The following is a 112386-nucleotide window of genomic DNA, read 5'->3' as shown; positions in this document are numbered from 1 at the left end:
CAGCGCGACCTTCTTCAGCAGGATGTCCACCGCCGCGAAGCCGACCCATACGCCGAGCAGCCAGCGCCAGCCTGCCGGCGCGGCGTCCACTTCCGGTCCGCGCGGCCGCACGCTGATGGCCAGCATCGCCACCAGGCCCAGGCCCAGCCCTGCCAGCTTCCACGGCGTGGCGGTCTGGCCGAAGAACGCGAATGCCGCCAGCAGCGATAGCAGCAGCGACAACCGCTGCGCCACGTCGCTGCGCACGATGCCGGCCACCGCCACCGCGCGACCGAGCACCAGGAAGATCGCAGGCAGGATCACCGCCAGCGCCAGCAGGGCCGCCCATGGCGCTTGGCTGGAGTGCAGCGAGGCCAGCGGCGGGCGCAGCACCAGGCCGGTCATCGCCGCGGCCACCAGGTAGTTCCAGGTGACCATCTGGCTGACATCCAGTTGCCGCCGCCGTGCCAGTTTCAGCAGCACCGACACCAGAACGCTGCAGATCACCGCGAAGACAAGGAAGTACATGGGGGCCGGGAGCAGGGGACGGGTGGGGGACGCTATCATGTTGCCATGCGCAATCCTCCTTTCCCCCCGCAGTCGGACACCCTCGTGCTTGCCGGACCGGTCGGTCCGCTGGACGTCGCCGTTGATCTGCCCAAGCCGGAGGTGCCGGCCCAGCCGGTGACCGCCATCGTCTGCCACCCGCTGTCCACCGAGGGCGGCACGATGCACAACAAGGTGGTCACCATGGCCGCCAACACGCTGCGCGACCTCGGCGTGACCACCGTGCGCTTCAACTTCCGCAGCGTCGGCGAATCGGCCGGCAGCTTCGACCACGGCAACGGCGAACAGGACGACCTGAAGGCCGTGGTGGCATGGGTGCGCGAACAGCGCCCGGACGACCAGCTGTGGCTGGTGGGCTTCAGTTTCGGTGCTTTCGTTTCCTTGAAGGTCACGGCGGACGTGCAGCCGCAGGCGCTGGTATCGATCGCCCCGCCGGCCGGCCGCTGGGACTTCGGCGGCATCCAGCCGCCGGCACAGTGGCTGGTGATCCAGGGCGAGCAGGACGAGATCGTCGATCCGCAGGCGGTGTACGACTGGCTGGACACCGTGGACGCGCCGCATGAGCTGGTGCGCATGCCCGACACCAGCCATTTCTTCCATCGCAAGTTGATCGACCTGCGCGGAGCGATCACCCACGGGGTGAAGCGCTGGCTGCCGCTGCAAGCGGACCCGGCGGCATGAGCGAGGCGGTGATGACCCCTTCGCGGCGCTATGCCGAGGGCGTGGCGCGCGGCGAATGGCAGGATGACCCGGCCCAGCACGCCGCGCTGGCTGAACTGGACCGCATCCACCTGGCGCTGCTGGAAGACGCCGACGACGGCTGGCTGGACCGGTTGTCGTCGTTCTTCAAGAAGCCCGAAGCGGTCAAGGGCCTGTATTTCTGGGGCGGCGTTGGCCGCGGCAAGACCTTCCTGGTGGACCTGTTCTACGACGGGCTGCCGATCCAGCAGAAGTACCGCACGCACTTCCACCGTTTCATGCGCGGCATCCATGAACGCCTGCGCGAGCACCAGGGGCAGAGCGATCCGCTGGCGAAGATCGCACAGGAGTGGCGCAGCAAGCTGCGCGTGCTGGTGCTGGACGAATTCTTCGTCACCGACATCGGCGATGCGATGCTGCTGGCGCGCCTGCTGGAGCGCCTGTTCGCCGAGGGCGTGACCCTGGTGACGACCTCCAACACGGCGGTGGAAAACCTGTACCTCAACGGCCTGCAGCGCGACAGCTTCCTGCCGGCCATCGACCTGCTGCAGCGTTACTGCGTGGAACTGTATGCCGAAGGCACCGAGGACTACCGCATGCGCGCGCTCACGCGTTCGCCGGTATACCGCGCGCCGCTGGCGGCCGACAGCGATGACTGGCTGGCCAGCCGCTGGGCCGACCTCAGCGGTGGACAGCCGGCGAAGGCCGGCAACATCGAGATCGAAGGCCGCAAGATCCCGGTGCGCGGGCGCGGCAAGAGCATCGCCTGGTTCGATTTCCCGGCGCTGTGCGAAGGCCCGCGCGGGCCCTCGGATTACATCGAGATCGCGCAGGAGTTCAACACCGTGCTGCTGGGCGGCATCCCCGCCTTCGACCGCAACAACGAAGACGCTGCACGACGCTTCGTCAACCTGATCGACGAACTGTACGACCGCCACGTCAACCTGGTCTGCACCGCCAGCACCTCGCCGGTCGAACTGTATTCCGGCAACCGCCTGCAGGGCGCCTTCGAGCGCACCGCCTCGCGCCTGATCGAAATGCAGAGCGCGGAGTACCTGGGTACCGCGCACAAAGCCTGAGCAAAAAGGGGACGGAGGGGATTAAGTCGTTGTTGGCCACGAACGGGTCAACAACGACTTAATCCCCTCCGTCCCCTTTCTTGTAGTCACCCGGCCTCCCCAGCCAGCTTCGTGCACGCTGCGTGAGGGTCACTGTTGCGTTGATCGCGCCCCGCTGTCACGCCAGAATCGTGCCCTGCGGCCTTGACTGCGCACCCGTTTCTGGCGGGTGCCGCCGCGGCCGGGCGGGGTCGAAAGCGCTGATCCTTGCGCTGCAAGGGATTAGGAGAAATCCCTACATTTGGCGTTGACGGACCCCCTTACCCCCACTATCTTGTGGCCGTCGGTGTCTTCGACCACAAGTCGAGGGCACGGACGGGAAGCCTGGACCCCTGCCCGCAGGGACTCCGGCACTGCCCCGCAACGGTACTTTCGGGAGCCTTTCCGTCTTGCCGACAGCCGCATGTGCACATGTGCGGCGCTGGCTGCGTGATCTCTGATCGGATGACAGGTTTTGCAGGGTGCGGTGTGCGGGCTTTCCGTCGCTGTCGCGCTTTGTGCGACACCCTTCTTTCATCCTTGGATTGATCCGCACCGGAACGTGCCTGCCCAGGCGCGCCGTGCATCCCATCTCACGCCCAGAGGACCACCGCCGTGACCACCGAAAACAGCGCCACCATCGACAAGGAAAGCGAGTTCCTGCTTACGTCGCCGCCGACTGCCAACACCATGAGTGTGACCAAGCGCAACGGTACGACCGAGCTGGTGGACCTGAACAAGATCGTCCGCGCGGTGCAGCGTTCCTCCGAAGGCCTGCATTCGGTCGATCCGATGCGCGTGGCCACCCGCACCATCTCCGGCCTGTACAACGGCGCCACCACGCAGGAGCTGGATGAGCTGTCCATCCGCACCTCCGCCCTGCTGATCGGTGAAGAGCCCGAGTACGGCCGCCTGGCCGCGCGCCTGCTGGCCAACTTCATCGCCAAGGAAGTGTCCAACCAGGAGATCCACGCGTTCTCGCAGTCGGTCGGCCGTGGCCACGAAGTGGGCCTGATCAACGACCGCCTGCTGGGCTTCGTGCAGATCAACGCACGCAAGCTCAACGACGCGATCGATCCGACGCTGGACCTGAACTTCGATTACTTCGGCCTGCGTACCCTGTACGACCGCTACCTGCTGCGCCATCCGCACACCCGCAAGGTGATCGAGACCCCGCAGCAGTTCTTCCTGCGCATCGCAAGCGCGCTGAGCGAAGACGTGGCCGAGACCCTGGCGCTGTACAAGCGCATGGGCAACCTGGATTACCTGCCGTCCTCGCCGACGCTGTTCAACTCGGGTACCACCCACGAGCAGCTGTCGTCCTGCTTCCTGCTGGATTCGCCGCAGGATTCGCTGGAATCCATCTACTCCAAGTACGGCGACATCGCCCAGCTGTCCAAGTTCAGCGGCGGTATCGGCGTCAGCTACACCCGCGTGCGTTCGCGTGGCTCGCTGATCAAGTCCACCAACGGCCATTCCAACGGCATCGTGCCGTGGCTGAAGACCATGGATTCCTCGGTGGCCGCGGTGAACCAGGGTGGCAAGCGCAAGGGCGCGGCCTGTGTGTACCTGGAAAGCTGGCACGCCGACATCGAGGACTTCCTCGAGCTGCGTGACAACACCGGTGACGAATCGCGCCGTGCGCACAACCTGAACCTGGCCAACTGGATCCCGGACCTGTTCATGAAGCGCGTCGAGGCCGACCAGGAATGGTCGCTGTTCGATCCGCGTGTGGTCCCCGAGTTCACCGACCTGTTCGGCGACGCCTTCGAAGCGGCGTACCTGCAGGCCGAAGCGCAGGGCAAGGCCAACCGCACCATCTCCGCACGCAAGCTGTACTCGCGGATGATGCGCACCCTGGCCGAGACCGGCAACGGCTGGATGACCTTCAAGGACAAGTGCAACCGCGCCAGCAACCAGACCCTGCGTCCGGGCAACGTGATCCACCTGTCCAACCTGTGCACCGAAATCCTGGAAGTCACCTCGGCCGAAGAGACCGCGGTGTGCAACCTGGGCTCGATCAACCTGGGCAACCATTTCGACGGCCACGGCGAGTTCGATTTCGACAAGCTGGCCGACACCGTGCGCCTGGCGATCCGCCAGCTGGACCGCGTGATCGACCTGAACTTCTACCCGATCGAATCGGCACGCCGCGGCAACCTGCGCTGGCGTCCGGTCGGCCTGGGCTGCATGGGCCTGCAGGACGTGTTCTTCCGCAAGCGCCTGGCCTTCGACAGTGCCGAAGCCCGCGCGCTGTCGAAGAAGATCGCCGAGACCATCTACTTCCACGCGCTGGAAACCTCGGTCGAACTGGCCCAGGAACGTGGCAAGCACCCGTCCTTCGCCGACACCCGTGCGGCCAGCGGCGAGCTGCAGTTCGATGCCTGGAACGTGGTGCCGGAAGACACCGCGCGGTGGGACGCCCTGCGTGAGCGGATCAAGGAACACGGCCTGCGCAACTCGCTGATGATCGCGATCGCCCCGACCGCCACCATCGCCTCCATCGCCGGCTGCTACGAGTGCGTGGAACCGCAGGTGTCCAACCTGTTCAAGCGCGAGACGCTGTCCGGCGACTTCCTGCAGATCAACCGTTACCTGGTGACCGAGCTGAAGAAGCTGGGCCACTGGACGCCGGAAATGCGCGATGCGATCAAGCTGGCCGACGGCTCCATCCAGGGCATTGCCCAGATCCCGGAAACGCTGCGCCACGTATACCGCACCGCGTGGGAACTGCCGATGCGTTCGCTGATCGACATGGCCGCCGACCGCGGTGCCTTCATCGACCAGTCCGCCTCGCTCAACCTGTTCATGGAAAGCCCGAACATCGGCGCGATGTCGTCCATGTACATGTACGCCTGGAAGCAGGGCATCAAGACCACCTATTACCTGCGTTCGCGTCCGGCCACCAAGATCGCCAAGACCACCGTCAGCAGCCACGTGGCCGCCGTCGATCCGGTCGATGCCATCGCCTGCTCGCTGGAAAATCCGGAAAGCTGCGAGGCGTGCCAGTAATCGGCACGCTCCGTCACATCATCGTAGAAGCGGTAGCGCCGAGCCATGCTCGGCGTTGTCGCCGTGAAACAAGGAATCACCATGGCCGATAAACCCAACCAGATGCTGCTCGACCCAGGTTTCGAACTGACCCTGCGTCCGATGCGCTACTCGCAGTTCTACGAGATGTACCGGAACGCGATCAAGAACACCTGGACGGTGGAAGAGATCAACTTCCAGATCGACATCAGCGACCTGCATTCGAAGATGTCGCCGGCCGATCGCCACCTGATCCACCGCCTGGTCGCGTTCTTCGCCACCGGCGATTCGATCGTGTCCAACAACCTGGTGCTGAACCTGTACCAGCACCTCAATGCGCCCGAAGCGCGCATGTACCTGTCGCGCCAGCTGTACGAAGAAGCGCTGCACGTGCAGTTCTACCTGACCCTGCTGGACAACTACCTGCCGGATCCGGACGAGCGCGTCAAAGCCTTCGCCGCGGTGGAGAACATCGATTCGATCAAGAAGAAGGCCGACTTCTGCTTCAAGTGGATCGATTCCATCCAGGACCTGCGCCGGATCGAAACGCGCGACCAGCGCCGCCAGTTCCTGCTCAACCAGATCTGCTTTGCCGCCTGCATCGAAGGCCTGTTCTTCTTCGCTGCGTTCGCCTACGTGTACTACTTCCGTTCGCGTGGCCTGCTCAACGGCCTGGCGTCGGGTACCAACTGGGTGTTCCGCGATGAAAGCGCGCACATGGAGTTCGCCTTCGAGTGCGTGGACGTGATCCGCGAAGAAGAGCCGGACCTGTTCGACGATGCGATGAAGCAGCAGGTGTACGACATGCTGGCCGAAGCGATCGAGTGCGAAGTGCAGTTCGCCGAAGACGTGCTGTCCGGTGGCGTGGCGGGTATTTCCACCCGCGACATGCGCCAGTACCTGCAGCACTGCGCCGACAACCATTTCCACCGCCTGGGCATGGAAAAGAAGTACAACGTGCGCAACCCGCTGTCCTTCATGGAACTGCAGGACGTGCAGGAGCTGACCAACTTCTTCGAACGCCGTTCTTCGGCTTACCAGGTCGGCGTGAAGGGCGAAGTCGCCTTCGACATGAACTTCTGATCGGTAACGCGTAACCGTGGTGGCGCCGAGTCATGCTCGGCGAGCGAAGCGGGGGTAGTGACGGCCGCTGGCCGTCAACCACACCCGTCAACGCGCGACACTGAACTGAAAAAGGGACGGATGCGACATAATCGCTCCGTCCCTTTCTCATGCCGGTACCCCCATGACCGACCAGCCCGACACCGTGCCGCTGAGTGTCCACGGTCAGTCACCTGCCTGACCCCAGACGTCGTGCTAGATTCGCGAAAGTGGGATTGGCGCGAGAGGTCCGTTCATGGAAACATGGGTCGAGAAGTGCATTTCTTCAGCAGCAGATGGATGTCGGGGCCGCCTCTTGGTCGCCGCGTGTCGCTGCCTCACACTGATGATTGTGGCGTTGTTCCTGTCAGCGTGTTCGAGCGGTGCGCCACCCATTCCCTCACATCACTTGAACCAAAGACAGCCCGTCAAATCAGCGAGTGACATTGGTATGGAGCGATTCAAGAACGACATCGAGCGTCTGACTACAGTGCGTTTTAGTGACGTCGATGCGTTGAGCGAACTGCTTCGTACGCGTCTGGGAGAGCCGACTCGACAGGGCCTGAGGAACGAGCGGACCGGCGAGCGCGGAATGTTGGGCGACCTTGAGGTCCGGAACATCACCTTGAGAAGTGATGCCGACAATCCTGCGCTTGCAAGGCTGACCTTTGATGTCGCGCCACCGGGCGTCGCGCTCGAGGAAATCATCTGGGAGGACTCCACCATCGATCCACCTCACCCCGATGCGCCTGGCTCCCGCGCTTACTGGTCCGCGCAGGTGAACGGTGCCAAGGTCGTGCTCGAGCTCGCCCCTGACCAGAAGACGCTGACCCACGTATTGATCAGTCAGCGCTGATCCCCTGTCACGGCGCAGGAGCGACACCATGGAGCGCACTGAAGAATCTGCACTGCCACAGCAGCAGGAGGATGGCCGCCCAGTCGCCTCAAGTCGTCCGGCTTCGCCATTGGCTGACCCCTCGTTGGTACCGTTGCTGGCGAAGTCCCCAACACTTCGAGCGGGTCTGGCGCAGGTCGAACGCGACGATCTGGATGTCGTCTGGGGGCAAGCCGGTAGGGGCACCTATCTTGTTCCCGGTGAGAAGATCGTTATTGACGAAAACGCGATCGGGCAAGGCTCCAGGATCGCACGTTCACTGTCTCACGAAGTTGGGCACCATCTCTTTACCGAACCTTCAGATCTGACGTCCAGGCAATCCTATGTAAACAGCAGGTTGCGAGGCGAAGCAGCTGCGACGCTCAGCAACGTCCAGGTCCAGCGCGAAATTGTCGCGGCTGGGGGACCGGACATTGGCGTGTCAGGTACGGGAAGTCGGCCACAGCAGTATGGAGCCATTGCGGTGGAACTCCAGGCCGGGCGCATCAATCGTAGCCAAGCGCTTGGACAGATTGCCGAGGTGTTCAAGACGGAGGCTCCGTCTGTTGGTCCCCATGCGACATACGAGCTGTACTACGGCGCGTACTACGATCAGCACATAGCACCTTCGCAGCGGCGGCGTAGGCCGGAGCCAGCATCTGACACCGAGCGCACTGCGGTTGCTGAGCGAGCTGGCACTGTCACCGACGACTCGACTTCACTGCCTCGCGTGTCCTGTTCAACAATGGAGCTCGGTGACGCTGACCGTGCTCTTTACACGCAGATAAGGGCTGGCGTGGAGCGCCTGGATGCCGAGCATGGCAAGCGGTGGGACGACTCGAGCCAGCGCATGACCGCGAGCCTGTTGGTGCTGGCGAAGGAGCAGGGACTCTCGCGGGTTGACCATGTTGTCCTCAACAACCCGACAGAAAACCTCGCTCGTGGTGAGAGGGTCTTCATAGTGGAGGGAGCAATTGATGATCCTGCCCATCGCAGAGGACATATGAATACGATGGATGCACTGCGTGCGCCTGAGGCGGAGTCGCTGCATCGTGCTGATACGTTGAGTCAATCGCAGGCAGCGAGCCTTGAACAGCAGACGGCACAGCCCGTTCATACGCAGGACGGCCCGTCGTTCTTGAGATAGGAGCATCGCTGCGGCATCGGAGGCGTCGAAGGCTCGGCGGCCAGTGCAGTGAGGTGCCGAAGTGTAGCGCCGCATGCACGCCACCTGCCTTAGAATCCGCCTCACCCCCCAGCCGACCCGTCCTCATGACCCCCATTCCCGACACCGTGCCGCCCATCGAAGTGCGCATGGCGGAGATCGTCTTCCCCAACCACACCAACCACATGGGCACCCTGTTCGGTGGCCAGGCGCTGGCATGGATGGACAAGGCTGCATTCCTGGCCGCCGCGCGTTACTCGCGCCGCACCGTGGTCACCGCGCGCAGCGACCAGGTCGATTTCAAGCTGCCGATCCGCATCGGCCAGATGGTCGAAACCATCGGCCGTATCGTGGAAGTTGGCCGCAGTTCGATGAAAGTGCAGGTGGAATTGATCGCCGAGGACCTGCACAACGGCGAGCGCAAGCTGTGCACCCGCGGCCACTTCGTGATGATCGCGCTGGATGACGAAGGCCATCCCACTGCGGTCCCGGCATTGCCTGAAGCCGCGCCGGACGCCTGAGCCGGCGCTTGCACGGTGGCCGGGCTGCCCCCATCTGAGCGGGTATGAACCAGCTGCTGACCGATTTCATCACGCGCGCCCGCCGCCTGTTCGTGCTGACCGGCGCCGGTTGCAGCACCGCCTCGGGTATTCCGGATTACCGCGATACCGACGGCCAGTGGAAGCGCACCCCGCCGGTGACCTACCAGGCCTTCATGGCCGAACCGGCGACCCGCCAGCGCTACTGGGCGCGCAGCCTGGTCGGTTGGCCGCGCTTCGGCCACGCCGTGCCCAATGGCACCCACCACGCGCTGGCCGCGCTGGAAGCCAGCGGCAAGCTGGAGGTGCTGCTGACCCAGAACGTGGACGTGCTGCACCAGCGTGCCGGCAGTGCCAACGTGATCGACCTGCACGGCCGGCTGGACCGCGTGCGTTGCATGGGCTGCGAACAGCGCAGCGGCCGCGAGGAGCTGCAGCAGCGCCTCATGGCGGCCAACCCGGGCTGGGACGCGCTGGAAGCGGGCATCGCACCGGATGGCGATGCCGACCTGGAGACCGATTTCTCCCCCTTCAACGTGCCGGGCTGCCTGCATTGCGGTGGCCTGCTGAAACCGGACGTGGTGTTCTTCGGTGAGAACGTACCGCGCGAACGCGTCGCGGCCGTGCATGACCACCTGCAGCGCGCCGATGCGGTGCTGGTGGTGGGCTCATCGCTGATGGTCTATTCCGGCTTCCGCTTCGTGCAGGCCGCAGCCAAGGCCGGGCTGCCGGTGGCCGCACTGAACCGGGGCCGCACCCGTGCCGATGAACTGCTTGCCTTCAAGGACGAGCGCGACTGCGCCGAAGCGCTGGCGCCATGGCTCGGCGCTACCAGCACGACCCTGTGATCCAACACAGCGCTTGATCTCCAACCCCATCGGCGCTGCAATAGTCCCCTGTCTTTTTCCCCTGCGAATCCCCCACGTGAGCCAGCTGCTGTCGCCCGTCACCTTCGGGCCCCTGACCCTGCCCAACCGCATCGTGATCGCGCCGATGTGCCAGTACTCCGCCGAAAACGGCCAGGCCACCGATTGGCACACCATCCACCTGGGCAACCTGTCCCAGTCCGGCGCCGGCCTGCTGATCCTGGAAGCCACCGCCGTCGAGCCGCGCGGCCGCATCAGCCATGCCGACCTGGGGCTGTGGGACGACGCCACCGAAGCCGCGCTGGACAAGGTGCTGCAGACGGTACGCCGCTGGTCGACGATGCCGATCGGCATCCAGCTTGGCCACGCCGGTCGCAAGGCTTCGGTGTCGCGTCCGTGGGAAGGCGGCAAGCAGATTCCCGCCGATGACGACAATGGCTGGACGCCGGTCGCGCCGTCCCCGCGCCCGTTCCACGCCGGCAACCCGGCCCCGCACGAACTGACCGAAGCGGAGATCGCCGGCATCGTTGAAGCGTTTGCCGAAAGCGCAGGCCGCGCCGAGCGCCTGGGCATCCAGTTGATCGAACTGCATGCCGCGCACGGTTACCTGCTGCACCAGTTCCTGTCGCCGCTGAGCAACCAGCGCACCGATGGCTACGGTGGTCCGTTGCCGAACCGCATGCGCCTGCTGATCGAGGTGTACGACGCAGTGCGTGCGGCGGTATCGCCGTCGATCGCCGTGGGCGTGCGCATTTCGGCCAGTGACTGGGTCGCTGGCGGCTGGGACATCACCCAGACCGAGACCGTGGCGATGATCCTGGAGTCGCGCGGCTGCAACTTCCTGCATGTTTCCAGCGGTGGCCTGGACGAACGCCAGAAGATCGAGATCGGCCCGGGCTACCAGGTGCCGTTCGCCGCGGCGATCAAGGCCAAGGGCCGCATGCCGGTGATCGCCGTGGGCCTGATCACCGAGCCCGACCAGGCCGAATCGATCCTGCGCCACAACCATGCCGATGCCATCGCCCTGGCACGCGGCATCCTGTACGACCCGCGCTGGCCGTGGCACGCCGCCGCCGCACTCGGCGACAGCGTGGTGCCGGCCCCGCAGTACCTGCGCTGCGAACCGCGCGAAGCCCGCGGCGTCTTCGAAACGCGCTGACCCGGTAGTGACGGCCGCTGGCCGTCATGCCCTGGCGCTTGGTAGGTGACGACCGTTGGTCGTCACGCCCTGGCCCCCGGTAGTGACGGCCGCTGGCCGTCATGCTCGCGCCCTGGCGCTTGGTAGGTGACGACCGTTGGTCGTCACGCCGTGGCCCCCAGTAGTGACGGCCGCTGGCCGTCATGCCCGCGCCCTGGCGCTTGGTAGGTGACGACCGTTGGTCGTCACGCTTGCGCGGGCACTCCCTCAGCCCGTGGTTATGTCCGGTAGACTCCCCTGCTGCAGGTTCGACCAGAGAGCGCGCAATTGCGCGGCGCCATGTCGACGGTCTTCTCCCATGCGCTTCAAGAACATCAAACTCTCGCGCTGTGTACGCAGCTCCAGCTCAAGCACCGGATGCATGAGCTTACTGACTTCTAGCGCTTCGCCTCCACTCTGCCAGTCGGAGAACATGAAGGCTGTATCCCTGGCCAGCGTAGCGACCTCAATTAGCTGATTCACCTCTGCCGTTTCGATTGATTCAAGCGTCAGAGCTACAGCCGAAGCCGCATCCAACGCTGCAGAGGTGTAGATAGAGCTGAAATCCTCAGTGTCGGGAGCTTGGAGGTCGCACGCGGAGACAAGCCGCTCGAGATCGAGTGGCGATTCCGCTCGCTCCATCCAGGTCCATACACTGTCGAGCGCTTGCCTCAACACATCGACACTGCCAAATCCAGTCTCCTCATTGAAGAGCCGGTAATTCGGAATCATACGTTCACAGCAATAGGCCATGAACCCGATTCGCTTCCAGATAGAGAGGCACTCTGTGGCCAAGAGGAGTGAAGTCTCTTCGAATACTTCCATGTCTGCTCTACTTATCTTTGATCGGTATGTTCATATCTTTCATCGTAGCTTGGCAGCCGGAGCAGGCTGGCGTTACTCCTGTTGGTGCCACGCTCCAGCCGGAAAAACACAGATTTCCTCATGGACGCGATCAGCCCCGGCTGCGCACGATAGTCCCGCTGGTGCCCGTTGGCCCAGCCGGGATAGCAGTCCCGAACATGTCCGGATCCTCTCTGTTCGTGCCCTCGGGCACGGCGGAGAATGCACTGCCTCGCCAGTTCCATGGCGGGCGGTGCGTGGGGATCTTTGATCCGCCGGTCGAAGTGGATCCAGACATGCCGGCACTGCTACCCGCACCGTCCGCCACCTTGCGCTGCCGCGCAGGTGGCCTTCCACGCTGCGAGGTCACCGATGCTCGACAACGCCCAGACCGATCCCACGCCGTCCTCCACCCCGCCCGATGCCGCAGGAAACACGGCGCACAAGACCACATTCGAACTGCTCGAACTCGCTGCACGCTTCCGTCACCCGGCTGCCGTTGCCGCCCTGCTGGAAGCCTGCATCATCGAAAGCAACGGTGACGCGCAGATAATCGCCCGCACGCTGGCGGCCATCGTGCACGCACAAGGCGTGCGTGATTTCTCGCAACGAAGCGGCGTATCGTGTCGCCAGCTGCGACGCGAGCTGACCGGCCGGCGCCCGGCCCAGTTCGCCACCGTGCTGCAGGTGACGCGTACGTTGGGCCTCAGCCTGCACCTGACCGCGACCGGTAGGGACGGCTGATGACCGTCCGCCCGTTGACCGTCACCCCGCCGGCACCTGCCATGCCACCGGCAAGCCCGCCTGCAGGTGCTCGAACAGCACACGGATGCGTGCGGTGAAATCGCGCCGGTCACTCAGGCAGAAGAACATCTCCATCGGCTCCGGCCGCCACGCCGGATCATCGACCAGCACGGCCTGCAGGCGACCGTCGCGCAGATAGGGTTCGGCGACGAACGCGGCCAGCCGGGTGATGCCGCCGCCGGCCGCGGCCAGTTCGGCCAAGGCATCGATGTCGTCGCAGATCATCCCCGGCTGCATGGTCGCCTCGACGCGGCCCTGTTCGCCCACCAGCCCCCACCGCAGCGGACGGCCGTCGGCGGGGAAGCGGAACAGCAGCGCGCGGTGATCGGCGAGCTGCTCCGGTGAGGTCGGGGTGCCGGCCCGTTCCAGATAGGAAGGAGCGGCGCAGAAAACGAACGGGATGCGCGCCAGCGGGCGTGCCACCAGCCCATCCTGCAGCTGTGCACCGATGCGGATGCTCACGTCCACCGACTCTTCGGCGTGGCGCACGGCGCGGTCGGACAGGCGCAGTTCCAGCTGCAGCTGCGGATACCGGCGTTGCAGGGCGGGCAGCATCGGCGCCAGCACGTGGCGCCCGAACGCGCGGCTGCAGCCGATGCGCAGCGGGCCGACCGGTTCGATGTCGCCGCTGCTGATCGCCGCCTGCGCACCGGCCAGGTCCGCTTCGATGTGCTGCACCTTGGCCAGGTACAGCGCGCCCGCTTCGCTGAGTGACAGCGAACGGGTGCTGCGATTGAACAGGCGCACCCCCAGGTGGGCCTCCAGCCGGCTGATGTTCTGGCCGACCGCGGTGGCGCTGATGCCGAGTGCGCGCGCCGCGCCGGCGATGCTGCCGGCTTCGGCAGTGCGGGTGAAGGTGCGGATGAGCTGTAACAGGTTCATGACCGCACAGCCTGCCATGGCCGGGGGCAAAGTTCTGCTTCGGACTGCCCCAAGCACGCAGGGGCTGCAGCGGCGCTGCGCGTCGGGCATGCTGGGAGGCTGTTCCTGCACGGCCCCCTCCATGTCCGATTCCACTGCGTTGCCGGCCCGCCGCGGGCTGAAGTTCGGCCATCGCGCCACGCCCTATGTGTTCGCCTTTTTCATGGCCGGCATCATGGCGATGCTGATGTGCCTGGTGATCACCGCGGCCCATGCCGGGGTGGACGCGGCCTACCTGGGCCGCGTGCTGGAGGCCTATCTGCTGGCGATGCCGGTGGCGTTCTGCTGCGTGCTGGTGGTGCGCCCGCTGGTGCTGCGGCTGGTAGCGCTGACGGTGCATCCGCCGGGTTGAGGGTAGTGACGGCCGCTGGCCGTCATCCCGGATGCATGCAATGACGGCCAGCGGCCGTCACTACCGATCAAGGCAGTTGCATCTGAGAGCATTTATTCCGCAGCGCAGCAGGCTGCCCTAGACTTGGCCGGATGCGACCCGACTCCATCCTCACCCTGTCCTGCCCGGACCGCACCGGTATCGTCTACCGCGTGTCCGGCCTGTTGTACGACCATGGCTGCAACATCCTCGACGCCCAGCAGTTCGGCGACGAGGAGAGCGGGCGCTTCTTCCTGCGCGTGCATTTCGACCGCGATGCCGGGCTGCCGCTGGATACCGTCCAGGCCTCCATGCAGGCGCTGGCAAGCGACTTCGGCATGGACTGGCAACTGCACGACGGCCGCCGCCGCGCGCGCCTGCTGGTGCTGGTGAGCAAGCAGGGTCACTGCCTCAACGACCTGCTGTTCCGCGCCCACAGTGGCCAGTTGAAGGTGGACATCGCCGCGGTGGCTTCCAACCACGCCGACTTCGCGCCGCTGGCGGCATCCTATGGCATTCCCTTCCACCACCTGCCGGTGAGCGCGGACACGCGCGAGGTGCAGGAACGCCAGATCATCGACCTGGTCGAGCGCGAGAAGATCGACCTGGTGGTGCTGGCGCGCTACATGCAGATCCTTTCGCCGACGCTGTGCCGCGCGCTGGCAGGCCGTGCGATCAACATCCACCACAGCTTCCTGCCCAGCTTCAAAGGGGCGCAGCCGTATCACCAGGCGCACGCACGCGGGGTCAAGATCATCGGTGCCACCGCGCACTACGTGACCGAAGACCTGGACGAGGGGCCGATCATCGAACAGGACGTGGCCCGCGTGGACCATGCGATGACCCCGCGCGATCTGGTGCGGCTGGGCAGCGATACCGAATCGCAGGTGCTGGCGCGTGCAGTGCGCCGGCACGTGGAGCACCGCATCCTGCTCAACGGGCACCGCACGGTGGTGTTCCGGTAGCGCCGGCGCGATCAGAGCAGGGCGATGCCGGCCGTTGCCAGGGCCTGCCGCGTGGCGTCGTCGTTGTCGGCGCTGACCGGTCGGGTCAGGTCCCAGTGGAAGCCCACGGCGAAGCCGGCACTGGCTGCATCCTGCGCGGTCCACAGCACGCAGTAGTCGCGCGCCAGCCCGCACACATGCACTTCGCTGATGCCGCGTTCGCGCAGCCAGCCGGCCAGTCCGGTTGCCGGGCGCGAACCTTCCGGGCCGTGGTTTTCGCGGAACGCGCTGTACGAATCCACCAAGGGGCGGGTGCCTTTGCGCAGCACCAGGTCGGCCGCATTCCAGTCCACGCCGGGATGCAGCACGGCCCCGGCCGACCCCTGCACGCAGTGGTCGGGCCACAGGGTCTGCGGATGGCCGTGCAGCTGGATCTGCGCGAACGGCTGCTGGCCGGCGTAGTGGCTGGCGAAGGACGCATGGTTGGCCGGATGCCAGTCCTGGGTGGCGACCACGGTGCGGTACCGGCGCTGGGCCAGCAACGCAGCGATCGGTGCGACCACGGCATCGCCATCGGCGCAGGCTAACGCGCCGCCGGGCATGAAGTCCGGTTGCAGGTCCACCACGATCAGGGCCACGTGGGCGGGCAGGGGCGTCATGGGAAAATCCGTGCAGGGGAGCACGCAGCGTACCGGTGTACAGGGCGCAGCGTCGAGGGCGGCGGCAGCGTGCCGCCGCCCTCGTTCGTGGTCAGGCCACGCTGGCCTCGGCGTGCTCGGCACGCAGTTCGGCTGCGGCCGCCACCAGTGCCTGCAGTGCAGCGCGGGTCTCCGGCCAGCCACGGGTCTTCAGGCCGCAGTCCGGGTTCACCCACAGCTGTTCCGGCTTCAGCACAGCCAGTGCCTTGCGCAGCAGGTCGACCATCTCCGCCTTGTCCGGCACGCGCGGGGAATGGATGTCATACACGCCCGGCCCGATCTCGTTGGGGTAGTTGAAGCGCACGAAGGCGTCCAGCAGCTCCATCCGCGAACGCGAGGTCTCGATCGAAATGACGTCGGCATCCATCGCCGCCACCGAGTGGATGATGTCGTTGAACTCCGAATAACACATGTGGGTGTGGATCTGCGTGGCATCGCGCACCCCGCTGGTGCTGATCCGGAACGATTCCACCGCCCAGTCCAGGTAGCTGCGCCATTGCGCGCGGCGCAGCGGCAGGCCTTCGCGGATCGCCGGTTCGTCGACCTGGATCACGCCGATGCCGGCGGCCTCCAGGTCATTCACCTCATCGCGCAGCGCCAGGGCGATCTGCCGGCAGGTGGCATCGCGTTCCTGGTCGTCGCGCACGAACGACCACTGCAGCACCGTCACCGGGCCGGTCAGCATGCCCTTCATCGGCTTGCGGGTGAGCGACTGTGCGTACTGCGACCAGCGCACCGTCATCGGCCGTGGACGGCTGACATCGCCGAAGATCACCGGTGGCTTCACGCAGCGCGAGCCGTAGCTCTGCACCCAGCCATTGCCGGTGAAGGCGAAGCCTTCCAGCTGCTCGCCGAAGTACTCCACCATGTCGTTGCGCTCGAACTCACCGTGCACCAGCACGTCCAGTCCCAGTTCTTCCTGCACGCGAACGCAGTGCGCGGTCTGCTGCTCCAGGAAAGCCTCGTAATCGCCCAGCGACAGCTTGCCGGACTTGTGCTGGGCGCGTGCCTCGCGCACGTCCAGGGTCTGCGGGAACGAGCCGATGGTGGTGGTGGGCAGCAGCGGCAACTGCAGCGCGGCGTGCTGGGCCAGGCGGCGCTGCGGATAGCTGCCGTGGCGCCGGGCATCGGCGGCGGACAGGCTGGTCAGGCGCGCGGCGACGGCCGGGTCGTGCACGCGCGGCGAGCGGCGGCGGGCCTCCAGCGCCTCGCGGTTGGCGCTCAGCCCGGCGTCCGCCGACGGCTTGCCGTCCAGCGCATCGGCGAGCACGCGCAGTTCTTCCAGCTTCTGCCGCGAAAACGCCAGCCAGCTGCGCAGCTCGTCGTCCAGCTTCCTTTCCAGGGTCAGGTCCACCGGCGTATGCAGCAGCGAACACGACGGTGCCAGCCACAGCAGGTCCGCACCGCGATCGGTCTGCGCATAGCGCGCCAGGATCAAGGCATTGTCCAGTTGGGTGCGCCAGATGTTGCGGCCGTTGACCAACCCGGCCGACAGCACGCGGCCGGCGGGCAGGGCCTGCAGCACCGCATCCAGCTGCTCCGGTGCGCGCACCAGGTCCACGTGCAGGCCGTCCACCGGCAGCGCGGCGGCAAGGCTGAGATTGTCATCCAGCGCGCCGAAGTAGGTGGCCAGCAGCAGCTTCGGTCGTGCCGCCGCATTGCCACCCAGCACCGCGTAGGCGCGTTCGAATGCCGCGCGGGCGCCCACGTCCAGGTCCTGCACCAGCAGCGGTTCGTCCAGCTGCACCCAGTCCGCACCGGCCGCGCGCAGCTGGGCCAGCAGGTCGACGTAGCACGGCAGCAGCGCATCCAACAGGTCCAGCGCGGCCGACCCATCGGTGGTCTTGGACAGCAGCAGGAAGCTGACCGGCCCCAGCAGCACCGGGCGGGTGTGGATGCCCAGCGCCTTGGCTTCGCGGAATTCGGCCAGCGGCTTGTCACCGCGCAGCGCGAACGCCTGTCCGGCCTGCAGTTCCGGCACCAGGTAGTGGTAGTTGGTGTCGAACCACTTGGTCATCTCCAGCGCATGCAGGTCGATGCCATCGCGCTGCAGCCCGCGCGCCATCGCGAAATAGGCGGCGAGCGGCTCGTGTTCGGCCAGAGCCCGGTAGCGGGCGGGAAGCGCATCGAACAGGAAGGCGGTGTCCAGCACCTGGTCGTACAGGCTGAAATCGTTGCTCGGCGGCACGTCCACGCCGGCTTCGATCTGCAGCTTCCAGTGGCGTGCACGCAGCGCGGCGGCGCTGGCCTGCAGGGTGGCGATGTCATCCTCGCCACTCCAGTGGCGTTCAAGGGCCCGCTTCAGTTCGCGCTTGGCGCCGATGCGGGGAAAACCCAGGTTGGTAACGGTGGTCATTGCAGCGTGTCCTCATTGCATGTCGGCATTGAGGAACGAAGGAACTGCAGGGTGCCGCGCGCCGTTGCCGGCCCACGTCCCTCCTGCCAGCGACCTTCGCCCCCGCGGGCGAACCGGATGCCGTGGACAGGCGCACGTGCCGACGCGTCCCGCTGGCGGCGGGACGGCATGGGCCGGGCAACCTCCCCGCGGAGATTCCAGGTCGAATCGAAGGACGTGCAGGTCCTCCGGCCGGGGCCGGTATTCGGGCTGTTGGACACGGACGTTGCCGCCCACCTAGTGTCCGCCGCTTCCCAGGCCGTGGCCCAGTGCTGTTGGCGGAGGTCGTTTCCATTCACCGCTGCGGGGCAGCTCCGGAATACGTGCACGGGGCACGGTCACCGGATTCCCGTTTAAATCCATCCTTTCATTCGCATGAAGAGATGAATACCTTCGGCGAGCACAAGGTAGGCCCAAGTGCGGCATCGGTCAAGGGGCCGGCGCCGCACTGCATCCAATGCGCCGCCTGCTGCGTATCTGTCCATGAGCCCGCTGCGGACCCTGCCATGCGCTACCCATCGTTGCCCTGCCTGCTGTTGCTTGCCGCCGCTGCCGCGCCTGCCGGTGCCGCCGTGCTGCGCGTGGAAGGCGAGGCGCTGGCGCCGAAGGGGGGCCGGGCGCTGTACCGCGAAACCCACTATCTGCAGGACGTGGGGGCGCAGCAGGCGCGGCTGGTGCTGTACCGCTGCAATGATGGACGCGCGTTCGCGCGCAAGTGGATGCCGGCCGCCGCCAATGCGCAGGCACCGGATTTCGAGTTCGTCGATGGCCGTGACGGGCGCCGCGAGGCAGTGCAGTCCCAGGGCCCGCAGCGCCGCGTCAGCATCCGCGCCGCCAGCGGTGCAGCCGACGCAGCCAGGACCCTGGACATGCCCACGGGCGGGGTGATCGACGCCGGATTCGATGCGGCCGTGCGTGCGCACTGGCCTGCGCTGCTGCAGGGCGAAACGGTAGCCTTGCCGTTCCTGCTCACCAGCCGTCAGCGCTGGTTGCCGGTGAAACTGCGCCGGGTCGGTGCGGTGGACTGGCAGGGCCAGCCGGCCGAACAGCTGCAGATGCAGCTGGACGCCTGGTTCGGCTTCGCGGTGCCGGCGGTCACCCTGGTCTACGCGCGTGCCGATCGCCGGCTGCTGCAGTTCGAAGGCACCGGCAACGTGCGCGACGCTGAAGGTGGCTGGCCGCAGGTGCGCATCCGCTTCCCCGGCGTGCCGCAGCCGGTCAGCGAAGGCGAGCTTTCCGCCGCACGCAGCCAACCCCTGGTGGCTTCATGCAGCCGATGATGGACTTGCGGTATGCGCGCCGAGCAACGAGGATGCAGGTCTGCCCCTGTGCCACGCGGAGCCTGCAATGCCCCAGCCGGACGCCCCCGACGGTGCCGACGCGCGCCGACTCGACGCCCTGCTCGAACAGGTGGCGGCGCAGGATCGCGATGCCTTCGAAGCGCTGTACCAGCAGGCCGGCGGACGCCTTTTCGCGATCTGCCTGCGCCTGCTGCGTGACCGCGGTGAAGCCGAGGACGTGCTGCAGGAGGTGTTCGTGACCGTCTGGCACAAAGCCTCGCGCTTCGATCCCGGCAAGGCCTCGGCGATGACCTGGCTGTCCATGCTGGCGCGCAACCGATCAATCGACCGGCTGCGCGCTGCGCCGCCGCGGGCGCTTGACGATGTGTCCATCGCCGAGGAGCTGCCCGACGGCGACCTGCAGCCGGCCCAGCTGGCCGAACGCAACGACGAAGACGCGCGGCTGCAGGACTGCATGCAGGCGCTGGAACCGCGCCGGCGCAGCCTGATCCGCGCCGCCTTCCTTGACGGCGCCAGCCACGATGAACTGGCGCGCCGCCTTGCCACTCCGCTGGGTACGGTGAAAAGCTGGATCCGCCGTGGCCTGACCCAGCTTCGGGTGTGCCTGGAACCATGAACATCCGCGACCTTCACCACGAAGACGGGCAGCCGCCGAGCGCCGACCAGCAGGCCGGTGAGTACGTGCTGGGCGTGCTGGATGCCGACCAGCGCAGGCAGGCCGAGCAGCGCATCAGTTCCGATGCGGGTTTCGCGCGCCTGGTGGACCAATGGGAACGACGGCTGGCGCCGCTGCTGGAAGAAGTGGGCAGCGCCCCGGTGCCGGCCCATGTGTGGCTGCGCGTGCGCCGTGAACTGGGCTGGGCGACCTTCGACGCCGCTCCGAACGCGCGTCCGTGGCAGCGCACCGGCTTCTGGCAGGGCGCCACCGCACTCGCCGCCGCGCTGGCGCTGGTCGCGGTGTTCACCCGCCCGGCACCGGATGCCCCGGGACCCACGCCGGTGGCCGTTACCCCGGCACCGACCCCGGCGGCTGAACCGGAACAGGCCACGCGCCCGGTCACTCCGCTGCTGCATGACGATGGCCGTGCCGGCTGGCTGGCGTCGGTCGATGCCACGCTGGGCAAGGTGCTGATGGTGCCGGTGCCGTCCGCGCCGGATGCGCAGGGTCGCGCGCCGGAGCTGTGGGTGATCCCGGCCGGTGGCGCCCCGGTGTCGCTGGGCCTGGTCTCCAACGACCGCGCCCATACCGTGGACGTGCCCGCGGCGCTGCGTTCGGCGCTGGTCAATGGGTCGGTACTGGCCATCACGCTGGAACCGTCGGCGGGTGCGCCGCACCCGGCGCCGAGTGGCCCGGTGGTTGCCAAGGGAGACATCGCCAACCTGTAGCGGTCCGGAAAATTTATTTTCCGGACGCTGCATCCACAGGCCCGCTGGCATCGTATCTCCTGACAGTAGATCCAGGAGGGATGCACGATGTCGGCCACACCCGCAGTACCGCCGCCCCGCCCGCGGCGCTGGTCCGCCCTGTTGCGCTGGTTCGATACCGCCGCCCGGGAGCCCAGCGCGGCCGACGCCGCCGAAGCCGATGGCAAGCGCATCGACTGGCTGCGTGCGCTGCCGTTCGTGGGCCTGCACCTGGCCTGCGTGGCGGTGATCTGGGTGGGCGTATCGTGGGTGGCGGTGGCCGTGGCCGCGTTGCTGTACGCGGTGCGCATGTTCGCCATCACCGGCTTCTACCACCGCTATTTCTCCCACCGCACCTTCCAGACCTCGCGTCCGGTGCAGTTCCTGTTCGCCGCCATCGGCGCCGCCAGCGTGCAGCGCGGGCCGTTGTGGTGGGCGGCGCACCATCGCAGCCACCATCGCCATGCCGACCAGCCGCTGGACCCGCATTCGCCGCGCGAACACGGATTCTGGTGGAGCCACATGGGCTGGTTCCTGACCCGCGAAGGGTTCCGCACCGACTGGTCGCGCATTCCCGATCTGGCCCGCTTCCCGGAACTGCGCTGGCTGGACCGCTTCGACACGCTGGTGCCGGTCGCGCTGGCCGCGGCACTGTACGGGCTCGGCGCGCTGCTTGAGCAGGTGGCGCCCGCGCTGGGCACCAGCGGCCCGCAGATGCTCGTCTGGGGGTTCTTCATCTCCACCGTGGTGCTGTTCCATGCCACGGTCACCATCAATTCGCTGGCCCACCGCTTCGGCCGCCAGCGCTATGACACCGGCGATGACAGCCGCAACAACCTGTGGCTGGCGCTGCTCACCTTCGGCGAGGGCTGGCACAACAACCACCACTTCTTCCCCGGTACCGCGCGCCAGGGCTTCCGCTGGTGGGAAGTGGACATCACCTGGTACGGCCTGCGGCTGATGCAGTCGCTGCGGCTGGTGCACGGACTCAAGCCGGTGCCGGCCTGGGTGCTGGCCAAGGCAAAGGACTGACATGCGCATCGCCGTCATCGGATCGGGCATTGCCGGACTGGCCAGCGCGTGGTGGCTGGACCAACAGCACGAGGTCACCCTGTTCGAGGCCAACGATTACCTCGGTGGCCACACCCATACCCACGCGCTGCAGGTGGATGGCCGCGCGGTATCGGTGGACACCGGATTCATCGTGTTCAACCCGCAGCACTATCCGCTGCTCAGCGGCCTGTTCGACGAGCTCGATGTCGCCTCGCAGCCGACCACCATGAGCTTCTCCGCGCACAGCGAACGCAGCGGGGTGGAGTACAACGCCACCTCGTTGAATGGCCTGTTCTGCCAGCGCCGCAACCTGCTCTCGCCACGCTTCTGGGGGATGCTGGCCGACCTGCGGCGCTTCTATCGCGAGGCCCCGCTTCTGCTGCAGGGCGACGAGGCCGGGCCGACCCTGGGCCAGTACCTGCACGACCACCATTACGGCGAGGCCTTCGTCGAAGAGCACCTGCTGCCGATGGCATCGGCCCTCTGGTCCTCGCCGGCCACCAGCGTGCGTGACTTCCCGGCGCGCTACCTGGTGCAGTTCATGGCCAACCACCAGATGCTGCAGCTCACCGGCCGTCCGCAATGGCGGGTGGTGCAGGGCGGCTCAGCGCGTTACGTGGACGCGCTGCGCCAGCGCTGGCAGGTGCGCGAGCGGCTGGAGTGCCCGGTGCTGGCAGTGGAACGGCTGGCCGATGGCGTGCTGGTGCACAGCGCGGCCGGCGCGGAGGGCTTCGACCACGTGGTGATGGCCTGCCATAGCGATCAGGCGCTGGCCCTGCTGCAGGATCCGGATGTGGTGGAGCGCAGCGTGCTCGGCGCCATCCGCTACCAGCCCAACGAGGTCGTGCTGCATACCGATGCCGCCCTGCTGCCGCGCAACCGCGCGGCGTGGGCGGCGTGGAACGCGCACGTGCCGCGCGATCCGGCGCAGGCCTGCACGGTGACCTACTGCATGAACCTGCTGCAGGGCCTGGATACGCCCACCCCGCTGCTGGTGACGCTCAACCGCAGCGAGGCGATCGACCCGGCCAAGGTGCTGCGTCGCCTGCGCTACGCACACCCGGTGCACGACCACGCCATGGTCCGTGCGCAGCGGCGCTGGCACGAGGTGCAGGGACGCCGTCATACCTGGTTTGCGGGCGCGTACTGGGGCTGGGGTTTCCACGAAGACGGCATCCGCAGTGCGCGCCGTGTGGTGGATGCACTGCATGCGGTGAGTGCCGAAACGCATTGGCCGCGTCACGAGGAAACCACCGCGTGAGCGCCAGCGCGATCTACCGCGGCGAGGTCGTGCACCGCAGGCACGTGCCGCATGCACACGCCTTCCGTTATCCGATCGCACAGCTGCTGCTGGACCTGGACGAGGTGGACAGCGTGTTCGACCGGCGCTGGCTGTGGTCGGTGGGCCGCCGCAACCTGGCCGAGTTCCGCCGCAGCGACTACCTGGGTGACCCCGACCAGCCGCTGGCCGAAGCGGTGCGCGACCGTGCGCAGGCCGTGCTTGGCCACCGTCCATCGGGCCCGGTGCGCCTGCTCGCGCACCTGCGCCACGCCGGCCATGTGTTCAATCCGGTCAGCTTCTACTACTGCCACGCCGCCGATGACACGCTGGAGTGCATCGTCGCCGAGATCACCAACACACCGTGGAAGGAGCGCCATGCCTACGTGCTGGCGGTCGCCGACGCGGAAGCCCGTGGCCGCGCGCTGCGCTGGCGTTTCGACAAGCAGTTCCATGTTTCGCCCTTCATGCAGATGGACTGCCGTTACGACTGGCGCTTCACCGTGCCCGGCGACGACCTGCGCGTGCACATGCAGGTGTGGCGCGACGGCCAGCGCCAGTTCGATGCGACCCAGTCGATGCAGCGCCGTGCGCTGGACGGCCCCGGACTGGCGATGGTGCTGGCCCGGCATCCGCTGATGACGCTGCAGGTGGTCGGCGCGATCCATTGGCAGGCGCTGCGCCTGTGGCTGAAACGCAATCCGGTCCACGACCATCCTTCGCTTGCTGGAAAAAACCAATGAACGACATGAGCCACAGCATGGCCCTGCCACGGCCTGGGCGCCTGGACGCCTTCCTTCGCCGCCAGCTGCTGGCCAAGCTGGGCGCGCTGCGTGACGGTCGCCTGCGGGTCCGCGATGCGCTGGGTGAAGTGGTGCTCGGCACGCAGGGCAGTGGCCCGCTGGTGACGGTCACCATCGATGACCCGGCGTTCTATCGCGCGGTGGCGACCCAGGGCAGCGTGGGCGCCGGCGAAAGCTACATCCGCGGCCAGTGGCGCTGCGACGACCTGGTGGCGCTGGTGCAGCTGCTGGTGCGCAACCGCGAGCTGCTCGACGGCGTGGAACGCGGCCCGGCGCGCATCGGGGGCTGGGCGCTGAAAGCCTGGGCGCAGCTGCGCCGCAATACCCGCGAAGGCAGCCGCCGCAACATCGCCGCGCACTACGATCTGGGTAATCCGTTCTTCTCGCTGTTCCTGTCCAAGGACCTGATGTATTCCTCGGCGCTGTTCGAGGACGGCGATATGCTGGACGCCGCATCGCAGCGCAAGCTGGCGCGCATCTGCGAACAGCTGCAGCTCACCCCTGGCGACCACGTACTGGAGATCGGTACCGGCTGGGGCGGCTTTGCGATGTACGCAGCGCGCCACATCGGCTGCCGCGTCACCACCACCACGATATCGGTGGAGCAGCACGCGCTGGCCAGCCAGCGCATCGAAGCGGCCGGACTGCACGACCGGGTGACCCTGCTGCTGAAGGACTACCGCGACCTGGATGGCCAGTACGACAAGCTGGTGTCCATCGAGATGATCGAGGCGATCGGCGCGCAGTACCTGCAGACCTATTTCGCCACCCTGACCCGCCTGCTGAAGCCGGAAGGATTGGCCCTGCTGCAGGCGATCACCATCGAAGACGAGCGTTACGAGCAGGCGCGGCGCAGCGTGGATTACATCAAGCGCTTCGTGTTCCCCGGCAGTTTCATTCCCTCACTGAACGCCATGCTGGCGGCCAAGACCCGCAGCAGCGACCTGCAGCTGATCGGCCAGATGGACTTCGGACAGTCCTACGCACTGACCCTGCGCGCCTGGCGCGAGCGCTTCCTCGCCCAGCTGCCGGCGGTGCGCGCGCAGGGCTTCGATGAGGATTTCATCCGCATGTGGGAGTTCTACCTCGCGTACTGCGAAGGCGGCTTCCTGGAGCGCTCGATCGGTGTGTCGCAGCTGTTGCTGGCGCGGCCGGGCTACCGTCCCCCGCCGCTGGCCGGAGCGCACTGAGATGCACTTCTGGGGCAACCTGATCGGCAACCAGCTGGTGTGGTTCTGCGCCGTGGCCGGTGCCGGACGCGGTCTGTACTGGCCGGCGCTGGTGGCTGCGGCTGCCTATGTGCTGAGCCAGCTGCTGCTGTCCCCGCACCCGGCGGTGGACCTGAAGCTGATCGCGCTGGCGATCGGTTGCGGGCTGGTGGTGGACGGCGTGGCCGGTGCTTCCGGGCTGGTGGTGTACGCCGCAGGCAACGCCGAACGCGGGTTGGCGCCGGTCTGGATCCTTGCCTTGTGGGCATCGTTCGCGATGACCCTGACGGTCTCTTTCGCTGCCCTGCAGCGCCGGTGGCTGCTGGCCGTTCTGGTCGGCCTGCTGCTGGCCCCCTTGGCCTATGTCTCGGCCGCGCGGGGATTTTCTTCGCTGACTTTCGCCACGCCGGCCTGGCAGGGCATTGCCGTACTGGGTATTGGCTGGGCGCTCGCGCTGCCGCTGTTGGCCACCTGCGCGCGGCGCTGGCAGCCGGCACGCCGCGGTGACCCCGTGGAAACAGGAGAAACACGATGAAGCTGTTGTGGTGGGTGTGGCTGTATGCCGCCGTGGTGATGAGCTGGGGCTGGTGGTGGCAACGCCGGCACCAGAACATCGGCGTGGTGGACGTGCTGTGGGCCAAGAGCGTGGCCGCCGCCGCGCTGCTGCTGGCGCTGCTGGGGGAGGGCGCGCTGCTGCCGCGGCTGGCGCTGGGCGTGCTGGGCGGGCTGTGGGGAGCCCGCCTGGCACTCCACCTGTGGCGGCGCGTGCGCAGCGAAGAAGAGGACGGTCGCTACCGTTACCTGCGCGATCACTGGCACGGCCACCAAGGCAAGATCTTCGGCTTCTTCCAGGCCCAGGCGCTGCTGGTGGTGCTGTTCGCCCTGCCGTTCATCGCGGTGGCGCAGAACCCGCGCGGGGATGGTATCGGCTGGGTGCTGGCCGCGGTGGCGATGTGGCTGCTGAGCGTGGGCGGGGAGAGCCTGGCCGACCGCCAGCTCGCCCGCTTCCGCGCCGATCCGGCGAACAAGGGCCGCACCTGCCGCGAGGGGCTGTGGCGCTATTCCCGGCATCCCAACTACTTCTTCGAATGGCTGCACTGGTTCACCTATGTGCTGCTGGCCGTGGGTTCCCCGCTGTGGTGGCTGGCCTGCGCCGGCCCGGTGGTGATGTATGTGTTCCTGCGCTGGCTGAGCGGCGTGCCGTTCACCGAGAAACAGGCGCTGCGCAGCCGCGGCGAGGACTACCGCCAGTACCAGCGCAGCACGTCGATGATCTTTCCCTGGTTCCCCAGTGAACCCACCCCTTCCAAGGAGCCGCGCCGATGAGCACCCAGATCCAGTCCCTGCCGCTGCCAGACCCTGCCGCAGGACTGACCGGCCTGGCCGAACGCGGGCTGCTGCCCGATGTGCTGCTGCGCTATGGCATCCGCCGGCAGTGCGCGCAGCGCCTGCGCGAGGAGTTCGAGGGCGGCACCGAGGCCCAGGCACTGCGCTTTTCCGAGCGCATCGCCGAACTGGCGGGCAGTCCGTTGGCCCTGCACGTGGATGCGGCCAACCGCCAGCACTATGAAGTGCCGGCGGCGTTCTTCGAAGCGTGCCTGGGCAAGCGGCTGAAATACAGCAGCTGCTACTACCGCACCGGCACCGAGACCCTGGACCAGGCCGAAGAAGCGATGCTGGAGCTGTACGCCGAGCGCGCCGGCCTGGCCGACGGCCAGGACATCCTGGAACTGGGGTGCGGCTGGGGATCGTTGACCTTGTGGATGGCCGAGCGTTATCCGCAGGCGCGCATCACCGCGGTGTCGAACTCGCACGGGCAACGTGCGCACATCGAGGCGCAATGCCAGGCGCGTGGACTGCGCAACGTGCAGGTGCTGACCCGCGACGTCAACCACCTGGAGCTGCCCGCGCGCTCCTTCGACCGCGCGGTGTCCATCGAGATGTTCGAACACATGCGCAACTACGACCGGCTGCTGGGCCGCATCGCCGGTTGGCTGCGCAGCGATGGGGCGTTGTTCGTGCATATCTTCGTGCATCGCACGGCGATGTATCCCTTTGAAACCGAGGGCGAGGACAACTGGATGGGGCGGCACTTCTTCACCGGTGGCCTGATGCCGGCAGCGGACACGCTGCTGCACTTCCAGCACGACCTGCTGCTGCAGCAGCGCTGGTTGCTGGATGGCACGCACTACCAGCGCACCGCCAACCACTGGCTGCAGAACCAGGACAGCCAGCGCGACGCGCTGATGCCGGTGCTGCGCCAGACCTACGGCGATGCTGCCGCTGCGTTGTGGTTCCAGCGCTGGCGGATGTTCTGGATGGCCTGCGCCGAGCTGTTCGGTTATGAGAAGGGCCAGCAGTGGCTGGTGGCCCACTACCTGTTCCGTCCCCGTTGAAGGAGAACACCATGCGTCTGTCCCGCCTGCTTCCCGTGATCGCGATGGCGTTGTCGGCCAGCGCCTGTTCGTCCAGTCCGGAACGTCCCTTGCCGCGCGCGACCGCGGTGGACGTGCCGCGCTTCATGGGTGACTGGTATGTCATCGCCCAGATTCCCACCTTCATTGAACGCAAGGCGTTTGATTCGGTGGAACGCTATGCACTGCGACCCGACGGGCGCATCCAGACCACCTTCACTTACCGCAAGGGCAGCTTCGATGGGAAGCTGAAGACGATGCATCCGGTGGGTCGGGTGGAGAAGGAAGGCAACGGCGCGGTGTGGGGCATGCAGTTCATCTGGCCGATCCAGGCCGAGTACGTGATTTCCTGGCTGGATGAGGACTACCAGCAGACCATCGTGGCACGCAGCAAGCGCGACTACGTGTGGTACATGGCGCGGACGCCGCAGGTCAGCGAGGCCGATTACCAGCAGGCCATCGAGAAGATCGCCGCGATGGGTTATGACACCAGCAAGATCCGCAAGGTCCCGCAGTCAGAGCGGTAGTGCCGTGACGACCAACGGTCGTCACCCACCGGGGGCAAGGGCAGGGGCATGACGGCCAGCGGCCGTCACTACCGGGGCAGACGTTGCCTTCGAAATGCGTCAGCGATCTCATGCGGTGAGAGGCCTGCTTGCCATAATCAGGGTCGAATCCAGCGGAGGGTCGGCCCGTGGCAGCCAAGTACTGCGATCTGGTCATGAAGGGCGGAATCACCAGCGGCATCGTCTATCCCAACGCGGTGCTGGCGCTGGCCAGGGACTACCGCTTCAAGAGCATCGGCGGTACCTCGGCCGGCGCCATCGCAGCCGCCGTGGCGGCGGCGGCCGCGCTCGGTGATCGCCGTCGCCAGGCAGGCGAGACGGTGGGGCCGCAGGCCGGCTTCGAGGGACTGGCCGGCGTATCGGCCCAGCTGTCCACGCGTGGCTTCATCTACGGCTTGTTCCAGCCCGCTCGCGGCGCGCGCGCGGCCTACCGGCTGCTGGTGGTGCTGGCCAGCCATGCGGGGTGGCCACGCAAACTGCTGTGCCTGTTGGCGGCGGTGTTCACCATCGCGCCGCTGGAAGTGCTGCTGTCGCTGGTCGTGCTGTTGGGCATCGGCTACGGCGCCGGCGGGGTGGCGGGCATGCTGGCGACCCTGTTGCCTTCGCTGCTGTGCGCCTACGGTGCCGGCGTGGCCGGCGCGCTGCTGCGGGTGGCACGGGTGGCGCGTGGCAACCTGCTGGGGCTGTGCAATGGCCGCAGCGATGATCCGCAACGCCCCGCACTGACCGACTGGCTGCACGAGGCCCTGCAGCGGTTGTCGGGCAAGCCGGACGATGCACCGCTGACCTTCGCCGACCTGCACGGCGCCCCGCGCTATGCGGACGAACCGCAGGATGGCCGGGCGATCACCCTGCAGATGATCAGTACCTGCGTGTCGCACAACGAGCCGCGCACCCTGCCGTTTTCCGAAGCACGCTTCTGGTTCCTGCGCGAAGAGTTCGACCGCCTGTTCCCGCGCAGCGTGGTGGACGGGCTGGTGGCCGATGCCGGCGCCCCGGAGCAGGTCGACGGCCGGCTGTACTATCGATTGCCGCCGGAAGGCCAGCTGCCGGTGCTGGTCGCCACGCGGATGAGCCTCAGCTTTCCGCTGTTGATCAGCGCGGTGCCCCTGCATGAGCCGGCGCGCCACCATGCGGTGGTGCAGGGCAACCGTGCCGAACCGGGACGGGGCGGCAGGAACGTGGCCGACAGCATGGAGGGCCTGGCCAGCGGCGGGCAGCAGGGCGCGGCCGCGGCAGGCTCATCGATCGCCGGCTACCGCCGGTGCTGGTTCTCCGACGGCGGCATCAGCAGCAACTTCCCGATCCATCTTTTCGACGCCGCGCTGCCACGTTGGCCGACCTTCGCCATCAACCTGGTGTACCCCGGTGATGCCCGGGAAGTGTCTGATGCGGCCGATGCGCCGCAAGCGCTGGAACGCGCGGTGGTGCTGCCAACCGGCAACCGCGAACGCTGGCAGCGCGGTTACCGCGACATCGCCTCGCCGATGGCTGCCACCGAGCTGACCCGTTTCCTGTTCGCGATCGTCGCCACCATGCAGAACTGGCGCGACCTGCTGCAGGCCCGCGCGCCCGGCTACCGCGACCGCATCGTGCATGTCACCCTGGAAGGCGACGAGGGCGGCATGAACCTGGACATGCCGCAGGAGGTGCTCGGTCGCATCGCGCAGAAGGGCACGCTGGCCGGTGAGCGCTTCTGCCGCTTCTCGTTCGAAAACCACTACTGGATACGCTGGCGCAATGCCGCTTCGGCCTACCAGCGCTACACGCTGGAAGTGTCGCGCACCGATGACGCGGGCCAGCAGGTGGTGGCCTACCGCACCGCCTATGCCAGCGTGGCGGCGGGGCAACCGCCACCGCCGTCGTATCCGCTGGGATCGCAGGAAAAGCGTCGCCAATCCCAGGCGCTGTACGCGCTGATGGTGGAGCAGGGCGCCAGCTGGGACGACTGTGGCCCGGACCTCACCGACGGTGCCCCGCGCCCGCTGCCGCAGATGAAGGTGACCCCGATCTACTAGGTAGCGACGGCCGCTGGCCGTCATTCCCGTTGGACGGCCAACGGCCGTCACTACCGGTCGCGTCATTCCCGCCGGGACGGGGTCAGATTCCAGCCGGACGGCCAGCGGCCGTCCCTAGCGCGCAATGGCCGGGCGCGCTCAGCGCCCCGGCAACTGCACGAACGCGCGCTGCATGCAGTCTTCGCGCGGGCATACACGGCAGCCGGGGCCGATCGACACCGAATTGCCCGGGCTCTGGATATCCAGCCCCCGCGTGTACACCAGCCGCTCGGCGTGCTGCAGGTCGCAGCCCAGCGCCACGGCGAAGGTCTTGCGCGGCTGGCCGTGGCCGACCGGCCCGCTGCTGACCTGCCGTGCCAGCCAGAAATGGCGTCGCCCATCGGGCATGCGCGCGGTCTGGGTGAGGATGCGCCCGGGCTGGTTGAACGCCTCGTACACGATCCACAGCGGACACGAACCGCCGACCTGCGAGAAGTGGAAATCGGTGGCCGAATGCCGCTTGGACACATTGCCGGCGCGGTCCACGCGGATGAAGAAAAACGGCAGGCCCGGTGCACTGCGCCGCGCCAGCGTACTCAAGCGGTGGCAGACCGCTTCGAAGCCCACGCCGAACTGATGGGCCAGCAGTTCGATGTCATAGCCACTGGACTCGGCCGCACGCAGGAACGGGCCGTACGGCATCACCAGCGCGGCGGCGAAGTAGTTGGACAGGCCGATGCGTGCCTGCGCGATACGCTCGTCATCGCGGAAACCGGCCCGTTCGATCACCGCATCCACCTGTTCGGCATGGCCGCGCAACGCCAGTTCGGCCGCCATCTGGAACGCCTGCTGGCCCGGCTCCAGGTAGTCCGGCAGCCACAGCGTGCGTGCGTGGCTGTCCATCACGCGTTTCTCCCGGCCCGCTTGCAGCGGCGCGACTTCGACCATCACCCCGTGGCGGTCGACCAGCAGCTGGCGCAGCCGCGGCGCCATGTGGCCGACGGTCAGGCCCCACTCGGCGAACAGGCGCTCGGCCAACGCATCCAGTTCCGGAATGTGGTTGTGCATGCGGTTGAAAAAATCGCGCACTTGGTCGCCGGCCGGCAGGCTCATCCCGGCGCCGGGCTCACCCAGCTGGAACTCCAGCGCGGCAGCGTGTTCGCGCAGCACCAGATGGCGCCGGTGCAGGTCCAGCAAGGCCTGGCTGACCTGCGGCAGGTTGCCCGCCAGCGCCCGCAGTTCGTTGGCGCTGACATCGGCCAGGCCGAGGTCGCGCAGGGTCTGGCCCAGTGCCTCCTGCAGCGCGGCCGGGCCGCCGGCGTCGAACAGGTCGCCCAGTTCACCCAGCACCGAGCGCAGGCGCTGCTGCACCGCCGGGGTCAACGGCCGCTTGTTGCGCTCGATCTGGTTCAGGTAGCTGGCCGAGACGCCGAGCTGCTGGGCCAGCTGCGCCTGGGTATAGCCGCGCTGCTCGCGCAGCTTGGCCAAGCGAAGGCCGAGCTGGCGTTGGGGTGTCTCGGTATTCACAGGATTAACAAATATCGTCGTTCCGGTTGGCCAGATTAAGCGCAGACAGGCCGGAAATCGAGCGGGCGCCTGTGAATAATGCCAAGCATCCCTGAGACCCACGGTACCGCCATGACTGTTGCAGCGCCCCGTATCCGCCTGTTGATCGATGGCCAGTTCATCGAATCGTCCACCGCCCACTGGCAGGACGTGGTCAACCCGGCCACCCAGGACGTGCTGGCCCAGGTGCCCTTCGCCACCACCAGCGAAGTGGATGACGCGGTAGCCGCGGCCAAGGAAGCCTTCAAGACCTGGCGCAAGACGCCGATCGGCACCCGCGCGCGCATCTTCCTGAAGTACCAGCAGCTGATCCGCGAGAACATGAGCGAGCTGGCGCACACCCTCAGCGCCGAGCAGGGCAAGACCGTGCCGGATGCCGAAGGCGATGTGTTCCGCGGCCTGGAAGTGGTCGAACACGCTGCTGCCATCGGCAACCTGCAGCTGGGCGAGCTGGCCAACAACGTGGCCAATGGCGTGGATACCTACACCCTGATGCAGCCGCTGGGCGTGTGCGCGGGCATCACCCCGTTCAACTTCCCGGCGATGATCCCGCTGTGGATGTTCCCGATGGCCATCGCCACCGGCAACACCTTCGTGCTCAAGCCGTCCGAACAGGACCCGATGGTAACCATGCGGCTGGTCGAACTGGCGCTGGAAGCGGGCATTCCGAAGGGCGTGCTGAACGTCGTGCACGGTGGCGAAGAAGTGGTCAACGCGATCTGCGACCATCCGGACATCAAGGCGGTTTCGTTCGTGGGTTCCACCCGCGTCGGCACCCACGTGTACAACCGCGCCTCGCTGGCCGGCAAGCGCGTGCAGTGCATGATGGGCGCCAAGAACCATGCCGTGGTGCTGCCGGACGCCAACAAGGAACAGACCCTCAACGCGATGGTCGGTGCTGCCTTTGGTGCCGCCGGCCAGCGCTGCATGGCGGCCTCCACCCTGGTGCTGGTCGGCGAAGCACGTTCGTGGGTGCCGGACCTGGTGGCCAAGGCGAAGACGCTGAAGGTCAGCGCCGGCTCGGTTGCCGGTACCGACGTCGGCCCGGTCATTTCCTGCAGCGCCCGCGAGCGCGTGGAAGGGCTGATCGCCTCCGGCCTGGAACAGGGCGCAACGCTGGACCTGGACGGCCGCAATCCGCAGGTGGACGGCTTCGAGAAGGGCAACTTCGTCGGCCCGACGATCTTCTCCGGCGTCACCACCGACATGCGCATCTACCAGGAAGAAATCTTCGGGCCGGTGCTGGTGATCCTGGAAGCGGAAACGCTGGAAGAGGCCATCGCGCTGGTCAACAGCAACCCCAACGGCAACGGCACGGCGGTGTTCACCCAGTCCGGTGCGGCCGCGCGCAAGTTCCAGGAAGACATCGACGTCGGCCAGGTCGGCATCAACGTGCCGATCCCGGTGCCGGTGCCGCTGTTCTCCTTCACCGGTTCGCGGGCGTCCAAGCTGGGTGACCTGGGCCCGTACGGCAAGCAGGTGGTCATGTTCTACACCCAGACCAAGACCATCACCGCGCGCTGGTTCGATGACGAGACGCTCGGCCACGGCGTCAACACCACCATCAGCCTCAAGTAACAACGGAGTTCCAGCCATGAGTAACTCGATGACGACGGAACTCGAAGAAGCGCAGCAGGCCTATCGTGAGGCAGCGCGTGACTTCGCCCAGGCGGAATTGGCGCCACACGCGGCGCGGTGGGATGCGGAGGGCATCTTTCCGCGCGAGGCGATCGCCAAGGCAGGGGAACTCGGGTTCTGTGGCCTGTACATGGATCCCGAGGTCGGTGGCAGCGGCTTGAGCCGACTGGACGCCGCCGTCGTCATCGAGGAACTCGCCAACGTGGATCCGTCCACCGCGGCGTATGTAAGCATCCACAACATGGCCTCGTGGATGGTGTCCACGTGGGGCCAGCAGGCGCTGCGCGCAGCCTGGGGTGCGGACCTGGCGGCCGGCATCAGGCTGGCCTCCTACTGCCTGACCGAACCCGGCGCCGGCTCCGATGCGGCGTCGCTGAAGACCACGGCGGTGCGCGATGGCGATGACTACGTGCTCAACGGTTCCAAGGCCTTCATCTCCGGCGCCGGTGCCACCGAACTGCTGGTGGTGATGGCGCGTACCGGCGGTGCCGGCGCCGGTGGCATCAGCGCGATCGCCGTGCCGGCCGACCTGCCGGGCATCAGCTACGGTCGCAAGGAAGAGAAGATGGGCTGGAACAGCCAGCCGACCCGGGGCATCACCTTCGAGAACGTGCGGGTACCGGTGGGCAACCTGCTGGGCGAAGAGGGCGGCGGCTTCAAGCTGGCCATGAAGGGCCTGGATGGCGGCCGCATCAACATCGCCGCCTGCTCGCTGGGCGCGGCGCAGGGCGCGCTGGATGCTGCACGCCGTTACATGGGCGAACGCCGCCAGTTCGGCAAGGCGCTGGCCGAATTCCAGGCACTGCAGTTCAAGCTGGCCGACATGGCCATCGAACTGGTGGCGGCCCGCCAGATGGTGCATACCGCCGCGCGCAAGCTCGACGCCGGTGCCAGCGATGCCAATGTGTGGTGCGCGATGGCCAAGCGCTTCGCCACCGATGCCGGCTTCACCATCTGCAACGAAGCGCTGCAGATCCACGGCGGCTACGGTTACATCCGCGAGTACCCGATCGAGCGCCTGCTGCGCGACAGCCGCGTGCACCAGATTCTGGAAGGTACCAACGAAATCATGCGGGTGATCGTTGCCCGCCACCTGCTCAACACCGAAGAGGAACTGCGATGAACGATTGGCGCACCCACGATCATGTCGGCCTGAAGGTCGAGGCCGATGGCAACGTCGCGGTCATCACCCTGCACAACCCGCCGGCGCATACCTGGACCGTGCACAGCCTGGCGGCGCTGCGCGACCTGGTCGCCGCGTTGAACGCGGACCGTTCCATCTATGCGCTGGTGATCAGTGGCGATGGCGAGAAGTTCTTCTCCGCCGGCGCCGATCTCAACCAGTTCGCGTCGGGTGACAAGGGTGCTGCGCGTGAAGCCGCGCGTCGTTTCGGCGAAGCCTTCGAGGCGCTGTCCGGCTTCCGTGGCGTGTCCATCGCCGCGATCAACGGCTATGCGATGGGAGGCGGGCTGGAATGCGCGCTGGCATGTGACCTGCGCATCATCGAAGAACATGCCCAGGTGGCGCTGCCGGAGGCCACGGTCGGCCTGCTGCCGTGCGCCGGTGGCACCCAGAACCTGCCGCGCCTGGTCGGCGAGGGCTGGGCCAAGCGGATGATCCTGCTCGGTGAGCGGATCGACGCCGACACCGCCGTGCGCATCGGCCTGGCCGAGCAGAAGGCCGGCAAGGGTGAAGCCAAGGCACTGGCACTGGAATGGGCGAAGAAGGCCGGCAAGCAGAGCCCGACCAGCATCGCCGCCTGCAAGACCCTGGTGCAGTCCACCCGCACCGGCACCCATGCCGCCGCGCTGGTCGCAGAGCGCGAGGCCTTCGTCGACCTGTTCGACAGCGCCGACCAGGTCGAGGGCGTGAGCGCCTTCCTGGAAAAGCGCAGCGCGCAGTGGAAGAACGCATGACCCGGGAAACCGACATCGTGGTCGATGAGGCACCGGTGCTGTTCGAAGAGCGCGTGGCCTCCAATGGCATGCGCATCGGCGTGGCCACGCTCAACGCGCCGCGTACCTTGAACGGCTTTTCGCTGCCGATGGCGCACCTGCTGCTGGAGCGGCTGCAGGCCTGGGCCGACGACGGGCAGATCGCGATGGTGGTGCTGCAGGGCGCCGGAGAAAAGGCCTTCTGCGCCGGCGGCGACCTGCACAGCCTGTACCAGAGCATGCTGGCGTACCGCGCGGCAGGCCATGCGGATGTCCGAGCGAATGCGTATGCCGCAGAGTTCTTCGATGTCGAATACCGCGTGGATTTCCTGATCCACACCTATCCCAAGCCGATCCTGTGCTGGGGCCACGGTATCGTGATGGGCGGTGGCATCGGCCTGATGTCCGGCGCCAGCCATCGCGTGGTCAGCGAACGGTCCAAGCTGGCGTTCCCGGAGATCACCGTCGGCCTGTTCCCGGACGTGGGCGGCAGCTGGCTGCTGCAGCGCGTGCCGGGCAAGGCGGGCCTGTTCCTGGCGCTGACCGGCGCGCTGCTTGGCCCGGGTGATGCGATCCATGCCGACCTGGCCGACCTGCACATCGCCGAAGCACAGCGCGCTGAAGTCTTCGACGCGTTGCTGCAGGCGGATTGGGGCAGCGACCACGAGGCCAACCACGGCCGCCTGGACACCGTCCTGCAGTCCTTCGCCAGCGACGCACCCGCGGGGCCGCTGCAGGCCCATGCGGGATTGCTGGACACGCTGTGCGCCGGCGATGAACTGCCTGCGATCATCGAACGCATCGGTGCCCTGCAGACCGAGGATGCGTGGCTGCAGAACGCGCAGAAGACGCTCGCCGCCGGTGCACCCGGTTCGGCGCGGCTGGCGTTCGAACTGCAGCGCCGCGCCGCCGGCGCGGACCTGGCGACGGTGTACCGGCTGGAGTACGTGACGGCCCTGCACTGCGCCGCGCACGGTGACTTCGCTGAAGGCATCCGCGCGCTGCTGGTCGACAAGGACCGTACCCCGCACTGGAACCCGGCCACGCTGGCTGATGCAAGCGCGGCGTGGGCCGAAGACTTCTTCATTTCCCCGTGGCCGGCCGACCAGCACCCGCTGGCCGACCTTGGCGCCACCGCTGCTGAAAGGACCGTCGCATGAGTCGCATTGCATTCATCGGGCTGGGCAACATGGGCGGTCCGATGGCCGCCAACCTGGCCAAAGCGGGCCACGCCGTGCGCGTGTTCGACCTGGTGCCGGCCGCCGTGCAGGCCGCCGTCGACGCAGGCGCCACCGCGGCCAGCTCCGCGCTGGACACGCTGGCCGATGCCGAAGTGGTGATCTCGATGCTGCCGGCCAGCCGCCACGTCGAAGGCGTGTACCTGGGCGATGACGGGCTGCTGGCCGACATCCCGGGCGGTGCGCTGGTGATCGACTGCAGCACCATCGCCCCGGCCACCGCGCGCAAGGTCGCCGAAGCCGCCGCGGCGCGTGGCCTGCAGATGCTGGACGCCCCGGTTTCCGGCGGTACCGCCGGGGCCACCGCCGGCACGCTGACCTTCATCGTCGGCGGCGAAGAGGACGCGCTGGAACGCGCGCGTCCCTACCTGCAGGCGATGGGCAAGAACATCTTCCACGTGGGCGCCAGCGGCGCCGGCCAGGTCGCCAAGCTGTGCAACAACATGGCGTTGGGCGTGATCATGGCGGTCACCGGTGAATCCATCGCGCTGGGCGTGGCACACGGGCTGGACCCGAAGGTGCTGTCGCAGATGATGGCGGTCAGCACCGGCCGCAGCTGGGCGACCGAAGTATGCAATCCGTGGCCGGGGGTACTGGAAAACGCACCGGCCTCGCGCGGCTACAGCGGCGGCTTCGGCAGCGACCTGATGCTCAAGGACATGGGCCTGGCGGTGGAAGCGGCGATGAGCGTAGGCGCCTCCATCCCGCTGGGTGAGCTGGCGCGCAACCTGTATTCGATGAACCACCAGGCGGGCCGCGGCAAGCTGGATTTCTCCAGCGTGGTGCAGTTGGTGAGCAACGAAAAATAGCCCACGGCCAGCGGATGCTGGCGGGCAGGATGGGGTGGGTGGTGACCTGCGGTTGCTACGCCACCGACAGCGGTGGGATGGGCGGATGCACGGTCACGACCGGCACCCGCCCATTTTTTTACGCCACGATCAGCTTGACGTCGATGTTGCCCTGGGTCGCGTTGGAATAAGGGCAGACGACGTGCGCCTTCTGCACGAGCTCCTCGAGCTGTTCGCGCGGCACGCCCGGGGCGGTGATGGTCAGCTCGGCTTCGATGCCGAAACCGGTCGGGATCTGGCCGATGCCGACCTTGCCGGCCACGGTGGTGTCCGCCGGCAGCGCGACCTTGGCCTGGCCGGCGACGAACTTCAGCGCGCCCAGGAAGCATGCCGAGTAACCGGCAGCGAACAGCTGTTCCGGGTTGGTGCCCGGGCCGCCGGCGCCGCCGAGCTCGCGCGGGGTCGACAGCTGGATGTCCAGCACGTTGTCAGAGGACACAGCGCGGCCTTCGCGGCCGCCGGTTGCGGTGGCCTGGGCGGTGTAGAGAACCTTTTCGATGGACATGGCGGAGTTCCTTGTTGGGGTGGCCGGTCGGCCGGTGAGGTGTACTTTGCGCGCCTTGGCTGGACGTGTGGCAACATGGAGTCCGGAAAACTTGATGGATCGTCCAGCCATGCTTGATCGACTCGAATCCCTGCTCGACCGCTTCCCGGTCAGTGCGCGCCTGCTGCAGGGGGGCCAGGTCGGCGGCCACTGGGTGCCGGCGCAGGCCGCCAGCCAACCGCTGCTGCACCTGCTCAGCCAGGGCGGGGTGGAGCTGGTGGACAGCGATGGCAGCCGCCTGCGCATCGACCAGCCCAGCGTGCTGTTGTACGCCCGGCCGCGCGACCATCATTTCAACATCGATGACGGCTTGCAGGTGCCGCTGGTGACCGCCGGGCTGCGCTTCGAAGCCGGTGAAGGCAGCCCGGTGGCCGATGCGCTGCCGAGCCCGGTCTGCCTGCCGCTGGCCGACCTGCTGGGCAGCAACGCAGTGCTCGGGGTGCTGTTCGAAGAAGCGTTCGCGCAGCGCTGCGGTCGCCAGGCGATGCTGGACCGCCTGTTCGAACTGGTGATCATCCAGGTGCTGCGCACGCTGATGGAAAATGGCCAGATCCAGGTCGGGCTGCTGGCCGGCATGGGCCACCCGCGGCTGCGCCATGCCCTGGTGGCCATGCATGAGCAGCCGGCCGAAGAGTGGTCGCTGCAGGCGCTGGCCGAGCGCGCCGGGATGTCACGCAGCGCCTTCGCCGAAGGCTTCCGCGAGGTCATCGGCAGCACGCCGGGGCAGTACCTGCAGGCCTGGCGGACGCGGTTGGTGCAGCAGGCGCTGCGCCGCGGCCAGCCATTGAAGCGCATCGCCGGCGACGTGGGCTACGGCAGCGAAGCGGCGTTGTCGCGCGCGTTCAAGGCGCAGACCGGGCAGTCCCCACGCGAATGGCGCAGCGCTGCGATGTAACGCCGCGCCGGGCACGGCCCGGCGTCAGCGGGTCACACCGCCCACTCCAGGTCGGTGGTGAACATGATGGTCAGCCAGCGATCCGGCGATTCCTCGCCCAGCAGGTCGCCGATCTCATCGCGCAGCCGGTCCCACTCCGCCAGCGCGCGCGGCGGATCATCGGCACGCACCACGAAGAACAGTTCAATCTGCTCGCCGCGACCGACCTGCGCCACGTAGCTGCGGTAGTCCAGGAAACCGTGGCGGGCCACCACATCACGCGCCACGGTATCCACGTGGCTGCGCAGTTCCTGCGGCGCGACCAGCAGGATGCCGGCGAGTGCCTGGCGCACCGTTCCCAGCGGCGCCACCATCACGAACAGGCAGACCACCGCCAGGATGCCCGGATCGATGTACGGGCCGATCCAGTCCAGTGGCGTGCCACGCACCATTGCCCCGCCGACGAAGGCCAGCAGGTAGCAGGCCGACATGCTGGCGGCGATGATCCAGTTCTTCGCATCCAGGGCGACGAAGTCCGATCCGATGCGCCGGTTGGCGCGCAGCACGAACGCGGCCAGCGTGCCTTCGGCGAGCAGCGAGATCACCCCGAAGGTGATCGCCGGACCCAGCGCGATCAAGCGCCCGCCCGAGGTCAGCGCATCCACGGCATTGACGAAGGCATACAGCGCCGCGCCGATCATCAGCGTCCCGCTGACCCCCAGCACGATCGGCTCCAGGTGCCAGAAGCCCATGGAAAAGCGCTGGTTGAGCCGCGACTGCAGGGTATCGGTATTGGTGGACTGGGCGATCAAGCGCGCCACCAGCAGCGACAGCCAGGTCATGACCACGTCGATCAGGCCGTAGATGCCATCGAAGATGATCAACGAGGAGTTGGCGTACAGCCCGAAGCCCACGGCCATCGCCGCCATCACCAGGGTGCCGGCGATGGACAGGCGCAGCACGCCCTGTTCGGTGCGCGGATCGAAGAAGCGGGGGGCAGCGGAAGCCATGTCGGGATTGTAGCGCCCGGCCCTGGCAGCGCCGAAGGCAGCGGCAGGAGCCGCTGCCCACAGCCGGACGGCCAGCGGCCGTCACTACCTTGCCGCCGTTGGCTGCCGTAGACTTGCGCGCCTACCGCGGCCGCGCATCCGTGGCCCTGCCCGCGGTCACCAGGAACCCCCCATGCAGACCCATTACCCGCTGCGCCAGCAGTGGCTCGGCAACGTCCGTGGCGACGTGTTGTCCGGCATCGTCGTCGCCCTCGCGCTGATCCCCGAAGCGATCGCGTTCTCGCTGATCGCCGGGGTCGACCCCAAGGTCGGCCTGTACGCTTCGTTCTCGATCGCAGTCATCACCGCCATCGCCGGCGGCCGCCCCGGCATGATCTCCGCCGCCACCGGCGCGATGGCCCTGGTGATGGTCGACCTGGTCAAGGACCACGGCCTGCAGTACCTGTTCGCCGCCACCATCCTGACCGGCCTGCTGCAGATCGCCGCCGGCGCGCTGAAGCTCGGTTCACTGATGCGCTTCGTCTCGCGCTCGGTCATCACCGGCTTCGTCAACGCACTGGCCATCCTGATCTTCATGGCGCAACTGCCGGAGCTGGTCGGCCGTGGCCCGATGGTCTACCTGCTGTGCGCCGCCGCGCTGGCGATCATCTACCTGCTGCCGCGCATCACCCGCGCGGTGCCGTCGCCGCTGGTGGCGATCGGCATCCTGACCGCAGTGGTGATCGGCTTCGGCATCGACGTGCGCACCGTGGGCGACATGGGCCAGCTGCCCGACAGCCTGCCTTCGTTCTTCCTGCCCGACGTGCCACTGGACTGGGAAACGCTGCGCATCCTGCTGCCGGTGTCGGCCACGCTGGCGGTGGTGGGGTTGCTGGAATCGATGATGACCCTGCAGATCGTGGAGGACATCACCGATACCCCGAGCGAGCGCAACCGCGAGTGTGCCGGGCAGGGCCTGGCCAATACGGTGACCGGTTTCTTCGGTGGCATGGCCGGTTGCGCGATGATCGGCCAGTCGGTGATCAACGTGACCAGTGGCGGGCGTGGACGCCTGTCCTGCCTGATCGCCGGCACCCTGTTGCTGGTGCTGGTGGTGTACGGCAGCGACCTGGTGCGGCAGATCCCGATGGCCGCGCTGGTGGCGGTGATGATCATGGTCAGCATCGGCACCTTCAGCTGGCGCTCGCTGCGCGACCTGCGCACCCATCCGCGCAGTTCCTCGGCGGTGATGCTGCTGACGGTGGTGGTCACCGTGGCGACCCATGACCTGGCCAAGGGCGTGCTCAGCGGCGTGTTGCTGTCGGCGTTGTTCTTCGCGCGCAAGGTCGGCGGCATGCTCGACGTGCAGCGCGACGAGCCGCAGCCGGGGCTGCAGCGCTATCGCGTCAAAGGCCAGGTGTTCTTTGCTTCGGCCGGGCAGTTCGGCGCGGCATTCGATTACCAGCAGGTGGCACCGCGGGTGGTGATCGACCTGCAGCACGCGCATCTGTGGGACCTGACCGCCGTCGGGGCGCTGGAGCGCGCGGTGGAGAAGCTGCGCGCGCATGGCGCGGCGGTGGAGGTGGCAGGCCTGAACGCCGCCAGCGAAACGCTGATCGAGCGGGTAGGGCGCAACAGCCCCGCAGGCAGCGCGCACTGATCCCTGCCGGTAGTGACGGCCGCTGGCCGTCATGCTGTTGGTGGGTGACAACCGTTGGTCGTCACGCCCGTGCCCACCCGGATCATTCAGCAGACCGGTGTAAACTATTGATCATGCAGGCATTGCCTGCCACCCCGATTCCTCTCCAGCGTCCCATGACCCAGCCTACCGCCACCGCCGCGTCCCGCTACGCCGACTCCCTGCGCCTTTCCGTCGCCCCGATGATGGATTGGACGGACCGCCATTGCCGCGTGTTCCACCGGCTGCTGGCGCCCGGCGCGCGGCTGTACACGGAGATGGTGCACGCCAATGCGGTGATCCACGGCGATCGCCAGCGCCTGCTCGGCTTCGATCCGGGCGAAACGCCGCTGGCCCTGCAGCTGGGCGGCAGCGACCCGGCACTGCTGGCGCAGGCCGCACGCATCGCCCAGGACTGGGGCTATGACGAGGTCAACCTCAACTGCGGCTGTCCCTCCGACCGCGTGCAGGCCGGCCGCTTCGGCGCCTGCCTGATGCGTGAGCCGGCGCTGGTGGCGGACTGCGTGGCCGCGATGGTGGCCGCGGTGGACATCCCGGTGACGGTCAAGTGCCGGCTGGGCGTGGACGATGACAACGAGTACGACGCCTTCGCGGCCTTCGTCGACCAGCAGGTCGCCGCCGGTGCGCCGATGGTGGTGGTGCACGCGCGCAATGCCTGGCTGAAGGGCCTGTCGCCGAAAGAAAACCGCGAAGTGCCGCCGCTGCGCTACGACTGGGCATACCGGCTCAAGCAGGAGCGCCCTGGCCTGCCGGTGGTGCTCAACGGCGGGCTGGCCAGCATCGAAGCGGTGCAGGCCCAGCACGGCAAGGTGGACGGGGTGATGCTGGGTCGTGCGGCCTACCATGACCCCTACCTGCTGCATCAGCTGGAGGCCCTGCAGACCGGCGCCCCGCTGCTGACCCGGCAGGCGCTGCTGCGCGCGCTGCGCCCGTACGTGGAAGCGCGGCTGGCGGAAGGATCGGCGCTCAAGCACATCACCCGGCATATCCTCGGCCTGTTCCACGGGCAACCGGGTGGCCGCGCGTTCCGCCAGATCCTCAGCGAGGGCGCACACCGCCCGGGAGCGGACTGGTCCCTGGTGGAGCAGGCGCTGGCGGCCACCGAACGTGATGGCGGGCGCGAAGCCGCCTGACGCACTGCGCAGCGGGTGCCGCATACGGCCCCGAATGCTGTTAGTATGTTCACTTACCTGAACATAGACATCCAATCTTCAGGAAAGTTCAGACCGGATTCACTGGCAAAAGCCGAAATTTGCAAAAGATTTGTAAAGCCCCGGACCTCGCGTCCGGACGCGGACTTCACAATTTTTGAACGAATTGCCGGCCTCGGCTAGGATCCAATGATGTCCTCCCGTTCTTCCAGCTGCCAGCTTGCCCTCGCCACGGTCGTGGTGCTGGCGGCGTTCGTGCCGCTACATGCCAGCGCGCAGGCGCCGATGCAGGGTCCGATGCAGCAGAACATGGCGCAGCGCCAGCCGATGCGCGAGCGCCCGGACGTGGTGATGCGTGGATCCCAGCGCGGTGATGAGCGCTCCTTGTCCGACGCCGTGCGGCGGGTGCAGCGATCCACCGGTGGACACATCCTGGGTGCCGAGCGGGTGCCGTTCGATGGGCGCGACATCAACCGCGTGAAATACATGGACGAGCGTGGCCGCGTCCGCTACATGGATGATCCCGTGCAGCAGCATTCACAGCCCCGCCCGCCCCGATCGGATATGTCTTCACTACGCGGCGATAACCCCTGAACGGGGATCATTGTCGCATCACACCCGATTTCCACCGGCCCAACCGGCCGACCCCAGCACACTAGGGAGAGTTCATGCGTATCCTTCTGGTCGAAGACGAAGCCCCGCTGCGCGAGACCCTTGCAGCCCGGCTCAAGCGCGAAGGCTTTGCCGTCGATGCGGCGCAGGATGGCGAGGAAGGTCTGTACATGGGCCGCGAAGTGCCGTTCGACGTCGGCATCATCGATCTGGGCCTGCCGAAGATGTCCGGCATGGAGCTGATCAAGGCCCTGCGCGATGAGGGCAAGAAATTCCCGGTCCTGATCCTGACCGCCCGTTCCAGCTGGCAGGACAAGGTCGAAGGCCTCAAGCAGGGCGCCGACGATTACCTGGTCAAGCCGTTCCATGTCGAAGAGCTGCTGGCCCGCGTCAATGCGCTGCTGCGCCGCGCCGCTGGCTGGAGCAAGCCGACCCTGGAATGCGGTCCGGTGGCACTGGACCTGGCGGCACAGACCGTCAGCGTGGCCGGCAGCAACGTCGACCTCACCAGCTACGAGTACAAGGTGCTGGAATACCTGATGATGCACGCCGGTGAACTGGTCTCCAAGGCCGACCTGACCGAGCACATCTACCAGCAGGATTTCGACCGCGACTCGAATGTGCTGGAAGTGTTCATCGGCCGCCTGCGCAAGAAGCTGGATCCGGACGGTGAACTGAAGCCGATCGAGACCGTCCGCGGTCGCGGCTACCGTTTCGCGATCCCGCGCAACGAGGGCTGAGCCTGCTGCAGGCGAGAAGATGATGTCCGGCCGTCTGTGGTTCTTCCGACGCTGGCGGCCGCGCTCCCTGCAGGCGCGCCAGCTGCTGGCTGCGTCCGTGGGCCTGGTGGCGTTCCTTGCGCTGGCCGGCTACGCGCTGGATGCGGCGTTCGCCGATACCGCGCGCGCCAACCTGCGCGAACGCCTGAAGAACTACGCCACCGCCTACGCTGCGGGAAGTGACTTCACCCGCGACCGTTCGCTGTACCTGCGCGAGCAGCCGCCGGATCCCCGCTTCGACGTGCCCGGCAGCGGCCTGTACCTGCAGGTGGTCACCCCGGACGGCAAGGTCAATTCAATGTCCGCCGAAGGGCCGATGCTGCCCAGCCGCGGCGGCGGCCTGCTGGCGCCGCGCCAGGAAGTATTCGAAGGGCCGCTGCCGATCATCCAGATCGACGGCAGCGAGGGCTCGGTGTACCGCTACGGGCTGGGCCTGGTGTGGGATGCCGACGCCGACCCGGCAACCGAATTCCCGTACACCATCTACGTGATGGAAGACTCCGGCGCGCTGGGCGCGCAGCTGCGTGTGTTCCGCGGGCGGGTGTGGTTCTACCTGGGCGGCATCGGCCTGATCCTGCTGTTGCTGCAGACGGTCATCCTGCAGTGGAGCCTGCGCCCGATGCGCCGGGTGATCACCGAGCTGACCCGCGTGCAGCGCGGCGAAAGCGAGCGCATGAGCGAACGCCATCCGCGCGAGCTGGAACCGCTGACCGACAGCATCAATGCCTTCATCGAAAGCGAGCGCGAGAACCTGGAGCGCCAGCGCAACACGTTGGCCGACCTGGCGCACAGCCTGAAGACCCCGATCGCCGTGCTGCGCACGCAGATGGACAGCGGATCCAGCAACGATGCGCTGCGCGAAGAGCTGGACGTGCAGCTGCAGCGCATGAACAACCTGGTCTCCTACCAGCTGGCACGCGCCGCATCGTCCGGGCACAAGCTGTTTTCCGCGCCGCTGCCGATCGAATCCAACGCCGAAGAGATCGTGCGCGGGCTGGAAAAGGTCTACGCCGCCAAGGGCGTGCTGTGCGAGTTCGACATCGATCCGGGGTCGCGCTTCCATGGCGAACCCGGCGACCTGCAGGAACTGCTCGGCAACCTGCTGGAGAACGCCTTCAAGTGGGCCAACCGCCGCGTGCTGCTGACCGCGCAGCCGCAGCCGGCGCCGAACACCCGCCGCCCGGGCCTGCTGCTGGCGGTGGACGACGATGGCCCGGGCATCGCCCCGGAAGATATCGCCAAGGTGCTGCAGCGTGGCGTGCGCGGCGACGAGCGCGTGCAGGGCCACGGCATCGGCCTGTCGATCGTGCAGGACCTGATCAAGGATTACCGCGGTGAACTGCTGGTCGCGCGTTCGTCCGAACTGGGCGGTGCCCGCTTTGAAGTACGGCTGCCGGCCGGTCCGTAACGGTTTCCGGCCCTACCCTGCAGGTAGCTGCCGCGCAGGCGGCTCGCCATAGAAGCGCCGCAGGTGCGCGGCCACCGTCGGCAGCGCCTCGGCCAGTATGTCCGGGGCGGAGAAGTGGTACTCGGTGACCACCGCGAAGAACTCTTCCGGCGCCTCGGCCGCATACGGGTCGATCAGCAGTTCCTCGCCCGCATCCACCTGCACGCAGAACGCATCGTAGGCGCGCTGGAAATCACCGGCCCACTCGCGTTGCCAGGCACGTGGCAGCGGCGGCGTGCCGTCGATCGCGCCATCCAGCGCATCGATCTTGTGCGCCATCTCGTGCACCGCCACGCATTAGCCATCGAACGGCGCCTGCAGGTCGGCCTGGATATCCGCCCACGACAGGATCAACGGACCGCTGTCCCAGCTCTCGCCGATCAGTTCGTCGTCCCACTCGTGCAGCACCCCGGCGGCATCGACATGGCTGCGCTGCACGCGGAACGCGTCCGGGTACAGGATCAGCTGCGACCAGCCGCGCAACCCGGCTTCGCCCACCCCCAGCAGGGGCAGGCAGCACACCGCCGACAGCAGCACGATGTCCTCGTCGCGCAGCACCAGATCGCCGAGCGGGCTGATGGTCTTTTCATGCAGGAAGCGGGTCGCCAGCGTGCGCAGCGCGTCCAGGCGATCGGCGGGCAGGCCCTGCAGCCACGGGATATCGCGGCAGGCCTGCTGCCACAGCGGTTCGGGAATGGGACGGGGGGCTGGCCGCAGCCAGCGCGACAACGCCTGGATCAGCGGAACATACCCGGCAGGAAGCTGTGCCACTTCGGCGCGCGCAGTCGCTGCAGCACGTCATCATCGCCACCGCCGCCGCCACTGCTGGTGGCCTGTGCAGGCACCGGCTTGGGCGTGCTGGGCACCGCGGCGGCGGCGCTGCGCGCGGTCGGCGGGCGTTCGGCATCGGGCGTGGAATAGACACAGTCACCGCGCCCTTCACTGGCCATCACGGTGGACGCGGTGGCAAGCAGCGGGGCCATCAACAGGACCAGGCAATGGGCAGAACAGCGCATCGACGACATCCGTGGTTAAGGGCGGGTGAGTTCCCGATTCTAGCCCGAATCCGGTCGCCTATTGGAAGCCCCTCCCGGCAAGGGCAATTCCTTTGCCGCATACTTTCCCTGTTTATCTGACGGAAGCTGCCGTGGACGACCGCGAACTGCTGGCAAAACTGGCCGCCGGGCCCTTGTCCGGTGATGCCCTGGCACGCGAGCTGGGCCAGACCCGGGCGGCCATCTGGAAGCGCATTCAAGGACTTAGGACAGCCGGCGTAGCGATCGAGGGTCGCGCCGGTGACGGCTACACGCTGTCCCAGCCGGTCGACCTGCTGGACGCTGGCGGCATCCGCGCCGGGCTGCCCGCGGCCGCCGATGCGCTGCTGGACGACCTGCAGGTAACCTGGAGCACGGTGTCCACCAACACCGAATTGTTGCGCTGCAGCGCCCCGCCGCGCGGCAGTCGCGTCCTGCTGGCCGAGCGCCAGACCGGGGGCCGCGGCCGTCGCGGTCGCGACTGGGCCTCGCCGTTGGCCGCACATGTCTACCTTTCGGTGCTGAGGGGCTTCGCCGGTGGGCTGGCCCAGCTGGGCGGGCTGAGCCTGGTGGCCGGCGTGGCGGTGGCCGAAGCCCTGCGCGGGCTCGGCCATGCCCAGGTGCAGCTGAAGTGGCCCAACGACCTGGTGGTGGACGGCCACAAGCTCGGCGGCCTGCTGGTGGAAGGTGGCGGCGAGTTCGCCGGGCCGGCGCGCGCGGTGATCGGCATCGGCCTCAACGTGCACATGCCGCCGGCCTTCGCCGAACGCATCGACCAGCCGTGGACCGACCTGGACCAGCTGGCGGGCGAGCCAGTGCAGCGCAATGCGGTAGCGACCGCGGTGCTGGCCGCGCTGCTGCCGGCGCTGGAGCAGTTCGAAGCCGAGGGCCTGGCCCCGTTCCTGTCGCGCTATGCCGCGCTGGACAGCCTGGCCGGGCGCGAGGTGCGGGTGGAACTGGGAGGCGCCTGGCAGGACGGCCGCGCGCTGGGCCTGGCCGAAGACGGCGCGCTGCGGGTGGAAATCGAAGGCCGCGAGCAGCCTGTGCACGCCGGCGAAGTCAGCGTGAGGGCACGATGAGCGACTGGTTGTTCGACCTGGGGAATTCCCGCTTCAAGTACGCACCGCTGCTGGGCGACCGCGCCGGCGACGTGCAGGCATGGACGCACGGTGCCGAAGACCTGCGCGGGGACGCGCTGCGCACGCTGCCGCAGGGCGGTACCGCCTACGTGGCCAGCGTGGCCGCCGCCGGACTGACGGCCACCATGCTTGAGATCCTGCGCATGCGCTTCCAGCACGTGCACGTGGCCCGCACCGAAGCGGCGTTCGCCGATGTGCGCATCGCCTACGCCACGCCCGCGCGGTTCGGCGTGGATCGTTTCCTGGCGCTGCTGGCGGCGGCGCGCACCCAGCGTCATGTGCTGGTGGCCGGGGTCGGCACCGCGCTGACCATCGACCTGCTGGACGCGCACGGGCAGCACCACGGGGGTCGCATCGCCGCCTCGCCGACCACCATGCGCGAAGCGCTGCATGCACGCGCAGCGCAGTTGCCGGCCAGTGGCGGGCACTACCGCGAGTTCGCCGATGACACCGATGATGCGTTGGCATCCGGCTGCGACGGCGCGGCGATCGCGTTGATCGAACGCAGCCGCGAGCAGGCGCAGCAGCGGCTGCAGGCGCCGGTGGACCTGCTGCTGCACGGCGGCGGCGCACCGGCGCTGCTGCCGCAGCTGCCGGCCGATGCGGGCCACCAGCCGCTGCTGGTGCTGGATGGGCTGGCACGCTGGGCCGTTCACCTGCCGTCGGCGACAGGCTAGGATCGGCAGATGCTGACCCGTGCCCTGATCGTGTTCCTCGTGCTGCTCAACGTGAGCGTCGCCCTGTGGTGGATGCTGCGCGGCGAGCCGGTTGTTCCGGACGTGAAGCCGCCTTCCGGCGTGGCCGAACTGCAGCTGGTGGATGCGGCCGCCGCGGTGACGGCGCCCTCGCCGGCGGCGTCCACTGCGCCGCTGACCGATACCACGCCCACCGCTGCCGAACCTGCCGCGGCGGTGGCCACTTCAGCGCCCGCCGCAGCGCCTGCGGTGGCCGAAGCGCGTCCGGTTCCGGTTGCGGCTGCAGCGGTGGCACCGCCTGCCCCGGCAGCGGAAGCCGCGCCCCCCCCCGCAGCGCCCGAACGGTGTGTGGCGCTGGGTCCGTTCGCCGACCAGGCCGCTGCCCAAGGCGCCCAGGCCAAGGCCGGCGCGGCGCTGACGCAGACACGCCTGCGCGAACAATCGACCCCCGGTGCCACCGCGCGCTACCGGGTGATGATGCCGCCTGCAGAGAACCGCGAAGCGGCCCAGGCCACCGTGCAGCGGATCGTCGCCGCCGGCCTGAGCGACTACTACGTCATTGGCCAGGGGCCTGACGCCAACGCCATCGCGCTGGGCCAGTACCGCAATCGCGAAGGCGCCGAGCGCCGGCTGGCGGCACTGCGCGCGGCCGGATTCCAGGCCCAGCTCAGCGGCGGCGAAGGCGCCTCCACGTGGTGGCTGCAGGGCGCGCTGGCCGACGGCAAGGCCGATCCGGGCCTGCGCCAGCGCAGCGGGGCGGCGCAGCAGCGCTCGCTGGACTGCGCCGGTCTGCGGTAGAATCGCCGTGCTTCGCGGCCTGGCCACGAACGCGTCGTACCCCGTGCCGCTTTAGCTCAGTTGGTAGAGCAACTGTCTTGTAAACAGTAGGTCATCCGTTCGATTCGGATAAGCGGCACCACGCCACCATGCGCCATCCCCACGTGCACGCCCGGAACCTGCAAGCCGCTGGGAAGGACGTGGCGGATCATGCGTTTCCTTCCCACGGAGCCGCGACCATGCCCGGCCTGTCGATGACCACCAACCTGCTGCCACCGGTGGCGCCCGGCGGCGCCGTGCGGATCACCGCGTCCGAATCCGGGCAGGCATCCCCATGTCCCGCAGCAGGTCCTTCGAGCATCGGCAACAGACAGATGCCCGTGTCGGCGCGGACCATCGCCACCCAGACCGAGCCAACCGGTTGCGACAACCAGGCCCGCGCATTGCGTGCCATGCAGGCAGTGCGGACCGCCTACCGGGCAGGCGACAAATCCAGCAACAAGCGGCCCAGCCAGGCCAATGATGTTGATGGTACACGGTACCGCCGTTCCATCCGCGCCGGCTACAAGCTGACGTACCTGCGCAACCTGACGGCGGCCAATTTCGCCCACTTCCGTGTACCGCAGACAAGTCTGCGGATCGCTGCGGCCAACTGCGGTGAACTTGCCGCCGCGGCCGCACGCCAGGTGCAGGCCGAGGGCGGCAAGGCGGAGATATGGGCGTTGCATGACCCGCAGGCCAAACCAGTAAGCAGGCACCCGCACGCCTTCACCGTGGTAGGAACGCCAGCGTCGGCAGAGAGCGTGGATTTCGCCGGCTGGGACGATGTCTGGATCGTTGATCCGTGGGCCAACGTGGTCTGCCCTGCGCCGGCATTTCCTGCGCAGTTGGCGGCAAAGCTGGATAAATGGGCGGGGCAGGGAAAACACCTGCGGGACGATGCAACGGGCCGGTGGGAACCTGCGGACGAACCGGGCTTCCTCGCGCTGGTGCGCGAGGGTCGCAAAGTCAGTTGCGGTGAGGATTTCACCCTGCGGCGCGTGACCTACGACGTGATGCACACCCCGCGCTACCCGGCCAGACTGAAGGCGTGCTGGACCGCGGCGGCCGCTGTGCCTCCTGTGCCGCCGCCCGCAGGCGACGGCGCGCCGTGCTCAGGAATCGGCGTAGCGGTGTGACAGCAGCGAGCGCACCAGGAAGGTCACCTGCGCGGCCGAGCGCGCATCCACGCGCAGTACCGGAATGCGGAAGCCGGCGGCGAACAGCGCATCGCGCACCGTGGGAATCAACAGCTGCGGGTGCTCGTCGGTGCGGGTGATGCCGACCGCCAGGCTGGCATCCGGCGCGATCCGGGAAAACTCCTGCAGCAGTTCCAGCGTGGTGGCTATCGGATCGGGGGATCCGGCGCTGACCAGCACGATCACCCCGAGCGCGCCTTCGCACACCATCGGCCACATGAAATCCAGGTAGCGCTGGCCCGGCACGCCGTACAGGTGCAGCAGTTCGCCGTCATCCAGCTCGATCGAGCTGTAATCCAGCGCCACCGTGGTTTCCACCTTGTCGGCGGTGGCATCCTCGCTCAGCGGCATTTCGGTGCTGATCGGTTCCACATCGGAAATCGCGCGCACGGCCGTGGTCTTGCCCGCGCCCATGCCACCGACGAACACCAGTTTGTTGGCCGGACCGCTCATGCGCGACCCGCCTGCAGGTCCAGCCCGAATCGTCGTGCGACCCAGGTCAGGAACCGTGAGTCGCGAAGGCCCGCGGGGCGCGGTGAGGGAAGCACGGCGTTCTCCTGGTGCTTGGCAAGGCCGCTGCTGGCAGCAGCCGAGAAAAGGAATTGCACGGTATCGTGCGGCAAACCGCTCGCCGCGGCCAGCGCGGTGCTGGTCCACGACGCGGCATGCAGGCGTGCGATGGGCAGCAGCCAGCTGGCGGGCACGTCGCGGTGGTCCAGGTCGGGCCAGTGCAGCAGCTGCATCGAGGTGCCTGCGGCGACTGCCGGCAGCAGTTGCGGACGATGGCGCGCGATGCAGAAATACAGCGCTTCGAACGAATGGCGGCGCGGCAGCAGGTACACGTACTGGTGCTGGAAGGTGTCCGCATCCAGCGGCGTCGATGACCATGCCAGGTCATCCAGCAACGGCACGATTTCCGACAGGGACGCGCCGGTGGGCAGTGCCAGGCTGCGGGTGGCGGTGTCCACCACCACCCGCGTGGCACCGCGCTGCAGCAGGTACAGGCTGGCAGTGGCTGGTGCCTGCATCGCACGCAGCAGCAGCGGCATGCCCGCGGGCGCCGGTTGTTCCGCCGCGTCCGGTGCTTCGCCCACCGCGCCCAGCAGCCCGGCCAGCTCCTGGTTGATGTCACGCACGCTGGCGCCGTGCGGCAGCAGGCCCGGCGCGGCGGTCGCGCCACGCACGATGCGCAGTGTCTTCACGCCCTGGGTGCGTGCCTGCTGCTGCAGGACGGCCATGGCCGAGGGATCGCCGCCGACCACCAGCAGGTCGGCCTGCTCGCCGTTCCACGGCTGCAGGCGGATATCCATGCGTTCGGCCAGCAACAGCGAACAGGCCAGTTTCAGCCGGGTACCGTGCAGCAGGTCCAGCCCGGCATGGGCGACCCGGAAATGTCGTATCGGTGTGTTCATCGGCAGTCAGTGCAGGTCGCCCGCTACGCCCGCGTCAGGCATCGACGACGGGCGTGGGGCGAGCGCGGCTCAGCTGAAGTCCAGCGTCTTTTCGAAGGACTTCAGTTCGTGGCGCGCCATCGCCAGGTTCGAACGGCTGCGGTCCAGCGCCACGTACAGGAACAGCATCGGATTGCTTTCCAGCGGGCGGATCAGGTGGTACTGCGAGCTCAACGTGATCAGGATGTCTTCCAGCGTGTCCGACAGGCCCAGCTGCTGGGCGACGCGACGCTTGGCACGCACCACTTCGGTGTTGCCGGCCGCAGCCAGTTCCAGGTTGATGTCGCCGCCACCGGTCATGGCCAGTGCCATGCCACTGTCGCTGTCGACGAGCGCGGCACCGACGAAGCCGGCGAGCGAATTGAGGGTTTCCAGGTTGAGCTTAGACACAGTCGTCCTTTCTTGGGTCGTGCAGAGGGAAACAGGCCAGCAAGGCCTGCGAGGTAGAAAAACCGGGGTAATACGATCAGGCGGCGCGGCTGCGCAGCGCGGTTTCCAGCTTGGCGGCGCATTCGCGTGCGTGGAACAGCAGCACGGCCAGGTTGACCTCCACCGCCGCGACGGCGGTGAGCGTCATCGGCTTGTCCGCGTTGACCCGGATCAGCACGACGTTGCCCTGGCGGGTGCAGACGGTGGCGTGTTCGGCTTCGCTGAGTGACAACTCGCGCGACACCGTTTCGCCCAGCGTGAGGAAGGAGTTGGCCATCGCGGCCAGCCGACGACCGTCCACGCCCAGCACCGAATCCTCCGCTACCGCGCGGCCATCGGCGGTGGACAGCAGCAGCAGGGTCAGGCCCGGCTCGCGTTCGCGTGCCTGGCGGAAGATGTCTTCGATACGGGATGCATCGTAAAGATGCCGCGCCGGCAGGCTTTCGCCGGTCGCGCTGCGAACGATCTGGTTGATGGCACTGCGCTGCACTGGTTTCCCCCTGGAACCTGGATCGATACGATCCATGGCGATGCTTTTTATCAACCGCGGAGGGTTGAAAGTGTGAACCGTAGCACAGTATATCTGACCGGTTTTGTAATGGATCTTCACCTCCCGCGTGCGCCAACGCTTTGACGCGCCTGCAATTCCTGCGGACCAGAACGGTGGGCGGAATGCGTCGCGCACCGCGCCTGCTGCAGCGCCGCGAGTACAGCGTGGGCGCGCTGGCTAGACTGTTTCTTTTGTCCTGAACGAGGTTTCCATGTCGCATCTTCCCGTCTCGCTGATTGGCGTGCCTACGGATATCGGGGCCGGCGATCGCGGTGCACGCCTGGGGCCGGAAGCCCTGCGCATTGCCGGCCTGGCCGAAGCGCTGAGCGCCCGCGGCGTGGACGTGCGTGACGTCGGCAATCTGGACGGGCCGCGCAATCCCTGGACCGCACCGGTGCACGGCTACCGCCACCTGGACGAAGTGGTGGAGTGGAACCGGGTGCTGATGGAAGCCAGCCTGTCCGAACTGCGCGCCGGACGCATGCCGATCATGCTCGGCGGCGATCATTGCCTGGGTGTCGGGTCGGTGACTGCGGTGGCGCGCTGGTGCCGCGAACAGGGCAAGGACCTGCGCGTGCTGTGGCTGGACGCGCATTCGGATTTCAACACCAGCGAGATCACCCCGTCCGGCAACGTGCACGGGATGCCGGTGGCGTGCCTGTGCGGGCTGGGACCGGATGCGCTGACCCGGCTCGGCGGCGATGCGCCGGCGATCCTGCCCTCCCAGGTGCGCCAGATCGGCATCCGTTCGGTGGACCCGGAAGAGAAGCGGCTGATCAAGACCCATCGGGTGGATGTGTATGACATGCGCTACATCGACGAGGCCGGCATGAAGCGGACGATGGAGGCCGCGCTGGACGGGATCGACGCCAACACCCACCTGCACGTGAGCTTCGACGTCGATTTCCTGGACCCCAGCATCGCCCCGGGCGTGGGCACCACGGTACCGGGCGGGGTGAACTACCGCGAGGCCCAGCTGGTGATGGAGATGATCGCCGACAGCGGGCGCATGGGCTCGCTGGACATCGTCGAGCTCAACCCGCTGCTGGATGACCACAACGCCACCGCGAAGCTGGCGGTGGACCTGGTGGAGAGCCTGTTCGGCAAGTCCACGCTGATGCGCGATTGAGGCCCGGCTGCGGCGTCGGGCAGGCGCCGCATGAACCGATCCGCTGCTCGTTCACACTCGCTCCACGCGACGCGCGCCAGATTGCACTTCACGCGGCACGCCCGGGTCGTTCCGGACGCCGTGACCTGAGAAGGAGAAGTCGATGAAACGCATTCTTTCCGTACTGCTGCTGGCGCTGTGTACTGCTGGTTCGCTGACTGCCTGCAATACCGTTGCCGGTGCCGGTAAGGACATGCAGGGGGCTGGCGAGGCCGTCCACGATACGGCGCAGGACTGCAAAAACGGCAAGTGCTGATCAACGGCTTTTCCGCCGTCTGCACCGCCGCCGCGGTGGTTTCTTAAATCAAACTGGAGAGTCCCTATGAAGCGTGTAATTTCCCTGATGCTGCTGTCGATGTTCTCGGTCGCCATGCTGGCCGGCTGCAATACCGTTGCCGGTGCCGGCAAGGACGTGCAGGGTGCTGGCGAGAAGGTCGAAGACGCCGCCCGCAAGAACTGATCCGCGCAAGCAGCTCAGTAATGAAAAGGCCGGGATTTCCCGGCCTTTTTTTTGTTTTGCGCGCGGCAATGGCATCCGTTCAACGAAGTGAGCACGTGCTTCATCTCTGCTTGACTGCTGCTCAACGTTCGATGGCGCATCCTGCAGGTGCGGTAACACATGACGTACTTCACCCAAGAGGCCAACGCACATGAACAAAGACATCATTTCCGGCAAGTGGACCCAGCTCAAGGGCAAGGCCCAGGTGCAGTGGGGCAAGCTGACCGATGACGACTTCGATGTTGCCGAAGGCAACGCAGAATACTTGGCCGGCCGCGTGCAGGAACGTTACGGCATCGCCCGCGACGAAGCGGACAAGCAGGTCAAGGAATTCGATTCCTCGCTGCGCAAGGACTACCCGGACTTCAAGTAAGTCGGGCGGTTGAAACCGGTAGAAAAACGGGCCTTCGCGGCCCGTTTTTTTGTGCCTGATCCAAACTCAGCGGCGCGGCGGGTCGGGTACGTACTGATCGGGGAACGCCTGAGGCTCGCGTTCGGCCGTAGGCGCGGGGCGATCAAGAACGATCCCGCGCGCGCGGAGGTTGCGTGCGCTGTCATAACGCAGCTGGACGACCTGGACCGGATCGGTCGTGGCGCGTTCGAAGGCGGTGTTGCGAACCGATGAGGCCTCGCGTTCGCCATGTCCGGTGCCCAGCCGTTGCGCCGGCGCCTGCGCCGGTTCGGCCATCACCCGTGACGCACTGCTGGCGGCATCCTGGGTCGCGGCAGGGGCAGGCGCGGCGCGGCGCAGTGGCACGGCCGGCCGATGCTCCCAGCGCACGGCATCGCGTTCGTTGAACACCGCGATGCCGACCACGCCCAGGTTGTCCCCGCGCCCGGTGCGTTCGGCATAGCTGTCGCGCGGGCTGCTGAAGACGAACTGCGCCACTTCATCGTTGGACTTCCGCCAGCCGGTGATGTCGGTGGTCTGCCACGGGTTGAGCACGTAGCCGGTCTGGGCGGGCGTGGCCTGTTCGCCACTGATGGCGTTGATGCCATCCACCGACAGCACCACCAGCACGCGCTGCGGGCTGGCGTTGCGCAGGCGCACGCCGTAGCGGTGCCCGCGTTCGCCCGGGGTCCAGCGTTGGCCGTCATGCGCGTACTGCGGCAGCAGCCCGCCGCTATCGCGGTCCAGCAGGGTCAGGAACACCGGTCCACTCGCGATCCGCGAGGGTTGCGGGGTGATCATCGGCGGTGCCGGCTTGAAGCCGGCCAGCAGGGCAACGCTCAACAGGGGCAGCAACAGGCGCTTCATCCGGGTTCTCCGCGGCGGGGTCGTCAGCGCAAACGCCCGAACGGGGCCGACGGGGTTGCGCCAGCAAGGGTAAACTGGCGCCGTTCACCGAAGGTTTCCCGTCGAGCAGTCATGACCACCCGAGTCCTTACCGGCATCACCCCCTCCGGCACCCCGCACCTGGGCAACTATGTCGGCGCCATCCGCCCCGCCATCGCCGCCAGCCGTGCGCAGGGCATCGAGAGCTTCTTCTTCCTGGCCGACCTGCACAGCCTGATCAAGGCGCAGGAGCCGGCGCGCACCCAGCGTTCCACGCTGGAGATCGCCGCCAGCTGGCTGGCCTGCGGGCTGGATCCGGAACAGGTGTGGTTCTACCGGCAGAGCGACATCCCGGAAACCAACGAGCTGATGTGGTTCCTGACCGTGGTCGCCAGCAAGGGCATCCTCAACCGTGCGCATGCCTACAAGGCGGCCATCGACAAGAACGAGGCCGAGGGGCTGGACCCGGACGCCGGCGTGAGCGCCGGGTTGTTCATGTACCCGGTGCTGATGGCCGCCGACATCCTGATCTTCAAGGCCAACCGCGTGCCGGTGGGCCGTGACCAGATCCAGCACATCGAGATGGCACGCGACTTCGCCCAGCGCTTCAACCACGTCTACGGCAAGGAGTACTTCCCGCTGCCGGAGGTGGTGATCGACGAACAGGTCGCTACGCTGGCGGGCCTGGATGGCCGCAAGATGAGCAAGAGCTACAGCAACACCATTCCGTTGTTCGCCCCGCGCGAAGCGCTGAAGAAGCTGGTGTTCTCCATCCTGACCGACTCGCGTGCGCCGGGTGAGCCGAAGGACACCGAAGGCTCGGCCCTGTTCCAGATGTACCAGGCGTTTGCCACGCCGGAACAGACCGCCGGCTTTGCCAAGGCCTTCGCCGAGGGCATCAGCTGGGGTGATGCCAAGCAGCAGTTGTTCGAGCGCATCGATGCCGAACTGTCGCCGCTGCGCGAGCGTTACGAAGCGTTGATGGCCGAACCGGAGAAGATCGAAGCGCTGCTGCAGCGTCGCGGCCAGCAGCTGCGCGAGCAGTACGCCGTGCCGCTGCTGAAGGAACTGCGCCATGCCGTGGGCCTGCGCGACCTGGCCGACGTGCCCAGGGCGGCCGCCGCCGAGCTGGCCCGCAGCGCGCCGCCGGTGTTCAAGCAGTACCGCGAAAAAGACGGCCGTTTCTACTTCAAGCTGACCGACGGCGAAGGCACGTTGCTGGTGCAGAGCACGGGCTTTGATTCGCCGCGCGACGCCGGCCAGCTGATCGCCGTGCTGAAGCAGGCCGAGCAGGGCGACGCCCTGCAGAGCGAACTGTTCACGCTGGAAGCTGAAGTGGCTGCCGTGCTGGCCGCCCTGGCCACCCTGCGCGACGCCGGGTAAAGCCCGAGCCGGGGTCAGAGTCCGGGGTCAGAGTCCGGGGTCAGAGTACTTTTCGTCTGCGGGAAAGTACTCTGACCCCGGACTCTGACCCCTCTCAACCGAGGATCTGCCGATGGCCTGGTTGTCGCTGCTGCTGTTCCTGCCCTGGTTCGTGCTGCTCGGCGGGCTGTTCTGGTGGTACCCGCGCCAGCCGCGTTGCGCGCGACGGCGTGCCTTCGACACGGCGGCGCTGCTGCTGGCCCTGGTGCTGAGCGTGCTGTCCATGCACTGGGGGTTCCAGCTGGGCAGGGCGCAGTCCGATGCCGGCCCGATCTGGCCGCAGGTGCTGGCCGTGCTGTATGCCTATGGCGCGTTCCTGGCGGTGATGGTCACCGCGCTGCTGCTGCGCCCGCACTGGCTGCTGCGCAGGTCCTGACGCAGGCCTCCGACCAAAGCCGCATCGAACGCACGCGTCCGCGCGCCTACCATGGCCGTCTGTTCCTGATCCTGCCAGGTGCGCGTCGATGACCGCCGATCCCAGCATCCACACCATCGATACCGGATTCCAGCGCGCCGACTTCGACGCAGCCTACCTGGTGGTGGAAAACGGCCGTGCCGCCTTCATCGACTGCGGCACCTCGCTGGCGGTGCCGGCGATGCTGCAGGCCCTGGCCGATGCCGGGCTGCAGCCGCAGGCGGTGGACTGGCTGCTGCTGACCCACGTGCACCTGGACCACGCCGGTGGCGCCGGCACGCTGATGCAGCACCTGCCCAATGCGCGCGCGGTACTGCATCCGCGCGGTGCGCCGCACATGATCGATCCGGCGCGACTGATCGCCGGTGCCACGGCGGTGTATGGCGAGGAGGAAATCGCACGCAGCTACGGCCGCATCGAGCCGATCCCGGCCGAGCGCGTGGTGGTGGCCGAAGAGGGCCAGCGCATCGACCTGGCCGGGCGTGAGTTGGTGCTGATGCATACGCCCGGCCATGCGCAGCACCATTACTGCGTGTGGGACGCGCGCAGCCGCAGCTGGTTCACCGGCGATACCTTCGGCCTGTCCTACCGGGAACTGGACAGCGCGCAGGGCGCCTTCATCATCCCCACGTCCTCGCCGGTGCAGTTCGATCCCGAGCCGTTGAAGGATTCCATCCGCCGGTTGCTGGCTTACCAGCCCGTGGCGATGTACCTGACCCACTACGGTCGCGTGGACGCGGTGGAAGCGCGCGCCGAAGACCTGCTCGAGCAGATCGATGCGATGGTGGCGATCGGGCGCCAGTGCGACGGCCGCCCGGACCGTCATCGCCATCTACGTGCGGCTTTGCGCGCGCTGTACCTGGAGCGCGCGCTGGCCCACGGCTGCGCGCTGGACCAGGACGCGGTCGCCAGCGTGTTGGCGATGGACATCGAGCTCAATGCACAGGGGCTGGCCTGCTGGCTGGACCGCGGACGGCGGTGATCATTCCGCGTCATCGCGCTGTCACGTACACTCGGGACATCCCTGCTTCCTTGTCCCCCGGTGATCCGTGAACCCGATGCGCGTGCTGTTGTTGTCGTCCTGCCTGTTCGTCGGTGGCCTTGCGCATGCGGCCAATGATCTTCCCGGTGGCGGCATCGATCCGCAGGCGCTGTCGCGCCACGTGCGCGTGCTGGCCTCGGATGAGTTCGAAGGCCGTGCGCCGGCCAGCGAAGGCGAAGAACGCACGGTGCAGTACCTGATCGAGCAGTTCCGCAGCTACGGCCTGCAGCCGGGCGGCGTGGACGGCAGCTGGGTGCAGCCGGTGCCGCTGGTGCGCGCACAGCTGGATGGTGCGGCCACGGCAACGCTGACGCTGAAGGGCGGCAAGCGCACCCTCGCCAACGGCGGGGACGTGACCCTGCAGAGCCTGCAGCCGCGCGCACGGGTACAGATCAAGGATGCCCCGCTGGTGTTCATCGGCTACGGCATCGATGCGCCAGAGCGCAACTGGGACGACTACAAGGGCATCGATCTGCGCGGCAAGATCGCCGTGGTGCTGATCAACGACGCCGACTTCGAAACCGATGCGCCCGGTGCCTTCGATGGCAAGGCGGTGACCTATTACGGCCGTTGGACCTACAAGTTCGAAGAAGCCGCGCGGCGCGGTGCCGAAGGCGTGCTGATCGTGCACGAGACCGCGCCGGCCGCCTATGGCTGGGCTACGGTGAAAAGCTCGGGCACCTCGCCGCTGTTCGACATCCAGCGCAGCCAGGATGAAGCCATGGCCCAGCACACGCCGCTGCGCGGCTGGATGCAGCGTTCGCTGGCCGAAGCGATCTTCGCCGATGCCGGCCTGGATTTCGAGGCGGAAAAGCGCAAGGCGCAGCGTGCCGATTTCAAGCCGGTGGCCTTGGACAACGCCCGGTTGAGCGCGGCATTCAAGCTGAAACGCGAAGAAGTGGTCACCCGCAACGTGGTGGCCAAGCTGCCCGGCGGCACGCACGGCGACGAGGCGGTGATCTTCTCCGCGCACTGGGACGCCTTCGGCATCGGCGAGCCCGATGCGAAAGGGGACCGCGTGCGCCGCGGCGCCATCGACAACGCCACCGGCGTGGCCACCGTGCTGGAACTGGGCCGCGTATTCGCTGCCGGTCCGCAGCCACAGCGTTCGCTGTATTTCGTCGCGCTGACCGCCGAGGAGAAGGGCCTGCTGGGCGCAAGCTACTATGCAAAACACCCGCTGGCACCGCTGGAAAAAACCGCTGCGGTGCTGAACATCGAGATGTTCAGCCCGGATGGCGCGACCCGTGACATCGCCTCGTGGGGCAAGGGCCGGGTATCGCTGGAAGGCGACCTGGAGCGCGTGGCCAAGGCGCGCGGCCGCGGCTACAGCCCGGATCCGAACCTGGAAGCGGGCTTCTTCTACCGTGCCGACCACTTCGCCTTCGCCCGGCTGGGCGTGCCGGCGATCACCATCGGCCCGGGGCTGGACAAGCTGGACGGCGGTATCGAAGCCGGCCGTGCGCTGCGCGAGAAGTACTTCAAGGACTGCTACCACCAGGCCTGCGATGCGTGGACCCCGAGCTGGGATCCTGCCGGCCATGCCGCCGACACGCTGCTGGTGTATGACCTCGGCCTGGAGCTGGCCAACGGCCGCAGCTGGCCGCAGTGGGAACAGGGCTCGGAGTTCCGCAAGGCACGCGACAGCAGCGAAGCGGCACGCCGCTGATCGCCTTGATGGCGTGATCGGGCGGGTGAGGACGTAAGCAGGTAGTGGCGTCCGTTGTGATCTGGTGGGGCACGACCGTTGGTCGTCACGCCGCTCCCCGCAGCCTCACACGACCGGCGGACCCGGCTGCTTCCAGTGGTCGTTGCCCGGCAGCAGCAGGTTCAGCGCGATCGCCACCACCGCGCACAACGCGATGCCCTTCAGGCCGAAGTCGTCCGGACCGGTGCCGCTGCCGACCAGCACGCCACCGATGCCGAACACCAGCGTCACCGACACGATCACCAGGTTGCGTGCTTCGCCCAGGTCGATCCGGTGGCGGATCAGGGTGTTCATGCCCACCGCGGCGATGGAGCCGAACAGCAGGCACAGGATGCCGCCCATGACCGGCACCGGGATGCTCTGCAGCAGCGCACCGAACTTGCCGATGAAGGCCAGGCTGATCGCAAAGATCGCCGCCCAGGTCATGATCTTCGGGTTGTAGTTCCTGGTCAGCATCACCGCGCCGGTGACTTCGGCATAGGTGGTGTTGGGCGGACCCCCGAACAGGCCTGCCGCGGTGGTTGCCACGCCATCGCCGAACAGGGTGCGGTGCAGGCCGGGCTTCTTCAGATAATCGCGGCCGGTGACGCTGCCGACGGCGATCACCCCGCCGATATGTTCGATGGCCGGCGCCAGCGCGACCGGCACGATGAACAGGATCGCCTGCCAGTTGAACGCCGGGGCAGTGAACTGCGGCAGGGCAAACCACGGCGCCGCGGCGATGCGGGCGACATCGACGACGCCGAACGCGAAGGACAGCCCGAAGCCCACCAGCACGCCGAACATGATCGGCAGCAGCTTGAACATGCCCCGGCCGAATACCGCCACCACCAGGGTGGTCAGCAGCGCCGGCATCGAAATCAGCATCGCGGTCTGGTACGGAATGAGCTGCGTGCCGTCGGCGTCCTTGCCCATCGCCATGTTGGCGGCGATCGGTGCCATCGCCAGCCCAATCGAGATGATCACCGGGCCGATCACCACCGGCGGCAGCAGCCGGTCGATGAAACCGGTGCCCTTGATCTTCACCGCCGCGCCCAGGAAGGTGTAGACGAAGCCGGCGGCCATCACCCCACCCATGGTTTCCGCCAACCCGAACTGCTGCTTGGCGAGGATGATCGGGGTGATGAAGGCAAAGCTGGAGGCCAGGAACACCGGCACCTGGCGACCGGTCATCAGCTGGAACAGCAGCGTGCCCAGCCCGGCGGTGAACAGCGCCACGTTCGGGTCCAGCCCGGTGATCAGCGGCATCAGCACCAGCGCGCCGAAGGCCACGAACAGCATCTGCGCGCCGGACAGCACCTGGCGCCAGAGCGGGTCGTTGAATTCATCCTGCATCGTCGCGAGTTCCTCGTTGGGCGCCGACAAGCAGTTCGTCGGCACGGGCGGGGAGGATGATATCGCCGTGGCCGCTCCCTGCGGGCCAGGCAGGGCGCCGGTGCGTTCGGTGATCCGAAGAAAACAGCTTGCCGCCTTCCCGACTGCTCCGCAGCGACGCAAAGGCCTAGAATCCTCGTTCCCCCGCATCTTGGTGGCCCATGGCCGTCGTCCCTGATTCCTCCGCCGCGCCGCGTCCCGGTGCCGTCGCCCTGGCGTTGCTGCTGGTCTACGTGGTCTGGGGCTCGACCTACCTGGGCATCGCCAAGGCGCTGCAGGCGGGCGTGCTGCCGCTGACGTCGGTGTCCGGGGCGCGCTTCATCATCGCCGGCAGCCTGATGTACGCCGTGCTTCGGCTGTTCAGGAAGATGCCGCGGCCGACCCTGCGGCAGTGGCGCAACCTGACCATCATGGGCTTCACCATGCTGCTGCTGGGCAACGGCATGGTGGTGCTGGCCGAACGCGATGTGTCCTCCGGCCTGGCCGCCACCGCGGTGGCCTCGGTGCCGCTGTGGATGGCGCTGTTCTCGGCGGTGCGCGGCCAGCACGCCAGCCGTGGCGAGTGGCTGGGCATTGCCATCGGCTTCCTCGGCGTGGTCTGGCTCAACGCAGGCAGCAGCCTGGCGGCTTCGCCGACCGGACTGATCCTGCTGCTGGTGGCCCCGGTCGGCTGGGCATTCGGCTCGGTCTGGGTGCGGGGCCAGGACCTGCCGGGACCGTTCATGACCGCGGCCGGGCAGATGATCTGTGGGGGCGTGCTGCTGGTCATCACCGGGCTGTCAGTGGGCGAACGACCGACCGCGCTGCCCAGCCTGGATGGCCTGCTCGCGGTGGCCTACCTGTGCCTGTTCGGCTCGATCGTCGCCTTCACCGCCTACGTGTGGCTGCTGCACAACGTGCGTCCGGCGCTGGCCGGCAGCTATGCTTACGTCAATCCGGTGATCGCCGTGCTGCTGGGCGTGCTGCTCAATGGCGAACACTTCGGCTGGCGTGACCTGGTGGCGATGGCGGTGATCCTGGCCGGCGTGCTGGTGCTGGCCCTGGCGAGGACGCGCAAGTGAGCGCAGCACTGATCAGCGAACAGGAGCAGCGCCGCGGCTTTGCAGTCACCGCCTTCACCTTCGTGCTGTGGGGGCTGGTGCCGGTGTACTGGCACCTGTTGCGCGAAGTGCCCTCGTTCCAGATCATCGCCCACCGCATCATCTGGAGCACGGTGCTGGTGGTGGGCTGGCTGCTGCTGAGCAGTCGCCTGCAGTGGTGGAAAGCAATCGCCGCGCAGCCGCGTGCACTGGCCACGCTGGCGGTGAGCAGCCTGGCCATCGCGTTCAACTGGGGCCTGTACATCTGGGCCATCAACGCAGGCCACGTGATCGACACCAGCCTGGGTTATTTCATCAACCCGCTGGTCAGCGTGGTGCTGGGCGTGGTGGTGCTGAAGGAACGCCTGCGCCGCCTGCAGTGGCTGGCGGTGGCCTGCGCGGCGGTCGGCGTGGCATGGCTGACCTGGCAGGCCGGCGCACCGCCGTGGATCGCATTGGGGCTGGCCGGATCGTTCGGCCTGTATGGCCTGCTGCGCAAGCTGATCTCGGTCGATCCGGTGGCCGGCCTGGCGGTGGAAAGCCTGTATCTGTTCCTGCCGGCGCTGGGCTTCGCGCTGTGGAGCGAGAACGGCCACGGCGGCGCCTTCTTCGGGGGCTGGGGCTGGCGCAACGACCTGCTGCTGATCTTCGGCGGCGTGGTCACCGCTGCGCCGCTGATCGGCTTCGCCTACGGCGTGAAGCGCATCGCCCTGTCTACCGTGGGTGTGCTGCAGTTCATCGCGCCCAGCCTGGGCCTGGTGCTGGGCGTGTTCTTCTTCAACGAACCCTTCGATGGCGCGCGCGCCACCGGCTTCATCGCGATCTGGATCGGCCTGGGCCTGTTCGTCTTCGATGGCCTGCGCCGCACCCGCCCCTGAAAAAGGGGACGGAGGGGATTAAGTCGTTTTTGGCATTTCGAGTGCCAAAAACGACTTAATCCCCTCCGTCCCCTTTTCTTCTTTCTTAGACTTCGCGCAGGGCGGTGGTGATCGGCAGGCGGGCGGCACGCAGGGCGGGGAACAGGCCGCCGACCAAGCCGATGCCCAGCGCCCACTTCAGCCCGCTCCACAGCAGTTCCGGCGAGACGTGGAACTTGAACACCACCGCGCTGAAATTGCTGCCGATGGTGGACACGCTGTAGCCGTTGAACAGCAGCCAGGCGATCGCGCAGCCCAGCAGCCCGCCCAGCAACGCCAGCAGCATCGTCTCCAGCATCACCGCGGTCACCACCGGCAGCCCGCGGAAGCCGATCGCACGCATCGTGGCGATCTCGCGTGCGCGCGTGGCCACGGCGGCATACATCGTGTTGAGCGCACCGAACACTGCGCCGATGGCCATGATGGTGCCGATGACCTTGCCCAGGATGTTGATCAGCGTGGTCAGCCCGCCGCCCTGCTTGCTGTAGTACAGCCGCGTTGTTTCCACCTCCAGCTTCAGGCGCGGGTCGCCGGCGACGGCGGCCTTGAACTGCTCGAAACCGGGCTTGCCGTCGGTGCGCACCGTCACCGATTGCAGCGCGCCGCGCTGGTAGGTCGTGGCCAGGGTATCCACGTCGGTCCACAACTCCGAATCATGCGCGTCGCCGGAAGCGAACACGCCGACCACCGTCCATGCCTGGTTGCCCAGGGTCAGCGTGCTGCCCACGTCCATGTCGCGGAACTGGCTCTTCGCGCCCTGGCCCACCACCATTTCGCGCTTGCCGGTGGCGAACTTGCGGCCTTCGATGATGCGCACCCGATCATGCACCGCCCAGGCCATGTCACCGACGCCGCGGAACTGCGCATTGACATCGGTGCCGTCGGAGCGGGACACCAGGTTGACCACCTGCGACAGCTCGGCCGACAGCAGCGCGCGCCCCTTTTCGTCGCGTGCCACGCCGGGCAGGGTGGACAACAACGGAATCTGGTCGCGGGTGATCACCGAGTTGGTTTCCGCCTGCGAGCCGCCGCGCAGCACGATGGCGGTGGTGTCATCGCCGGTGCTGTTGAGCGTGGACTGGAAACCTGCGCCCATCGCCAGCATCGCCACCAGCACGCCGACCACGCCGGCGATGCCGACCACGATCACCGACGAGGCGCCCCAGCGTTGCGGCAGGCTGGCGATACCGATGCGGGTGGCGGCCAACGCCAGCCGTCCGCCGCGGGTCAGCACCAGCCACAGCGCGACCAGCACCACCACGACCAGCACGCCCTGCCACGGCAGCCAGATCCATCCGGCCAGGCCCACCGCCAGCACCACCAGCATCGCGCCGTTGAGCAGCCACTTCTTCAGTGTGTTCTTCATGTGCGGGTCCTCAGCGTCCGGCCAGGGCATCGACGATCTTCAGCCGCTTGGCGCGCAGCGCCGGCAGCAGTCCGACCACGACGCCGATCACGATGATCAGTGCAATGCCCACCAGCCAGGTGGCGGTCGGCACATGCGGTGGCAGCAGGCCGCGCGTCTGCGGTGCCAGCAGCGGCAGGATGGTCGCCGCCAGGCCCATGCCGATCGCACCGCCCAGCCCTACCAGCAGGATCGATTCCACCATCACCAGGGCCAGTACGGTGCGGTCCTGGAAGCCCAGTGTCTTCAGCGTGGCCAGTTCCGGGATGCGTTCGCGCACCGCCTGCGCCATGGTGTTGCCGGTCAGCAGCAGCAGGGTGAAGAACACCGCGCCCATGATCGAAGTGACGATCATGCCGATGTCCGCGAACTGCTTGACGAAGGCCTGCTGGAACGCCGATTCGGTCTGGGTCTTGGTTTCGTGGTCGGAGTTGGCCGATATCGCGTCGATCGCCTGGGCCACCCGCGAGGCATGGTCCGGGTTGTCCAGGGTGATGGTGTACCAGCTGACCTGGTTCTTGATGTAGTCGTTGGACTCATCGAAGTACTTCCAGTTCATCATCAGCTGCCTCTCCTCGTTCCCGGCCACTGCGCGGTCCTTGGAGCGGAACGTGCCGACCATTTCCAGCGGCCAGTCGTTGCTGCCGCCGCGCGGGAAGATGGTGGCCTGCAACGGGATGGTGTCGCCGATCTTCCAGCCGAAATCCTTGGCCAGCGACTCGCCGACGATGGCACCGGTGCGGGTGTCCTGCCAGCGCTTGAGCTGGTCCGGGGCGACCTCCAGTTCGCCGTAGATGTCGAAGTAGTTCGGGGCTACCGAGAAGTTCGGGAAGAAGTCCTTGGGGTCGCGGTAGATGCCACCGAACCACATGCCGTAGGTGACATCGCGCACGCCGGCCACCTGGCGGATCTGCGCTTCCAGGCGGATCGGCAGCGACTGGGTAATCGACAACCGCGAGGCGGTGATCAGCCGGTTGGCGCCTTCCACGCTGCCACCGGACATGAAGGCCACGCGCACCGAGTCGAGCATGCCGAACAGCAGGAACGCGGCCACCACCGACAGCAGGGTCAGCAGGGTGCGGGTGCGGCTGCGGAACAGCTGCGCCCACACCAGGGAGAAATATTTCATCGCCGTGCCCTCGGTCAGTGCGCCAGTGGCGCGTCGGCGAGTTCGCCCTTGTCCAGGTGCACCGTATGGGTCGCGTATTCCGCGGCCTTCGGGTCGTGGGTCACCATGATGATGGTCTTGCCATGTTCGCGGTTGAGCTGCTGCAGCAGCTGCAGGATCTCTTCGGCGGACTGGCGGTCCAGGTCGCCGGTCGGCTCATCGCAGATCAGGAAGGTGGGATCGGAAACGATCGCGCGGGCGATCGCCACGCGCTGCTGCTGGCCACCGGACAGTTCGTTGGGACGGTGGCTGCGGCGGTCGGCCAGGCCGACCAGGGTCAGCGCGATCTCCGCGTTGCGCCTGCGCTGCGCAGCGCCCAGGTGGGTCAGCAGCAGCGGCAGTTCGACGTTCTTCTGCGCGGTCAGCATCGGCATCAGGTTGTAGAACTGGAACACGAAGCCGACGTGGTGGCTGCGCCAGGTGGAAAGCTGGCCGCCCCCCATCTGGTCGATGCGCTCGCCTTCGATGGTGATCTCCCCGCCGCTGGGCGAGTCCAGTCCACCGATCAGGTTCAGCAGGGTGGTCTTGCCGGAACCGGAGGGCCCCATCAACGCCACGAAGTCGCCTTTTTCGATGTCCAGGTCGATGCCGTGCAGCACCTTTACCTGCTCCGGGCCCCGCTGGTAGGTCTTGGTGATGCTGCGCAATGAAACCAGGGTCGACATGCCGTTTCTCCGAGTGCGGTAATGACGGCCACCGGCCGCCGGACGGACAACCTACGAGCGTTCCTTCACCTTGCTGCCATCGCGCAACGTATCCGGCGGGCTGGTCACCACCCGCTCACCCGGGCGCACGCCCGCCAGCAGCTGACGATCCGCATTCAACGCCAGGCCGGGCGTCACGCTGCGCTGCTGCACGGTGTCCTCGGCCAGCACGAACACCACGCTGCCGCCCTCACGCTGCACCACCGCGTTGGCCGGCACGCGCACGCCCTGCGGCTTCTGCGGTGCATCCGGCCTGGCCTGTTCCAGGAAGCTCACCCGCACGCCCATCTCCGGCACGATGCGCGGCTCGCGGGTCTTGATCGCCACGCGCACCTTCACCGTGGCCTTGCCGCGGTCGGCGGTGGGAACGATGGCGATCACCTCGGCCGGGATCTTCCAGTCGGGATAGGCGTTGAGCGTGGCTTCCACCGGCATCTTCGGCTGCACCCGGCCGATGAAGGCCTCGCCGACCTCGACTTCGATCTCCAGCGATTCCATGTCCACGATGGTGCCGATGCCGGTACGGGTGAAGCCACCGCCGGCCGACAGCGGCGAGACGATCTCGCCCGGCTGTGCGGCCTTGGCGGTGACCACGCCGGAGAACGGCGCGCGGACGATGTTGTTGTCCACGCCCAGGTCGGCGATGGCCAGCTGGTTGCCGGCCACCTGCACGTTGCGCTGGGCGGTATCCAGCTGCGCGCGCAGGCTTTCACGCTGGGCCACGGCCTGGTCGAACTGCGAGCGTGATACCAGCTGCTGGCCGACCAGCGCCTGCAGCCGGGTGGCTTCGGCACCGGCCTGGGTGAGCTGGGCCTGCAGGCCGGCGACCTGGCTGCGTGCGGCCTGCACCTGCGACGCGTAGAGATCGCGCTGGGCGCCGGCATCGATCGGGTCCAGCGTGGCCATGACCTGGCCTTCCTCGACCCGCATGCCTTCTTCAATCATGACTTCGCGCACCTTGCCGGTGATCTTGGCCGAGACCGTCGCCATGCGCCGCGCCACCACGTAGCCGCTGGCATCCAGCACCGAGGCACTGCTGCCTGCCTCGCCCAGCGCCACCGCGGGTGCGGTCTGCACTTCAATGGCCTGCGGACGCAGCATCCATGCGGCCACGGCCGCACCCAGCAGCAGCACCACGGCGATCACGATCCACAGCCAGCGACGGCTGCCCGGCGCGGGCGGCGGCGGCGTCCTGCGGTCGATGCGAAGTTCCTTCAACAGTTCAGCAGAGGCGTTCATAGGCACCAGGACGTTGGATCGAGCGGAGTGTGACCGCAACACCCGCCAGGGGCAAACCGCGGCCCTGCGGTCGACACAGGATGCGCGCCGGCGGGCCGCCACGGCAGTGACAGCTGTCACCTGCAGTGCCTGACGCCGGCCACTGCCTGCGCAGCGCCCGGTGGCGCACTGTCGTAGCCACTTCCCGGGAGTACCGCCATGCCCCTCCATGCCCCTCCGTTGGCCGCACTGCACGACGTGCAGGTGCGCTATCGCAATGCCATTGCACTGGCCGGTGTCAGCCTGCAGGTGCGGCCCGGCGAAGTACTGGCACTGCTCGGTCGCAATGGTGCCGGCAAGACCACGGCCATCGCCGTGCTGCTGGGACTGCGTCGGCCGGATGCCGGCCAGGTGACGCTGCTGGGCGGTGACCCGCAACGTCGATCGCAGCGTGAGCAGGTGGGCGTGATGCTGCAGGACACGGCATTGCCGCCGAAGCTGCGGGTGGGTGAGCTGGTGGAGCAGTTCCGCGCCAGCTATCCACGGCCGCGACCGTTGGCCGACTGCCTGGCCATTGCCGGCGTGCAGGACCTGCAGCAGCGCGCCTACGGCCAGCTGTCCGGTGGCCAGCAGCGACGCGTGCAGTTCGCCATCGCGCTGTGTGGTGGCCCGCGCCTGCTGTTCCTGGACGAACCGACCACCGGCCTGGACATCGAAGCGCGCCAGGCCATGTGGCACGCCATCGCGCAGCTGCGCGCGGAAGGCTGCGGGATCGTGCTGACCACCCATTACCTGGAAGAAGCCGAAGCGCTTGCCAGCCGTGTGGTGGTGCTGGAGCAGGGACGCGTGCTGGCCGACGGTCCGCTGGCCACGTTCCGGCCGCAACTGGCACCGCGGCGGGTCCGGTGCCGCAGCGGGTTGGACGTGGCGCTGCTGCAGGGCTGGCAGGGCGTGATCGAAGCACGCCGTGCGGGCGATCATCTGGAGCTGCTGGCCGAACCTGCCGAGCCGGTAGTGGCGCGACTGTTGGCCGAGGACCCCCAGCTGAGCGAGCTGGACGTGCGCGGCGGCGGCCTGGCCGAAGCCTTCGTTGAACTGACCCGGGAGGCCGCATGAACATCCAGCCCGTTGCCGTGGATCCACCGCGCCGGCCGCTGGCGCGCCTGCTTGCCCCCTACATCGCCGAACTGAAGGCCGAGCTGCGCAGGACCTGGCGCACGCCTGCCTTCGTGCTGCCGTGCCTGCTGTTCCCGGTGCTGTTCTACGCGATGTTCGGGGTGATGCTGGGCCGCGGGCAGGCCTCGCGTTATCTGCTGGCCACCTACTGCGTGTTCGGCGCGATGGGGCCGGCCCTGTTCGGCTTCGGCGTGCAGTTGGCGATGGATCGCGCTGGCGGCCTGCTGACGCTGAAGCGTGCCTTGCCCGTGCCGCCGTTGGCACCGCTGCTGGCGCGCCTGTTGATGGCGGTGATCTTCGCGGTGGTGGTGGCGATCCTGCTGATCGCCGCGGCGCGCACGATGGGCGGGGTCAGCCTGGCACCGCTGCAGATGGCCGGGCTGGTGGCGGTGGCGGCGCTGGTCGCGCTGCCGTTGGGAGCGATCGGCCTGCTGATCGGCAGCCATGTGGAATCGGACGCCGCGCCGGCGCTGGTCAACCTGGTCTACCTGCCGCTGGCATTGCTGTCAGGCCTGTGGGTGCCGCTGTCGATGCTGCCGGGGGTGTTCAGCACGCTTGCCCCGCTGTGGCCTACCTGGCATGCCGCGCAGCTGGCGCTGCGTGTCATCGGCCAGCCCGCCGGCGGCAGCGTGCTGATGCACGGGATGGTACTGGGGGCGGTGACGGTCGTCGGCGCCCTGTTGGCCGCCCGTCGCCTGCGCCGCGTCGGCTGACATGGCATGATCGGCCGCGACCGTCTCCTGCTGGAATCCACCGTGCCGTTCAAGTGGTTGGCTCCCCTGCTGCGCCCCGCGCCGGATTCGGCGGTGGCCGACCATCGGCGGCGTGGGCAGTCCGGCTTGAGTGATTACATCCACCTGCTGTGGACGTCGTGGGTGTTCCTGACCCCCCTGTTCGGGGGCGGGTACACCGCGCGCTGGGCGTTGCTGACCCTGCTCAGCTATCCCACCTTCCTGTTCCTGTACGCACGCGCGATGCTGGCGCCACGCCACCATGCACCGCGCTATGCGCTGGCGATGGTCGCGATGAGCCTGGTGCTGGTGCCGTGGTATCCGTCCGGCATCAGCTATTTCGTGTTCGGTTGCGTGATGCTGCGCGTGTGCCGCAACGGCAGCACCTGGCGTTATCTGTTGCAGTTGCTGCTGCTCAACACGGTGTTCGTCGGCACCGCGTGGCTTGCCGGCTGGGCGTGGCAGAACCTGGTCTGGATTCCCTTCATGTCGGTGGTGATCGGCCTGATATCGAACATGGAGGCGGTCAACAAGGAACGCGATGCGCAGCTGCAGCTGTCACAGGATGAGGTGCGCCGGCTGGCGGCCACGGCCGAGCGCGAGCGCATCGGCCGCGACCTGCACGACCTGCTTGGGCACACGCTGTCGCTGATCACGTTGAAGCTGGAGCTGTCGCGCAAGCTGTACGACCGTGGCGATGCACGCGCACGGCAGGAGATCGGCGAAGCCGAAGACATCGCGCGGCAGGCGCTGGCGCAGGTCCGCAGCGCGGTCACCGGCTTCCGCTCCAGCGACCTCGCCGGTGAGCTTGCCTCGGCGCGGCTGCTGCTGGAATGCCAGCAGGTCCACCTGGACTACCTGCCACCGCCGCCGATGCCGCTGGAGATCGAGCGTGCGCTGGCGCTGGTGCTGCGCGAGGCGGTGACCAACATCGCCCGCCACGCGCTTGCGGGCAATGCGCAGGTGCACTTCGCACGCGAAGGCCACAGCCTGCTGATGCAGGTGCGCGACAACGGCCGCGGCGGGGTGACGACCGAAGGCAACGGCCTGGCCGGAATGCGCGAACGCATCGCCGCACTGCGCGGTACGCTGCAGCTGGAAGCGCTGCCGCAGGGCGGCACCTGCATCACGGTGCGCGTGCCGGCGCCGGCCATGCCAACACCGATGGACCGGGCGCCGGACCCAACGCCTGCCAGCCTGTTGAAGGGAACCCCATGATCCGGATCGTACTGGCCGAAGACCAGGCCATGGTACGCGGCGCGTTGTCGGCGCTGCTGGGGCTGGAGCCGGACATCGAGGTGCTGGGCAGCGCGGCCGACGGCGAAGCGGCGTGGCGACTGTTGCAGCAGCTGCGGCCGGATATCCTGGTCACCGACATCGAAATGCCCGGCCTGACCGGGCTGGAACTGGCGCAGCGGATTGCGCGGCAGCAACTGCCGATCAAGGTCGTGATCGTCACCACCTTCGCGCGTACCGGCTTCCTGCGCCGCGCGCTGGACGCAGGCGTGCTCGGTTACCTGCTGAAGGACGCGCCGGCCGACCACCTGGCCGATGCCCTGCGCCGCGTGCAGCAGGGCGCCCGCGCCATCGACCCGCAACTGGCACTGGACGCCTGGTCGCAGGCCGATCCCCTGACCGACCGCGAGCGCCGCGTGCTGCGCCTGGCAGGCGAAGGAAAGACCGCCGGCGAGATCGCCACCGAGCTCGGCCTGTCGCACGGCACGGTGCGCAACTACCTGTCCGAATGCATCGGCAAGCTCGGCGTGGCCAACCGCATCGAAGCCTATCGGCTGGCCCGCCAGAAGGGCTGGCTGTAGCGCCCGCTATTTCTTCGCCATCGACTCGAACACGCCGTCGCGGCGGACCCATGCGTGGTACAGCGCGGCACCGAGGTGCATCAGCACGGTGGCGAACAGCACATAGGCCAGCAGGCTGTGGGCACTGCGCAGCGCGGTATACAGTGCGGCCGAATGCGGGGCGATCGGGGGCAGGTTGAAGCCACTCCACAGCACGATCGGATAGCCACCGGCGGACAGCATCGACCAGCCCAGCAGCGGCATCGCCAGCATCAGCGCATACAGCAGCCAGTGCGACGCCTTCGCGGCCAGCGCCTGCCACCACGGCAGGTCGGCCGGCAGCGGCGGTGGCGGGTGGCGCAGGCGGTTGTACAGGCGCAGCAGCACCAGCAGCCCGATCGCGATGCCCAACGGACGGTGGATGTCCACCAGGGTCGGCCGCAGGTGCAGCGAGGCCATCATGGTGACGCCGATGAACAGCATCGCCAGGATCATCACGGCCATCGTCCAGTGCAGCACGCGGGCCAGCCGATTGAAGTGGCCGGGCGTCCGGTCCGGTGTGTTCATCGCGACACCCCCGCGGCTTCGCCGGATGCACCACGCGCGGACTCGCGTTCGCGGCGGTTGAACGAATGCGAATACACCGCCGAACGTGCCGCCAGCACCGCATCGTCACTGCCGCTGATTCCATCGGGCAGGATCAACGGATCGAAGTTCAGGTCGTTGCAGGCGCCTCCGGCTTGCGGCTGCATGTGCTCCAGCGACAGCACGCCGGCCTGCACGCGCGTGCGTCCGGCCGGCCAGGGGGTCGACGGGTCTTCGACCACGTCGCCGGGGCCGGCCAGGGTCACCACCAGGTTCCAGCGCACCGGCCCGCTGGCCAGCCGCGTGGCGAACTCGTCGGCCAGATGATCCAGACCCGCAGCGGCCCGGGCTGCTTCGTCCAGCGTCACCGGCGCCGCCTGCGGTTCCCAGCTCCAGCGCACTGCCTGGCGGGTGCCGTCAGCGGCGGTGAACCAGAAACTGTTGACGCTGTTGAACTGCGTATTGGCCCAGCTGGTGGTCCATGGCGCGGTCTTTGCCCACTGCTGGAACGCCCGCGCGCTGGGGTATTTTTCCAGCACGGAGGCCATCTTCGCCGGGTCCGGCTTGCCGGTCGCCGGGTCGGGCAGCTGCGCCCGGGTCTGTTCCAGGAAGGCCTCCGGGCTGGGTACGGCGAAGAACGGGAAGCTGTTCATCGCCATCCGCCATTCCTGCCCGTTGTCACTCACCAGCTGCAGGGCGATGCTGCGCACCCGCGCCTGCGCGTCGGCACCGTGCGGATCGCTGCCGCCGATCGACAGCCGGCCCAGCACCGGCACACGCGGCTGGCTGAACACCTGGGCGCGCGACAGCGCCGCGCCCTGCGGCGTCGGTTCGAACCAGCCGGCTACGCACACGCCCTTGCTGTGCGCGCGGCGGAAGCCCGGATGGGCCGGGCCGGTGGCTTCGATGGTGTCGGTGAACCGCTGCGCAGTGGGTCGATCACGATCTATCCAACCGGCCAGCCAGGCGAAGGCCAGCGCGATCAGACCCAGGATCAGCGCGATCAGCGCGATCCACGGCAGCGGTGAATTCGGCCGTGGGCCGCGCGGTAAGCCGCCTTTGCGGGTGAAGCGGAACAAGGGCATCGACGGTTCCTGCCTGGCATGGAAATGCGCGGTGCCCCATCCTAAGCAAAAAAGGGGACGGAGGGGATTAAGTCGCAAACGGCCCTGCCTGACCATTCGCGACTTAATCCCCTCCGTCCCCTTTTTCAGGGGTCAGGCGTAGCGGGCTTTCAGCATGGCCCAGGCCGAACGCAGTGCCAGGGCTTCGCCGCCGGCGGGGCGGCCGGGGCGCTCGCCGTCGTTCCAGGCATACACGTCCAGGTGGGCCCAGCGCTGGCCGTCGGCCAGGAAGCGTTCCAGGTACAGCGCGGCGGTGACCGCGCCACCCATCCGTGAACCGGCATTGGCCAGGTCGGCGATGCCGCTGTGCAGGTAACGCAGGTACGGCCGCCACAGCGGCATCCGCCACACCGGGTCACGGGTCTGCTCGCCAGCCTGCAGCCACTGCTCGGCCACCGCGTCATCGTTGCTGAACAGTGCGGGCAGGTCCGGACCCAGCGCGATGCGTGCCGCGCCGGTCAGGGTGGCGAAGTCGAGCACCAGGTCCGGCTGCTGTTCGCTGGCGAAGGTCAGCGCATCGCCCAGGATCACCCGGCCTTCGGCATCGGTGTTGTCGATCTCCACGCTCAGGCCCTTGCGCGTGGCGATCACTTCGCCCGGCCGGAACGCATCCGGGCCGATCGCGTTCTCCACCGCCGGCACCAGCAGGGTCAGCCGCACCGGCAGGCCCTGGGCCATCACCAGCCCGGCCAGCGCCAGCGCATGCGCCGCGCCGCCCATGTCCTTCTTCATGTTGCGCATGCCGTCGGCCGGCTTGATGTCCAGCCCGCCGGTATCGAAGCACACGCCCTTGCCGACCAGCACCAGCGACGGATCGGTGTCCTTGCCCCAGCGCAGCACGATCAGCCGTGGCGCGCGGTGCGAGGCACGGCCCACCGCGTGGATAGCCGGGAAATCCTGCTCCAGCAGCGCGTCGCCGGTGATCGCCTCCAGCTGCGCGCCGTGCGCGTTGGCCAAGGCGCGCGCGGCGTCTTCCAGCTGCTGCGGCCCCATGTCTTCGGTGGGGGTGTTGACCCAGTCGCGCACGCGCAGGCTCGCAGTGACCAGTGCGGCCACCTCGGCCGACGGGCTGGCCAGCAGCCGGGCCGGTGCACGGTTGCGCGCCTTGTAGCGGTCGAAGCGATAGCTGCCCAGTCCCCAGCCCAGCTGCAGCAGGTCCTGCTGCGCCGGCTCCAGTGCGGTGGCCAGCGTCCACACCGTGCCTTCGGGCAGCGCGTGCGGTGCATGGGCATAGCTGTACGCATCGCCTGCGTCGCCGATCCCGATCACCGCACCGGCAATGCCGTGCTCGCCCGGCAGCAGCGCCACGCTGTGGCCGCTGGCGGTGAAGTTCTGCGACTGCAGCCACGCCTGCAGCGCCGGCGGCTGGGAGGCATTCCATGCCTTGAACTGCTCCCGGTCCAGCACGTGCAGCGGCAGCGCCTGGTCGGAGGTGGCAACGAAACCGGTGATCTCGGTCATGGGGTCAGGCGCTCCTGGTTGCGCTGGCGGCGGGGTTGGCATCAAGCCAGTCGGCCAGCCCGGTGAGGGTGTCGAACTGCAGGTCGGGCTGCAGCGAAGGGTGGTTCCAGCGGGCCGCTTCGCGGTTGATCCAGCAGCCGCGCAGGCCGGCGGACATCGCCCCGGCCACGTCCATTTCAACGTGGTCGCCCACGTGCAGGACGTGCGCCGGTGCAACGCCCAGGCGCTCGCAGGCGGCATGGAAAATGCTGGCGACCGGCTTGGCTGCGCCGTGTTCGCGCGCGCCCAGCTGGAAGGCGAACAAGTGCGCCACGCCGATCCGCTCCAGGTCGGCGTTGCCATTGCTCAGCGCTGCCACCGGCACCCGGGCAGCGATGCGCTGCAGGGCATCCAGCGCATCCGGGTAGTACTCCACCTGGTTGCGCGCGGCATAGAACGCTTCGTAGGCCGGCTCCAGCAGGGCCGGGTCGGCGCCGCTTTCCTGCAGGGCCTGCTGCAGCGTCAGCCGGCGCAGCGCACTCAGGTCGTGGTGCAGGTGGGGATTGTCGACGTAGGCGCGCTCGCGCAGTTCACGCATCGCCGCCTGCGGAAACATCGCGGCCGTGGCGGGACTGTGCTGCAGCATCCAGTCGTGCAGCACCTGGTCGATGCGTGCGCCGATCGGAGCGAAGGGCCACAGGGTGTCGTCGAGGTCGAGGGTGATGGCTTGGATGGGAAAGTTCACTCGGCCATTCTACGCCCGTCGCCAACGGCTTTCATTCCAGCAGCCGTGACCAGCCCTGCATGCCTTCCAGCCGTGCCAGCACCAGCTTCACGCAGACCAGCAGCGGCACCGCAAGCAGCAGCCCGACGAAGCCCCACAGCCAACCGAAGATCATCAAGGCCAGGATCAGCACCAGTGGCGAGAGTTTCATCCGCCGGCCCAGCACGATCGGGGTGATCAGCTGGCCTTCCAGCGCGTGCAGCGCGAGGTAGCAGGCGGCCGGCAGGATCGCCTTGAGCGGATCGGGGAACTCGACGAAGCCGACCAGCAGCATCAGCGCCACGCCGATGAGCGGACCCACGTAAGGAGCGAAGTTGAGCAGCGCTGCCATCGTGCCCCACAGCAGGGCATCCTGCATTTCCAGGCCCAGCAGCATCAGCGTGCCGGCGAACACCAGGCCGACCAGGCTGTTGATCACGGTGATGGTCAGCACGTAGCGCGACACCTCGCGTTCGATCGACCGCAGGATATCGGTGGTGAAACGTTGTTGCTGGCGGTTGGGGAACAGCGCGATGGCGTGCCGCTGCAGGTCCTGGCCGTAGATCATGAAGAACAGGGTGAGCAGCACCACCGCCAGTACCGAAGCCAGCAGGCGCGGGGCCTGGGTGATCGCGCGGTACGGATCGTCCAGCTGGGTGCGCACCACCTGCACGCGCCGGGTGCCTTCGCCGGCGGCCACGCGGGCGAAGTTCTCGGCGGCCTGGTTGGCCTGCTGCACCGGTTTGGTCAGGTTCTGCACCTGGCGGCCGATCTTGCGCAGCTGCTGCGGCGCTTCCTGCGCCCACTCCATGGTCGGCACCACCAACTGCACGGCCAGCGCCGTGGTGGCACCCAGTCCCACGACGATCACCAGGATGGCGCCGAGTGCACGCGGTACCCAGATGCGTTGCAGCAGCCGCAGGATCGGGTTGCCCACCAGGGCGAAGAACATCGCCAGCAGGATCGGCAGCACCACCGGCTGCGCGGCCCACAGCGTGAACGCGACGGCAAGCGTGGCCAGCACCACCAGCGATACCGGCGCGCGCGGACGCGAAGGCGGTGGCGCAACGAGGGACGGTTCGGCCGGGACGCTGGAAAGGGACTCGCTCATCGTCGCACCGGCAGGGGAAAAGTTCCCCATTATCCGCCCGCCGCGATCAACGCGGCGGGTTCACCGTGTCAACGTTCGGACAATTCGGTTGCGGCTTCGGCCGGGCGTGGACCGATGGAATCATCCTGGTCCTGGCGGCCGAGACCGGCCTGGGCAGGCGCCTGCGGCGGGGATGCCGCGGCTGCCGCGGCCGCCGCGCCGGCGGCTGCACCGGCAGCGGCAGCGGTCGCACCGGGGTTCACCGCATCATCTACTTTGTCCGCAGCGGCATCGGCCTGCTCTGCGGCATCGTCTGCCGCTCCGGCCGCATGCGCGGCCATCGCCGAAGCGAACGCGGCCTGGCCACTGGCCAGCAGGTTGGATACCGAGCCGACCATCTGCAGCCAGCGTGCACCATTGACCTTGCCGGGGATTTCCAGCTTGCCGACGACGAAACCGCTGGCCACGCCGGCAACGATGATGCGCAGCGGCGACCAGCCACTGCGCCACACCTGGCTGAGTACACCCCAGTGGTCCTGGGTATCGACCAGCCGCACCGCGACCACCTGTTCGCAGCGCTTCACCCGGCTGCGCAATACGCTGAACTTCATGGCTTGCCCTCCGGGATCTTGACGCCGGCATCGGGGTCTTCTTCATCGCCGGGCTCGTCGAACAGACCCAGCTTGGACAGCTGCCGGCGGGTGGAATGCATGCCGGTGTGGTGGAAGAAGTAGGACACCCGCCACGCGGCCACGCCGGTTATCGCCAGGCTGAGCAGCGAGGTGATCAGCAGCGCATGCAACCAGGACATGCCCCAGCTCTGCAGCAGGGCGATCAACGTGGCCGCCATCAGCAGCCACGCCGATGCGCCGAACACGATCGCCACCCCGGACCATGCCAAGGCACGGCCGAAGGCACTGCGTGCCAGGGCGAAGTCAGCCGACGCGAGCCGGCGCAGCGAGCGGAACGAATGCTTCGCCGCATCCACCGTCGCGCGGCTGGCCTGGCTGACCTGGCGGATGCTCTCATCCAGCGGCGGGGTAGCCGCTGGATCAGGCCCGTTGGCGGTGTTGTCGCTTTCGCTCACGCCGCGGCTTACTTGTCGCCGCCGCTACGGGCAAGCTTGGCGATCAGCCAGCCGGCAGCGAAAGCGACGCCGAACGACGCCAGCGGACGTTCGCGGATCAGTTCGGCGGCGCTGTCGACCAGGTCCTTGCCCTTGTCCATCAGTGCATCGACCTGTTCCTTGGCAGCGGCACCGCCGAACTCGGCAGCGGCCAGGCCGGACAGAGCGGTGTCGGACAGTTCGGCCTTGACGTTGGCCTTGCCGATCCGCAGTTCATCGCCGGCCGCACCCGTGGCGCCCTTGATGGCGCTGCCAGCCGCGTTGGCGGCCGACTTCAGGTGGGTGGAGGCTTCGCCCAGGTGGTCCTTCAGGTTTTCGGTATTGGTGGGGCTCATCGCAATCTCCTGCTTCAGTGAGTAAGGCGGCCGCCGTCCCGACATGCGGGATGGCCACGGACGACATGGATACCATCGCCCGGGTATAGGGGGCGTTACGGTACGTCATGCCATCAGCGCATGACCAACTGCCCCCTGGCATTACCCCGCACGATGCGCAGCACCAACTGCTGCGGCGGCTGCTGGAAGTTGGCCCGCCAGCTGGCGAGGTCGGCGAATTCACCTGCGCTGGCCTCGGTCACGATGTCGCCCTTGGCAAGGCCGGAAGCGGCAGCGCGGCTGCCGCGGGTGACCTCGTTGACCAGCACCCCGCTGAGCCCGGACTGGCGCAGCGACTCGGGCAGGTCGACGAAGGTGGCACCGCCCAGGCGCGGGTCCAGCGTGTCGCCACTGATCGCGCGCGCCTGCTCCTTCAACGTGGCCTTGACCTGTACCGGCTTGCCATCGCGACGCAGTTCCAGGGTCATGGCGCTGCCCACCGCGGCCAGTCCTTCGATGTTGTGCAGCGCCTGCGCGCTGTCCACGCGTTGGCCGTTGGCGGTCACCACCACGTCGCCGGCGCGCACGCCCGCCGCCGCTGCGGCCGATCCTGCCAGGACCCGGCTGACCAGCGCACCGCGCGCTTCGCTCAGGCCCAGGCCCTGCGCCAGCTGCAGGGTCAGGTTCTGGCTTTCGATGCCCAGCGTACCGCGCACCACCACCCCATGCTTGACCAGCTGGTCGACCACGTTGCGCGCCAGGTTGGACGGAATGGCCAGCCCCAGGCCGATGTTGCCGGCCATGCTGCCCTGCGGGTTGAAGCTGGCGGTGTTGATGCCCACCAGCTGTCCCTGCAGGTTGACCAGCGCGCCGCCGGAGTTGCCCGGATTGATCGACGCATCGGTCTGGATGAAGTTCTGGTAGCCCAGCCCGCGGATGCCGCTGCGGCCGACGGCCGACACGATGCCCGAGGTCACGGTCTGGGTGAAGCCGAACGGATTGCCGATGGCGACCACGAAATCACCCACGCGCAGCTGGTCGCTGTTGCCGAGGGTGATGCCGGTGAGGCCCTGCGCGGGGATGCGGATCAGCGCGATGTCGGTGTCCGCATCCGAACCCAGGAATTCGGCCTTCACCGTGCGTCCATCGGACAGGGTGACCTGCACGTCGTCGGCGTTGTCGATGACATGGTGGTTGGTCAGCACCAAGCCTTCGGCGGCGTCGATGATCACCCCAGAACCCAGCGATTCGTTGATGCGTTCCTGCGGCACGTCCGGGAACAGGCGGCGGAAGAACGGGTCTTCGAAGAAGGGATTGCGCACCCGCACGACCTGCTTGGTGTTGACGCTGACCACGGCCGGGGTGACCTTCTCCAGCATCGGTGCCAGCGAGGGAACCGGCTGCCCGGCGACCGCAGCGGGCAGCGCGCTGGTGGCCGGGATGGTGATCGGCGCCGGCGCTGCTTCGGCGCGGTTGTCCAGGTGTGCATTGATGCCGCTGGCGACGAAGCCGCCGAAGGCTGCGGCCAGTGCGAGCGTAAGCAGGGTCGGAATCGGTCGCATGGGAATCGGTGTCCGGGCAGGAAGGTGGAGTCGAGCGCACTCGAGGGTGGAGGCGAGCGCCGCAGGGAGCTGCGGCAGGGCCGCGGAAGTGTCTCCCGCGCTGGATAAACATGCCATGAAAGAAACCGGCTGGCACAGCGGAAGTTGCGCAGTTCCGCGCAAACCCCGCTGCCGATGTCGTATCGGCAAGCGGACGTGCAGGATCGCGGCGGCGGCGCGCAGCGACGTCCGCAGTGCGCGATCATCGCTGCGAAACCCCTTGAAAACGAGGGTTTTCAACTTGCCGTGCACGTCGATGGCTGCGCGCGACTGCAGCCACCATCGCCGCGCGCGCTTGCGCCTGCGCAGTTTCCCGTTCCACGATGCACCTTGCCGGTATAGCATCGCCTCCGTTTTGACATTCCAGCCCCCCAGGAGGGCAAATCATGAGCAACGGTAATGGTGTGACGACGACATTGAGCGAGACCGTCGAGACTGTAAAGGAAGCTGCAACCAACGTTGGCGAGACCATCGCCCACACCGCCGAAGACGCGGTGGCTGCGGTCAAGACCACCGCCAAGCGCGTGCGCAAGGCGGCCACCACCCGCGTGGTCGCCGCCAAGAAGGCCGTTGCCAACGTCGAGAAGACCGTCGCCAAGAAGGCTGACAAGGCCGCCAAGTCGGTGGGCAAGTCGATTTCCAAGGCCAAGCAGAAGCTGGAAGCGGCCAAGCAGAACGCACAGGCCGAAGCGGCCGCGCTGAAGAAGGTCGTGGCCAAGAAGAAGGCCGCCGCCACCAAGACCGTTGCCAAGAAGGCTGCCGCAGTGAAGAAGACCGCAACCAAGAAAGCTGCCGTAGCCAAGAAGACCGTCGGCAAGAAGGTCGCCGTGGCCAAGAAGACCGCGACCAAGAAGGCCGCTGTTGCCAAGAAGACCGTCGCCAAGAAGGCCGCTGTCGCCAAGAAGACCGTCGGCAAGAAGGTCGCCGTGGCCAAGAAGACCGTCGGCAAGAAGGCAGCTGTCGCCAAGAAGACCGTTGGCAAGAAGACCGCGGTTGCCAAGAAGACCGTCGCCAAGAAGGCGGCTGTTGCCAAGAAGACCGTCGGCAAGAAGGCCGCCGTTGCCAAGAAGACCGTCGCCAAGAAGGCGGCTGTTGCCAAGAAGACCGTCGGCAAGAAGGCCGCCGTTGCCAAGAAGACCGTTGCCAAGAAGTCGGCTGTCGCCAGGAAGTCCGTTGGCAAGAAGACCAGCGTCGCCAAGAAGGCCGTTGCCAAGAAGTCGGCAGTCGCCAGGAAGGCCGTTGCCAAGAAGACCACCGGCGCCCGCAAGGCCGTTGCCAAGAAGGCAGCACCGGTGAAGAAGGCCGCCCGCAAGGCGCCGGCCAGGAAGGTCGCCACCCGCAAGGCCGTGACCAAGCGCGGCAAGTAAGCGCGCTGGGCGTCCCCTGTCGCCGGCTGGCGGCAGGGGATGCCGATGATGATGCGCCTGCACACACGTGGCAGGGCATCATGGGGGCCTCGCCCAGGAGCACTCCCCCATGCGTGGTCTCGATTTCAGTTCATGGCAGGCCGTGCTGTCCACCCTGGGTGGACTGGCCATCATCACCCTGCTGGGCGTGGGTATCCGCCTGCTGGTGATGCAGACCCTGCAAGCGCGCCGCGAGCGCGAAAACCGCCAGATCAATGAACGGCTGCGCACCTTGATGGCGGCCTACAAAGTGCTGGGCGGATCCTTCACCGGCGATCTGGGCGTCGATCCTTCGCACCTGCGCCAGCTGCGCGAACGCGCACACCAGCAGGGCATCGTCGAACCCGGCTCGGACCGTTCGCGCCGCATCCGCGATGCCGTGGAAGCGGCGCTGTCGGACATCCTGCTGCTGGGCACCGATGACCAGGTGCGGCTGGCCGCGCATGCCGCCACCGAACTGGCCCAGGGGCGCCCCGTGCATACCCATGCACTGGTGGTCTCGCTGCGTGACTTCATCCGTGAGGCGCTCGACCTGGCCCCGATTCCCACGGGCCTGGAGATTCCGCACCAGGGGCCGACCCGTCCGGCCGCAGGCGGTGCGGCGAAGGGCCGTGCCGATGCGGGCGAACGCGGCGGCAAGGCCGGCGGCGGCGGTGGCGGCGCAGGCATGGGCGCGATGGGCGGCCTGGGTGCCGGCATGGCCGTCGGCACCCAGGCCACCGACGACACGCCCGAAGCGCGCTGACCAGGCCGCGTTACGGTAGCTCGACGATCGGCGTGAACCCGCCGAAGATCATCCGCTGTCCGTCGAACGGCATCGGGTTGTTGGCCGGGTCCATCCGCGGGTCGTCCATCATCTTCGCCATGCCGCTGTCGCGGGTGGCCTTGTCCGGCCACTCCACCCACGAAAACACCACGGTCTCGTTGTCCTTGGCGCTGACCGCCCGGTAGAAATCCGTGGTCGTGCCGTGCGGTACGTCCTCGCCCCAGCATTCGACCACCCGCGTCGCGCCCAGCTCCAGAAATACCGGGTCCATGCTGCGCGCGTGGTCGATGAACGCCTGTTTCTTGTCCGTGGGTACCGCCAGGACGAAGCCGTCGATGTAGCTCATTGCCTGTTCTCCGGATGGCCCGCGGATGCGGGACCTTCATGGGTATGACGAACCAGTAGCGTGCAGAACGACATGGCGTGGCGTCATCGGCCGCATTCGGGCTGTTTACGCCCGGCCACCGTCGCGGCGCGTGAAAGCCGCATGCACACCTGGAAATGAAAGGCGCGCGCGTATGCCTGAAAACAGCTGAATAGCAGCCAAAAATGGCTTTTCCACTTTCAGGATGGGGTTAGGTCAAAAAACGGAAACTTTACATCCCCCGATGCGACGGCGCTCTGGCGCTGCTGCAACAAAAACCAGAAAGACAAGAGGTTGTACCCATGAAGATGTCCCTGATCGCACTCGCGCTGGCTTCGGCCCTGCCGTTCGCTGCTTCGGCTGCCGAAAACCTGTCCTACAACTACGCCGAAGGCAACTACGTAAAGACCGACGCCGACGGCGGCGATGCGGAAGGCTGGGGCGTCAAGGGTTCCTACGGCGTGCTGCCGAACATGCACGTGTTCGGCGAGTACAGCCAGCAGGAAGTGGACGGCACCAAGCAGGACGTCGACCAGTGGCGCCTGGGTGTCGGCTACAACGTCGAAATCGCCCCGTCGACCGACTTCGTGGCCCGCGCCGCCTATAACAAGTTCGACCCCAAGCATGGCTTGGATTTCAACGGCTACAGCGCTGAGGCCGGCATCCGCACCGCGTTTGGCCAGCATGCCGAAGTCTATGCCATGGCCGGCTACGAGGATTACAGCAAGAAGCACGGCATCAGCCCGGATGGCGAGTGGTACGGCCGCCTGGGCGCCCAGGTCAAGTTGAACCAGAACTGGGGCATCAACGGCGACATCAAGATGAACCGCGATGGCGACAAGGAAATGACCGTCGGCCCGCGTTTCAGCTGGTAATACCGCAGCGGCCTGCTTTGCGCAGGCTGGGTGCATGCGGAAAGGCCCGGCATCGCCGGGCCTTTCTCGTTTTCACGATCGCAGAACGTGCCCGCTATTCGCCCTGGTACTGCTTCTCTTCCACCAGCGCCGAGCCGGCCACCCGGTTGATCTCGTTCTTGACCTGCACGCGCTCGCCGTTGGTGCCGTAGACACCGCGTGCCAGCTGCACGAAGGCATCGTCGAACACCTGTGCAGCTTCCTTGTCGCGCAGCTGGTCCTGGATGTCCCACATGCGCTCGTTGATCGCCTTCAGCTGCTGCTTGAGCGCGTCCAGTGCCGGCTGGTTGCCACGCTGGGCCTCGAACAGCGGCAGCAGGCCATCCAGTTCGGTGCGCACGTTGGCCAGTTTGTCCGCATCGTCGATGCGCTCGGCCTTGATTTCCAGGATGGTGATCTTGTCGATCAGCTCACCGATCGATACAGGGGTCAGGATCGCGTCCACGCAGGTGCTCCGTTCAACAGGCCTGCATGATAGCGCGCAGCCACCGGGCCGATGCGAGGGCAGGCTTTACGCAGGCTTTGCGCGCAGGGGCCCCTGGCACCCTCGATCGATTACGCGGTCGGCGCCCAGACTGCGCAGCTCCGGCGGCAGTGCCGCCCAGCAGACAAGGGTGATGGAATGAAGTGGCAAGTACTGCGCGGCGTGGGCGTGGCCGGCGTGATGGCAATGGGCCTGGTGACCGTGGAAGAGGCGCAGGCCGATGTCAGCGGCAGCCTCGCGCTGGCAAGCGACTACGTCTGGCGTGGCAGCTCGCAGACCGGCGAAGATCCCGCCGTGCAGGCCGGCGCGCGCGCCACGCATGCCACCGGGCTGTACGCCAGCCTGTGGGGATCCAACGTAGCGTTCGAACCGGATATCGCCGCACGCAGCGAGTTCGATGCCGTATTCGGCTGGAGCGGCGAACTGGCCCCGCACTGGAGCCTGGACGCCACGGCGACCCGCTATCTGTATCCATCCACCGGCCGCGCCCTGGACTGGACCGAGCTGTCCGCCACGGCGACCTTCAGGCAGCGCGCCTGGCTGCAGCTGGCGCACTCGCGCGACGCGCTGGCCGGCGGCCATCCCGGCACCTATGCGCAGGTCGGCGTGCGCCTGCCCTTGTCAGGCGCGACGCGCCTGGAAGCGGCTTATGGCCACTACGCACTGGCACGTGCACAGGCCCGCGACTACCAGCACGTGCAGCTCAGCGTGGTTCACGCCATCGCCCCGCAGTGGGAGCTGCGTGCCACCGGCCACGCGACCGACAACGCCGCCCGCCACCTGTTCCCCGGCAACGCCGGCACCCGGCTGGAGGTCGCCCTGCAGGCAACCTTCTGATCCCGGCGAATGTCGCCGAGCCTCCCCGGAATCCCGCCGAGCACGGCTCGGCGCTACCGACGCCGGGAAACCGTCCGGGGGCGGGCGGGGTGGGGGTGCGGGGCCTTGAGCGGCAGGAGCCGCGAAGAGCTACGAGGACGTACTTGCGCGTGCCCCGCACCCCCACCCCGCCCGACCCCTGCACCGTATGCAGCTGTTGCTCCGGAACCAGAAGCGCGCGACTCAGCCGTTCGAAGCTGCACCGCGCACGCGCAGCACCAGTCCCTTCAGGAAGTACCGCATCAACTGGTCGCCCGCCTTGCGGAAGTGCTTGTGGTCGCGCTGGCGGAACACCGCGCTCAGCTCCGGCTTGGACACCGCAAAGCCCGCCGCCTGGAAAATCTCCTGCAGGTCCACGTCGCGCAGCTGGAAGGCCACGCGCAGCTTCTTCAGGATCAGGTTGTTGTCGATCCGCGTCTCGATCGCACGCTGCGGCTGGCTCTCGTCGCGCCCGCGCAGGTGCACGATCAGGCCGTCCAGCACGTGCGCCAGCGCCTCATCGCTGCAGGGCTCGGCACCGGCTTCGTTGTCCGGCTTCAGCCAGGCGTTGACCTGCTCGGCCGTGACCGGGAAGGCAGGGTCGGCCAGCTCGCACAGCACCACCACGTGGTTGTCGCTCAGGTCCAGGGCAAAGCGCAGGCTGCGCAGCACATCGTTGTTGATCATTGTCTTCCACACCGCCGGCAGGGAGCGCCGGGACCCGCATTGTACCGTCCGCGTCGCTGTCATCCTGCGGTCATCGAACTGCAGCACAGTGCGCTCCTCGACCCCTGAAGCAGGATTGCCCGCCATGCGCCCTTGGATTCCCCTGCTGCTGGCCGTGCTGCCGGTCGCCTGCCCGGCGGCGGCGCAGGACCGCTACGTGCCGCTGGAACAGCGCCTCGACCCCGCGCGGCTGGCCGACGTCGGCCTGACCCCGGACCAGCTGCAGCAGCTGAACGGCCTGCTGCGCGACGCACAGGCACACGCGCCGGTCGCAGTCGACGCGCCGCCGCCGACCGCGCGCGCCACGCCGCCCGCCGCCGCCCCGATGTTCATCGGCCTGGACGACGGCCCGATCAAGGCGCATGCCACCGGCAGCATCAGCGGCTGGCAGCCGGGCACGCTGTTCACCCTCGACAACGGCCAGCAATGGCAGGTGCTGAAGGGCGAAATGACCCTGCGTCGCGTGCTGCAGGACCCGCCCATCGAAGTGGTGCCCGGCATCGCGGGCCGCTGGTTCCTGCAGGTCGACCCGGACCTGCCGAAGGCGCGCGTGTTCCGCGTGCGCTGAGCGCGGGCGACCGATCCGGCAAGGCAGGCGGCGGCCGACAGTGACAGAATATCGGCCTGGATCTTCCTGGAGTTGCCTGATGACCCGTACCGTCCTGATCACCGGCGCCACCTCCGGCTTCGGTGCTGCTGCCGTCCACCGCTTCGCGAAGGCGGGCTGGAAGGTGATCGCCACCGGCCGTCGCGGTGAGCGCCTGCAGCCGCTGGTGGACGCCTACGGTGCCGACCAGGTGCACGCGGCGGTGTTCGATGTCCGCGACGCGGTCGCCATGGAAGCGGCGCTGCTGGCGCTGCCGCCGGCGTTCGGGCAGATCGACCTGCTGGTCAACAATGCCGGCCTGGCGCAGGGCACGCTGCCGGCCCAGCACGCCAAGCTGGAAGACTGGCGCACCATGATCGACACCAATGTCACCGCGCTGGTCACGTTGACCCATCGCCTGCTGCCGCTGCTGGTGGAGCGCAAGGGCGCGATCATCAACATCTCCTCGGTGGCCGGGGTCTATCCGTATCCGGGGGGCAATGCCTACGGCGGCACCAAGGCCTTCGTCAGCCAGTTCTCGCTGGGCCTGCGTTCGGACCTGCACGGTACCGGCGTGCGGGTGACGACCATCGAACCGGGCATGGCCGAAACCGAGTTCACCGTCGTGCGCACCCACGGCGACCAGGCCGCATCGGACAAGCTGTACACCGGCGCCAACCCGATGACCGCCGAAGACATCGCCGAGCAGATCTACTGGGTGGCCAGCCTGCCGCCGCACCTGAACATCAATCGCCTCGAACTGATGCCGGTCAGCCAGTCGTATGCCGGTTTCCAAGTGGCGCGCGAAGGCTGAGGCCGCCCGGCGAGACACCCGCTGGCGCATGAAAAAGCCGGGCACTGCCCGGCTTTTTCGTTGATGCGCTCTGCCGCCGCGGCGGGCGTTACTGCGCCTTGATCGCCATCGCCTGCAGGCCGGTTCCATCCAGCTTCTGCTTCGCCTCGGACAGTTCACCGGCGGTGCCATACGGGCCCATGCGCACGCGGTAAACGGTCTTGCCGTTGATCTGCGCCGATTCCACCCGCGCCGCCAGCCCGATCATCGCCAGCTTCGCCTTGGTGGCCTCGGCGTCGCCGGACGCGCCGAACGCGCCGGCCTGCAGGATGTAGCGCACGTTGCTGTCGACCGGGGCGGCCGCCGCAGCAGGCGTTGCCGCTGCCGTCGTCGGTGCGCTGGTTGCCGCCGCCGGCGGCGTCGCGGTGCTGGCCGGGGCAGCGGGGCGCTCGCTCAACGGCGCCGGAAGCGCGGTGCTGCGCACCGGCGCGGTGCTTGCCACCGTCGCCGTGGCAGCGGTGGTGGTGGATGCCGTGGACGCCGGCGCCGGCGCGGCGGCCGGGACCGGCTTGCCTTCCAGCGCGGCCTGCGCACGCTGCGCCTCGCTGCGTGCCAGGCGCTGTTCCTCGGCGCGGGTGCTGGCGGCCAGCTCGGCGTCGGACATCTCCACTTCCTTGCCCGGCAGCAGCGTGTAGAAATCGTACTGGGTTGCCGGCGGCTTGGCCGGGGTGGCCGGCTTGGCCGCCGCAGGCGTTTCCACCTGCGTACCGACATCCCCTTCGGCCTCTACCACCGGCGCCGGCTGGGCGTTCGGATCCGGGCGCGGACCTGCCCGCAGGAAGCCATCGGCATCTCCCTTGAACAGGTTCGGCGCGGCCAGGAACACCACGGCGGCGATCGCCACGCCGGCGACCAGCCACACCCACCCCGGCGTTCCCTGGCTGCTGTTGCGCCGTGCCTGACTCTTGCCGCGTCGTGCTGCCATGTCTACTGCTTCTCCAATGCTTACATTTTTTCCGGGGCGCCCACGCCCAGGAGTTCCAGGCCATTGCGCAACACCTGGCGCGCTGCGCTGGCCAGGGTGAGCTTGGCATCGCGGTCGGCGGCATCTTCCACCAGCACCGGCGTCCCGTGATACCACGTGTGGAAGGCGTGCGCCAATTCACGCAGGTACTGCGCCACCAGGTGTGGTTCAAGCGCGATGCCGGCCGCCTCCACCACCTCCGGGTAACGCGAGATTTCGTTCATCAGGTTCAGCGATGCGTCGTCCTGCAGGGTGCGCAGCGCCGCCAGTCCCTGTTCCTGCGAATACACCAGTCCCTTTTCCTGCGCCTGGCGATGCAGGCTGCAGACCCGGGCATGGGCGTACTGCACGTAGAACACCGGATTGTCGTTGCTCTGCTGGCGCGCCAGGTCGATGTCGAAGGTCAGCTGCGAGTCCGGCTTGCGCGCGATCAGGAACCAGCGCGTGGCATCACGCCCGGCTTCGTCGATCAGGTCGCGCAGGGTGAAGTAGCTGCCGGCCCGCTTGGACAGCTTCACTTCCTCGCCGCCGCGCATCACCGTCACCATCTGGTGCAGCACGTATTCCGGCCAGCCCTGCGGAATGCCCACGCCCATCGCCTGCAGGCCGGCACGCACGCGCGACAGCGAGCCATGGTGGTCGGCGCCCAGTTCGGTGATGGCGCGCTCATAGCCACGCTGCCACTTGGTCAGGTGGTAGGCCACGTCGGGCACGAAGTAGGTGAAGGTGCCGTCGGACTTGCGCATCACGCGGTCCTTGTCGTCACCGAAATCCGTGGAGCGCAGCCACAGCGCGCCGCCCTCTTCGTACGTATGCCCGGAATCCTGCAGGCGCTGCACCGCTTCGGCGACCTTGCCATCGTTGTACAGCGAGCTTTCCAGGAAGTAGATGTCGAAATCCACGCCGAACGCGGCCAGGTCCAGGTTCTGCTCGTTGCGCAGGTAGGCCACGGCGAAGCGGCGGATCGCGGCGATGTCGTCCGGATCCTTGGCGCCGACCACGGTGGTGCCTTCCAGGTCCACGCTGGCACCGCGCAGGTACGCGTCGGCCACGTCCTGGATGTAGTCACCGCGGTAGCCGCCTTCGGGCCAGCCGGCGTCATCGGGCTTGATGCCCTTGGCCCGCGCATGGGTGGACAGCGCCAGGTTTTCGATCTGCACGCCCGCATCGTTGTAATAGAACTCGCGCTTGGCGTTCCAGCCGTTGGCATCGAGCACGCGCGCGATGCAGTCGCCGATCGCCGCGGCACGGCCGTGGCCCACGTGCAGCGGGCCGGTCGGGTTGGCCGACACGTATTCCACGCCCACGGTACGTCCGTTGCCGGACAGGTTGCGGCCGTAGTCGTTGCCTTCCTTGATCACGCTGGCCGCTTCGCGCTGGAACGCGCTGCCGGCCAGGTGGAAGTTGATGAAGCCGGGGCCGGCAATCTCGACCTTGCTGACGTCCGCGCTCTGCGGCAGCGCGTCCAGCAGCGCCTGGGCGATCGCCCGCGGGTTGCTGCGCGCGGCTTTGGCCAGCAGCATGGCGGCATTGGTGGCGAAGTCGCCATGCTCGCGGGTCTTCGGGCGTTCAACCACGAACTCGGGCGGAATCGAGTCGGCGGGCAGGGTGCCATTGGCGCGCAGGGCTTCGATGCCTTGGCTGATCAGGGCGCGGAGGAGATTTTTCACGTGGCCTGCTGTGAAGTGCGGCGGAATCCCCCATTTTAGCCGATCTGCCCTGCCGCGGCAGACGTGGGCAATGGACGCGGCGGGCCGCAGCCCCGCTGCCGGGCACGCGGGCGCGCCGGCAGGGCTTGCGGCAGCTCAGCGCCGCGGCGGTGGGGCGCCGGCCGGCCCGAGCCAGCCCCGTTCAGCAAACGACACCGGCGCGCCTTCACCGATCACCAGATGGTCCAGCAGGCGGACATCCAGGTGGGCCAGCAAGGCCTGCAGTTCAGCGGTGGCCTGGTGGTCGGCGGCCGACGGTTCGGCATCACCGGAAGGGTGGTTGTGGCTGACGATCACCGCGGCCGCGTTCAGCGCCAGCGCCCGGCGGACCACTTCGCGCGGGTAGATCGACGCGGCATTGACCGTGCCCTGGAACAGTTCTTCATACGCCAGCAGACGGTGCTGGTTGTCCATGAACAGGGCCGCGAAGACCTCGTTCGGACGCCCGCGCAGGCGGTGCTGCAGGAAGCGGGCGGCCACCGCCGGTGACTGCCCCACGCAGTCGCCGTGGACCAGCTGGGCAGCGAGATGCCGTTGCGCCAGTTCCATGGCCGCCGCCAGCGCGCAGCTGCGTGCCGGCCCCAGCCCGGGCAGCCGGGCCAGCTGCGGGGCGGGCAGGTCCAGCAACCTGCGCAGCGGGCCATGCTGGACCAGCAGGTCGCGTGCGGTCTGCACCGCATCGCGTCCGCGCGTGCCCGAGCCGAGGAAAATGGCCAGCAGTTCCGCATCGGACAGCACGCCGGGGCCTTGCGAGAGCAGGCGTTCGCGGGGGCGTTCCGGTGCGGGCCAGTCATGGATCGTCATGGCCCCCAGTGTGGCCGGGCACGCGGCGGCGGCCCATGGGACAGATCCAGCACGGCGTGTCAGGAGGGGCGCGAGCCCTTGATCGGGTAAGTGCGCAGGAAGGCGTGGAGCTCGTGGTTTCCAGTCAGCCCGAGTTTGCGCATCGCGTCGGATTTCTGCCGGCTGACGGTCTTCGGACTGCGTCCCCGCTGCTGGGCGATCATGCTGAGGTTCATGCCGCGACCGAGGCCTTCCAGCACATCACGCTCGCCCTGCGACAACGACGCCGGCGTTGCCCGGTGGGCCAGGTCGCGGGCTTCGAGATGCGAGCGCAGGTGCTGGGAAACATAGGTCTGGCCGGCAGCGGCGCTGCGTACCGCCTGTGCCAGTTCGTCGAAGTCGGCGGCCTTGTCCAGCGCACCGTGCACCCCGCAGCGCAGCAGGGTGATCAGCACGGTGGGGCTGGCGGTGCCGGTCAGGACCACCAGCGGCAGGCAGGGGTGCGCCACGCGGATGCAGTCGAGCAGCTCGGGTCCATCGGGGCCCTTGCCGGGCATGGTCAGGTCGGTCAGCACCACGTCGCACGGTTGGCGGTCGAGCAGCGCGAGCAGGTGGGTGCCACCGGAGGCTTCGCCGACCACATCGATGTGGGCGTTTTCCAGCACCACGCGTGCGCCATGCAGGATGATCGGATGATCGGATGGTCGTCGGCGATGATGGTGCGGATGTGCACGGTAGGGTCCTGCAGTACGGCGGAGCAGGTCCCGGCAGCCGCTTGATGCAAGCGGATGACGCGACAACTGGCATCGTTAAATGCTGGCATACATGTACTTATATCCGTCGGTCATATCTCCCCGAATAGGGGCACTACGGGGCTTTCGGCTAAGCTAATGTCTTTGCGTGCATAGGATTTCCCCGGTGGCTGACTCACCCAAGACTTCCCCGGCGCGGCAGCGTCCGCTGGAAGGGCGCAGGCTGCTGTTGTGCGTGGGCGGCGGAATCGCGGCTTACAAGGCGTTGGAGCTGGTCCGTCGGCTGCGCGATGCCGGGGCGCTGGTGCAGGTGGCGATGACCGCCGGTGCCCAGCAGTTCGTCACCCCGCTGAGCTTCCAGGCCCTGTCCGGCCAGCCTACGCGCACCACGTTGTGGGACAGCGCGGCAGAACAGGCAATGGGGCATATCGAACTGGCGCGCTGGGCCGATCGCATCGTCGTCGCCCCGGGCACCGCCGACCTGCTGGCACGCCTTGCCCAGGGCCATGCCGATGACCTGGTGACCACGCTCTGCCTGGCCAGCACCGCCCCGCTTACCGTATGCCCTGCGATGAACCATCGCATGTGGCTGCACCCGGCCACCCAGGCCAACATCGTCCTGCTGCGTACGCGCGGGGCGCAGGTGGTGGGGCCGGTGGACGGGCCGTTGGCGGAGGGCGAGTCCGGTCCCGGGCGCCTGGCCGAGCCGGACGACATCGTGGCCGCGCTGGTGGACATCGAACGCAGTGCGGGCGCCGCCGACAACGCGTCCGCGCCGGGCCCTTCCGCGCTGGCCGGGCTGCGCCTGCTGATCAGCGCCGGACCGACCTACGAAGACATCGACCCGGTCCGCTACGTCGGCAACCGCAGCAGCGGCAAGATGGGCTATGCGCTTGCCGCGGCGGCGGCCCGGCTCGGTGCCGAGGTGGTGCTGGTCAGTGGTCCGGTGAACCTGCCGACGCCGGCGGGCGTGCAGCGGATCGACGTGCGTTCGGCCGCGCAGATGCGCGATGCCGTGCTCGGCGCGCTGCCTGCGGATATCTACATCGGTGCCGCTGCCGTATCCGATTACACCCCGCGCCAGGTCGCACCGCAGAAGTTGAAGAAGACCGTCGACAGCCAGTCGCTGGTGGTGGAACTGGTGCGCACCGCGGACATCCTGGCCGAGGTGGCCACCCAGACCCAATCGCTGAAACTGGTGGTGGGCTTCGCCGCGGAAACCCACGACGTGGAGAAATACGCGCGCGGCAAGCTGGTGGACAAGCGGCTGGACCTGGTGATCGCCAACCAGGTGGGCCAGGCCGGCGCGGGTTTCGAAAGTGACGACAACGCCGCCACGGCCTATTGGCAGGACGGTGAACAGGTATTCCCGGCCACCTCCAAGACCGAGCTGGCCACGCAACTGCTCGCGCTCATCGCGCAAAGGCTGACCGCATGAACGCTGCATCGCACCCGGTTCCTCCCTCGCTGCAGCCGCTGCAGGTGAAGCTGCTGGATCCGCGCTTCGGCGACAGCTGGCCGCTTCCGGCGTATGCCACCGAAGCCAGTGCCGGCATGGACCTGCGCGCGGCAACCGAAGCGCCGCTGGTGCTGGCGCCGGGTGATACCGCCCTGGTTCCCAGCGGCCTGGCGATCCACGTGGCCGATCCGAACCTGTGCGCGATCATCCTGCCGCGTTCCGGGCTGGGCCATCGGCACGGCATCGTGCTCGGCAATGGCACCGGCCTGATCGACGCCGATTACCAGGGACCGCTGCTGATCAGTGTCTGGAATCGGGGCCGCGAGGCCTTCACCATCGAACCCGGCGACCGCATCGCACAGCTGGTTGTCGTTCCCATCGTGCGTGTTGCCCTGCAGGTAGTGGATACTTTCACCGACAGCACGCGGGGCTCGGGTGGGTTCGGGCATACCGGAGTGCGCTGACTCGGGGGACAGGATGATCGGCAGCAAGGGGAAGGGCGTGGCGGTCACGGGACGTACGGGGCCGCTGCTGGCGGCGATGTTGTTGCTGTTGGCGGGATTGTTCGGCTGGAGCGCGGTGCAGCAGTGGCGCCAGGCCAACACCGGCACCCAGTTGGAACAGGCGCGCGATACCGCCTTGCAGGGCCTGCAGAAGGCGCTCGACGGTCAACTGCTGCAGTTCGGCAAGCACCTGAAGTCCGCACGCGTTGAACAGGCACTTGCTGCCGGGGACGGCGCCGCTGCGGCGCTGGCGCTGCGCGAAACCTGGACCGGCGTGGAAGAAGTGCAGGTCTGGCCGGCTTCGCTGGAGACCGCCTATGCCGATCCGGCCGCCTTTGGTTATGCCCGGCTGGCGCTGCTGGAGGCGGCGCTGGTCAGTGAGGAACCCGTGGCGCGCGTGGTGCGCGACGCCGGCGGCGCGCGGCTGGGCCTGGCCGCGAGCGTGCCGCTGGGGTCCGACGGCCTGGCGCTGGTCTACGTGCGGCAGCCGCTGATGCAGCTCACCGGCCCGCTGGATGCGGTGCGTGCACCGGCCGAAGGCTACCTGGCCCTGCGCCAGGGCAGCTACAACGTGCTTGAACGCGGCGACCGCAAGCTGGCCGACAGTGGTGAAGTCCTGGCGCGGCCGCTGGCCAACAGCAGCCTGCGGCTGGCCGCCGGGGTGCCGTCGATCGAACCCGGCCCGCTGGGGCTGGGCGCGCTGGCGGCGTCCATCGTGGCGCTGCTGCTGGTGCTGATCGCGGTGCTGCTGCTGGTCGGCAAGTCCCGCTTGCCGCTGCCCCGGCGGGCCGCGCGCGAAGGCACCGAAGAACAGGGACCGACCCTGAGCGAGAGTCTGGCGCAGTCTGCCGCCGAGCTGCCCACTGCCGCAGCGGCCGAACCGGGCGCCGGCGCCGCGTTGGAGCCGCCGCCCCTGGCTGCAAGCCTGGCGGCGGGCATTTTCCGCGCCTACGACATCCGCGGCGTGGTCGGCGAGGAGCTGACCCCCAAGGTCGCGGCCTTGATCGGTCAGGCGATCGGCAGTGAAGTGCTGGCGCAGGGCCTGCGCGAAGTGGTGATCGGCCGCGATGGCCGCCTGTCCGGTCCGGAACTGGCCGCTGGCCTGGCCGAAGGCCTGCGCCGCGCCGGCTGCGATGTCATCGATATCGGACTGGCGCCGACGCCGGTGGTGTACTTCGCCAGCCACCACCTGCGCACCGGCAGCTGCGTGGCGGTGACCGGCAGCCACAACCCGCCCGAATACAACGGCTTCAAGATCGTCATCGCCGGGCAGACCCTGTCCGGCGATGCGGTGACCGCCCTCTACCAGCGCATCGTCGAAGGCCGGCTGGCGCAGGCGTCATCGCCGGGCAACTACCAGCAGCGCGAGGTCAACGATGACTACGTGCGCCGGATCGCCGACGACGTGCAGCTGGAGCGGCCGCTGAAGGTGGTGGCCGACGCCGGCAACGGCGTGGCCGGCGCGCTGGTGCAGCCGCTGCTGGAAGCCATCGGTGCCGATGTCATCCCGCTGTACTGCGATGTCGATGGCACCTTCCCCAACCATCATCCCGACCCCAGCGAACCGGCCAACCTGCAGGACCTGGTGCAGACGGTGAAGCGCTTCGACGCCGACCTCGGCATCGCCTTCGATGGTGACGGGGACCGCCTCGGCGTGGTCACTCCGGACGGCACGATCATCTTCGCCGACCGGTTGCTGATGCTGTTCGCCGCCGACGTGCTGCTGCGCAACCCCGGCGCGATGGTGATCTACGACGTCAAGTGCACCGGCAAGCTGGCCGATTTCGTGCTGCGCCACGGCGGCAGCCCGATGATGTGGAAGACCGGCCATTCGCTGATCAAGGCCCGCATGGCGGAGACCGATGCCGAACTGGCCGGCGAGATGAGCGGGCACTTCTTCTTCCGCGAGCGCTGGTTCGGTTTCGATGACGGCCTGTACGCCGCTGCGCGCCTGCTGGAAATCCTCGCACTGCGCGAAGAAACCCCGCAGGAAGTGCTTGAAGAGCTGCCGCAGAGCATCTCCACCCCGGAGATCAAGGTGCCGGTGGCCGATGGCACGCCGCACGCGCTGGTTTCACTGGTGGTGAGCGCAGCGCAGTCCGGGGACAACCCGTTCGTGGGCGGCCGCATTTCCACCATCGATGGCCTGCGCGTGGACTTCGCCGATGGCTGGGGCCTGGTACGCGCCTCCAACACCACCCCGGTACTGGTACTGCGCTTCGAAGCCGATACCGAAGAGGCGCTTGAGCGCATCAAGGCCCAGTTCCGCACCCAGCTGCAGCCCCTGCTCGGCGACCAGGACCTCGGCTTCTGAGACAGCGCCCACGCGGCGCAGAAGGATCCCCGGTAGCGCCGACCCATGGTCGGCGAGCGCAGCGGCCAGCCCTCCGCCCAGCATCCCGCCGAGCACGGCCCGGCGCTACCACGCCCTTCCCCCCACCGCGCGCGGAGAACCTGCCGGAGGCGGGGGCAGGCCCCTGCACGGGACTGTGTGAGGCAGGAGCCGAACACAAGCCTACATGGACGTACTTGCGGCGTGTCCTGTGCAGGGGCCTGCCCCCGCCTCAGCCATGCATCAGCTCCACGCCGGCGAAAATCTCACCCCTTGAACCGCAACCCCACGCCGGGCTCGGTGAACACATACCGCGACTCCAGCGCCGAATCGCCCAGCTTCTGCCGCAGCTTGCCGACCAGTATCCGCAGGTAATGCGTATCGTGCTGGTGCGTCGGCCCCCAGATTTCCTTCAGGATCTGCGGCTGGGTCACCACCCGGCCGGCATTGACCAGCAGCAGCGACAACAGGGAATACTCCTTGCGCGTCAGCGTCACCGGCACCCCGTCCAGCGCCACCGCGCGATGCACCAGGTCGATCCGCAGGTGCCCGTCATCGAACACCGGCGGCTGTCCATCCAGCGGTGCCGCACGCGTGCGCAGCAGCATCCGCACCCGCGCCATCAACTCCTGCGTACCGAACGGCTTGGTCACGTAGTCATTGGCGCCGGCATCCAGCGCACGCACCTTCTCGGCTTCGCCCGCGCGCACGGTCAGCATGATCACCGGCAGCTGGCTCCACTGCCGCAGTTCGGCCAGCAGCTGGTGGCCCTCCATGTCCGGCAGGCCGATGTCCAGGATCACCAGGTCCACGTTCTCGCCGACCAGCCGTTCCAGTCCTTCCTGGCCGCTGGCCGCCTGCAGCACCCGATAGCCCTGCGCGCGCAGGCTGATGTCCAGGAAGCGGCGGATCTGCGCTTCGTCGTCGATCACCAGCACGCAGGCGGGCGGGATCGAGGACGTACTGTCAGGCGTCAGGGGCATCGAAGTGACCGGCAGGAGTGAGCAGGGGCAGGGAGATGCGTATCAGCGTACCGCGTCCGTGCTCGCCTGCCAGCGCCTGTACGCTGCCACCGTGCGCACCGATCATTCCCTGGCAGATCGCCAGTCCCAGGCCGGTGCCATGGCGGCCGCGGTCCCCGCGCTCCACGCTGTAGAACATGTCGAAGATGCGCGCGCGTTCGTCGGCTGGAATACCGGGCCCACGGTCCATCACGTCGATCACCAGCCCGGTGTCCTGCAGCCGCGCGCTGACGCTGACCGGTGCAGCGGGCGGGGAAAACTTCGCGGCATTCTCCAGCACGTTGAACAGCGCCTGTTCGACCAGTGCCGGATGCACCCAGATCGGCCCCAGCGAAGCCGGGATGTCCAGCTGCAGCTTCACCTCCGGCTGGTAGCGCTGCAGCCGGCGTGCGGCCGAGCCGACCAGTTCGTCCACGCCGATCCAGTCGCGGTTGATCTTCAGTCCGTCATGGCCCAGCCGGGTCATGTCCAGCAGGTTCTGGATGTAGCGGTCCAGTCGTTCGCCTTCCAGCATGATGGTGTCCAGCAGCGACCGACGGTCCGCCGCATCCATTGCCTGGCCGTAGCTGGCCAGGCTGTCGGCCGAGCCGATCATCGCCGCCAGCGGCGAGCGCAGGTCATGCGACACCGAAGACAACAGCGCCGAGCGCAGCCGCTCGGTCTCGTTGCTGACATGTGCCTGCTCCAGTTCGGCCACCAGCCGGGTGCGCAGCGCGGCCTGCGCGATGTCGTCCACCATCGCCATCGCCAGCTGGCGTTGTTCCGGTGCCAGCCGCGCCAGCGCCGGCGCAAACTGCAGTGCCGCCACGCCGATGCAACGGGCCTCGCCGTCCAGCAGCGGCAGGCACCACCACCGCGCGCCTGCCAGCGTATCGGTATAGCGCCCGCTGGGCTGCCCGTGGCGCTGCGACCAGTCCGCGGCGGCCAGGTCGGTATCGCCGGGCACCGCGCTGCCGCTGGCCGTCACGTCGCTGCCGATGCGCAGCCACGCCGGGGCATCCAGGGCCTGTTCCAGTGCCTGTCGTCCCGCATTCGCCACCGCCTCGTTGCTGGCGGCACTGCTGAGCTGTCGGCCGAGTTGCTGGCGCGCATGGGCATGGCGGTTGGCCGCGCGCAGGGCGATGACCTGCATGCGCAGTCGTGACGCCAGCCGGCCCGCCACCAGCGCGGCGGCCAGGAACAGGAAGACCGTGATGACGCCCTGCCGCGCGCTGATCGCGAAGGTGAAGCGCGGGGCGATGAACAGGAAGTTGTAGGCCAGGAAACACAGGCCGGCAGCCAGTACCGCGGCACTGGCGCGGGTGCGCGCGGCCACCAGCACCACCGCCACGATGAACACCATCGACAGGTCGGCCATGCCGACCCAGCGTTCGGCGACCCAGGCCACCAGACAGGCCAACGCGCAGGCCAGCACCGCCTGTGCCAGCTCCGGCGCGTGGCCCGGCACCGGCGCCAGCAGGCGATCGCGGCGTGCGCGTGCCCGCGCGCGCGGCGTGCTGATGATGGTGATCTCGTAATGCGCCCCATGCTGGATCAACTGCTGGGTGAGCGTGCGGTTGAGCATCCGCGCCAGCGGGCGTTCGCGCGTGCGGCCGAGCACCAGCGTGGATACGTTATTGTGCGCGGCATGGTCGAGCAGTGCGTCGGCGACGCTGGATCCGTGCAGTACTTCGGCATCGGCGCCGAGCCGGCGTGCCAGCGCGAACGCGCTGTCGATCTCGCGCTGCGTGGCCTGGTCGGCACGACGCCGCTGCACCGTGACCACCGTCCACGGCGCATCGCGGCGCTCGGCGATGCGCCGCGCCACGCGCACCAGGTATTCACTCTGGCCGCCGCCATCGATCGCCACCAGCACGCGCCGGCGCAGCGGCAGGGCGCCTTCGCCACCGGCCGCACGCACCTCGCGCAGGCTGCTGTCCACGCGGTCGGCGGCTTCCTGCATGGCCAGCTCGCGCAGGGCGGTCAGGTTGGCGGTGGTGAAGTAAGACTGCAGCGCCTGCGATGCCTGTTCCGGCACATAGACCTTGCCCTGCTGGAGCCGCGTGATCAGCTCGCGCGGTGGCAGGTCGACCAGCACGATGTCATGCAGGCGGTCCAGCACGCCATCGGGCACGGTTTCGCTGACCCGGATGCCGGTGATCCGCAGCACCACGTCATTGAGGCTTTCCAGGTGCTGGATGTTGACCGTCGTCCAGACGTCGATCCCTGCATCCAGCAGCTCCATCACATCCTGCCAGCGCCGCTCGTGGCGGCTGCCCGGCGCATTGCGATGCGCCAGTTCATCCACCAGCACCAGCGCGGGGCGCCGCTGCACGATGGCATCCAGGTCCATCTCTTCGAGCTGCCGGTCGCGGTAGGCAACCTGCCTGCGTTCAACCACCGGCAGGCCCTGCAGCAGGGCCTGGGTTTCGGCACGCCCGTGGGTTTCGACCACGCCGACCACCAGGTCCACGCCACGGCGCAGCTGCTCCTGCGCGCGTGCCAGCATGGCGTAGGTCTTGCCGACGCCCGGCGCAGCGCCGAGGAACACGGTCAGCCGCCCCCCGGCGTCACGCTGCAGGCCTTCGATGAGGGCGTCGGCCTGTCGGCTGCGGGTATCGGTCATGCCGGCGATTGTGCGCCAGCAGGCCGTCGCATGGCATCACCGCGCATGGGTGGCCTGCTCCAGCGCCCGGTTGAGTTCCATCACGTTGACCCGCGGCTGGCCCAGCATCCCCCACTGCGGGCCCTCGACATGCGCCTGCACGATGGCCTGCAGCTCCGCTTCGGACAGCCCACGTGCCTGCGCCACGCGGCGCAGCTGCACCTGCACGGCCGCCGGTGACAGATGGGGATCCAGCCCGCTGCCGGACTGCGTCACCAGGTCGGCGGGAACCTGCGCGGGCGCGATGCCTTCGCGCAGGGCGACGGCGGCGGTGGCATCGGCCACGCGCGTCGCAAGCGCCGGGTTGCTGCGCGCCATGTTGGAGCCTGCCGCCGCCATCGGATCGTGGCCCGCCGCCGACGGCCGCGGCTGGAACCAGCCGTCACCGGTGAACGGCTGGGCCAGCAGGGCCGAGCCGCGCACGCGGCCATCGCCATCCACGATCAGGCTGCCATCGGACTGCGCCGGGAACGCAAGCCGCGCCAGGCCGGTAGCGGCGGCCGCATACAGCGCGCCGGCCAGCAGCAGGCTGCCGACGCCGAGCACGATCGCCGGACGCCAGCGCGCGGTGTGCTGCAGGCGGGACTCGCGTTCGGCAGCGGCGCGCGCCAGTGCCCGCGGCGGAACGAGGGCGGATACCGGAGGGGTCGTTGAAGTGTTCATGCAGCAGATACCGTCATCAGCAGGAAGTCGATTGCCTTGATCGCCACGAACGGCAGCAGCACGCCGCCGAGCCCGTACACCAGCATGTTCCGCCGCAGCAGGGTGGTTGCCGTGGCCGGGCGGAAACGCACCCCGCGCAGTGCCAGCGGAATCAGCGCCGGGATCACCAGGGCGTTGAAGATCAACGCGGCCAGCACCGCGTTGCGCGGACTGGACAGGCCCATCACGTTCAACGTGGCCATGCCCGGAACGGTAGCGGCGAACAGTGCCGGCAGGATCGCGAAGTACTTGGACACGTCATTGGCCAGCGAGAAGGTGGTCAGTGCGCCGCGGGTGATCAGCTGCTGCTTGCCCACTTCCACCACGGCCAGCAGCTTGGCCGGATCCGAATCCAGATCGACCATGTTGCCGGCCTCCTTCGCGGCCTGGGTGCCGGAGTTCATCGCCAGGCCGATATCGGCCTGTGCCAGCGCCGGCGCATCGTTGGTACCGTCGCCGACCATGGCCACCAGTCGCCCACCGGCCTGTTCCTGGCGGATGCGTGCCAGCTTGTCTTCCGGGCGTGCTTCGGCGATGTAATCGTCCACCCCGGCTTCGGCAGCGATCGCCGCGGCGGTCAACGGGTTGTCACCGGTGATCATCACCGTGCGGATGCCCATCGCGCGAAGCTGCGCGAACTTCTCCCGCATGCCGTGCTTGACCACGTCGGACAGTTCGACCACGCCCAGTACATGGCGGCCTTCGGCCACCACCAGCGGCGTGGCGCCGTTGCGTGCGACCTGTTCCACGCGCCCGGTCAGTTCGGCCGGCACTTCGCCGCCAAGCGACTGCACGTGCGCGCGGATCGCATCGGCCGCACCCTTGCGGATGCTGCGGCCGCCGTCCAGGTCCACGCCGGACATGCGCGTCTGCGCACTGAAGGCGGTGTAGTGCGCATGCTCGGGCTCGGCGCTGCGGCAGCCCTGCTCGCGGCCCAGGCGCACGATCGACTTGCCTTCCGGTGTCGGGTCGGCCAGCGAGGAAAGCAGTGCCGCCTCGCGCAGCCGGGCCACGTCCACCCCGGCCAGCGCGTGCAGGGCGGTGGCCTGGCGGTCGCCGTGGGTGATGGTGCCGGTCTTGTCCAGCAACAGCACGTCGATGTCACCGGCCACTTCGACCGCCTTGCCGGACTTGGCCAGCACGTTGGCCGCCAGCGCACGGTTCATGCCGGCGATGCCGATGGCCGGCAGCAGGCCTCCGATGGTGGTGGGGATCAGGCACACCAGCAGCGCGATCAGCAGCAGCGGATCAACGCTCACGCCGACCGATGCGCCGATCGCCGGCAGCGTCGCCACCACCACCAGGAAGGTCAGCGTCATCGCCGCCAACAGCAGGGTCAGCGCCACTTCATTGGGCGTCTTCTGCCGGTTGGCGCCTTCCACCAGCGCGATCATCCGGTCGAGGAAGCTGTGCCCGGGTTCGGCGGTTATCCGCACCACGATCTGGTCGGACAGTACCTTGGTACCGCCGATCACGCCGGAGCGGTCGGTGCCGGCCTCACGCAGCACCGGCGCCGATTCGCCGGTCACTGCGGCTTCGTTGATGGTCGCCAGCCCCTGCACGATCTCGCCATCGGCCGGCACCAGCTCGCTTTCGCCGACCAGTACATGGTCACCCGGGCGCAGTTCGGCCGCGGCTACCTGTTCCTGCGCCGCAGCGGGATGTGCGGACTGCAGCCGGCGCGCCACCAGGTCCTGGCGGGCGCGCCGCAGCGATGCGGCCTGGCCACGGCCGCGGGCTTCGGCCACGGCTTCGGCGAAATTGCCGAACAGCACGGTCAGCAGCAGGATCGCGCTGACGGCCAGCCCGAAGCCCATCGGCGCATTGCCGCTCAGGGTCACCACCAGCGCGAGCAGCGTGCCGGCCATGACCACGGCCATCACCGGACTGCGCACCAGGTGCAGCGGCGAGAGCTTGCGGAAGGAATCAATCAGCGCACGGCGGAAGCCGGCGCCATCCAGCAGCGCCGGACGGCGCGGCAGCGGAGAAGTCACGACAGTATTCATGGGGAGTGCCTCAATGCAGGCCAAGGCTGAGGTGGTCGGCCACCGGGCCAAGCACCAGAACCGGCAGGAACTGCAGGACGGTCAGGATGACGATCACGCTGAGCAGGGTCAGGGCGAAGGTGGGCGTTTCGATCTGCAGCGTGCCCGGTGATTCCGGCGCGCGACGCTTGGCCGCAAGCTGCGCGGCGATCACCAGCGGCACCACCAGCAGCGGGAAGCGCCCCAGCAGCAGCACCAGTGAACAGGTCAGGTTCCACCAGGGCGTGTTGTCGCCCAGCCCCTCGAAGCCGGAGCCGTTGTTGGCGTAGGCCGATGCGTATTCGTAGAAGACCTGGCTGATGCCGTGGAATCCCGGGTTGGAGGTGCCCGACAGGCCCGGCACCGCCAGCGTGATCGCGGTGAGGGTGAGCAGGGTGATCGGCTGCAGCAGCACCAGCAGGGCCAGCAGGCGCACCTGCGGGGTTTCCAGCTTGCGTCCCAGCAGTTCAGGGGTGCGGCCGGTCATCAGCCCGGCCAGGAACACGCCCAGCAGCAGGTAGACGATGAACTGCTGCAGCCCGCAGCCGATACCGCCCCAGATGGCGCTGACCAGCATGTTGACCAGTGCTACGGCGCTGGCCATCGGGCTCATCGAATCGAGCATGCCGTTGACCGAGCCGTTGGATACCTGGGTGGTGACCGCTGCCCACAGCGCGGTGGCATCGCTGCCCAGCCGCACCTCCTTGCCTTCCATCAGCAGAGCGCTGGCCGCGGTGGGCGAATGGCCTTCCAGCCACACCGTGGCCGCGATCGACACCACCGACATGCTGGCCATGCAACCCAGCACCAGCCAGCCAAAGCGGCGGCGGCCGGTGAACGAGCCGATCATGAAGATGATCGCGATCGGGATCAGGAGGATGCCGACCAGTTCCAGTGCATTCGACAGCGCGGTCGGGTTTTCCAGCGGGAAGGCACTGTTGGGGCCGTACCAGCCGCCGCCGTTGGCGCCGAGCTGCTTGGCCGCCACCATCGCCGCGACCGGGCCAAGCGGTATCTTCTGTTCCTGCATGCCGGCCGTTGCATCCATCGGCGTGGCCTGCGGGCCAGCGGCGAAGGTGGACGGGACGCCCTGGCTGGCCAGCAGCACCGTCCACAGCAGGCACAGCGGCAGCATGAAGCGCACGCACAGCCGCAGTACATCGGCATGGTAGTTGCCGACGTCGATGCGGCGGTCACCCTCGGCCACCACGTCCTGCCGCGGTGGGGCGAACAGGGCGCGCAGGGTGGCAACCGCGAGTGCAAGGCCCATCATCGGCGTGACCACCTGCAGGCCGGTGATGCCGGTCATCTGCGAAAGGTAGGAAAGCTGTGCCTGCCCGGAATAGTGCTGCTGGTTGGTGTTGGTCAGGAAGGACACCATGGTGTGCAGCGCGGTGTCCCAGCGCAGGTTGGCGATGCCGTCCGGATTCAGCGGCAGCCACGCCTGGGTCATGAACACGGCCATCGTCAGCAGCGCGATGACCACGTTGCTGAGCACGAACGCCCCGACGTAGCCACGCCAGGACATGCCGTGCGCGGGATCCACGCCCAACAGGCGGTAAAGCGGTTTTTCAATCCAGTGGAACAGCGGGTCGATGCGCATCGGCGCGCCGCGCATCACCCGCGCCAGGTACAGGCCGAGGGGCCAGGCCAGCAGCACGCTGGTGGCGAGGAGAAGGAGGATTCCGGTCATGTCCGTGGCCCGTCAGAATGCTTCGGGCCGCAGCACGGCGTAGACCAGGTAGGCGGCGGCGACCAGCACCAGTACGCCACTCAGCAGGGAGAGCCAGCCGGGCATGCTCAGCACCCCGCCCGGGAAGAAAGGCCATAACGCGACAGACAAGACATGACGGTGATCGTCCTGGTGGAACCGCTCCACCTCAGGCCGTCATGGTCCGCCTGGCAAGCGTAAAGCCTCCATGGGCGGGCTGCTACCGCTGCATAAAATCAGCGTAAACACTGGGCGAACGGCGGAGCCCCTCGTGGTGGGCCGCTGGAAGCCGGTTTGCTGGGGTGGGGGCAGGGCGGGAGGGGTTGGTGGGGGACGGCAAATGCCGCTCCTGCGGGCCTCGTTTCGTGCCATCCATGGCACGGGTCCACGCCAGCGCATTCGCGCTGCCGCTCCCACGCTTTGCTGCGCAAACCGTGGGCCCCGTCTCACCATCACCCACACCCCGCCGCTTCGCGGCCGCCCCTGACTCAGGGGCTCCCTTCACCTGTCAGCGCTGGGGACGAGGTCAGGGTCCTTTCGCGCAGCGAAAGGACCCTGACCCCTGCTTTTGATCTCTCTTTTTCCCTGGGTGGGCGCCACGGGACAGGTCACAGGGCCGGGCGGTGGGCTGGGCGGGGGCGTTGAGCGCCATGGAGGGCGCGAAACGAGGCCCGCAGGAGCGGCTCTTGCCGTCCCCCGCGCAGCCCCACCGCCCGGCCCAATCCCGGTAATTCGAACTCCGCGACCCACTACGAAGGCACCACGCTCTCCGTCACGCCTCCGGCGTAACACCCTTCAGCAGGCGGAAACGCTGCACGGTTTCTTCGATCTCCGCATCCAGCTCCACGCGCTGGCGTTCGAAGGTGGCCTGCATGCGCTGCTGCGCGAGCAGTTCGCCATGGCGCTTGCGGATCGTGGCCGCCGGTTTTTCGGCGACCGGACGTCCGGCCAGTTCGTTGTCACCGGCGCCGGCCAGGGCGGTGAACAGCGCATCGCGCAGGCTGGCCACGTTGTAGCGCGCGGTGTTGATGTTGTTGTCCAGGATGCCGACGCGCTCGGTGAACACCCGGCGCAGCTCTGCTTCATTGCTATACGTGGACAGCATCGCCTGTTCGGTGCGCTGGCGCGTCTGCAGCGCCATCGCGTCCAGCCGCGCCTGGGCCTCCGCCACCGCCGCGTTGGCGCGCTCGTCTTCATTGAGCGCGCGGTCGACCTGGCCGCTGCGCAGGCCGCTGCGCGCGCTGAACTCCTCGCGTGCGTTGTTGACCGCCTCGGCAGGCAAGGCATCGCTGCAGATGCGCTCGCTGCCTTCGTTCCAGCAATACAGTTTCTTCGCCTGCGCCTCGGCACTCCTGGCCGGGCGCTTGGACTGCTGCGCGCTGGCCACGCACGGCGTGGCCAGCAGCAAGGCAGCGATGATGGACAGATTCCTCAACATGGCGACCACCCCCTTGGGTCGTTCAGTGCGTCGGACGGCTGCCATATCGGGACCGATAGTCCGCCAGCGGCTGCCGGTAGCCGACAAGTTCCGGGTTTCCGGACGCGAAATCAAGCAGGTCGGCCATCGTCGCTACGGCAATCACCGGAATGCCGGCTTCTTCGGCCACGGCCTGCGCCGCCGAGCGCGGATCGGTTTCCGAGGCGATCTCCTGGCGGTCCAGGGCCACCACGATGCCGGCCGGAATGCCGCCGGCGGCACGGATGATGGCCATCGCCTCGCGGATCGCGGTGCCGGCGGTGATGACGTCATCGACAATCAGCACGCGCTTGCCGGTCATGTCCGCGCCGATCAGCTGGCCGCCTTCGCCGTGATCCTTCACTTCCTTGCGGTTGAACGACAGCGGCAGGTCGCGGCCGCGCTGGGCCAGTTCGCAGGCCATCGCGGTGGCCAGCGGGATGCCCTTGTAGGCCGGGCCGAACACCACGTCGTACTTGAGGCCGGCATCGTCGATCGCATCGGCGTAGCACAGGGCCAGCTGGGCCATCTTCGACCCGGAGTCGAAACGGCCTGCATTGAAGAAATAGGGGCTCAGCCGGCCGGACTTCAGCGTGAACTGGCCAAAACGCAGGGCGTCGGCGCTCAGGGCCAACTGCAGGAAACGGTGACGATGGTCGCTCATCTGACTCAATCTATCTTCATCTTGGAGGGTAAAGCGTACTAGAAGGCGGGCCCGGCGTCCTTCCACGGTCGGCGCATCGGCCGTGAACCGGTATGCTGGGCCGGTTTCCGCTGCCACCCTGAATCGACCGCATGCGCATCATCAGCTTCAACGCCAACGGCATCCGTTCGGCCGCCAGCAAGGGCTTCCTCGACTGGTTCCGCGCACAGGACGCCGATGTCCTGTGCCTGCAGGAAACCAAGGCCCAGGAGGCCCAGTTGTCCGATCCGATGTTCCGCCCGGATGGCCACCACTGCTTCTACCGCGATGCCAGCACCAAGAAGGGCTACAGCGGGGTTGCGATCTACAGCAAGCGTGAGCCCGACCAGGTCATCACCTCGCTGGGCTGGGCGCCGTTCGACGAGGAAGGCCGCTATATCGAAGCGCGCTTCGGCAACCTCAGCGTGGTCTCCTTCTATATCCCGTCGGGCAGTTCCGGCGACCTGCGCCAGGGCTTCAAGTTCGACGTGATGGAATGGCTGCGGCCGATCCTCGACCAGTGGCTGCACAGTGGCCGCGATTACGTGCTGTGCGGGGACTGGAACATCGTCCGTTCCGCGCTGGACATCCGCAACTGGAAGTCCAACCAGAAGAATTCCGGCTGCCTGCCGGAAGAGCGCGACTGGTTGAATGCGTTGTGCGCCGACCACGGCCAGGCCACCGACCTGGCCAGCGGACGGGGCTGGGCCGATGCCTACCGCGTGCTGCACCCCACCGGCGAGGACTACACGTGGTGGAGCAACCGCGGCGCGGCGCGCGCCAACAATGTCGGTTGGCGCATCGACTACCAGTTCGTCAGCCCGGGCCTGCGTGATCGCCTGCGCGGCTGCTCGATCTACCGCGACGAACGCTTCTCCGACCACGCCCCGTTCTGCGTGGACTACGCGCCGTGACCGGCACCGCCGCGCCGGTGTCCTACAAGGGCTGGGCCGGCATCAAGCGGGCGTTCGGCACGCCTTCGGCGCTGACCATGGCCATGCTCGGGTTCGGCAGTGGACTGCCGTTCCTGCTGATCGCTTCGCAGACCCTGTCCACCCGCCTGCGCGACGTCGGCCTGGACCTGGGCAGCATCGGCCTGATCAGCCTGGCCAGCTTTTTCTACCTGCTGAAGTTCCTCTGGGCGCCGGTGCTGGACCGCTATGCACTGCCGCTGCTGGCCTTCATGGGGCGGCGCCGGTCGTGGCTGCTGGCGTCGCAGGTACTGGTGCTGGCGGGGCTGGTCGCGCTGGCCTTCGTACGCCCGGAACAGGGGGTCGCACCGCTGGTGTGCTGGGTGCTCGTCGCCTCCTTCGCCGGCGCCACCCAGGATTCGGTGGTCGATGCCTACCGTATCGAGATCGCCCCGGACGCCTCGCAGGCCGCGCTGGCCGCCACCTACACGCTGGGCTACCGCATCGGCCTGATCCTGGCCGGTGCCGGGGCCCTGTACCTGGCGCAGTTCGAAGGCTGGATCGTGGCCTACCTGGCAATGGCCTCGCTGATGCTGCTGCCGATCCTCACCACCGTGTTCTGCCGTGAGCCGGCACGCCCGGAGGCGCTCGTGCAGCGCCGCATCGACGTGGCCGAAGCCTTCATCCAGCCGATCGCCAGTTTCTTTACCCGCAACGGGGTGGCACTGGCCGTCGGCCTGCTGGCCTTCGTCGGCCTGTTCAAGTTCCCCGACCAGGTGATCGGGGTGATGGCCGGGCCGTTCTACCTCGATTCGGGCTTCGACAAAGCCGACATCGCCACCGTCTCCAAGCTGTTCGGGGTCTGGATGGGAATCGGCGGCGCCTTCCTTGGCGGTATCGCGGTGGCCGCGTTCGGCTTCCGGCGCATGCTGCTGGTCGCCGCCCTGGGCGTGGCGTTGTCCAACCTGGCGTTCCTGCTGATGGCGCACAATCCCGGCCAGCTGTGGGCGTTCTACGCCGCGCTCAGTGCCGACAACCTGTTCCAGGGCTTTGCCGGCACCGTGCTGGTGGCCTTCATGTCCTCGCTGACCGACCGCAACTTCACCGCCACCCAGTACGCGCTGTTGGTGTCGCTGGCCAACCTGCCGGGCAAGTTCGTCGGCGGCGTGTCCGGCTACCTCGTCGAGGCCACGTCCTACAGCACGTTTTTCCTGCTCAGCGCGGTCACCGTGGTGCCGACCCTGCTGTTGCTGGCCTGGTTGTGGCCGCGCCTGTCAGACCGCAGCGTCCCCGCCGCCGGTTGATTGCCTGCGCGGGCGCGGTGCGGGATGATCGCCTGTCGGCACCGTGGGGGCGGTGCCCTGGAATGGGGAAACAAGCATGGCGGACCTGCTGCTGCAGGAAGTAGACCCGATGATCCTGGACCGGATAGCGCGGCTGGCGGTCGCGCGCGGCTGGACGCAGGCCCAGACCTGCGTGGCGGTGCTGGAGCAGGGGCTGTTTTCCACTGAACTGGAAGTACGCAGCGGCTTCGCCGATCCCGAAGTGGATGCGCTGGCCGAGGCCATCGCCGCGTTGCAGGCGCTGCCCGCCGGACACGGCTTCTGACCCTTCGTCAGCGCCGGGCCGCGCCCGGTGGAGCCCGCACCGGCTCAGCCCGGATGGATCGCACCGAGGATCCGCGGCCCTGCGGCACCGGTGACGCTGGGCAGGTTGCCGGCCAGGCCGTCCAATGTGCGCTGGGCCAGCCAGGCAAAGCCCAGCGCTTCCAGGTAGTCCGGGTCCAGCCCATGCCGCGCGCTGGATTCCACCACCACGCCGGGCAGGCGCGCCGCCAGCCGCTGCATGAGATGACCATTGCGCACGCCGCCGCCACACACCAGCACCCGGCGGGCGCCGGGCAGGGTGCGCAGCAGCGCATCGGCCACGGTCACCGCGGTCAGCTCCAGCAGGGTGGCCTGCACGTCCGCGGCCACGTGCTGGCCGTCGCCGATCTGTTGCTGCACCCAGGCCAGGTGGAACTGCTCGCGTCCGGTGCTCTTCGGCGGTGGCAGGGCGAACCACGGGTCGTCGCGCCAGCGCGCCAGCAGGCCCGCATCGACCACCCCGCTGGCCGCGAACGCGCCGTCGGCATCGTAGGTGCGGCCGGTATGCCGCTCGCACCAGGCGTCCAACAGGGCATTGGCCGGGCCGGTGTCGAACCCGAGCAGCGTCCCTTCGCGCGGGATCAGCGTCAGGTTGGCGATCCCGCCCAGGTTGAGCACCGCGCGGTCTTCGTCGGCTGTGCCCAGCATCGCCAGGTGGAAGGCCGGCATCAGCGGCGCGCCCTGTCCCCCGGCGGCTACGTCGCGCCGACGGAAGTCGGCCACGGTGGTGATCCCGGTGTGCTCGGCGATGCGGTTGGCATCGCCCAGCTGCAGGGTGAAGGCCGGCGACGCCGAGGGCCGGTGACGCACCGTCTGTCCATGCGAACCGATCGCCCTGACCTGGGCCGCGTCCACGCCACTGTGCTGCAGCAACGCCACCGCCGCAGCCGCGAAGGCCAGGCCGATGCGCGCATCGACATCACCCAGCTCATCCAGCGAAGCCAGTTCGCCGCCTTGGCCCAGCGCCACCAGCCGCTCGCGCAGCACCGGGTCCCATGGCAGGGTCAGCCCTTCGACGAAGCGGCAGCCGCCATCGACGGGAAACTGCGCCAGCGCGGCATCGATGCCATCCGCGCTGGTGCCGGACATCAGGCCCAGGTACAGCGGCAGGGCGGGGTCGAACGAAGCAGCCATGGAACCTCCACGAACAACAAGGGCGCCAGCTTGGGCGCCCTGTCGATGCTCGTCAACGTGAGGGATCGGTGCCTCAGCCGCGCTTGCTGCCGGTGCTGCCGCGCGCGGTGCTGGCCACTTCGGTGGTGGTGTCGGCTGCCTTCGGCGCGGGGCTGGCATCGGCATAGATCATCTTCTCCATGCCCTGGATGCGTGCCATCGCCGGCGAGGTCTGCGCACGGAAGGCAACCAGCTCGGCACCCTTCAGCGGTTCCGGCGGCGGCATGGTCACGCTGAGCGGATTGCGGTGCTCGCCGTTGACGCGGAATTCGTAATGCAGGTGCGGGCCGGTGGCCAGCCCGGTGGAGCCGACATAGCCGATCACCGTGCCCTGCGCCACGCGCTGGCCGGTGCGGATGCTGCCGAAGCGCGACATGTGCCCGTACAGCGTGGTGTGGCCGCGGCCATGGTCCAGGATCACCACGTTGCCATAGCCGCGCTGGGTGCCGGCGAACTGCACGCGGGCATCACCGGCGGCCATGATCGGGGTGCCGGTGCGGGCGGCGTAGTCCACGCCCTTGTGCATGCGCATCTTGCCCAGCACCGGGTGGCGGCGCGCGCCGAAGGTGGAGCTCAGCCGCGCGAACTGGATCGGCATGCGGATGAAGCTCTTCTTCAGCGGGCGGCCATCCAGGTCGAAGTACTCGGCCTTGCCATTGCGGTCGAAGCGGAAACCGGAATAGGTCTTGCCGCCGCTGGTGAAGGTGGCGGCGAGGATCTTGCTGGTGTCGACCCGCTCGCCTTCGCGCCAGGTTTCGTCCATGACCACGCTGAAGCGATCGCCCGGCTGCAGGTCCTTGGAGAAGTCGATGTCGTACTTGAAGATCTCGTCGGTCATCGTGGCGATCGCCGACGGTGACAGCCCCGCCTTGCGCGCGGAGGCATACAGCGAACTGGTGATCTCACCGCTGGTGACCACGGTGCGGGTGCTGGTCTCGCGCTTGGTGACCGTTTCCTTGATGCTGTCGCCGGTCAGCGCCAGTTCCACCCGGTTGGCCTCGTCGCGGTTGAAGCGGATGCTGCGCAGCTCGCCGGACAGCGGCATGTCGAAGGCGATCTCGGTGCCCGGGCGCAGCTTGACCAGCGCCTCGCGGGTGCCCGGATGGTCCAGCACGCGGTGCAGGGTGGTCGCCGGGATCCCGGCTTCGTCGAACAGGTCGCTCAGGGTCTGGCCGCGCTGCACGCGCAGCACCTGCCAGCTGTCGCCGGGCGTCGCCTGCTGGCGGGCGTGCGCCAGCGGCGGCAACGGCAGCGCCAGGCTGGTATGGGCGTTGGGGTAGGGGGTCTCGATGGTGCTGGAGAAGCCCGGCACGATGGTGGCGACCAGCATGCCGATGGTCGCGAACAGACTGGCATGGACCCAGTGGCGACGGGTCCAGCGTTCGTTGAAGGCAGCGGGGAGGTGTTGCCTGAGCTTCCGGTGCAGGGCGTTGTCGTGCAGGACGTGGAGCCGTTCCTTGAAGCGCTGTTTGCGCGCGCGGCCGTGATCGGTATTGAGCATCAGAGGTGTTTTCCTGGCTGGCCCGGGAGCACGGGCTGGATCGCCGGTTACCATAGACACCTATGAAAACCGCGTCAAACCCTTGTGCCTATTGGCTTTTGTGAAGCCGATGCGGTTAACTTGCTCTTAACACCCCACAAGAAGAAACGGCGTTGCCGGGAGTAGTGAACGTGTCCTCCATCGATGAAGCCCTTGCCCTGATCAGCCGCGGTGCCGACGAGATCCTCAAGGTCGACGACCTGCGCGCCCGCCTGGAAAGCGGAAAGCCCCTGCGGATCAAGGCCGGCTTCGACCCCACCGCGCCGGACCTGCACCTGGGCCACACGGTGCTGCTGAACAAGCTGCGCCAGTTCCAGGACCTCGGCCACCAGGTGATCTTCCTGATCGGCGACTTCACCGGCATGATCGGCGACCCGTCGGGCAAGAGCCTTACCCGCAAGCCGCTCAGCCGCGAGGACGTGCTGGCCAACGCGCGCACCTATGAAGAGCAGGTGTTCAAGGTGCTGGATCGCGAAAAGACCGAAGTGCGCTTCAATTCGGAGTGGTTCGGCAAGATGGGCGCGGCGGACATGATCCGCCTGGCCGGCCAGCACACCGTGGCGCGCATGCTGGAACGCGATGACTTCGCCAAGCGCTATGCCGCCCAGCAGTCGATCGCCATCCATGAGTTCCTGTACCCGCTGGTGCAGGGCTATGACTCGGTTGCCCTGGAAGCGGACGTGGAGATGGGCGGCACCGACCAGAAGTTCAACCTGCTGATGGGCCGCGGCCTGCAGGAGCACCACGGGCAGAAGCCGCAGGTAGTGCTGACCATGCCGCTGCTGGAGGGCCTGGACGGGGTCAACAAGATGTCCAAGTCGCTGCACAACTATATAGGTGTGAGCGAGCCGGCCATCGACATCGTCACCAAGACCATGAAGGTGGACGACACCTTGATGTGGCGCTGGATCGAGCTGCTGTCCTTCGACATCAGCCAGGCCGAGGCGCTGGCCCTGCGTGAGCAGGTGGCGGCGGGCGGCCTCAACCCGCGTGAAGTGAAGCTGCGGCTGGCCCGCGAACTGGCCACCCGCTTCCATGATGCCGCCGCCGCCGAGCAGGCCGTGGCCGGATGGAATGCCGCGGTGACCGGGCAGGGCGACATCACCCAGCTGCCGTTGCAGGACGTAGTGGTGCCGGCCGAGGGCCTGCGTATCGCCGCCCTGCTGACCGCTGCGGGGCTGACCCCGAGCAACTCCGAAGCCAACCGCAAGCTCAAGGAGCGCGCGGTGAAGGTGGATGGCGAAGTCGTCGAAGACGGCCAGCAGGTGCTGCAGCCCGGTTTCGAAGGCCTGCTGCAGGTGGGCAAGCGCACCTTTGCCCGCGTCCGCCTGCTGGTGGGCTGAGCCCGCACAAGGGCTCCGGCACCGCCATGCATGAACAAATGCATGGCGGTGTGAAATAAATGCTCACACCCCCTTCCCAAAGCAGAGCGAAAGGGACATACTTCACCTCCCCCGTCGCAGGGGTCGCCACCAAGGGGCTTCAGCGACACAGGGACGCCACCACCGCCGAACGATTTATTCGAACGAAGGTGTTGACGGACTGAAAAAG

At 67.8% G+C, this 112386-nt stretch carries 111 protein-coding genes, 1 tRNA gene, 1 pseudogene and 1 riboswitch (1 of these 114 only partly in view); of the genes and pseudogenes, 67 read left to right on the top strand and 46 right to left on the bottom strand.

What is annotated here, in order from left to right:
- On the bottom strand, positions 1–507 hold the 5' portion of the coding sequence (locus RTX79_RS10960; RefSeq protein WP_312683717.1) for an EamA/RhaT family transporter. The gene continues 351 nt to the left of window position 1, outside the view; 507 of the gene's 858 nt are visible here — the first part of the coding sequence; it begins with the start codon at positions 505–507; its stop codon lies off the left edge, out of view.
- A gap of 45 nt (positions 508–552) precedes the next feature.
- On the opposite strand from RTX79_RS10960, the gene RTX79_RS10955 reads away from it, so the two are divergent.
- From RTX79_RS10955 to RTX79_RS10915, 9 genes are all read left to right on the top strand, one after another.
- Complete coding sequence (locus tag RTX79_RS10955) at positions 553–1227, top strand: alpha/beta hydrolase (protein ID WP_312683715.1); 675 nt, start codon at positions 553–555, stop codon at positions 1225–1227.
- Positions 1224–2324 carry a cell division protein ZapE gene (zapE, locus tag RTX79_RS10950; RefSeq protein WP_312683713.1) on the top strand — a complete coding sequence of 367 codons (1101 nt, stop codon included), beginning with the start codon at positions 1224–1226 and terminating at the stop codon, positions 2322–2324. The genes RTX79_RS10955 and zapE overlap by 4 nt, the downstream gene beginning before the upstream one ends.
- A 633-nt stretch (positions 2325–2957) precedes the next feature.
- Positions 2958–5354 carry a ribonucleoside-diphosphate reductase subunit alpha gene (locus RTX79_RS10945; RefSeq protein WP_057507586.1) on the top strand — a complete coding sequence of 799 codons (2397 nt, stop codon included), beginning with the start codon at positions 2958–2960 and terminating at the stop codon, positions 5352–5354.
- Positions 5355–5435: 81 nt separating this feature from the next.
- Positions 5436–6455: a ribonucleotide-diphosphate reductase subunit beta gene (locus tag RTX79_RS10940; protein ID WP_057507585.1), complete on the top strand. Its 1020-nt coding sequence runs from the start codon at positions 5436–5438 to the stop codon at positions 6453–6455.
- A gap of 469 nt (positions 6456–6924) precedes the next feature.
- Positions 6925–7329: a hypothetical protein gene (locus RTX79_RS10935; protein WP_312683710.1), complete on the top strand. Its 405-nt coding sequence runs from the start codon at positions 6925–6927 to the stop codon at positions 7327–7329.
- A 28-nt stretch (positions 7330–7357) separates the two neighbouring features.
- Positions 7358–8494: an XVIPCD domain-containing protein gene (locus RTX79_RS10930; protein ID WP_312683707.1), complete on the top strand. Its 1137-nt coding sequence runs from the start codon at positions 7358–7360 to the stop codon at positions 8492–8494.
- A gap of 125 nt (positions 8495–8619) precedes the next feature.
- Positions 8620–9033, top strand: a complete 414-nt coding sequence (locus RTX79_RS10925) for an acyl-CoA thioesterase (RefSeq protein ID WP_123699900.1) — start codon at positions 8620–8622, stop codon at positions 9031–9033.
- A gap of 44 nt (positions 9034–9077) precedes the next feature.
- Positions 9078–9899, top strand: coding sequence for an NAD-dependent protein deacetylase (locus tag RTX79_RS10920; protein WP_312683705.1), 822 nt, complete (start codon positions 9078–9080; stop codon positions 9897–9899).
- A 76-nt stretch (positions 9900–9975) separates the two neighbouring features.
- Positions 9976–11076, top strand: a complete 1101-nt coding sequence (locus tag RTX79_RS10915) for an NADH:flavin oxidoreductase/NADH oxidase (protein WP_312683703.1) — start codon at positions 9976–9978, stop codon at positions 11074–11076.
- Positions 11077–11322: 246 nt separating this feature from the next.
- Here the strand turns inward: RTX79_RS10915 and RTX79_RS10910 are convergent, their stop codons facing one another.
- Positions 11323–11919 (bottom strand): DUF416 family protein, encoded by a 597-nt coding sequence (locus RTX79_RS10910; RefSeq protein WP_312683702.1) that lies wholly within the window; start codon positions 11917–11919, stop codon positions 11323–11325.
- A gap of 390 nt (positions 11920–12309) precedes the next feature.
- On the opposite strand from RTX79_RS10910, the gene RTX79_RS10905 reads away from it, so the two are divergent.
- Positions 12310–12681 (top strand): transcriptional regulator, encoded by a 372-nt coding sequence (locus tag RTX79_RS10905; RefSeq protein WP_312683700.1) that lies wholly within the window; start codon positions 12310–12312, stop codon positions 12679–12681.
- 21 nt (positions 12682–12702) lie between these two features.
- Here RTX79_RS10905 and RTX79_RS10900 read toward each other — a convergent pair whose 3' ends face one another.
- On the bottom strand, positions 12703–13623 hold the full coding sequence (locus RTX79_RS10900; RefSeq protein WP_312683698.1) for a LysR family transcriptional regulator: 921 nt from the start codon (positions 13621–13623) through the stop codon (positions 12703–12705).
- Positions 13624–13744: 121 nt separating this feature from the next.
- Here RTX79_RS10900 and RTX79_RS10895 point away from each other — a divergent pair, with 121 nt between their 5' ends.
- Together RTX79_RS10895 and purU are read left to right on the top strand one after the other, a co-directional pair.
- The gene (locus tag RTX79_RS10895; RefSeq protein ID WP_309688969.1) at positions 13745–14014 is read left to right on the top strand and encodes a DUF2798 domain-containing protein; all 270 of its coding nucleotides are present in this window, start codon (positions 13745–13747) and stop codon (positions 14012–14014) included.
- A gap of 131 nt (positions 14015–14145) precedes the next feature.
- Positions 14146–14997 carry a formyltetrahydrofolate deformylase gene (purU, locus tag RTX79_RS10890; RefSeq protein ID WP_312683695.1) on the top strand — a complete coding sequence of 284 codons (852 nt, stop codon included), beginning with the start codon at positions 14146–14148 and terminating at the stop codon, positions 14995–14997.
- A gap of 11 nt (positions 14998–15008) precedes the next feature.
- Here the strand turns inward: purU and pncA are convergent, their stop codons facing one another.
- Together pncA and metE are read right to left on the bottom strand one after the other, a co-directional pair.
- A complete protein-coding gene (gene pncA / locus RTX79_RS10885; RefSeq protein ID WP_057507578.1) occupies positions 15009–15635 on the bottom strand; it encodes a bifunctional nicotinamidase/pyrazinamidase in 627 nt (208 codons plus the stop codon).
- A 91-nt stretch (positions 15636–15726) separates the two neighbouring features.
- On the bottom strand, positions 15727–18030 hold the full coding sequence (gene metE, locus RTX79_RS10880) for a 5-methyltetrahydropteroyltriglutamate--homocysteine S-methyltransferase (RefSeq protein WP_312683692.1): 2304 nt from the start codon (positions 18028–18030) through the stop codon (positions 15727–15729).
- 218 nt (positions 18031–18248) lie between these two features.
- Positions 18249–18480, bottom strand: a riboswitch (cobalamin riboswitch).
- Positions 18481–18575: 95 nt separating this feature from the next.
- Here metE and RTX79_RS10875 point away from each other — a divergent pair.
- The 12 genes from RTX79_RS10875 to RTX79_RS10820 all read left to right on the top strand — a co-directional run bounded on the left by RTX79_RS10875 (position 18576) and on the right by RTX79_RS10820 (position 30115).
- Positions 18576–19349 carry a hypothetical protein gene (locus RTX79_RS10875; RefSeq protein WP_312683691.1) on the top strand — a complete coding sequence of 258 codons (774 nt, stop codon included), beginning with the start codon at positions 18576–18578 and terminating at the stop codon, positions 19347–19349.
- A 67-nt stretch (positions 19350–19416) separates the two neighbouring features.
- A complete protein-coding gene (locus tag RTX79_RS10870) occupies positions 19417–19986 on the top strand; it encodes a sigma-70 family RNA polymerase sigma factor (protein ID WP_312683690.1) in 570 nt (189 codons plus the stop codon).
- Complete coding sequence (locus tag RTX79_RS10865) at positions 19983–20756, top strand: anti-sigma factor (protein ID WP_312683689.1); 774 nt, start codon at positions 19983–19985, stop codon at positions 20754–20756. The genes RTX79_RS10870 and RTX79_RS10865 overlap by 4 nt, the downstream gene beginning before the upstream one ends.
- 87 nt (positions 20757–20843) lie before the next feature.
- Entirely contained in the window at positions 20844–21806 is a 963-nt protein-coding gene (locus tag RTX79_RS10860; RefSeq protein ID WP_309688949.1) for an acyl-CoA desaturase, read from the top strand.
- Position 21807: 1 nt separating this feature from the next.
- Complete coding sequence (locus RTX79_RS10855) at positions 21808–23088, top strand: NAD(P)/FAD-dependent oxidoreductase (protein ID WP_057507572.1); 1281 nt, start codon at positions 21808–21810, stop codon at positions 23086–23088.
- Positions 23085–23849, top strand: coding sequence for a DUF1365 domain-containing protein (locus RTX79_RS10850; RefSeq protein ID WP_312683688.1), 765 nt, complete (start codon positions 23085–23087; stop codon positions 23847–23849). Before RTX79_RS10855 ends, RTX79_RS10850 begins: the two co-directional genes overlap by 4 nt.
- A complete protein-coding gene (locus tag RTX79_RS10845; protein WP_312683686.1) occupies positions 23846–25099 on the top strand; it encodes a cyclopropane-fatty-acyl-phospholipid synthase family protein in 1254 nt (417 codons plus the stop codon). The genes RTX79_RS10850 and RTX79_RS10845 overlap by 4 nt, the downstream gene beginning before the upstream one ends.
- Position 25100: 1 nt before the next feature.
- On the top strand, positions 25101–25652 hold the full coding sequence (locus RTX79_RS10840; protein WP_312683684.1) for a DUF2878 domain-containing protein: 552 nt from the start codon (positions 25101–25103) through the stop codon (positions 25650–25652).
- Positions 25649–26443, top strand: coding sequence for a DUF1295 domain-containing protein (locus RTX79_RS10835; RefSeq protein WP_312683683.1), 795 nt, complete (start codon positions 25649–25651; stop codon positions 26441–26443). The genes RTX79_RS10840 and RTX79_RS10835 overlap by 4 nt, the downstream gene beginning before the upstream one ends.
- Positions 26440–27513, top strand: a complete 1074-nt coding sequence (locus RTX79_RS10830; RefSeq protein WP_057507567.1) for an SAM-dependent methyltransferase — start codon at positions 26440–26442, stop codon at positions 27511–27513. Before RTX79_RS10835 ends, RTX79_RS10830 begins: the two co-directional genes overlap by 4 nt.
- Before the next feature lie 11 nt (positions 27514–27524).
- Entirely contained in the window at positions 27525–28058 is a 534-nt protein-coding gene (locus RTX79_RS10825; protein WP_309688931.1) for a lipocalin family protein, read from the top strand.
- A 167-nt stretch (positions 28059–28225) separates the two neighbouring features.
- On the top strand, positions 28226–30115 hold the full coding sequence (locus tag RTX79_RS10820; RefSeq protein ID WP_312683682.1) for a patatin-like phospholipase family protein: 1890 nt from the start codon (positions 28226–28228) through the stop codon (positions 30113–30115).
- Between the two features lie 138 nt (positions 30116–30253).
- On the opposite strand, the gene RTX79_RS10815 is transcribed toward RTX79_RS10820, so the two are convergent.
- Positions 30254–31621: a helix-turn-helix domain-containing protein gene (locus RTX79_RS10815; RefSeq protein ID WP_312683681.1), complete on the bottom strand. Its 1368-nt coding sequence runs from the start codon at positions 31619–31621 to the stop codon at positions 30254–30256.
- Positions 31622–31732: 111 nt separating this feature from the next.
- Between RTX79_RS10815 and RTX79_RS10810 the strand changes: the two genes are divergently transcribed.
- Genes RTX79_RS10810 through mmsB form a run of 5 tightly spaced genes read left to right on the top strand, consistent with a single transcriptional unit; the run spans position 31733 to position 37280 of the window.
- Positions 31733–33238, top strand: a complete 1506-nt coding sequence (locus tag RTX79_RS10810; RefSeq protein WP_312683680.1) for a CoA-acylating methylmalonate-semialdehyde dehydrogenase — start codon at positions 31733–31735, stop codon at positions 33236–33238.
- Positions 33239–33254: 16 nt separating this feature from the next.
- A complete protein-coding gene (locus RTX79_RS10805; RefSeq protein WP_057507563.1) occupies positions 33255–34421 on the top strand; it encodes an acyl-CoA dehydrogenase family protein in 1167 nt (388 codons plus the stop codon).
- Positions 34418–35215 carry an enoyl-CoA hydratase gene (locus tag RTX79_RS10800; RefSeq protein ID WP_312683679.1) on the top strand — a complete coding sequence of 266 codons (798 nt, stop codon included), beginning with the start codon at positions 34418–34420 and terminating at the stop codon, positions 35213–35215. Before RTX79_RS10805 ends, RTX79_RS10800 begins: the two co-directional genes overlap by 4 nt.
- Positions 35212–36393, top strand: coding sequence for an enoyl-CoA hydratase/isomerase family protein (locus RTX79_RS10795; protein ID WP_312683678.1), 1182 nt, complete (start codon positions 35212–35214; stop codon positions 36391–36393). Before RTX79_RS10800 ends, RTX79_RS10795 begins: the two co-directional genes overlap by 4 nt.
- Positions 36390–37280: a 3-hydroxyisobutyrate dehydrogenase gene (mmsB, locus tag RTX79_RS10790; RefSeq protein ID WP_312683676.1), complete on the top strand. Its 891-nt coding sequence runs from the start codon at positions 36390–36392 to the stop codon at positions 37278–37280. Before RTX79_RS10795 ends, mmsB begins: the two co-directional genes overlap by 4 nt.
- Before the next feature lie 118 nt (positions 37281–37398).
- Here mmsB and RTX79_RS10785 read toward each other — a convergent pair whose 3' ends face one another.
- A complete protein-coding gene (locus RTX79_RS10785) occupies positions 37399–37824 on the bottom strand; it encodes an organic hydroperoxide resistance protein (protein WP_042613743.1) in 426 nt (141 codons plus the stop codon).
- 109 nt (positions 37825–37933) lie between these two features.
- On the opposite strand from RTX79_RS10785, the gene RTX79_RS10780 reads away from it, so the two are divergent.
- Positions 37934–38758 carry an AraC family transcriptional regulator gene (locus tag RTX79_RS10780; RefSeq protein WP_057507559.1) on the top strand — a complete coding sequence of 275 codons (825 nt, stop codon included), beginning with the start codon at positions 37934–37936 and terminating at the stop codon, positions 38756–38758.
- 32 nt (positions 38759–38790) lie between these two features.
- On the opposite strand, the gene RTX79_RS10775 is transcribed toward RTX79_RS10780, so the two are convergent.
- Positions 38791–39747, bottom strand: a complete 957-nt coding sequence (locus tag RTX79_RS10775) for a cation diffusion facilitator family transporter (RefSeq protein ID WP_312683675.1) — start codon at positions 39745–39747, stop codon at positions 38791–38793.
- 172 nt (positions 39748–39919) lie between these two features.
- On the opposite strand from RTX79_RS10775, the gene RTX79_RS10770 reads away from it, so the two are divergent.
- The 5 genes from RTX79_RS10770 to RTX79_RS10750 all read left to right on the top strand — a co-directional run bounded on the left by RTX79_RS10770 (position 39920) and on the right by RTX79_RS10750 (position 45375).
- On the top strand, positions 39920–41386 hold the full coding sequence (locus tag RTX79_RS10770; protein WP_312683674.1) for a SulP family inorganic anion transporter: 1467 nt from the start codon (positions 39920–39922) through the stop codon (positions 41384–41386).
- Between the two features lie 155 nt (positions 41387–41541).
- Positions 41542–42558 (top strand): tRNA dihydrouridine(20/20a) synthase DusA, encoded by a 1017-nt coding sequence (gene dusA / locus RTX79_RS10765; protein ID WP_312683672.1) that lies wholly within the window; start codon positions 41542–41544, stop codon positions 42556–42558.
- 210 nt (positions 42559–42768) lie between these two features.
- Positions 42769–43170, top strand: coding sequence for a hypothetical protein (locus tag RTX79_RS10760; RefSeq protein WP_428695993.1), 402 nt, complete (start codon positions 42769–42771; stop codon positions 43168–43170).
- Between the two features lie 74 nt (positions 43171–43244).
- Complete coding sequence (locus RTX79_RS10755; RefSeq protein ID WP_004136763.1) at positions 43245–43928, top strand: response regulator transcription factor; 684 nt, start codon at positions 43245–43247, stop codon at positions 43926–43928.
- A 22-nt stretch (positions 43929–43950) separates the two neighbouring features.
- On the top strand, positions 43951–45375 hold the full coding sequence (locus RTX79_RS10750) for an ATP-binding protein (RefSeq protein ID WP_057507598.1): 1425 nt from the start codon (positions 43951–43953) through the stop codon (positions 45373–45375).
- Between the two features lie 12 nt (positions 45376–45387).
- Here the strand turns inward: RTX79_RS10750 and RTX79_RS10745 are convergent.
- Positions 45388–46185 (bottom strand): annotated as a pseudogene (locus RTX79_RS10745) (zinc-dependent peptidase).
- Positions 46152–46430 (bottom strand): hypothetical protein, encoded by a 279-nt coding sequence (locus RTX79_RS10740; protein ID WP_057507554.1) that lies wholly within the window; start codon positions 46428–46430, stop codon positions 46152–46154. Before RTX79_RS10740 ends, RTX79_RS10745 begins: the two are co-directional and overlap by 34 nt.
- Before the next feature lie 131 nt (positions 46431–46561).
- Between RTX79_RS10740 and birA the strand changes: the two genes are divergently transcribed.
- From birA to RTX79_RS10715, 5 genes are all read left to right on the top strand, one after another.
- Complete coding sequence (birA, locus tag RTX79_RS10735) at positions 46562–47527, top strand: bifunctional biotin--[acetyl-CoA-carboxylase] ligase/biotin operon repressor BirA (RefSeq protein ID WP_312683670.1); 966 nt, start codon at positions 46562–46564, stop codon at positions 47525–47527.
- Entirely contained in the window at positions 47524–48264 is a 741-nt protein-coding gene (locus tag RTX79_RS10730) for a type III pantothenate kinase (RefSeq protein WP_057507552.1), read from the top strand. The genes birA and RTX79_RS10730 overlap by 4 nt, the downstream gene beginning before the upstream one ends.
- A gap of 9 nt (positions 48265–48273) precedes the next feature.
- Complete coding sequence (locus RTX79_RS10725; RefSeq protein ID WP_312683669.1) at positions 48274–49080, top strand: SPOR domain-containing protein; 807 nt, start codon at positions 48274–48276, stop codon at positions 49078–49080.
- A gap of 45 nt (positions 49081–49125) precedes the next feature.
- Positions 49126–49201 (top strand) — tRNA-Thr (locus RTX79_RS10720).
- Positions 49202–49298: 97 nt separating this feature from the next.
- Positions 49299–50237: a hypothetical protein gene (locus RTX79_RS10715; RefSeq protein WP_312683667.1), complete on the top strand. Its 939-nt coding sequence runs from the start codon at positions 49299–49301 to the stop codon at positions 50235–50237.
- Here the strand turns inward: RTX79_RS10715 and RTX79_RS10710 are convergent.
- From RTX79_RS10710 to RTX79_RS10695, 4 genes are all read right to left on the bottom strand, one after another.
- Positions 50214–50750 carry a GTP-binding protein gene (locus RTX79_RS10710; RefSeq protein ID WP_057507550.1) on the bottom strand — a complete coding sequence of 179 codons (537 nt, stop codon included), beginning with the start codon at positions 50748–50750 and terminating at the stop codon, positions 50214–50216. The genes RTX79_RS10715 and RTX79_RS10710 overlap by 24 nt on opposite strands.
- Positions 50747–51709: a hypothetical protein gene (locus RTX79_RS10705; RefSeq protein WP_312683665.1), complete on the bottom strand. Its 963-nt coding sequence runs from the start codon at positions 51707–51709 to the stop codon at positions 50747–50749. The genes RTX79_RS10710 and RTX79_RS10705 overlap by 4 nt, the downstream gene beginning before the upstream one ends.
- Positions 51710–51778: 69 nt before the next feature.
- Positions 51779–52138, bottom strand: coding sequence for a roadblock/LC7 domain-containing protein (locus tag RTX79_RS10700; protein WP_057507548.1), 360 nt, complete (start codon positions 52136–52138; stop codon positions 51779–51781).
- 76 nt (positions 52139–52214) lie between these two features.
- A complete protein-coding gene (locus tag RTX79_RS10695; protein WP_123699879.1) occupies positions 52215–52667 on the bottom strand; it encodes a roadblock/LC7 domain-containing protein in 453 nt (150 codons plus the stop codon).
- Positions 52668–52938: 271 nt separating this feature from the next.
- Between RTX79_RS10695 and rocF the strand changes: the two genes are divergently transcribed.
- From rocF to RTX79_RS10675, 4 genes are all read left to right on the top strand, one after another.
- Positions 52939–53856, top strand: coding sequence for an arginase (gene rocF, locus RTX79_RS10690; protein WP_312683664.1), 918 nt, complete (start codon positions 52939–52941; stop codon positions 53854–53856).
- 142 nt (positions 53857–53998) lie between these two features.
- Positions 53999–54151, top strand: coding sequence for an entericidin A/B family lipoprotein (locus RTX79_RS10685; protein ID WP_309688859.1), 153 nt, complete (start codon positions 53999–54001; stop codon positions 54149–54151).
- Positions 54152–54217: 66 nt separating this feature from the next.
- Positions 54218–54355, top strand: a complete 138-nt coding sequence (locus RTX79_RS10680; RefSeq protein WP_057507544.1) for an entericidin A/B family lipoprotein — start codon at positions 54218–54220, stop codon at positions 54353–54355.
- Between the two features lie 190 nt (positions 54356–54545).
- Positions 54546–54767: a CsbD family protein gene (locus tag RTX79_RS10675; protein ID WP_309688853.1), complete on the top strand. Its 222-nt coding sequence runs from the start codon at positions 54546–54548 to the stop codon at positions 54765–54767.
- A 66-nt stretch (positions 54768–54833) separates the two neighbouring features.
- Here RTX79_RS10675 and RTX79_RS10670 read toward each other — a convergent pair whose 3' ends face one another.
- Positions 54834–55652, bottom strand: coding sequence for a hypothetical protein (locus tag RTX79_RS10670; RefSeq protein WP_312683663.1), 819 nt, complete (start codon positions 55650–55652; stop codon positions 54834–54836).
- 111 nt (positions 55653–55763) lie between these two features.
- On the opposite strand from RTX79_RS10670, the gene RTX79_RS10665 reads away from it, so the two are divergent.
- The 4 genes from RTX79_RS10665 (at position 55764) to RTX79_RS10650 (ending at position 60218) form a co-directional block, all read left to right on the top strand.
- Positions 55764–57053, top strand: a complete 1290-nt coding sequence (locus RTX79_RS10665; RefSeq protein ID WP_312683662.1) for a tryptophan--tRNA ligase — start codon at positions 55764–55766, stop codon at positions 57051–57053.
- Between the two features lie 112 nt (positions 57054–57165).
- The gene (locus tag RTX79_RS10660; RefSeq protein ID WP_057507540.1) at positions 57166–57468 is read left to right on the top strand and encodes a hypothetical protein; all 303 of its coding nucleotides are present in this window, start codon (positions 57166–57168) and stop codon (positions 57466–57468) included.
- Positions 57469–57556: 88 nt separating this feature from the next.
- Positions 57557–58489: an MBL fold metallo-hydrolase gene (locus RTX79_RS10655; protein WP_312683661.1), complete on the top strand. Its 933-nt coding sequence runs from the start codon at positions 57557–57559 to the stop codon at positions 58487–58489.
- A gap of 76 nt (positions 58490–58565) precedes the next feature.
- Entirely contained in the window at positions 58566–60218 is a 1653-nt protein-coding gene (locus tag RTX79_RS10650; RefSeq protein WP_057507538.1) for a M28 family metallopeptidase, read from the top strand.
- Between the two features lie 105 nt (positions 60219–60323).
- Here the strand turns inward: RTX79_RS10650 and RTX79_RS10645 are convergent, their stop codons facing one another.
- Positions 60324–61592, bottom strand: a complete 1269-nt coding sequence (locus RTX79_RS10645) for a uracil-xanthine permease family protein (protein WP_309688843.1) — start codon at positions 61590–61592, stop codon at positions 60324–60326.
- 200 nt (positions 61593–61792) lie between these two features.
- Here RTX79_RS10645 and yedA point away from each other — a divergent pair, with 200 nt between their 5' ends.
- Positions 61793–62692 carry a drug/metabolite exporter YedA gene (yedA, locus tag RTX79_RS10640; protein ID WP_312683660.1) on the top strand — a complete coding sequence of 300 codons (900 nt, stop codon included), beginning with the start codon at positions 61793–61795 and terminating at the stop codon, positions 62690–62692.
- Complete coding sequence (gene rarD, locus RTX79_RS10635) at positions 62689–63588, top strand: EamA family transporter RarD (RefSeq protein ID WP_428695992.1); 900 nt, start codon at positions 62689–62691, stop codon at positions 63586–63588. Before yedA ends, rarD begins: the two co-directional genes overlap by 4 nt.
- Positions 63589–63673: 85 nt before the next feature.
- On the opposite strand, the gene RTX79_RS10630 is transcribed toward rarD, so the two are convergent.
- Genes RTX79_RS10630 through RTX79_RS10615 form a run of 4 tightly spaced genes read right to left on the bottom strand, consistent with a single transcriptional unit; the run spans position 63674 to position 68143 of the window.
- On the bottom strand, positions 63674–64993 hold the full coding sequence (locus tag RTX79_RS10630) for an ABC transporter permease (RefSeq protein WP_312683659.1): 1320 nt from the start codon (positions 64991–64993) through the stop codon (positions 63674–63676).
- Between the two features lie 10 nt (positions 64994–65003).
- The gene (locus tag RTX79_RS10625) at positions 65004–66161 is read right to left on the bottom strand and encodes an ABC transporter permease (RefSeq protein ID WP_057507535.1); all 1158 of its coding nucleotides are present in this window, start codon (positions 66159–66161) and stop codon (positions 65004–65006) included.
- Positions 66162–66175: 14 nt separating this feature from the next.
- On the bottom strand, positions 66176–66865 hold the full coding sequence (locus RTX79_RS10620; RefSeq protein ID WP_123699874.1) for an ABC transporter ATP-binding protein: 690 nt from the start codon (positions 66863–66865) through the stop codon (positions 66176–66178).
- Positions 66866–66916: 51 nt separating this feature from the next.
- Positions 66917–68143, bottom strand: coding sequence for an efflux RND transporter periplasmic adaptor subunit (locus RTX79_RS10615; RefSeq protein WP_312683657.1), 1227 nt, complete (start codon positions 68141–68143; stop codon positions 66917–66919).
- Between the two features lie 198 nt (positions 68144–68341).
- Here RTX79_RS10615 and RTX79_RS10610 point away from each other — a divergent pair, with 198 nt between their 5' ends.
- From RTX79_RS10610 to RTX79_RS10595, 4 genes are read left to right on the top strand one after another with little or no spacing between them, the layout of a single operon-like run.
- Entirely contained in the window at positions 68342–69238 is an 897-nt protein-coding gene (locus RTX79_RS10610; protein ID WP_312683656.1) for an ABC transporter ATP-binding protein, read from the top strand.
- Complete coding sequence (locus tag RTX79_RS10605) at positions 69235–70011, top strand: ABC transporter permease (protein WP_312683655.1); 777 nt, start codon at positions 69235–69237, stop codon at positions 70009–70011. The genes RTX79_RS10610 and RTX79_RS10605 overlap by 4 nt, the downstream gene beginning before the upstream one ends.
- A gap of 6 nt (positions 70012–70017) precedes the next feature.
- Positions 70018–71247 (top strand): sensor histidine kinase, encoded by a 1230-nt coding sequence (locus RTX79_RS10600; protein WP_312683654.1) that lies wholly within the window; start codon positions 70018–70020, stop codon positions 71245–71247.
- Positions 71244–71846, top strand: a complete 603-nt coding sequence (locus RTX79_RS10595) for a response regulator transcription factor (RefSeq protein WP_057507529.1) — start codon at positions 71244–71246, stop codon at positions 71844–71846. Before RTX79_RS10600 ends, RTX79_RS10595 begins: the two co-directional genes overlap by 4 nt.
- 6 nt (positions 71847–71852) lie before the next feature.
- Here RTX79_RS10595 and RTX79_RS10590 read toward each other — a convergent pair whose 3' ends face one another.
- The 9 genes from RTX79_RS10590 to RTX79_RS10550 all read right to left on the bottom strand — a co-directional run bounded on the left by RTX79_RS10590 (position 71853) and on the right by RTX79_RS10550 (position 79829).
- Positions 71853–72392, bottom strand: a complete 540-nt coding sequence (locus tag RTX79_RS10590) for a cytochrome b (protein WP_309688816.1) — start codon at positions 72390–72392, stop codon at positions 71853–71855.
- Positions 72389–73495, bottom strand: coding sequence for a catalase family peroxidase (locus RTX79_RS10585; protein ID WP_312683652.1), 1107 nt, complete (start codon positions 73493–73495; stop codon positions 72389–72391). The genes RTX79_RS10590 and RTX79_RS10585 overlap by 4 nt, the downstream gene beginning before the upstream one ends.
- Positions 73496–73627: 132 nt before the next feature.
- Positions 73628–74995 carry a leucyl aminopeptidase family protein gene (locus tag RTX79_RS10580; protein ID WP_312683651.1) on the bottom strand — a complete coding sequence of 456 codons (1368 nt, stop codon included), beginning with the start codon at positions 74993–74995 and terminating at the stop codon, positions 73628–73630.
- A 4-nt stretch (positions 74996–74999) separates the two neighbouring features.
- Complete coding sequence (locus RTX79_RS10575; protein WP_123699867.1) at positions 75000–75719, bottom strand: HAD family hydrolase; 720 nt, start codon at positions 75717–75719, stop codon at positions 75000–75002.
- A 31-nt stretch (positions 75720–75750) separates the two neighbouring features.
- Positions 75751–76848: an AI-2E family transporter gene (locus RTX79_RS10570; RefSeq protein ID WP_057507524.1), complete on the bottom strand. Its 1098-nt coding sequence runs from the start codon at positions 76846–76848 to the stop codon at positions 75751–75753.
- Between the two features lie 68 nt (positions 76849–76916).
- On the bottom strand, positions 76917–77438 hold the full coding sequence (locus tag RTX79_RS10565) for a protein sip-5 (protein ID WP_312683650.1): 522 nt from the start codon (positions 77436–77438) through the stop codon (positions 76917–76919).
- Positions 77435–77914 carry a phage holin family protein gene (locus RTX79_RS10560; RefSeq protein WP_057507522.1) on the bottom strand — a complete coding sequence of 160 codons (480 nt, stop codon included), beginning with the start codon at positions 77912–77914 and terminating at the stop codon, positions 77435–77437. Before RTX79_RS10560 ends, RTX79_RS10565 begins: the two co-directional genes overlap by 4 nt.
- 8 nt (positions 77915–77922) lie before the next feature.
- Complete coding sequence (locus tag RTX79_RS10555; protein ID WP_042613320.1) at positions 77923–78288, bottom strand: hypothetical protein; 366 nt, start codon at positions 78286–78288, stop codon at positions 77923–77925.
- Between the two features lie 113 nt (positions 78289–78401).
- On the bottom strand, positions 78402–79829 hold the full coding sequence (locus RTX79_RS10550) for a Do family serine endopeptidase (RefSeq protein ID WP_312683649.1): 1428 nt from the start codon (positions 79827–79829) through the stop codon (positions 78402–78404).
- 425 nt (positions 79830–80254) lie between these two features.
- On the opposite strand from RTX79_RS10550, the gene RTX79_RS10545 reads away from it, so the two are divergent.
- Positions 80255–81235 (top strand): histone, encoded by a 981-nt coding sequence (locus tag RTX79_RS10545; RefSeq protein ID WP_312683648.1) that lies wholly within the window; start codon positions 80255–80257, stop codon positions 81233–81235.
- Positions 81236–81344: 109 nt separating this feature from the next.
- Entirely contained in the window at positions 81345–82019 is a 675-nt protein-coding gene (locus tag RTX79_RS10540) for a hypothetical protein (protein ID WP_312683647.1), read from the top strand.
- 10 nt (positions 82020–82029) lie between these two features.
- Here the strand turns inward: RTX79_RS10540 and RTX79_RS10535 are convergent, their stop codons facing one another.
- Positions 82030–82386, bottom strand: coding sequence for a DUF1428 domain-containing protein (locus tag RTX79_RS10535; protein ID WP_312683646.1), 357 nt, complete (start codon positions 82384–82386; stop codon positions 82030–82032).
- Between the two features lie 320 nt (positions 82387–82706).
- On the opposite strand from RTX79_RS10535, the gene RTX79_RS10530 reads away from it, so the two are divergent.
- On the top strand, positions 82707–83279 hold the full coding sequence (locus tag RTX79_RS10530; RefSeq protein WP_312683644.1) for an Ax21 family protein: 573 nt from the start codon (positions 82707–82709) through the stop codon (positions 83277–83279).
- 94 nt (positions 83280–83373) lie between these two features.
- Here RTX79_RS10530 and RTX79_RS10525 read toward each other — a convergent pair whose 3' ends face one another.
- Positions 83374–83763 carry a DUF6165 family protein gene (locus RTX79_RS10525; RefSeq protein WP_057507516.1) on the bottom strand — a complete coding sequence of 130 codons (390 nt, stop codon included), beginning with the start codon at positions 83761–83763 and terminating at the stop codon, positions 83374–83376.
- 219 nt (positions 83764–83982) lie between these two features.
- Between RTX79_RS10525 and RTX79_RS10520 the strand changes: the two genes are divergently transcribed.
- Complete coding sequence (locus tag RTX79_RS10520; RefSeq protein WP_428695995.1) at positions 83983–84639, top strand: TorF family putative porin; 657 nt, start codon at positions 83983–83985, stop codon at positions 84637–84639.
- 222 nt (positions 84640–84861) lie between these two features.
- Here the strand turns inward: RTX79_RS10520 and RTX79_RS10515 are convergent, their stop codons facing one another.
- Positions 84862–85344, bottom strand: coding sequence for a DUF1456 family protein (locus RTX79_RS10515; RefSeq protein WP_057687425.1), 483 nt, complete (start codon positions 85342–85344; stop codon positions 84862–84864).
- Between the two features lie 124 nt (positions 85345–85468).
- Here RTX79_RS10515 and RTX79_RS10510 point away from each other — a divergent pair, with 124 nt between their 5' ends.
- Both RTX79_RS10510 and RTX79_RS10505 read left to right on the top strand, forming a co-directional pair.
- The gene (locus tag RTX79_RS10510; RefSeq protein WP_312683635.1) at positions 85469–85951 is read left to right on the top strand and encodes a hypothetical protein; all 483 of its coding nucleotides are present in this window, start codon (positions 85469–85471) and stop codon (positions 85949–85951) included.
- 79 nt (positions 85952–86030) lie between these two features.
- On the top strand, positions 86031–86783 hold the full coding sequence (locus tag RTX79_RS10505; protein WP_123699860.1) for an SDR family NAD(P)-dependent oxidoreductase: 753 nt from the start codon (positions 86031–86033) through the stop codon (positions 86781–86783).
- 88 nt (positions 86784–86871) lie between these two features.
- Here RTX79_RS10505 and RTX79_RS10500 read toward each other — a convergent pair whose 3' ends face one another.
- The 4 genes from RTX79_RS10500 to RTX79_RS10485 form a co-directional block, all read right to left on the bottom strand.
- Positions 86872–87747, bottom strand: a complete 876-nt coding sequence (locus RTX79_RS10500) for an SPOR domain-containing protein (RefSeq protein ID WP_312683632.1) — start codon at positions 87745–87747, stop codon at positions 86872–86874.
- A gap of 20 nt (positions 87748–87767) precedes the next feature.
- Positions 87768–89456 carry an arginine--tRNA ligase gene (argS, locus tag RTX79_RS10495; RefSeq protein ID WP_057687429.1) on the bottom strand — a complete coding sequence of 563 codons (1689 nt, stop codon included), beginning with the start codon at positions 89454–89456 and terminating at the stop codon, positions 87768–87770.
- Between the two features lie 135 nt (positions 89457–89591).
- Positions 89592–90299 (bottom strand): RadC family protein, encoded by a 708-nt coding sequence (radC, locus tag RTX79_RS10490; RefSeq protein ID WP_312683630.1) that lies wholly within the window; start codon positions 90297–90299, stop codon positions 89592–89594.
- 59 nt (positions 90300–90358) lie between these two features.
- Positions 90359–90964, bottom strand: coding sequence for a response regulator (locus tag RTX79_RS10485; protein ID WP_428695994.1), 606 nt, complete (start codon positions 90962–90964; stop codon positions 90359–90361).
- A 232-nt stretch (positions 90965–91196) separates the two neighbouring features.
- Between RTX79_RS10485 and coaBC the strand changes: the two genes are divergently transcribed.
- The 3 genes from coaBC (at position 91197) to RTX79_RS10470 (ending at position 95306) form a co-directional block, all read left to right on the top strand.
- Complete coding sequence (gene coaBC, locus RTX79_RS10480; protein WP_312683628.1) at positions 91197–92468, top strand: bifunctional phosphopantothenoylcysteine decarboxylase/phosphopantothenate--cysteine ligase CoaBC; 1272 nt, start codon at positions 91197–91199, stop codon at positions 92466–92468.
- Positions 92465–92953 (top strand): dUTP diphosphatase, encoded by a 489-nt coding sequence (gene dut / locus RTX79_RS10475; protein ID WP_057687433.1) that lies wholly within the window; start codon positions 92465–92467, stop codon positions 92951–92953. The genes coaBC and dut overlap by 4 nt, the downstream gene beginning before the upstream one ends.
- Positions 92954–93029: 76 nt before the next feature.
- Positions 93030–95306 (top strand): phosphomannomutase/phosphoglucomutase, encoded by a 2277-nt coding sequence (locus tag RTX79_RS10470; protein ID WP_312683785.1) that lies wholly within the window; start codon positions 93030–93032, stop codon positions 95304–95306.
- 284 nt (positions 95307–95590) lie between these two features.
- Here the strand turns inward: RTX79_RS10470 and RTX79_RS10465 are convergent, their stop codons facing one another.
- The 8 genes from RTX79_RS10465 to pyrE all read right to left on the bottom strand — a co-directional run bounded on the left by RTX79_RS10465 (position 95591) and on the right by pyrE (position 105547).
- Positions 95591–96307, bottom strand: a complete 717-nt coding sequence (locus RTX79_RS10465) for a response regulator (RefSeq protein WP_123699857.1) — start codon at positions 96305–96307, stop codon at positions 95591–95593.
- Positions 96291–98951, bottom strand: a complete 2661-nt coding sequence (locus RTX79_RS10460) for a sensor histidine kinase KdpD (protein ID WP_312683622.1) — start codon at positions 98949–98951, stop codon at positions 96291–96293. The genes RTX79_RS10465 and RTX79_RS10460 overlap by 17 nt, the downstream gene beginning before the upstream one ends.
- A 36-nt stretch (positions 98952–98987) precedes the next feature.
- Entirely contained in the window at positions 98988–99653 is a 666-nt protein-coding gene (gene kdpC, locus RTX79_RS10455) for a potassium-transporting ATPase subunit KdpC (protein ID WP_312683620.1), read from the bottom strand.
- On the bottom strand, positions 99650–101698 hold the full coding sequence (kdpB, locus tag RTX79_RS10450; RefSeq protein WP_312683619.1) for a potassium-transporting ATPase subunit KdpB: 2049 nt from the start codon (positions 101696–101698) through the stop codon (positions 99650–99652). The genes kdpC and kdpB overlap by 4 nt, the downstream gene beginning before the upstream one ends.
- Before the next feature lie 10 nt (positions 101699–101708).
- Positions 101709–103409, bottom strand: coding sequence for a potassium-transporting ATPase subunit KdpA (gene kdpA / locus RTX79_RS10445; RefSeq protein ID WP_312683617.1), 1701 nt, complete (start codon positions 103407–103409; stop codon positions 101709–101711).
- 12 nt (positions 103410–103421) lie between these two features.
- Entirely contained in the window at positions 103422–103514 is a 93-nt protein-coding gene (locus tag RTX79_RS10440; protein WP_042613345.1) for a potassium-transporting ATPase subunit F, read from the bottom strand.
- A 685-nt stretch (positions 103515–104199) separates the two neighbouring features.
- A complete protein-coding gene (locus RTX79_RS10435; protein ID WP_312683614.1) occupies positions 104200–104865 on the bottom strand; it encodes a hypothetical protein in 666 nt (221 codons plus the stop codon).
- Positions 104866–104887: 22 nt separating this feature from the next.
- On the bottom strand, positions 104888–105547 hold the full coding sequence (pyrE, locus tag RTX79_RS10430; RefSeq protein ID WP_042615474.1) for an orotate phosphoribosyltransferase: 660 nt from the start codon (positions 105545–105547) through the stop codon (positions 104888–104890).
- A 131-nt stretch (positions 105548–105678) separates the two neighbouring features.
- On the opposite strand from pyrE, the gene RTX79_RS10425 reads away from it, so the two are divergent.
- The 3 genes from RTX79_RS10425 to RTX79_RS10415 all read left to right on the top strand — a co-directional run bounded on the left by RTX79_RS10425 (position 105679) and on the right by RTX79_RS10415 (position 108084).
- Positions 105679–106479 carry an exodeoxyribonuclease III gene (locus RTX79_RS10425; protein ID WP_057687539.1) on the top strand — a complete coding sequence of 267 codons (801 nt, stop codon included), beginning with the start codon at positions 105679–105681 and terminating at the stop codon, positions 106477–106479.
- Positions 106476–107780, top strand: coding sequence for an AmpG family muropeptide MFS transporter (locus RTX79_RS10420; RefSeq protein WP_312683612.1), 1305 nt, complete (start codon positions 106476–106478; stop codon positions 107778–107780). Before RTX79_RS10425 ends, RTX79_RS10420 begins: the two co-directional genes overlap by 4 nt.
- Before the next feature lie 76 nt (positions 107781–107856).
- The gene (locus RTX79_RS10415; RefSeq protein ID WP_057687537.1) at positions 107857–108084 is read left to right on the top strand and encodes a hypothetical protein; all 228 of its coding nucleotides are present in this window, start codon (positions 107857–107859) and stop codon (positions 108082–108084) included.
- Positions 108085–108128: 44 nt separating this feature from the next.
- On the opposite strand, the gene RTX79_RS10410 is transcribed toward RTX79_RS10415, so the two are convergent.
- Both RTX79_RS10410 and RTX79_RS10405 read right to left on the bottom strand, forming a co-directional pair.
- Positions 108129–109256: an anhydro-N-acetylmuramic acid kinase gene (locus RTX79_RS10410; protein ID WP_309688736.1), complete on the bottom strand. Its 1128-nt coding sequence runs from the start codon at positions 109254–109256 to the stop codon at positions 108129–108131.
- A gap of 73 nt (positions 109257–109329) precedes the next feature.
- The gene (locus tag RTX79_RS10405) at positions 109330–110796 is read right to left on the bottom strand and encodes a M23 family metallopeptidase (protein ID WP_312683607.1); all 1467 of its coding nucleotides are present in this window, start codon (positions 110794–110796) and stop codon (positions 109330–109332) included.
- A gap of 170 nt (positions 110797–110966) precedes the next feature.
- On the opposite strand from RTX79_RS10405, the gene tyrS reads away from it, so the two are divergent.
- Positions 110967–112178 carry a tyrosine--tRNA ligase gene (gene tyrS / locus RTX79_RS10400; RefSeq protein WP_312683605.1) on the top strand — a complete coding sequence of 404 codons (1212 nt, stop codon included), beginning with the start codon at positions 110967–110969 and terminating at the stop codon, positions 112176–112178.
- Positions 112179–112386 lie beyond the last annotated feature (208 nt).

Source organism: Stenotrophomonas chelatiphaga (assembly GCF_032054965.1).
GTDB lineage: Bacteria > Pseudomonadota > Gammaproteobacteria > Xanthomonadales > Xanthomonadaceae > Stenotrophomonas > Stenotrophomonas chelatiphaga.
Note: the sequence above shows the minus strand (reverse complement) of the source record. Positions and strands in the feature narration are given on the sequence as shown.

Bases quoted from the DNA above. Each gene is read 5' to 3' on its own strand.
- RTX79_RS10955 (WP_312683715.1), top strand. From the start codon at position 553: ATGCGCAATCCTCCTTTCCCCCCGCAGTCGGACACCCTCGTGCTTGCC.
- zapE (WP_312683713.1), top strand. From the start codon at position 1,224: ATGAGCGAGGCGGTGATGACCCCTTCGCGGCGCTATGCCGAGGGCGTG.
- RTX79_RS10940 (WP_057507585.1), top strand. From the start codon at position 5,436: ATGGCCGATAAACCCAACCAGATGCTGCTCGACCCAGGTTTCGAACTG.
- RTX79_RS10935 (WP_312683710.1), top strand. From the start codon at position 6,925: ATGGAGCGATTCAAGAACGACATCGAGCGTCTGACTACAGTGCGTTTT.
- RTX79_RS10930 (WP_312683707.1), top strand. From the start codon at position 7,358: ATGGAGCGCACTGAAGAATCTGCACTGCCACAGCAGCAGGAGGATGGC.
- RTX79_RS10925 (WP_123699900.1), top strand. From the start codon at position 8,620: ATGACCCCCATTCCCGACACCGTGCCGCCCATCGAAGTGCGCATGGCG.
- RTX79_RS10920 (WP_312683705.1), top strand. From the start codon at position 9,078: ATGAACCAGCTGCTGACCGATTTCATCACGCGCGCCCGCCGCCTGTTC.
- RTX79_RS10910 (WP_312683702.1), bottom strand. From the start codon at position 11,919: ATGGAAGTATTCGAAGAGACTTCACTCCTCTTGGCCACAGAGTGCCTC.
- RTX79_RS10905 (WP_312683700.1), top strand. From the start codon at position 12,310: ATGCTCGACAACGCCCAGACCGATCCCACGCCGTCCTCCACCCCGCCC.
- RTX79_RS10900 (WP_312683698.1), bottom strand. From the start codon at position 13,623: ATGAACCTGTTACAGCTCATCCGCACCTTCACCCGCACTGCCGAAGCC.
- RTX79_RS10895 (WP_309688969.1), top strand. From the start codon at position 13,745: ATGTCCGATTCCACTGCGTTGCCGGCCCGCCGCGGGCTGAAGTTCGGC.
- purU (WP_312683695.1), top strand. From the start codon at position 14,146: ATGCGACCCGACTCCATCCTCACCCTGTCCTGCCCGGACCGCACCGGT.
- pncA (WP_057507578.1), bottom strand. From the start codon at position 15,635: ATGACGCCCCTGCCCGCCCACGTGGCCCTGATCGTGGTGGACCTGCAA.
- metE (WP_312683692.1), bottom strand. From the start codon at position 18,030: ATGACCACCGTTACCAACCTGGGTTTTCCCCGCATCGGCGCCAAGCGC.
- RTX79_RS10875 (WP_312683691.1), top strand. From the start codon at position 18,576: ATGCGCTACCCATCGTTGCCCTGCCTGCTGTTGCTTGCCGCCGCTGCC.
- RTX79_RS10870 (WP_312683690.1), top strand. From the start codon at position 19,417: ATGCCCCAGCCGGACGCCCCCGACGGTGCCGACGCGCGCCGACTCGAC.
- RTX79_RS10865 (WP_312683689.1), top strand. From the start codon at position 19,983: ATGAACATCCGCGACCTTCACCACGAAGACGGGCAGCCGCCGAGCGCC.
- RTX79_RS10860 (WP_309688949.1), top strand. From the start codon at position 20,844: ATGTCGGCCACACCCGCAGTACCGCCGCCCCGCCCGCGGCGCTGGTCC.
- RTX79_RS10855 (WP_057507572.1), top strand. From the start codon at position 21,808: ATGCGCATCGCCGTCATCGGATCGGGCATTGCCGGACTGGCCAGCGCG.
- RTX79_RS10845 (WP_312683686.1), top strand. From the start codon at position 23,846: ATGAACGACATGAGCCACAGCATGGCCCTGCCACGGCCTGGGCGCCTG.
- RTX79_RS10840 (WP_312683684.1), top strand. From the start codon at position 25,101: ATGCACTTCTGGGGCAACCTGATCGGCAACCAGCTGGTGTGGTTCTGC.
- RTX79_RS10835 (WP_312683683.1), top strand. From the start codon at position 25,649: ATGAAGCTGTTGTGGTGGGTGTGGCTGTATGCCGCCGTGGTGATGAGC.
- RTX79_RS10830 (WP_057507567.1), top strand. From the start codon at position 26,440: ATGAGCACCCAGATCCAGTCCCTGCCGCTGCCAGACCCTGCCGCAGGA.
- RTX79_RS10825 (WP_309688931.1), top strand. From the start codon at position 27,525: ATGCGTCTGTCCCGCCTGCTTCCCGTGATCGCGATGGCGTTGTCGGCC.
- RTX79_RS10810 (WP_312683680.1), top strand. From the start codon at position 31,733: ATGACTGTTGCAGCGCCCCGTATCCGCCTGTTGATCGATGGCCAGTTC.
- RTX79_RS10805 (WP_057507563.1), top strand. From the start codon at position 33,255: ATGAGTAACTCGATGACGACGGAACTCGAAGAAGCGCAGCAGGCCTAT.
- RTX79_RS10800 (WP_312683679.1), top strand. From the start codon at position 34,418: ATGAACGATTGGCGCACCCACGATCATGTCGGCCTGAAGGTCGAGGCC.
- RTX79_RS10795 (WP_312683678.1), top strand. From the start codon at position 35,212: ATGACCCGGGAAACCGACATCGTGGTCGATGAGGCACCGGTGCTGTTC.
- mmsB (WP_312683676.1), top strand. From the start codon at position 36,390: ATGAGTCGCATTGCATTCATCGGGCTGGGCAACATGGGCGGTCCGATG.
- RTX79_RS10785 (WP_042613743.1), bottom strand. From the start codon at position 37,824: ATGTCCATCGAAAAGGTTCTCTACACCGCCCAGGCCACCGCAACCGGC.
- RTX79_RS10780 (WP_057507559.1), top strand. From the start codon at position 37,934: ATGCTTGATCGACTCGAATCCCTGCTCGACCGCTTCCCGGTCAGTGCG.
- RTX79_RS10775 (WP_312683675.1), bottom strand. From the start codon at position 39,747: ATGGCTTCCGCTGCCCCCCGCTTCTTCGATCCGCGCACCGAACAGGGC.
- RTX79_RS10770 (WP_312683674.1), top strand. From the start codon at position 39,920: ATGCAGACCCATTACCCGCTGCGCCAGCAGTGGCTCGGCAACGTCCGT.
- dusA (WP_312683672.1), top strand. From the start codon at position 41,542: ATGACCCAGCCTACCGCCACCGCCGCGTCCCGCTACGCCGACTCCCTG.
- RTX79_RS10760 (WP_428695993.1), top strand. From the start codon at position 42,769: ATGTCCTCCCGTTCTTCCAGCTGCCAGCTTGCCCTCGCCACGGTCGTG.
- RTX79_RS10755 (WP_004136763.1), top strand. From the start codon at position 43,245: ATGCGTATCCTTCTGGTCGAAGACGAAGCCCCGCTGCGCGAGACCCTT.
- RTX79_RS10750 (WP_057507598.1), top strand. From the start codon at position 43,951: ATGTCCGGCCGTCTGTGGTTCTTCCGACGCTGGCGGCCGCGCTCCCTG.
- RTX79_RS10740 (WP_057507554.1), bottom strand. From the start codon at position 46,430: ATGCGCTGTTCTGCCCATTGCCTGGTCCTGTTGATGGCCCCGCTGCTT.
- RTX79_RS10730 (WP_057507552.1), top strand. From the start codon at position 47,524: ATGAGCGACTGGTTGTTCGACCTGGGGAATTCCCGCTTCAAGTACGCA.
- RTX79_RS10725 (WP_312683669.1), top strand. From the start codon at position 48,274: ATGCTGACCCGTGCCCTGATCGTGTTCCTCGTGCTGCTCAACGTGAGC.
- RTX79_RS10715 (WP_312683667.1), top strand. From the start codon at position 49,299: ATGCCCGGCCTGTCGATGACCACCAACCTGCTGCCACCGGTGGCGCCC.
- RTX79_RS10710 (WP_057507550.1), bottom strand. From the start codon at position 50,750: ATGAGCGGTCCGGCCAACAAACTGGTGTTCGTCGGTGGCATGGGCGCG.
- RTX79_RS10705 (WP_312683665.1), bottom strand. From the start codon at position 51,709: ATGAACACACCGATACGACATTTCCGGGTCGCCCATGCCGGGCTGGAC.
- rocF (WP_312683664.1), top strand. From the start codon at position 52,939: ATGTCGCATCTTCCCGTCTCGCTGATTGGCGTGCCTACGGATATCGGG.
- RTX79_RS10685 (WP_309688859.1), top strand. From the start codon at position 53,999: ATGAAACGCATTCTTTCCGTACTGCTGCTGGCGCTGTGTACTGCTGGT.
- RTX79_RS10680 (WP_057507544.1), top strand. From the start codon at position 54,218: ATGAAGCGTGTAATTTCCCTGATGCTGCTGTCGATGTTCTCGGTCGCC.
- RTX79_RS10675 (WP_309688853.1), top strand. From the start codon at position 54,546: ATGAACAAAGACATCATTTCCGGCAAGTGGACCCAGCTCAAGGGCAAG.
- RTX79_RS10670 (WP_312683663.1), bottom strand. From the start codon at position 55,652: ATGAAGCGCCTGTTGCTGCCCCTGTTGAGCGTTGCCCTGCTGGCCGGC.
- RTX79_RS10665 (WP_312683662.1), top strand. From the start codon at position 55,764: ATGACCACCCGAGTCCTTACCGGCATCACCCCCTCCGGCACCCCGCAC.
- RTX79_RS10660 (WP_057507540.1), top strand. From the start codon at position 57,166: ATGGCCTGGTTGTCGCTGCTGCTGTTCCTGCCCTGGTTCGTGCTGCTC.
- RTX79_RS10655 (WP_312683661.1), top strand. From the start codon at position 57,557: ATGACCGCCGATCCCAGCATCCACACCATCGATACCGGATTCCAGCGC.
- RTX79_RS10650 (WP_057507538.1), top strand. From the start codon at position 58,566: ATGCGCGTGCTGTTGTTGTCGTCCTGCCTGTTCGTCGGTGGCCTTGCG.
- RTX79_RS10645 (WP_309688843.1), bottom strand. From the start codon at position 61,592: ATGCAGGATGAATTCAACGACCCGCTCTGGCGCCAGGTGCTGTCCGGC.
- yedA (WP_312683660.1), top strand. From the start codon at position 61,793: ATGGCCGTCGTCCCTGATTCCTCCGCCGCGCCGCGTCCCGGTGCCGTC.
- RTX79_RS10630 (WP_312683659.1), bottom strand. From the start codon at position 64,993: ATGAAGAACACACTGAAGAAGTGGCTGCTCAACGGCGCGATGCTGGTG.
- RTX79_RS10625 (WP_057507535.1), bottom strand. From the start codon at position 66,161: ATGAAATATTTCTCCCTGGTGTGGGCGCAGCTGTTCCGCAGCCGCACC.
- RTX79_RS10620 (WP_123699874.1), bottom strand. From the start codon at position 66,865: ATGTCGACCCTGGTTTCATTGCGCAGCATCACCAAGACCTACCAGCGG.
- RTX79_RS10615 (WP_312683657.1), bottom strand. From the start codon at position 68,143: ATGAACGCCTCTGCTGAACTGTTGAAGGAACTTCGCATCGACCGCAGG.
- RTX79_RS10610 (WP_312683656.1), top strand. From the start codon at position 68,342: ATGCCCCTCCATGCCCCTCCGTTGGCCGCACTGCACGACGTGCAGGTG.
- RTX79_RS10605 (WP_312683655.1), top strand. From the start codon at position 69,235: ATGAACATCCAGCCCGTTGCCGTGGATCCACCGCGCCGGCCGCTGGCG.
- RTX79_RS10600 (WP_312683654.1), top strand. From the start codon at position 70,018: ATGATCGGCCGCGACCGTCTCCTGCTGGAATCCACCGTGCCGTTCAAG.
- RTX79_RS10595 (WP_057507529.1), top strand. From the start codon at position 71,244: ATGATCCGGATCGTACTGGCCGAAGACCAGGCCATGGTACGCGGCGCG.
- RTX79_RS10590 (WP_309688816.1), bottom strand. From the start codon at position 72,392: ATGAACACACCGGACCGGACGCCCGGCCACTTCAATCGGCTGGCCCGC.
- RTX79_RS10585 (WP_312683652.1), bottom strand. From the start codon at position 73,495: ATGCCCTTGTTCCGCTTCACCCGCAAAGGCGGCTTACCGCGCGGCCCA.
- RTX79_RS10580 (WP_312683651.1), bottom strand. From the start codon at position 74,995: ATGACCGAGATCACCGGTTTCGTTGCCACCTCCGACCAGGCGCTGCCG.
- RTX79_RS10570 (WP_057507524.1), bottom strand. From the start codon at position 76,848: ATGAGCGAGTCCCTTTCCAGCGTCCCGGCCGAACCGTCCCTCGTTGCG.
- RTX79_RS10565 (WP_312683650.1), bottom strand. From the start codon at position 77,438: ATGAAGTTCAGCGTATTGCGCAGCCGGGTGAAGCGCTGCGAACAGGTG.
- RTX79_RS10555 (WP_042613320.1), bottom strand. From the start codon at position 78,288: ATGAGCCCCACCAATACCGAAAACCTGAAGGACCACCTGGGCGAAGCC.
- RTX79_RS10550 (WP_312683649.1), bottom strand. From the start codon at position 79,829: ATGCGACCGATTCCGACCCTGCTTACGCTCGCACTGGCCGCAGCCTTC.
- RTX79_RS10545 (WP_312683648.1), top strand. From the start codon at position 80,255: ATGAGCAACGGTAATGGTGTGACGACGACATTGAGCGAGACCGTCGAG.
- RTX79_RS10540 (WP_312683647.1), top strand. From the start codon at position 81,345: ATGCGTGGTCTCGATTTCAGTTCATGGCAGGCCGTGCTGTCCACCCTG.
- RTX79_RS10535 (WP_312683646.1), bottom strand. From the start codon at position 82,386: ATGAGCTACATCGACGGCTTCGTCCTGGCGGTACCCACGGACAAGAAA.
- RTX79_RS10530 (WP_312683644.1), top strand. From the start codon at position 82,707: ATGAAGATGTCCCTGATCGCACTCGCGCTGGCTTCGGCCCTGCCGTTC.
- RTX79_RS10520 (WP_428695995.1), top strand. From the start codon at position 83,983: ATGGCAATGGGCCTGGTGACCGTGGAAGAGGCGCAGGCCGATGTCAGC.
- RTX79_RS10515 (WP_057687425.1), bottom strand. From the start codon at position 85,344: ATGATCAACAACGATGTGCTGCGCAGCCTGCGCTTTGCCCTGGACCTG.
- RTX79_RS10510 (WP_312683635.1), top strand. From the start codon at position 85,469: ATGCGCCCTTGGATTCCCCTGCTGCTGGCCGTGCTGCCGGTCGCCTGC.
- RTX79_RS10505 (WP_123699860.1), top strand. From the start codon at position 86,031: ATGACCCGTACCGTCCTGATCACCGGCGCCACCTCCGGCTTCGGTGCT.
- RTX79_RS10500 (WP_312683632.1), bottom strand. From the start codon at position 87,747: ATGGCAGCACGACGCGGCAAGAGTCAGGCACGGCGCAACAGCAGCCAG.
- radC (WP_312683630.1), bottom strand. From the start codon at position 90,299: ATGACGATCCATGACTGGCCCGCACCGGAACGCCCCCGCGAACGCCTG.
- dut (WP_057687433.1), top strand. From the start codon at position 92,465: ATGAACGCTGCATCGCACCCGGTTCCTCCCTCGCTGCAGCCGCTGCAG.
- RTX79_RS10470 (WP_312683785.1), top strand. From the start codon at position 93,030: ATGTTGTTGCTGTTGGCGGGATTGTTCGGCTGGAGCGCGGTGCAGCAG.
- RTX79_RS10465 (WP_123699857.1), bottom strand. From the start codon at position 96,307: ATGCCCCTGACGCCTGACAGTACGTCCTCGATCCCGCCCGCCTGCGTG.
- RTX79_RS10460 (WP_312683622.1), bottom strand. From the start codon at position 98,951: ATGACCGATACCCGCAGCCGACAGGCCGACGCCCTCATCGAAGGCCTG.
- kdpC (WP_312683620.1), bottom strand. From the start codon at position 99,653: ATGAACACTTCAACGACCCCTCCGGTATCCGCCCTCGTTCCGCCGCGG.
- kdpB (WP_312683619.1), bottom strand. From the start codon at position 101,698: ATGAATACTGTCGTGACTTCTCCGCTGCCGCGCCGTCCGGCGCTGCTG.
- kdpA (WP_312683617.1), bottom strand. From the start codon at position 103,409: ATGACCGGAATCCTCCTTCTCCTCGCCACCAGCGTGCTGCTGGCCTGG.
- RTX79_RS10440 (WP_042613345.1), bottom strand. From the start codon at position 103,514: ATGCCCGGCTGGCTCTCCCTGCTGAGTGGCGTACTGGTGCTGGTCGCC.
- RTX79_RS10435 (WP_312683614.1), bottom strand. From the start codon at position 104,865: ATGTTGAGGAATCTGTCCATCATCGCTGCCTTGCTGCTGGCCACGCCG.
- pyrE (WP_042615474.1), bottom strand. From the start codon at position 105,547: ATGAGCGACCATCGTCACCGTTTCCTGCAGTTGGCCCTGAGCGCCGAC.
- RTX79_RS10425 (WP_057687539.1), top strand. From the start codon at position 105,679: ATGCGCATCATCAGCTTCAACGCCAACGGCATCCGTTCGGCCGCCAGC.
- RTX79_RS10415 (WP_057687537.1), top strand. From the start codon at position 107,857: ATGGCGGACCTGCTGCTGCAGGAAGTAGACCCGATGATCCTGGACCGG.
- RTX79_RS10410 (WP_309688736.1), bottom strand. From the start codon at position 109,256: ATGGCTGCTTCGTTCGACCCCGCCCTGCCGCTGTACCTGGGCCTGATG.
- RTX79_RS10405 (WP_312683607.1), bottom strand. From the start codon at position 110,796: ATGCTCAATACCGATCACGGCCGCGCGCGCAAACAGCGCTTCAAGGAA.